This is a genomic window from Periweissella ghanensis, assembly GCF_918814755.1.
Classification (GTDB): domain Bacteria; phylum Bacillota; class Bacilli; order Lactobacillales; family Lactobacillaceae; genus Periweissella; species Periweissella ghanensis.
This window is the reverse complement of record NZ_CAKKNT010000004.1, coordinates 1-100,966: the sequence shown is the minus strand read 5'-3', so window position 1 is coordinate 100,966 and position 100,966 is coordinate 1. Positions and strand designations below refer to the sequence as shown.

The 100,966-nt window shown below is 39.5% G+C and carries 102 protein-coding genes and 2 riboswitches; of the genes, 35 read left to right on the top strand and 67 right to left on the bottom strand.

What is annotated here, in order from left to right; translation table 11 throughout:
- Positions 1–308 precede the first annotated feature (308 nt).
- The 18 genes from LQZ76_RS02825 (at position 309) to LQZ76_RS02740 (ending at position 18,344) form a co-directional block, all read left to right on the top strand.
- Positions 309–1,079, top strand: a complete 771-nt coding sequence (locus LQZ76_RS02825; RefSeq protein WP_230098253.1) for an SDR family oxidoreductase — start codon at positions 309–311, stop codon at positions 1,077–1,079.
- A gap of 22 nt (positions 1,080–1,101) precedes the next feature.
- Entirely contained in the window at positions 1,102–2,436 is a 1,335-nt protein-coding gene (locus LQZ76_RS02820) for a gluconate:H+ symporter (RefSeq protein ID WP_230098252.1), read from the top strand.
- Positions 2,437–2,666: 230 nt separating this feature from the next.
- Entirely contained in the window at positions 2,667–4,211 is a 1,545-nt protein-coding gene (gene mqo / locus LQZ76_RS02815) for a malate dehydrogenase (quinone) (protein WP_354002057.1), read from the top strand.
- Positions 4,212–4,286: 75 nt separating this feature from the next.
- Positions 4,287–4,388, top strand: a riboswitch (TPP riboswitch).
- Positions 4,389–4,503: 115 nt separating this feature from the next.
- Positions 4,504–5,178, top strand: a complete 675-nt coding sequence (locus tag LQZ76_RS02810) for a TenA family protein (RefSeq protein WP_230098250.1) — start codon at positions 4,504–4,506, stop codon at positions 5,176–5,178.
- A 50-nt stretch (positions 5,179–5,228) separates the two neighbouring features.
- A complete protein-coding gene (gene thiM / locus LQZ76_RS02805; RefSeq protein ID WP_230098249.1) occupies positions 5,229–6,029 on the top strand; it encodes a hydroxyethylthiazole kinase in 801 nt (266 codons plus the stop codon).
- Positions 6,022–6,831 (top strand): bifunctional hydroxymethylpyrimidine kinase/phosphomethylpyrimidine kinase, encoded by an 810-nt coding sequence (gene thiD / locus LQZ76_RS02800; RefSeq protein WP_230098248.1) that lies wholly within the window; start codon positions 6,022–6,024, stop codon positions 6,829–6,831. The genes thiM and thiD overlap by 8 nt, the downstream gene beginning before the upstream one ends.
- Before the next feature lie 3 nt (positions 6,832–6,834).
- The gene (thiE, locus tag LQZ76_RS02795; protein ID WP_230098247.1) at positions 6,835–7,500 is read left to right on the top strand and encodes a thiamine phosphate synthase; all 666 of its coding nucleotides are present in this window, start codon (positions 6,835–6,837) and stop codon (positions 7,498–7,500) included.
- Between the two features lie 21 nt (positions 7,501–7,521).
- Entirely contained in the window at positions 7,522–7,818 is a 297-nt protein-coding gene (locus LQZ76_RS02790) for a thiamine-binding protein (protein WP_230098246.1), read from the top strand.
- A gap of 376 nt (positions 7,819–8,194) precedes the next feature.
- Complete coding sequence (locus tag LQZ76_RS02785; RefSeq protein ID WP_230098245.1) at positions 8,195–10,252, top strand: KUP/HAK/KT family potassium transporter; 2,058 nt, start codon at positions 8,195–8,197, stop codon at positions 10,250–10,252.
- 123 nt (positions 10,253–10,375) lie between these two features.
- A complete protein-coding gene (locus LQZ76_RS02780) occupies positions 10,376–11,677 on the top strand; it encodes a Y-family DNA polymerase (protein WP_230098256.1) in 1,302 nt (433 codons plus the stop codon).
- Positions 11,667–12,050 (top strand): hypothetical protein, encoded by a 384-nt coding sequence (locus LQZ76_RS02775; protein ID WP_230098244.1) that lies wholly within the window; start codon positions 11,667–11,669, stop codon positions 12,048–12,050. Before LQZ76_RS02780 ends, LQZ76_RS02775 begins: the two co-directional genes overlap by 11 nt.
- Positions 12,051–12,278: 228 nt before the next feature.
- Positions 12,279–13,739, top strand: coding sequence for a 6-phospho-beta-glucosidase (locus LQZ76_RS02770; RefSeq protein ID WP_230098243.1), 1,461 nt, complete (start codon positions 12,279–12,281; stop codon positions 13,737–13,739).
- A 30-nt stretch (positions 13,740–13,769) separates the two neighbouring features.
- Positions 13,770–14,093 (top strand): PTS sugar transporter subunit IIB, encoded by a 324-nt coding sequence (locus tag LQZ76_RS02765; protein ID WP_230098242.1) that lies wholly within the window; start codon positions 13,770–13,772, stop codon positions 14,091–14,093.
- A 37-nt stretch (positions 14,094–14,130) separates the two neighbouring features.
- Positions 14,131–14,448 carry a PTS lactose/cellobiose transporter subunit IIA gene (locus LQZ76_RS02760; RefSeq protein WP_168721414.1) on the top strand — a complete coding sequence of 106 codons (318 nt, stop codon included), beginning with the start codon at positions 14,131–14,133 and terminating at the stop codon, positions 14,446–14,448.
- 95 nt (positions 14,449–14,543) lie between these two features.
- Complete coding sequence (locus LQZ76_RS02755) at positions 14,544–15,887, top strand: PTS sugar transporter subunit IIC (RefSeq protein WP_230098241.1); 1,344 nt, start codon at positions 14,544–14,546, stop codon at positions 15,885–15,887.
- A gap of 179 nt (positions 15,888–16,066) precedes the next feature.
- Entirely contained in the window at positions 16,067–16,186 is a 120-nt protein-coding gene (locus LQZ76_RS02750) for a putative metal homeostasis protein (RefSeq protein ID WP_230098240.1), read from the top strand.
- Between the two features lie 23 nt (positions 16,187–16,209).
- Positions 16,210–17,256: a hypothetical protein gene (locus LQZ76_RS02745; RefSeq protein WP_230098239.1), complete on the top strand. Its 1,047-nt coding sequence runs from the start codon at positions 16,210–16,212 to the stop codon at positions 17,254–17,256.
- Positions 17,256–18,344 carry an NAD(P)-binding domain-containing protein gene (locus LQZ76_RS02740; RefSeq protein WP_230098238.1) on the top strand — a complete coding sequence of 363 codons (1,089 nt, stop codon included), beginning with the start codon at positions 17,256–17,258 and terminating at the stop codon, positions 18,342–18,344. The genes LQZ76_RS02745 and LQZ76_RS02740 overlap by 1 nt, the downstream gene beginning before the upstream one ends.
- 163 nt (positions 18,345–18,507) lie before the next feature.
- On the opposite strand, the gene LQZ76_RS02735 is transcribed toward LQZ76_RS02740, so the two are convergent.
- The 13 genes from LQZ76_RS02735 to LQZ76_RS02675 all read right to left on the bottom strand — a co-directional run bounded on the left by LQZ76_RS02735 (position 18,508) and on the right by LQZ76_RS02675 (position 31,875).
- Positions 18,508–19,761 (bottom strand): chloride channel protein, encoded by a 1,254-nt coding sequence (locus tag LQZ76_RS02735; protein ID WP_230098237.1) that lies wholly within the window; start codon positions 19,759–19,761, stop codon positions 18,508–18,510.
- 160 nt (positions 19,762–19,921) lie between these two features.
- On the bottom strand, positions 19,922–21,127 hold the full coding sequence (locus LQZ76_RS02730; RefSeq protein WP_230098236.1) for an amidohydrolase family protein: 1,206 nt from the start codon (positions 21,125–21,127) through the stop codon (positions 19,922–19,924).
- Between the two features lie 1,190 nt (positions 21,128–22,317).
- Positions 22,318–22,773 carry an isochorismatase family protein gene (locus LQZ76_RS02725; protein WP_290368164.1) on the bottom strand — a complete coding sequence of 152 codons (456 nt, stop codon included), beginning with the start codon at positions 22,771–22,773 and terminating at the stop codon, positions 22,318–22,320.
- A gap of 326 nt (positions 22,774–23,099) precedes the next feature.
- A complete protein-coding gene (locus LQZ76_RS02720; protein WP_230098234.1) occupies positions 23,100–24,941 on the bottom strand; it encodes an FtsX-like permease family protein in 1,842 nt (613 codons plus the stop codon).
- A gap of 11 nt (positions 24,942–24,952) precedes the next feature.
- Entirely contained in the window at positions 24,953–25,705 is a 753-nt protein-coding gene (locus LQZ76_RS02715; RefSeq protein ID WP_230098233.1) for an ABC transporter ATP-binding protein, read from the bottom strand.
- A 171-nt stretch (positions 25,706–25,876) separates the two neighbouring features.
- Positions 25,877–26,587 carry a YczE/YyaS/YitT family protein gene (locus tag LQZ76_RS02710; protein WP_230098232.1) on the bottom strand — a complete coding sequence of 237 codons (711 nt, stop codon included), beginning with the start codon at positions 26,585–26,587 and terminating at the stop codon, positions 25,877–25,879.
- Between the two features lie 19 nt (positions 26,588–26,606).
- The gene (locus LQZ76_RS02705; protein WP_230098231.1) at positions 26,607–27,266 is read right to left on the bottom strand and encodes an ECF transporter S component; all 660 of its coding nucleotides are present in this window, start codon (positions 27,264–27,266) and stop codon (positions 26,607–26,609) included.
- A gap of 51 nt (positions 27,267–27,317) precedes the next feature.
- A riboswitch (FMN riboswitch) is annotated at positions 27,318–27,445 on the bottom strand.
- 73 nt (positions 27,446–27,518) lie between these two features.
- On the bottom strand, positions 27,519–28,274 hold the full coding sequence (locus tag LQZ76_RS02700) for a pseudouridine synthase (RefSeq protein ID WP_230098230.1): 756 nt from the start codon (positions 28,272–28,274) through the stop codon (positions 27,519–27,521).
- Between the two features lie 2 nt (positions 28,275–28,276).
- Entirely contained in the window at positions 28,277–28,939 is a 663-nt protein-coding gene (scpB, locus tag LQZ76_RS02695; RefSeq protein ID WP_230098229.1) for an SMC-Scp complex subunit ScpB, read from the bottom strand.
- Between the two features lie 27 nt (positions 28,940–28,966).
- On the bottom strand, positions 28,967–29,701 hold the full coding sequence (locus tag LQZ76_RS02690; protein ID WP_230098228.1) for a segregation and condensation protein A: 735 nt from the start codon (positions 29,699–29,701) through the stop codon (positions 28,967–28,969).
- The gene (locus tag LQZ76_RS02685; protein ID WP_230098227.1) at positions 29,679–30,050 is read right to left on the bottom strand and encodes an N-acetyltransferase; all 372 of its coding nucleotides are present in this window, start codon (positions 30,048–30,050) and stop codon (positions 29,679–29,681) included. Before LQZ76_RS02685 ends, LQZ76_RS02690 begins: the two co-directional genes overlap by 23 nt.
- A 16-nt stretch (positions 30,051–30,066) precedes the next feature.
- On the bottom strand, positions 30,067–30,960 hold the full coding sequence (gene xerD, locus LQZ76_RS02680; protein WP_230098226.1) for a site-specific tyrosine recombinase XerD: 894 nt from the start codon (positions 30,958–30,960) through the stop codon (positions 30,067–30,069).
- A 9-nt stretch (positions 30,961–30,969) separates the two neighbouring features.
- Positions 30,970–31,875, bottom strand: coding sequence for a CvfB family protein (locus tag LQZ76_RS02675; RefSeq protein ID WP_230098225.1), 906 nt, complete (start codon positions 31,873–31,875; stop codon positions 30,970–30,972).
- Between the two features lie 191 nt (positions 31,876–32,066).
- Here LQZ76_RS02675 and trhA point away from each other — a divergent pair, with 191 nt between their 5' ends.
- Positions 32,067–32,711 carry a PAQR family membrane homeostasis protein TrhA gene (gene trhA, locus LQZ76_RS02670; RefSeq protein ID WP_230098224.1) on the top strand — a complete coding sequence of 215 codons (645 nt, stop codon included), beginning with the start codon at positions 32,067–32,069 and terminating at the stop codon, positions 32,709–32,711.
- 61 nt (positions 32,712–32,772) lie between these two features.
- On the opposite strand, the gene LQZ76_RS02665 is transcribed toward trhA, so the two are convergent.
- From LQZ76_RS02665 to arcA, 7 genes are all read right to left on the bottom strand, one after another.
- Positions 32,773–33,912, bottom strand: coding sequence for an ArgE/DapE family deacylase (locus tag LQZ76_RS02665; protein ID WP_230098223.1), 1,140 nt, complete (start codon positions 33,910–33,912; stop codon positions 32,773–32,775).
- 153 nt (positions 33,913–34,065) lie between these two features.
- Entirely contained in the window at positions 34,066–34,611 is a 546-nt protein-coding gene (locus tag LQZ76_RS02660; RefSeq protein WP_230098222.1) for a GNAT family N-acetyltransferase, read from the bottom strand.
- Between the two features lie 25 nt (positions 34,612–34,636).
- Positions 34,637–35,458: a hypothetical protein gene (locus LQZ76_RS02655; RefSeq protein ID WP_230098221.1), complete on the bottom strand. Its 822-nt coding sequence runs from the start codon at positions 35,456–35,458 to the stop codon at positions 34,637–34,639.
- A 130-nt stretch (positions 35,459–35,588) separates the two neighbouring features.
- Positions 35,589–36,533, bottom strand: a complete 945-nt coding sequence (gene arcC, locus LQZ76_RS02650; RefSeq protein WP_230098220.1) for a carbamate kinase — start codon at positions 36,531–36,533, stop codon at positions 35,589–35,591.
- A 14-nt stretch (positions 36,534–36,547) separates the two neighbouring features.
- Entirely contained in the window at positions 36,548–37,984 is a 1,437-nt protein-coding gene (locus tag LQZ76_RS02645; protein WP_230098219.1) for a basic amino acid/polyamine antiporter, read from the bottom strand.
- Positions 37,985–37,998: 14 nt separating this feature from the next.
- Positions 37,999–39,048, bottom strand: coding sequence for an ornithine carbamoyltransferase (gene argF / locus LQZ76_RS02640; protein ID WP_230098218.1), 1,050 nt, complete (start codon positions 39,046–39,048; stop codon positions 37,999–38,001).
- A 33-nt stretch (positions 39,049–39,081) separates the two neighbouring features.
- Entirely contained in the window at positions 39,082–40,320 is a 1,239-nt protein-coding gene (gene arcA / locus LQZ76_RS02635; protein ID WP_230098217.1) for an arginine deiminase, read from the bottom strand.
- Between the two features lie 161 nt (positions 40,321–40,481).
- Between arcA and LQZ76_RS02630 the strand changes: the two genes are divergently transcribed.
- The gene (locus tag LQZ76_RS02630; protein ID WP_230098216.1) at positions 40,482–41,231 is read left to right on the top strand and encodes a PucR family transcriptional regulator; all 750 of its coding nucleotides are present in this window, start codon (positions 40,482–40,484) and stop codon (positions 41,229–41,231) included.
- A gap of 94 nt (positions 41,232–41,325) precedes the next feature.
- Here the strand turns inward: LQZ76_RS02630 and LQZ76_RS02625 are convergent, their stop codons facing one another.
- Positions 41,326–42,630: an MFS transporter gene (locus tag LQZ76_RS02625; protein WP_230098215.1), complete on the bottom strand. Its 1,305-nt coding sequence runs from the start codon at positions 42,628–42,630 to the stop codon at positions 41,326–41,328.
- Positions 42,631–42,733: 103 nt separating this feature from the next.
- Here LQZ76_RS02625 and LQZ76_RS02620 point away from each other — a divergent pair, with 103 nt between their 5' ends.
- Positions 42,734–43,720: a helix-turn-helix domain-containing protein gene (locus LQZ76_RS02620; RefSeq protein ID WP_230098214.1), complete on the top strand. Its 987-nt coding sequence runs from the start codon at positions 42,734–42,736 to the stop codon at positions 43,718–43,720.
- 76 nt (positions 43,721–43,796) lie between these two features.
- Here LQZ76_RS02620 and LQZ76_RS02615 read toward each other — a convergent pair whose 3' ends face one another.
- The 7 genes from LQZ76_RS02615 to LQZ76_RS02585 all read right to left on the bottom strand — a co-directional run bounded on the left by LQZ76_RS02615 (position 43,797) and on the right by LQZ76_RS02585 (position 48,986).
- Positions 43,797–44,966: a cysteine desulfurase family protein gene (locus LQZ76_RS02615; protein ID WP_230098213.1), complete on the bottom strand. Its 1,170-nt coding sequence runs from the start codon at positions 44,964–44,966 to the stop codon at positions 43,797–43,799.
- A 34-nt stretch (positions 44,967–45,000) separates the two neighbouring features.
- Positions 45,001–45,699 (bottom strand): 5'-methylthioadenosine/adenosylhomocysteine nucleosidase, encoded by a 699-nt coding sequence (locus tag LQZ76_RS02610; protein ID WP_230098212.1) that lies wholly within the window; start codon positions 45,697–45,699, stop codon positions 45,001–45,003.
- Between the two features lie 38 nt (positions 45,700–45,737).
- Positions 45,738–46,091, bottom strand: a complete 354-nt coding sequence (locus tag LQZ76_RS02605; RefSeq protein WP_230098211.1) for a hypothetical protein — start codon at positions 46,089–46,091, stop codon at positions 45,738–45,740.
- Positions 46,084–46,650 carry an NUDIX hydrolase gene (locus LQZ76_RS02600; protein WP_230098210.1) on the bottom strand — a complete coding sequence of 189 codons (567 nt, stop codon included), beginning with the start codon at positions 46,648–46,650 and terminating at the stop codon, positions 46,084–46,086. The genes LQZ76_RS02605 and LQZ76_RS02600 overlap by 8 nt, the downstream gene beginning before the upstream one ends.
- 18 nt (positions 46,651–46,668) lie before the next feature.
- Entirely contained in the window at positions 46,669–46,902 is a 234-nt protein-coding gene (locus LQZ76_RS02595; protein WP_230098209.1) for a cold-shock protein, read from the bottom strand.
- Positions 46,903–47,066: 164 nt separating this feature from the next.
- Positions 47,067–48,194, bottom strand: a complete 1,128-nt coding sequence (gene mnmA, locus LQZ76_RS02590) for a tRNA 2-thiouridine(34) synthase MnmA (protein WP_230098208.1) — start codon at positions 48,192–48,194, stop codon at positions 47,067–47,069.
- Positions 48,195–48,305: 111 nt separating this feature from the next.
- Entirely contained in the window at positions 48,306–48,986 is a 681-nt protein-coding gene (locus LQZ76_RS02585; protein ID WP_230098207.1) for a hypothetical protein, read from the bottom strand.
- 126 nt (positions 48,987–49,112) lie between these two features.
- Here LQZ76_RS02585 and LQZ76_RS02580 point away from each other — a divergent pair, with 126 nt between their 5' ends.
- Positions 49,113–49,310, top strand: a complete 198-nt coding sequence (locus tag LQZ76_RS02580; RefSeq protein WP_230098206.1) for a hypothetical protein — start codon at positions 49,113–49,115, stop codon at positions 49,308–49,310.
- 44 nt (positions 49,311–49,354) lie between these two features.
- On the opposite strand, the gene fliD is transcribed toward LQZ76_RS02580, so the two are convergent.
- From fliD to LQZ76_RS02540, 8 genes are all read right to left on the bottom strand, one after another.
- Positions 49,355–50,881 carry a flagellar filament capping protein FliD gene (fliD, locus tag LQZ76_RS02575; protein ID WP_230098205.1) on the bottom strand — a complete coding sequence of 509 codons (1,527 nt, stop codon included), beginning with the start codon at positions 50,879–50,881 and terminating at the stop codon, positions 49,355–49,357.
- Between the two features lie 137 nt (positions 50,882–51,018).
- Entirely contained in the window at positions 51,019–52,800 is a 1,782-nt protein-coding gene (locus LQZ76_RS02570; RefSeq protein ID WP_230098204.1) for an ABC transporter ATP-binding protein, read from the bottom strand.
- Positions 52,800–54,557: an ABC transporter ATP-binding protein gene (locus tag LQZ76_RS02565; RefSeq protein ID WP_230098203.1), complete on the bottom strand. Its 1,758-nt coding sequence runs from the start codon at positions 54,555–54,557 to the stop codon at positions 52,800–52,802. The genes LQZ76_RS02570 and LQZ76_RS02565 overlap by 1 nt, the downstream gene beginning before the upstream one ends.
- Positions 54,558–54,766: 209 nt before the next feature.
- A complete protein-coding gene (locus tag LQZ76_RS02560) occupies positions 54,767–56,317 on the bottom strand; it encodes a mucin-binding protein (RefSeq protein ID WP_435529404.1) in 1,551 nt (516 codons plus the stop codon).
- Between the two features lie 54 nt (positions 56,318–56,371).
- On the bottom strand, positions 56,372–56,794 hold the full coding sequence (locus LQZ76_RS02555) for a KxYKxGKxW signal peptide domain-containing protein (protein ID WP_230098202.1): 423 nt from the start codon (positions 56,792–56,794) through the stop codon (positions 56,372–56,374).
- A gap of 200 nt (positions 56,795–56,994) precedes the next feature.
- The gene (locus LQZ76_RS02550; RefSeq protein WP_230098201.1) at positions 56,995–58,158 is read right to left on the bottom strand and encodes a hydroxymethylglutaryl-CoA synthase; all 1,164 of its coding nucleotides are present in this window, start codon (positions 58,156–58,158) and stop codon (positions 56,995–56,997) included.
- 186 nt (positions 58,159–58,344) lie between these two features.
- Positions 58,345–59,211 (bottom strand): DegV family protein, encoded by an 867-nt coding sequence (locus tag LQZ76_RS02545; RefSeq protein ID WP_230098200.1) that lies wholly within the window; start codon positions 59,209–59,211, stop codon positions 58,345–58,347.
- 129 nt (positions 59,212–59,340) lie between these two features.
- Entirely contained in the window at positions 59,341–59,760 is a 420-nt protein-coding gene (locus LQZ76_RS02540) for a MarR family winged helix-turn-helix transcriptional regulator (protein WP_230098199.1), read from the bottom strand.
- A 239-nt stretch (positions 59,761–59,999) separates the two neighbouring features.
- Here LQZ76_RS02540 and LQZ76_RS02535 point away from each other — a divergent pair, with 239 nt between their 5' ends.
- Together LQZ76_RS02535 and LQZ76_RS02530 are read left to right on the top strand one after the other, a co-directional pair.
- Entirely contained in the window at positions 60,000–61,706 is a 1,707-nt protein-coding gene (locus LQZ76_RS02535) for an NFACT RNA binding domain-containing protein (protein WP_230098198.1), read from the top strand.
- Between the two features lie 141 nt (positions 61,707–61,847).
- A complete protein-coding gene (locus tag LQZ76_RS02530; RefSeq protein WP_230098197.1) occupies positions 61,848–62,456 on the top strand; it encodes an isochorismatase family protein in 609 nt (202 codons plus the stop codon).
- A gap of 124 nt (positions 62,457–62,580) precedes the next feature.
- On the opposite strand, the gene LQZ76_RS02525 is transcribed toward LQZ76_RS02530, so the two are convergent.
- Positions 62,581–64,143, bottom strand: a complete 1,563-nt coding sequence (locus LQZ76_RS02525) for an MFS transporter (RefSeq protein ID WP_230098196.1) — start codon at positions 64,141–64,143, stop codon at positions 62,581–62,583.
- A 208-nt stretch (positions 64,144–64,351) separates the two neighbouring features.
- Between LQZ76_RS02525 and LQZ76_RS02520 the strand changes: the two genes are divergently transcribed.
- Positions 64,352–64,603, top strand: coding sequence for a hypothetical protein (locus tag LQZ76_RS02520; protein WP_230098195.1), 252 nt, complete (start codon positions 64,352–64,354; stop codon positions 64,601–64,603).
- 90 nt (positions 64,604–64,693) lie between these two features.
- On the opposite strand, the gene LQZ76_RS02515 is transcribed toward LQZ76_RS02520, so the two are convergent.
- The 3 genes from LQZ76_RS02515 to LQZ76_RS02505 form a co-directional block, all read right to left on the bottom strand.
- Positions 64,694–65,218 (bottom strand): PadR family transcriptional regulator, encoded by a 525-nt coding sequence (locus LQZ76_RS02515; protein WP_230098194.1) that lies wholly within the window; start codon positions 65,216–65,218, stop codon positions 64,694–64,696.
- A gap of 84 nt (positions 65,219–65,302) precedes the next feature.
- Positions 65,303–65,857 carry a GNAT family N-acetyltransferase gene (locus LQZ76_RS02510; RefSeq protein ID WP_230098193.1) on the bottom strand — a complete coding sequence of 185 codons (555 nt, stop codon included), beginning with the start codon at positions 65,855–65,857 and terminating at the stop codon, positions 65,303–65,305.
- A gap of 60 nt (positions 65,858–65,917) precedes the next feature.
- Positions 65,918–66,724, bottom strand: a complete 807-nt coding sequence (locus LQZ76_RS02505; RefSeq protein ID WP_230098192.1) for a hypothetical protein — start codon at positions 66,722–66,724, stop codon at positions 65,918–65,920.
- Between the two features lie 240 nt (positions 66,725–66,964).
- On the opposite strand from LQZ76_RS02505, the gene LQZ76_RS02500 reads away from it, so the two are divergent.
- Positions 66,965–67,411, top strand: coding sequence for a carboxymuconolactone decarboxylase family protein (locus tag LQZ76_RS02500; protein ID WP_230098191.1), 447 nt, complete (start codon positions 66,965–66,967; stop codon positions 67,409–67,411).
- Positions 67,412–67,453: 42 nt separating this feature from the next.
- Here the strand turns inward: LQZ76_RS02500 and LQZ76_RS02495 are convergent, their stop codons facing one another.
- Positions 67,454–68,212 carry an ABC transporter permease gene (locus tag LQZ76_RS02495; protein ID WP_230098190.1) on the bottom strand — a complete coding sequence of 253 codons (759 nt, stop codon included), beginning with the start codon at positions 68,210–68,212 and terminating at the stop codon, positions 67,454–67,456.
- 1 nt (position 68,213) lies between these two features.
- Positions 68,214–68,867: an ABC transporter ATP-binding protein gene (locus tag LQZ76_RS02490; RefSeq protein ID WP_230098189.1), complete on the bottom strand. Its 654-nt coding sequence runs from the start codon at positions 68,865–68,867 to the stop codon at positions 68,214–68,216.
- Positions 68,868–69,252: 385 nt separating this feature from the next.
- On the opposite strand from LQZ76_RS02490, the gene LQZ76_RS02485 reads away from it, so the two are divergent.
- The 3 genes from LQZ76_RS02485 to LQZ76_RS02475 all read left to right on the top strand — a co-directional run bounded on the left by LQZ76_RS02485 (position 69,253) and on the right by LQZ76_RS02475 (position 70,442).
- The gene (locus LQZ76_RS02485; RefSeq protein ID WP_230098188.1) at positions 69,253–69,633 is read left to right on the top strand and encodes an HIT family protein; all 381 of its coding nucleotides are present in this window, start codon (positions 69,253–69,255) and stop codon (positions 69,631–69,633) included.
- Positions 69,634–69,657: 24 nt separating this feature from the next.
- Positions 69,658–70,110 carry an NUDIX hydrolase gene (locus tag LQZ76_RS02480; protein WP_230098187.1) on the top strand — a complete coding sequence of 151 codons (453 nt, stop codon included), beginning with the start codon at positions 69,658–69,660 and terminating at the stop codon, positions 70,108–70,110.
- Between the two features lie 65 nt (positions 70,111–70,175).
- Positions 70,176–70,442 (top strand): hypothetical protein, encoded by a 267-nt coding sequence (locus LQZ76_RS02475; RefSeq protein WP_230098186.1) that lies wholly within the window; start codon positions 70,176–70,178, stop codon positions 70,440–70,442.
- Between the two features lie 34 nt (positions 70,443–70,476).
- Here the strand turns inward: LQZ76_RS02475 and LQZ76_RS02470 are convergent, their stop codons facing one another.
- The 9 genes from LQZ76_RS02470 to LQZ76_RS02435 all read right to left on the bottom strand — a co-directional run bounded on the left by LQZ76_RS02470 (position 70,477) and on the right by LQZ76_RS02435 (position 77,348).
- The gene (locus LQZ76_RS02470) at positions 70,477–72,063 is read right to left on the bottom strand and encodes a bifunctional aspartate transaminase/aspartate 4-decarboxylase (protein WP_230098185.1); all 1,587 of its coding nucleotides are present in this window, start codon (positions 72,061–72,063) and stop codon (positions 70,477–70,479) included.
- 466 nt (positions 72,064–72,529) lie between these two features.
- Positions 72,530–73,144, bottom strand: coding sequence for an aminotransferase class I/II-fold pyridoxal phosphate-dependent enzyme (locus LQZ76_RS10115; protein WP_432443412.1), 615 nt, complete (start codon positions 73,142–73,144; stop codon positions 72,530–72,532).
- 119 nt (positions 73,145–73,263) lie between these two features.
- Positions 73,264–73,398, bottom strand: coding sequence for a hypothetical protein (locus LQZ76_RS10110; protein WP_432443413.1), 135 nt, complete (start codon positions 73,396–73,398; stop codon positions 73,264–73,266).
- A 126-nt stretch (positions 73,399–73,524) separates the two neighbouring features.
- A complete protein-coding gene (locus tag LQZ76_RS02460; protein WP_230098184.1) occupies positions 73,525–73,908 on the bottom strand; it encodes a hypothetical protein in 384 nt (127 codons plus the stop codon).
- 143 nt (positions 73,909–74,051) lie between these two features.
- On the bottom strand, positions 74,052–74,351 hold the full coding sequence (locus LQZ76_RS02455; RefSeq protein WP_230098183.1) for a CHY zinc finger protein: 300 nt from the start codon (positions 74,349–74,351) through the stop codon (positions 74,052–74,054).
- 130 nt (positions 74,352–74,481) lie between these two features.
- Positions 74,482–75,702 carry an ABC transporter permease gene (locus tag LQZ76_RS02450; protein WP_230098182.1) on the bottom strand — a complete coding sequence of 407 codons (1,221 nt, stop codon included), beginning with the start codon at positions 75,700–75,702 and terminating at the stop codon, positions 74,482–74,484.
- A complete protein-coding gene (locus tag LQZ76_RS02445; protein WP_230098181.1) occupies positions 75,699–76,607 on the bottom strand; it encodes an ABC transporter ATP-binding protein in 909 nt (302 codons plus the stop codon). Before LQZ76_RS02445 ends, LQZ76_RS02450 begins: the two co-directional genes overlap by 4 nt.
- Positions 76,608–76,754: 147 nt before the next feature.
- Entirely contained in the window at positions 76,755–77,054 is a 300-nt protein-coding gene (locus LQZ76_RS02440; protein WP_230098180.1) for an SWEET family sugar transporter, read from the bottom strand.
- Positions 77,055–77,066: 12 nt separating this feature from the next.
- Positions 77,067–77,348: an SWEET family sugar transporter gene (locus LQZ76_RS02435; RefSeq protein WP_230098179.1), complete on the bottom strand. Its 282-nt coding sequence runs from the start codon at positions 77,346–77,348 to the stop codon at positions 77,067–77,069.
- An 837-nt stretch (positions 77,349–78,185) separates the two neighbouring features.
- Here LQZ76_RS02435 and LQZ76_RS02430 point away from each other — a divergent pair.
- The 3 genes from LQZ76_RS02430 to LQZ76_RS02420 all read left to right on the top strand — a co-directional run bounded on the left by LQZ76_RS02430 (position 78,186) and on the right by LQZ76_RS02420 (position 80,997).
- Positions 78,186–78,512 carry a hypothetical protein gene (locus tag LQZ76_RS02430; protein ID WP_230098178.1) on the top strand — a complete coding sequence of 109 codons (327 nt, stop codon included), beginning with the start codon at positions 78,186–78,188 and terminating at the stop codon, positions 78,510–78,512.
- A gap of 316 nt (positions 78,513–78,828) precedes the next feature.
- Positions 78,829–79,989, top strand: a complete 1,161-nt coding sequence (locus LQZ76_RS02425; RefSeq protein WP_230098177.1) for an aminotransferase class I/II-fold pyridoxal phosphate-dependent enzyme — start codon at positions 78,829–78,831, stop codon at positions 79,987–79,989.
- Positions 79,990–80,004: 15 nt separating this feature from the next.
- Entirely contained in the window at positions 80,005–80,997 is a 993-nt protein-coding gene (locus LQZ76_RS02420; protein ID WP_432443414.1) for a D-2-hydroxyacid dehydrogenase, read from the top strand.
- 47 nt (positions 80,998–81,044) lie between these two features.
- Here LQZ76_RS02420 and LQZ76_RS02415 read toward each other — a convergent pair whose 3' ends face one another.
- The 10 genes from LQZ76_RS02415 to LQZ76_RS02370 all read right to left on the bottom strand — a co-directional run bounded on the left by LQZ76_RS02415 (position 81,045) and on the right by LQZ76_RS02370 (position 90,584).
- The gene (locus LQZ76_RS02415; RefSeq protein WP_230098175.1) at positions 81,045–81,233 is read right to left on the bottom strand and encodes a hypothetical protein; all 189 of its coding nucleotides are present in this window, start codon (positions 81,231–81,233) and stop codon (positions 81,045–81,047) included.
- 133 nt (positions 81,234–81,366) lie between these two features.
- Complete coding sequence (locus LQZ76_RS02410; RefSeq protein WP_230098174.1) at positions 81,367–82,407, bottom strand: aldose epimerase family protein; 1,041 nt, start codon at positions 82,405–82,407, stop codon at positions 81,367–81,369.
- Complete coding sequence (locus tag LQZ76_RS02405; protein ID WP_230098173.1) at positions 82,408–83,829, bottom strand: glycoside-pentoside-hexuronide (GPH):cation symporter; 1,422 nt, start codon at positions 83,827–83,829, stop codon at positions 82,408–82,410.
- A 64-nt stretch (positions 83,830–83,893) separates the two neighbouring features.
- A complete protein-coding gene (gene galT, locus LQZ76_RS02400; protein ID WP_432443415.1) occupies positions 83,894–85,378 on the bottom strand; it encodes a UDP-glucose--hexose-1-phosphate uridylyltransferase in 1,485 nt (494 codons plus the stop codon).
- A complete protein-coding gene (locus LQZ76_RS02395; RefSeq protein ID WP_230098171.1) occupies positions 85,378–86,574 on the bottom strand; it encodes a galactokinase in 1,197 nt (398 codons plus the stop codon). Before LQZ76_RS02395 ends, galT begins: the two co-directional genes overlap by 1 nt.
- A 186-nt stretch (positions 86,575–86,760) precedes the next feature.
- Positions 86,761–87,552 (bottom strand): hypothetical protein, encoded by a 792-nt coding sequence (locus LQZ76_RS02390; RefSeq protein WP_230098170.1) that lies wholly within the window; start codon positions 87,550–87,552, stop codon positions 86,761–86,763.
- A 21-nt stretch (positions 87,553–87,573) separates the two neighbouring features.
- The gene (locus tag LQZ76_RS02385) at positions 87,574–87,783 is read right to left on the bottom strand and encodes a hypothetical protein (RefSeq protein ID WP_230098169.1); all 210 of its coding nucleotides are present in this window, start codon (positions 87,781–87,783) and stop codon (positions 87,574–87,576) included.
- Between the two features lie 219 nt (positions 87,784–88,002).
- The gene (locus tag LQZ76_RS02380) at positions 88,003–88,791 is read right to left on the bottom strand and encodes a hypothetical protein (RefSeq protein WP_230098168.1); all 789 of its coding nucleotides are present in this window, start codon (positions 88,789–88,791) and stop codon (positions 88,003–88,005) included.
- Between the two features lie 111 nt (positions 88,792–88,902).
- Positions 88,903–89,175: a hypothetical protein gene (locus LQZ76_RS02375; RefSeq protein WP_230098167.1), complete on the bottom strand. Its 273-nt coding sequence runs from the start codon at positions 89,173–89,175 to the stop codon at positions 88,903–88,905.
- A gap of 20 nt (positions 89,176–89,195) precedes the next feature.
- Positions 89,196–90,584 (bottom strand): ATP-binding cassette domain-containing protein, encoded by a 1,389-nt coding sequence (locus LQZ76_RS02370; protein ID WP_230098166.1) that lies wholly within the window; start codon positions 90,582–90,584, stop codon positions 89,196–89,198.
- A 338-nt stretch (positions 90,585–90,922) separates the two neighbouring features.
- On the opposite strand from LQZ76_RS02370, the gene LQZ76_RS02365 reads away from it, so the two are divergent.
- Positions 90,923–92,185 carry a hypothetical protein gene (locus LQZ76_RS02365; RefSeq protein WP_230098165.1) on the top strand — a complete coding sequence of 421 codons (1,263 nt, stop codon included), beginning with the start codon at positions 90,923–90,925 and terminating at the stop codon, positions 92,183–92,185.
- Between the two features lie 164 nt (positions 92,186–92,349).
- Here LQZ76_RS02365 and LQZ76_RS02360 read toward each other — a convergent pair whose 3' ends face one another.
- Positions 92,350–93,327, bottom strand: coding sequence for a S66 family peptidase (locus LQZ76_RS02360; RefSeq protein WP_230098164.1), 978 nt, complete (start codon positions 93,325–93,327; stop codon positions 92,350–92,352).
- Positions 93,328–93,553: 226 nt separating this feature from the next.
- On the opposite strand from LQZ76_RS02360, the gene deoC reads away from it, so the two are divergent.
- Positions 93,554–94,222, top strand: coding sequence for a deoxyribose-phosphate aldolase (deoC, locus tag LQZ76_RS02355; protein WP_230098163.1), 669 nt, complete (start codon positions 93,554–93,556; stop codon positions 94,220–94,222).
- Positions 94,223–94,230: 8 nt separating this feature from the next.
- Positions 94,231–95,157, top strand: coding sequence for a ribokinase (gene rbsK / locus LQZ76_RS02350; RefSeq protein WP_230098162.1), 927 nt, complete (start codon positions 94,231–94,233; stop codon positions 95,155–95,157).
- A 123-nt stretch (positions 95,158–95,280) separates the two neighbouring features.
- Here rbsK and LQZ76_RS02345 read toward each other — a convergent pair whose 3' ends face one another.
- From LQZ76_RS02345 to LQZ76_RS02325, 5 genes are all read right to left on the bottom strand, one after another.
- Positions 95,281–95,796: an NUDIX domain-containing protein gene (locus LQZ76_RS02345; protein WP_230098161.1), complete on the bottom strand. Its 516-nt coding sequence runs from the start codon at positions 95,794–95,796 to the stop codon at positions 95,281–95,283.
- A gap of 143 nt (positions 95,797–95,939) precedes the next feature.
- Positions 95,940–97,091 (bottom strand): ATP-grasp domain-containing protein, encoded by a 1,152-nt coding sequence (locus LQZ76_RS02340; RefSeq protein ID WP_230098160.1) that lies wholly within the window; start codon positions 97,089–97,091, stop codon positions 95,940–95,942.
- A 77-nt stretch (positions 97,092–97,168) separates the two neighbouring features.
- Complete coding sequence (locus LQZ76_RS02335) at positions 97,169–98,368, bottom strand: ATP-grasp domain-containing protein (RefSeq protein ID WP_230098159.1); 1,200 nt, start codon at positions 98,366–98,368, stop codon at positions 97,169–97,171.
- On the bottom strand, positions 98,365–99,519 hold the full coding sequence (locus tag LQZ76_RS02330) for an MFS transporter (protein WP_290368162.1): 1,155 nt from the start codon (positions 99,517–99,519) through the stop codon (positions 98,365–98,367). Before LQZ76_RS02330 ends, LQZ76_RS02335 begins: the two co-directional genes overlap by 4 nt.
- Positions 99,520–99,551: 32 nt before the next feature.
- On the bottom strand, positions 99,552–100,721 hold the full coding sequence (locus tag LQZ76_RS02325) for a hypothetical protein (RefSeq protein ID WP_230098158.1): 1,170 nt from the start codon (positions 100,719–100,721) through the stop codon (positions 99,552–99,554).
- Positions 100,722–100,966 lie beyond the last annotated feature (245 nt).

Genomic DNA, 100,966 nt, shown 5'->3' with positions numbered 1-100,966 from the left:
AGCTATCTCTATTTTTGTACTCTTTTTTACGAAACAATACAATTAGAATAAAAAATGGTACTGACACCCATGACTTAAGTCATGGCCATCAGTACCAAAAAGTATAGAACCAGAAAATACATCGTTTTCTTAGCTTTTTTATTTATCACTTAATAGTGTGCGAGTAACTTTGATAAACGGTTTAAATTATTTTTCATAAGTTATATTTTATTTAAATATGAAAATATACTATATAGAATTGACTTTTTCTTAACTTTAGCTTAATATTGTAAGCGATTACAATATTGAAAATACAAGGGGGGAAATTAATGGTAGATGTAAAAAAGCTATTTGATTTAACTAATCAAGTAGCTCTGATTACCGGTGGGGCATCAGGACTAGGTTATTATTATACACAAGCGTTAGTGGAAGCAGGTGCAGATGTATGTATTGTAAGTCGCAGTACCAAAGGATGGGCTACAACACGCGATTATGTATCTGCCCATGGCCGCCGGGTTGAATTCATCCAACAAGATATTACCGCCGCGGGGACTGCGGACAAAATAGTTGATCAATGTGTCAAAGTATATGGGAAGTTAGATATTTTAGTGAATAATGCTGGGATTCAAATTCGCAATAACTTGTTAGATTTTGAAGATGCCGATTGGTTAAAAGTCATCGATACCAATTTAAATGCGTTATACTTTTTAGCCCATGAAGCTGCCCGGGTGATGGTACCACGGCATGCAGGTAAAATTATCAATATTGGTTCAATGCAATCTTTTCGAGCCGGAAAGTATATTTATCCATATGCTGCTAGTAAGCATGGGGTAATTGGTTTAACGAAAGCCTATGCCGATGCATTAGCCCCCGAAGGGATTCAAGTTAACGTCTTGGCGCCGGGGTATATTAATACCGAAATGACGCAACCTTTACAAAAGGATCCAATCCGGAACCAAGAAATTTTAGCTCATATTCCAGCTGCTCATTGGGCTGATCCAACCGAACTTAAAGGGGCGATTGTATTTTTGGCGAGTGCTGCTTCTAATTATGTTACAGGGGCGACGATACCGGTTGATGGTGGATACTTGTTACGCTAAACGACTTTAAAGGAGAAAACTTATGCCACTTATTGCAGTTTTGATTGGGGTCATTTTATTAGTTATTTTAATTACCAAATTTAAGTTAAATACGTTTGTTTCATTGGTTATTACCGCATTTGTTGTTGGTTTGATTTTAGGGATTCCAGTTAGTAAATTACCAACCAGTATTGAAACTGGGATTGGGGGCCAGTTAGGTCACTTAGCCATTATCTTTGGTTTTGGATCAATGCTTGGGAAGCTCCTTTCTGATACGGGGGGTGGTTTTCGCATCGCCCACAAATTAATTGAAATTTTTGGCCGTAAACGGATTCAAATTGCCGTGATTATTGCATCATTTATTATCGGTTTAGCGTTATTCTTTGAAGTTGGGTTAGTTGTGCTATTACCAATTATCTTTGTGATTGCCCGTGAAGTTGACATGCCATTACTATATCTTGGAATTCCAATGGCCGCCACTTTGAATGTCGCACATGGTTTTTTACCACCGCACCCAGCACCAACTGCTGTGTCGGATGTCTTAAAAGTACCATTGGGCCACGTTTTAGTAATCGGTATCTTGGTTGCGATTCCAACAATTATTATTTCGGGACCAATTTTTAACTATTTTTTACAAAAAGTATATCCCAAGGTATATAAGCGGGACATCAATATTTCGGTCCTTGGTGACTACAAAGAATTTAACATTGATGAAACGCCTAAATTTGGGATTAGTGTCTTAACTGCTTTATTACCCGTTATTTTAATTGGGATTGGGACCATCTTAGATTTCATCTTACCTAAAGGGACATTGATTGGTAATACGGTTGCCTTTATTAGTTCACCAGACGTTGCGATGTTAATTTCATTAATCTTTGCGGTCTTTACGATGGGCCTTAACCGGGGCTTATCAATGCAAGAAATTGGCGATAAAATGGCGGGGTCCGTTAAACAAATTGCCATGATGTTATTAATCATTGGTGGTGGTGGCGCCTTCAAACAAGTCCTTGTTGATGGTGGGGTTGCCAAATTTATCGGTGATTTATTTGGTCAATCAAACATGTCACCAATTATCGTGGCCTGGTTAATCACCGCCTTATTGCGGATTAGTCTAGGTTCATCAACGGTGGCTTCAATCACTGGGGCAAGCTTAGTGACGAATATTGTTACTAATTCAAGCGTTAACCCCGTGTTGATTGTCTTAGCAATTGGGGCCGGTAGTATCTTCGCCGATCACGTTAATGATGCGGGGTTCTGGATGATTAAAGAATACTTTGGTTTGACATTGAAAGAAACATTCCTTTCATGGACAACGTTGACGTGTGTGATTTCGCTATCTGGCTTGGTATCGATTCTAGTCGCGTCATTATTCATTTAAACGTTAATTAACGTGTATAGCTTAAAATTGAAAGCGAATGAAATTTAATATTTCATTCGCTTTTTTCGTGTTTGGCATTTGAGATATTAACGTGTTAGGACGGCTGTATATGCTAAAAACTAACCAAATAAATGGGATTGTTGATAAATTTAAATTTATGGTAAAATCATAAAATTTTATCATTGTTATTTAATCGTTTTATCATTTATGCTAGAATTAACTTAATTTAAGTGGTGTTTAGGTTAATTTTATTACTGATTAGCTATACAAAAATGCGATTAAGGATGGTAATTATGAGTAACGATAAGCAAGTGATTGATGTCTTGTTAATTGGTGCAGGCATTATGAGTGCAACCCTCGGAACGTTATTGAAGGAATTAGATCCAACTTTGAATGTTCGGATATTAGAAAAAATGACTGAACCAGCCCAAGAAAGTTCTAACGAATGGAATAACGCGGGGACTGGTCATTCTGCTCTTTGTGAATTGAATTATACGTCGCTCAATAAAGATGGCTCAATCAACATTGATAAAGCTTTGAACATTAATGAAAAGTTTCAACTTTCACGGCAATTTTGGTCATATTTAGTTGAGCGAGGGGATATTAAAAATCCGACTGATTTTATTCGGGCTATCCCCCATATGAGTATGGTTCAAGGTGTTGATAATGCTGATTTTTTACAAAAACGAGTCGCGGCCTTAACTAAAAGCCATTTATTTGACGGGATGAAGTATACTGATGATCGGGCGACTTTAACTGAATGGATGCCGTTAATCATGCATGGCCGTAATGCCGACGCTAAAATTGCGGCAACTAAAATCGACTCCGGGACCGATGTTAACTTTGGGGCTCTCACACGCTTGCTATTCGCTCAATTACAACAACAAGGGGTTGAAATTGATTACGGTCACACTGTTAAAGATATTCAACGATCGGCTAATCAATTGTGGAAAGTTAAAGTAATTAATGAAGCCGGACAAGTTGAGTATTTAACGACTAAATTCCTATTTATTGGGGCTGGTGGTGGGGCCTTACCGTTACTACAAAAAACTGGCATCCCGGAAGCAAAGCACATTGGTGGCTTTCCAATTAGTGGATTATTCTTAGTATGTAAAAATCCAGTAATTGCTAAGCAACACCATGGAAAAGTTTATGGAAAAGCGGCTGTGGGAGCTCCACCAATGTCAGTTCCCCATTTAGATACGCGCTTTATTGATGGACAGAAAACGTTGTTATTTGGTCCGTTTGCTGGTTTTTCACCTAAATTTTTAAAAACTGGCTCACCGTGGGACTTAATTAATTCGGTTAAACCGGATAACTTATTAACAATGTTGGCATCCGGCACTAAAAATGTAAGCTTGGTGCAGTACTTATTAAAGGAACTAACTTTGACGAAAGCACAACGCATTGCCGAACTTCGTGAGTTTATTCCTACAGCCAAAAATGATGACTGGGAACTAATTGTTGCTGGTCAACGTGTCCAAGTTATCAAGGATACTGCTGCCGGCAAAGGTATCTTACAATTTGGAACCGAAGTTGTTACTGGTGGGAGTGGTTCAGTGGCGGCTTTACTAGGAGCTTCACCAGGTGCTTCAACTGCTGTTTCAGTGATGTTAAATGTCATTGAGACTTGTTTTGCAGATCGTATGGCTGAATGGGCTCCTAAAATTTTAGCGATGATTCCCTCGTATGGCCAAAAATTGAATGATAACCCTGCATTATTTGCCGAAATTCAAGCATACACAACTACGACGTTACAGTTAGATAACCAATGAATTCTGGAATGATACTTGTAAAAATTGAAGTAAAATGCTAATCTTAAACTCGTAAGTGTTATAACAATTATATAAATGTGTTACTAGGGGTGTGATGTACGTCACTGAGATCAGTCAGACTGGGACCCTTGAACCTGTTGAGTTGAAACTCGCGTAGGGAAGTACTGAATGCAGACCTTTTTAGTAGGTGTCAGTCCATGCGTGGATTGGCACCTTTTTTATTTGGCACCTACGTCATGTGCAACCTAGCCCTTAATTGTTGCTTATGATAATAAATTTGCTGGAGATTCTTATGTCTAAATTTTCTGAAACCTTGGTTGAACAAGCCCAACCAATCTTACAAGCCGTGATTTCACATCCATTTTTACAAGAAATCATCACGGGTGAGATTAGTAACGATGCGTTAATTACGTATGTCCAACAAGATGAATATTACCTAGGTGAATATGCAAAAGCGTTTGCGAATGCCTATTTATTGGCTAATGATGACGCACAACGGGCTTTAGTTGCCCCAAGCATTACCACCGAAGCAGAAATGATTGCGCATGAATGGTTACTTGAACATGCTGGGACCACGTTAGCAGAAGTTGGATTAGCTAAGCCCAATCCAAATACCGTAGCGTATTTAAATCATATTAAAGCTAGTGGCGCGCATAATTACTTTTATCAAATTACGGCTGTGCTACCATGTATGTGGATTTACCGTGAATTTGGCCGTATCTTAGGGCCTGAAGTTGGTATTGATACGTTACTTGGTAAGTGGTTGCACTTATATGCCAACGATATGCCGGAGTACTTTGAAATGTCAATTGTTGATGATGTGTTTGCCATGCTTGATAAGCATATCGACGAATTATCAGCTCACGATCAAGCTAACTTAATTGAGATTTTTTTACGTGGTTGTGAATATGAATACCATTTCTTTGATGCTGCTTATCGGCAACAAAAATGGCTGTATGAAGCCTAATTTATGTCAGGTGCTAAAAAATAAAATTTAATCCTAAAAGGAGTTCTACCATGTTAAATTATCAATTATTAGATCAAGTTCGTGCCACAACGCCAGTGATTGTTACGTTTGCGAATTACGTAACGCCGCAAATCGTTGCTAATGCGGTTAATGTTATTGGGGGCTCACCAATTATGAGTCTTGAACCAGCTGAAGCACCGGCCTTAGTAAGTATGGCCACCGCCGTTACATTAAATTTAGGTACGGCGCAAAGTGCAGAACTTGATTTCGTTGAATTAGTTGCTTTAGGTAAAGCCGCTAATGAGTTAGGCTTGCCCGTAATTATTGATCCCGTTGCGGTTAGCGTACCATTCCGGAGCCAATATGTTGCTCGGTTACTTAAAGAAATTCAAGTCGATGTAATCCGTGGCAATGCTAGTGAAATTGCGCACTTTGCTGGCGTGGCCGCTGAATCACGGGGGATTGATGCCGTTGGGGAAGTTGATATTGAAGCCGTGGCTGTGGCAGCTGCGCGCAAAACCGGTATGTTAATTGTATTGACGGGACCAACCGATATTGTGACGGATGGGCATAAAGTCTTTAAAATCAAAAATGGTCATGAATTGCTAGCCGCTAATGTTGGTTCAGGTGATATGCTTTCATCAGTGTTAGGAACCTTTTTACTTAAGGGGCAAGACCGTTTAGAAGGTTTAGCCTTAGCCACGCTTGCTATGGGGGTGGCTGGTCAATTAGCCGGTCAGCAAAACGAAGGTAAACCAGGTACGTTTAGTGCCGCTTTATTGGATGAACTTTACCAATTAACACCAGCTAAACTTGAAGAATTTGGTGATTGGGAGGAATTAGATGTCTAGTGATTTACAACAATTTCCGCAAATGTTAACCGTAGCTGGGATTGATTCAAGTGGTGGTGCCGGGATTAATGCTGATGTGGCGACCGCTTTTGCACACCATGTCTACCCAGCCACGGTGGTTGTTGCTGTTACAGCACAAAATACGTATGGGGTTCAAGGAGCGACGCTACTTGATACTAATATTATTGAACAACAATTTGCCAGTATTGCCGATGATTTAGCCATTAAAGCGGTTAAAACCGGGATGCTTGGTGATCGCGAACATGTTGAAATTGTTGCAGCAGCGTTAGCCAAATATGATTTAGGACCAATTATTATTGATCCAGTGATGGTTGCTAAAGGGGGTGCCAAATTATTAACCGATGATGCGATTACTGCGGTTAAAGAAAAGTTACTACCATTGGCCACTTTAGTAACGCCGAATTTATTAGAAGCCCAACAATTAACGGGTATTACGATTAATACGCCCGCCGATTTAGCCGCCGCTGCCCGAGCATTACAAGCGTTAGGGGCACAAAATGTTTTAGTTAAAGGTGGCCATGGGGCGGGTGATGAATTAACGGATTACGTCTTATTAGCTGATCAAAGTGCATTTACGTTAGTTAATCCGCGTTTAGATACTACCCGGACGCATGGCACGGGGGATACCTATGCCGCTGCAATCGCTAGTAACTTAGCCTTAGGGCATGATTTAAAGACGGCCATCACCTTGGCCAAAGATTATTTATATGCAACCGTTGCCAATGAAATTATTGTCGGTCACGGTCATGGACCATTAAATCATTGGGCTAAAGGAGAATAAGCAATGCAATTTGAAGCGAAAATGTTACGTTCATATTTAGTGATTGGGACCCAGGATTTATTAGCTGGGCAAGATTTATTAGCATTAGTTGAAGCTACTTTAAAAGCTGGTGTGACAATTGTTCAATACCGTGAAAAAGGGTCAGCTGCAATTCAAAATGCTGCCGATAAACTTGCGTTAGCACAAAAATTAAAAGACTTAACGACCAAATATCAGGTGCCATTAGTGATTGATGATGATGTCGACTTAGCTTTAGCGGTGGGAGCTGATGGCATTCATGTTGGTCAAAGTGATCAAAAGATGCAACAAGTTGTGGCTAAAATCAAGGCTAGTGCGCACCCTGAAACTTTTGTGGGCTTATCAGTTAGTAATTTAACCCAACTTGCAAATAGTGACCTAACAGGGGTAAGCTATCTAGGTAGTGGTCCGATTAAAGCGACTAGTTCTAAAGCTGATGCTGATCCTGTTATTGGGTTAGCAGGCTTAACGGCCTTAGTGCAAGCAACTGAATTACCAATCGTGGCCATCGGCGGGGTTTCTTTCACCGATGATACGGTGATTGCGGCTACTGGTGCGCATGGGTTAGCGATGATTTCCGCTTTTACTCATGCTAAAGATAGCGAATTAAACACTTGGGTACCCAAAATTAACCAAGCATTTAGTAAATAAACGAAATTTAGGAGTGAAATTATGGAAGCAAGTATTGCCATTCAAGTATTACCAAAAGCTGAAACGGACGAACGATTAATTGAAGTTGTTGATCAAGTAATTGATTACATCCAAAGTACGGGTTATAACTATCAAGTTGGGGCGTTTGAAACTAGTATTGAAGGTGATTATGAAGGATTGATGGAAGTTGTTAAGAACTGTCAATTGATTGCCATCAAAGCAGGCGCACCGGAAGTATCAGCGTACGTTAAAATTACGTACCGTCCAGAAGGTGAAGTTTTGACGATTGAAAAGAAAACTAAGAAGCACGAACACTAATTAACTTAATAATTACTAACTATAAAGAGCCAAGTGAAATTGCTGATTGCACTGGGCTCTTTTGTATTTTACTAATATTGGTAACTACAATATCTTGAGATAAAGCCATATCTTAGGGGACTTAGTAAGGTTTAAATTGCGGATTTTAAATTTAGTTGGTATGTATAAATTTTCTTAATAAAGTTAAAAACAACTTAATTGCGCTTTAGAGTAACAATCGGTAAACTCGAAGTATATAGATGAATTATTATGCTTATTTTCTAATGTAAAATATTTTTATAAGCTTGTCGATTAAACGTCCATAACGTAGAATGATAGCTAGCTTACTTTTTTAGATTAGTTAAGTGCAAATACAGAAATGGTTCGAGAGAGGGTCATGGAAAGAAAAAAAGAATTAGTATCGTTGGGAACAGCGTTAGTTGCGATTGGAATTGTGTATGGAGATATTGGAACATCACCACTCTATACAATGAATGCTATTTTAGGGCACCAAGGCGTTTTTGGTAATTTAACTAAAGACTATATCTTTGGGGCAATCTCATTAGTATTTTGGACAATTACCCTTGTTACGACAATTAAGTACGTCTTGATTGCCTTGCAAGCCGATAACCGTGGTGAAGGTGGGATTTTTGCACTGTATGCGATTGTTCGTAATCGGGCCAAGTGGTTGATTGTGCCAGCGGTGATTGGGGGGGCAGCCTTATTGGCTGATGGAACGTTAACGCCTGCCATGACGGTAACTAGTGCGATTGAAGGCCTGAAAGGTCAAAAAATTGGTAGTTTAGTATTTAGTAACAATCAAAATGTGGTGGTTGCAGTCGTTGCGGTAATTTTATTAGCGTTATTCATGTTGCAACGTTACGGTACCAATGCCATTGGGAAGTTGTTTGGTCCTGTTATGTTTATCTGGTTTGCGTTTTTAGGCCTAATGGGTATTATGAATATGGTTCATTATCCTGACATTTGGCAAGCTTTGTTACCACAGTACGGGGTTAAATTATTATTTAGTCCCGAAAATAAAGTTGGTATTTTCATCTTAGGAAGTGTCTTCTTGGCCACTACAGGATCAGAAGCCTTGTATTCTGATATGGGTCACGTTGGTAAACGGAATATCTACTTTACTTGGCCATTTGTTTTTGTAACTTTGATTTTGAATTACATGGGTCAAGGTGCGTGGACCTTAGCGCATATGAAAGCTGATGAATTCCAAAATTTAAATGTTGTTAATCCATTCTTTGCGATGATGCCTGATGCTTGGCGTATTTTTGGAATAATCATTGCGACTTTGGCAGCGATTATTGCGTCACAAGCATTAATTACCGGTTCATTTACTCTGGTAACAGAAGCAATCGGGCTAAAGATTTTACCCCGTATTCGGATGCGTTATCCTAACTTCCTTAAAAGCCAAGTCTACTTACGGGTGGTTAACTGGTTAATGTGTGCTGCAAGTTTAGGCATTGTCGTACTATTCCGCACCTCCGCACATATGGAAGCCGCGTATGGTTTGGCGATTACAGTGACGATGTTGATGACCACTTTGCTTCTATTCGAATTTATTACGATGAAACGTGGTCGGACGATTGCGTTGATGGTCGCAATTTTCTTCGGTGCTTTAGAAACACTCTTCTTAGTCGCTAGTTTAATTAAGTTTATCGATGGTGGGTATGTAACTGTATTGATTACATTAGCCATTATGTTAGTAATGGTGCTTTGGTACTTTGGTAACAAAGCACGGGATAAGTACGTTGATGAAAGTGAATATGTCTCATTACGTGATTTCCGTAAGCAATTAGTGAAATTAAGTAACGATACGACGATTCCAGAATATGCAACGAATTTAGTTTACATTGTCAATGTTAAGCAAAATTACACTATCAAACGATCAGTATTGTACTCGATTTTAGATAAACAACCTAAGCGGGCCAAAGTATATTGGTTTGTTTCAATTCATGAAACGAATGAGCCATTTGAACGCCGCTACACGGTTGATATGATGGGTACCCGCAATATTGTCTGTGTCCACCTTTACCTTGGATTTAAAGTTAGCCAAACGGTGAGCTTGTACTTACGTGAAATTGTTAACCAATTAATTGCCGAAGAAGCAATTGATTTACAAATTCAAAAATACGGTACTTGGAAAGGCCGTAAAATCGGGAACTTTAGTTATGTTGTGATGAAGCAAAAATTAGCTGATTTACAATCATTACAAAGTTCATCATTTATTGATCGGACCTTGATTGCCGGCCGATTATTCTTACAAGAAAAAATGACGGCGCCTGCCATTTGGTATGGTTTGGAATTTAGTGAAGTACTTGAAGAACCAGAACCACTCTTTATTAATCGTAAATTATCACGAAACTTACACAAAGACTATATTAAAAATACGGTCCCAGCGGATAAGTTGGTGGATAATAAGGTTGATGAAAAAGGATAGTTAAATCGTTAGAAAATCACTTGAATGATAAAATTCAGGTGATTTTTATTTTGATTAATTGCAAACAAATGTTCGTATGAGTTATAATGTTACTTAAACAAGAACAAATGTTCGCGAGGTAGAATTATGTATAACTATGCGCATGAGCAACGCGCGGTCGTATTCGTGATTGACATGAAGTCATTTTATGCCAGCGTCGAGGCGGTAGCCCGCGGATATAATCCATTACAAGTCCCTTTAGTTGTCGCTTCCCAAGCTGCCAATACTGGGAGTGGGTTAATTTTAGCAGCTAGTCCGATGGCTAAACAAAAGTATCATATTAGTAATGTTTCGCGGGTTCGCGATTTACCGAAACATGATGATTTAGTGGTTGTCCCACCGCGCATGAATTTCTATATCCAAAAAAATATCGAAGTAAATGCCATCTTTAAAAAATTTGTGGCAACCGAAGATATGCATCCGTATTCAATTGATGAGACGTTACTTGATTTAACCAAATCGTGGCATTTATTTGGTCAAAGTCCGCGTGAAGTGGCCCGTAAAATTCAATTATTGGTTAAAGAGCGCCTTGGTTTATATGTAACGATTGGGATTGGGGATAATCCCACTTTAGCTAAGCTAGCGTTAGACTTACTAGCCAAGCACCACGTTTCAATGATTGGTGAGATTCATTATGAAGATGTCCCGGATGTTTTATGGCCCGTGACAGATTTGGCGAATGTTTGGTCAATTGGTAAAAAGACTGCGTTAAAACTTCAAGCATTAAATATTAAATCATTATATGATTTGGCCCATTACAATCCGTACAAATTTAAAAGTAAATTTGGCGTGCTTGGGGTCCAGTGGTTTTTGTTAAGTTGGGGTATTGATCGGGCGGTGATTAGTGAAGCAAGCCATCCCAAAGAAAAATCCTACGGTAATTCGCAAGTGCTACCACGTGATTATACCCAACGTTTCGAGTTACATATTGTGATTCGTGAAATCGCGGAACAAGTGGCTGCTCGTCTACGTGCACACCATGTTCAAACCAGTCAAATTAGCTTAAGTATTGGTTTTTCCCGAGCAACAGTGACGGGGCATGGTTTTACGCAACAATGCCGCCTTCCCGCAACTAATAGTAGTAAATCTTTAACGCAGCAGTTGTGGCAAATCTTTGATACGCATTGGGCGGGGGAACCTGTCCGTAACATTAGTATTAGCTATGGACAGTTATCGGCGGATACAAGTCAGCAATTAGATTTATTTACGCCCGTGACCGAACAACTTAAACCACACCAGGTTGATCAAACGATTGATGCAATTCGGCAACGCTTTGGCTTTACGGCAATTGTTAAAGCTAGCAGCTTACTTAATGGGGGGACAGCCATTAGCCGGGCAAATTTAGTTGGCGGTCACGATGGTGGGAGGAAACCAGATGAACGATGAATTTTTGAATGAAGATATGTATGATGCTGATCGCACAGCACGGTTTATTTTAGCGGCCCACGATCGGGGTATGGTTAAGTGGCAAGGTTTTTACTTAGCTGATCATACTAAAGTGATTGAACAACTAGCAATGAGTGAGCAACGGCAAGAGCAATTAGTCCCTCGCCAATCATTAAGTGAAATGAGTGCCATTATGGGGGAAGCGATGCATCGACATCAACAAGTCTCGATACAACGGGCCATGGTAAATTCAGATCAAATCACGTTACCAAGTATTAAGGGGTATGTGCAAGGTTATGATGATGAAGGTTTTTTTGTTGATAACTGCCATATTGCGTATACTGATTTATGGCATGTAACACGAGATATGTAAGAAAATACAATAATTTTTTATTTATTTATAAATTAAAAAAATCATTGGATAAATGCCGATTTAAAGGCATTTTTTTGGATTTTCGCAAAAAATTAGCAGCTTATTTAAATAAAATACATTGAAAAAGATAGACAGCAACTAATAACAGTGCTATTATCTAACTTGTAAATGAAAGCGTTTACAGAGAGCGGTTACATTTTACAAAAACTTGAAGGGTAGATAAGATACATGACTTATAGATTAGCCGATGAATTTTTATGGGGTGGCGCGATTGCAGCCCACCAAGCAGAAGGTGCCTGGAATGTTGACGGAAAAGGGGTCTCCATTGCTGATATTTTAACAGCAGGTGATGCTAAGACCCAACGCCGCGTAACAGATGGTGTCCAAGAAGGTAATAATTATCCTAATCACCACGGGATTGATTTTTATCACACTTACGCTGAGGATCTTGAATTAATGGCTGAATTAGGGTCGAATGCTTTCCGGACATCGATTGCCTGGACACGTATTTTCCCTAATGGCGATGATGAGCAACCAAATGAAGCGGGTCTAGAATATTATGACAAAATGTTCGATAAAATGCACGAATTAGGTATCGAACCAGTCATTACATTAAACCACTTTGAAATGCCATATCACTTAGTTAAGGAATATGGTGGTTGGACTAATCGCAAGCTCATTGACTTGTTTGTGCACTATGCTGAAGTTGTTTTCAATCGTTACCGCGATAAGGTAACTTACTGGATGACGCATAATGAAATCTCAAATCAAGCCGGCATTAATCTGGGTGCACATGCACAATTCTTTGTTTGGACGAACTCCGGTTTTGTTTTCAATGGTGATGAAACCTTGAATGAAAAAATCGCTAAGATGGTTCAAGCCGCACACTATGAATTGGTAGCTTCAGCTAAAGTGGTGGCATTAGGTCACAAGATTAATCCTAACTTCAAAATCGGAGGTATGGTCAATGTAGCACCATTCTATCCAGCGTCACCATCACCAAAAGATATGCTCGCGTTCCAAAAAGCACGCCAATCACGTGACTGGTTTAGCGATGTTCATATTAATGGTGAATACCCAGTTGAAATCGAACGCTTGTATGAGAAATTTGGTTTCCGACCAGATATTACCGAACAAGATCGGGCCGATTTAAAAGCTGGGACAATCGATTACTTAGCGGTTTCATACTACAGTTCAACAACCGTTAAAGCAGTCGACAATCCAGATAACTTCAAAAATGCGTATGCAAGTTATGAAGTTACTAGCAATCCATATATTGAAACCAATGATTGGGGTTGGGGCCTTGATGCTGATGGGTTACGTTACTCATTAAATGAATTGAGTGAAATGTATCCACACACTCCAATTATGATTGTTGAAAATGGATTAGGAGCTTATGACAAGCTCGAAGATGACCAATCAATTCATGATCCATACCGGATTGATTACTTAAAACACCATATTCAAGCAATGGAAGAAGCAATTGTTGAAGATGGCGTGCAAGTAATTGGCTACCTTTCATGGGGCCCAATTGATATCGTTTCCGCCGGAACTGGTGAAATGAAGAAACGATACGGATACATCTATGTTGACTTGGACGACTTCGGTGAAGGTACTGGCCGGCGTTTCAAGAAGGATTCTTTTAAGTGGTATCAACAAGTGATTGCCTCAAAGGGCAGTGACTTATAATACAAAAATTATTTAAGTGAGGGATTTATCATGGCAGAAAAAACTATTATGCTTGCATGTGCAGCTGGAATGTCAACTTCATTGTTGGTTGAACGGATGAAGCAAGCCGCAATTACAAAGGGTAAGGATTACGAAATCTTTGCTAAGTCAACCGCAGACATCGATGCGCAATTGAGTAGCACTGATGCTAAACCAGACGTATTGTTACTTGGACCACAAGTGGGTTACATGAAGGCGGAAGTTAAGTCAAAGACTGATGCTGCTGGTATTCCAATGGACGTAATTAACATGACCGACTACGGTATGATGCGCGGTGACAAAGTCCTTGACGCTGCAGAAGCATTATTGAAATAAGATATACGTTTACTAGTTAAACAAGGGGAGAATTAGAATGAACGAAGAACACATGGAAGTTGTAATGGGTTTGATTATGCATGGTGGCAATGCTAAAGGCTATGCCTACCAAGCAATTCAAGATGCTAAAGCCGGCAACTTTGATGAAGCAGACCAAAAGATTGAACTTGCTAATCAAGAATTGAAAGCAGCACATGATACCCAAACAGGCATGCTTACCCAGGAAGCCCAAGGTAATCACGTGGAAGTTGACTTGTACATGGTTCATGGCCAAGATCACTTGATGAATGCAATCACATTCAAAGATTTAGCAGTTGAAATCATTGAGTTATTGCGTCGTCTCGATGAAAAATAAGGACTTGCCTAGAGAAGGCGTAGAACTCGTATAAACAAATATTATTACTAACAGCTATAGATAATTTTATTTTAAAGAAACGGGTGTACGGACTTATGAACACATTTATTAATGAAAAACTCTTACCACCGGTAATGAAGTTTGTTAACACGCGGCCGATGACTGCGATTAAAAATGGGATGCTTTACCCAATTCCATTTATCATTATTGGGGCGATCTTCTTGATTTTGGGAAACTTCCCATATCAACCAATTGCCGATTACTTAACTAAGATTGGTTTAAGTCCAATCTTTGCCCAAGCGTATAACGGTTCATTTGCGGTCATGGCATTACTTGCCGTGTTCGGGATCGCTTACAGTTGGGTGCACAATGAAGGTTTTGAAGCCGTATCAGCTGGTTTACTAGCTGTGATCGTTGACTTCATTCTTCAACCAAACGTTATTACAACCGTTACTAATGTTGCTGACCCAACTAAGACATCAACTAAGTTCATGGTTTCAAACGTTATTGACAAGACATGGCTTGGTGGTAAAGGTATGTTGATGGCCATCATCGTTGGATTACTTGTTGGATGGGGTTACAGCTGGTTCCTTAAAAAGGGAATCACAATTAAGTTACCTGAACAAGTACCAGCTAACGTGGCAGCATCATTTACAGCGTTGATTCCTGCCGCTGCAATTATTGTGGCCGCTACGGTTATCTACGGTATCTTTAGCCTTGGTCTTAACACAACCATCGTGGAATGGATTTACGCCGTTATTCAAACACCACTTCAAAAAGTTACAGATGGTCCGGTTGGTTTGTTTGTAATTACATTCTTACCAGTGTTCCTTTGGTTCTTTGGGGTTCACGGATCATCAATCATCGGTGGGGTTATGGGACCTCTTCTTCTTGCTAACAACGCCGATAACTTAGTCCTTTACAAGGCTGGTAAGTTAAGCCTTGCTAATGGTGCACACATTATCACTCAATCATTTATGGACCAATTTATTACCGTTACTGGTGCCGGGGTGACCATCGGGATTGTCGTCTTCATGTTACTTGGTGCTAAATCAGCCCAAATGAAGACGCTTGGTAAATTGGAAATCGGACCTGCTTTGTTTAACATCAATGAACCTGCCTTGTTCGGTGTGCCAATTGTATTGAACCCACTTCTTGCTGTACCATTTATCCTTACACCAGTTGCTATTGGTATCTTAAGTTACTTAGCAATCTTATTTGGAATTATTCCACCAATGAATGGTAGTTTTGTTCCTTGGACAACACCAGCCGTTATTTCAGGTCTTATCGTTGGTGGTTGGAAAACTGCTTTATGGCAACTTCTTATGTTGGCAATGACAGTTGTTATCTACTGGCCATTTGCTCGTAAATACGACCGTATCTTATACCAACAAGAACTTGATAACGCAGCTGCTGAAGGCATTACACCTGAAGCATAATACTTCATATCAATCTTATATATCTTATCGAAAAAGCGATTGCTCCGGCAATCGCTTTTTTATTACCTTCCGTCTAAAAAGTAATAATTACTATTTAGTTGACATTAAGATTTGTTTCCGCTATGATGTTTTTACAGTTAGTTAACTTATTAATTAAAAATGTTGATTGGAGAAATATCATGAATCAAAAAATATCATTAGCAACGGCCTATCGTCAATTAAAGAGCCCTAATATCAAAACGCGGGAACGGGCCTTACAAATCATTCGCGCTGCCAAACGCCAAGTCACAGCCAAATAATTAAATTAATCGTAGGTCAAAACATGCTCCAGTTGAGTGAATTTTTAGTAATGATCCCAATGATTATTAGTGTTGGGGTGCTATACTTAGACTATTTTCCTGTGCACCAACGCCAACAGTTAGGGAAACAATTTATGGGGTTACTAAGCATGGGGTTTGTAATTTGGTGGTTATGCGGATACCCGTTAGCGACTGGTAATTCAGTTAGGAGTGGTACGACGCTAACCGTCTTAATACAATTTGAATTTTATGCGTATGCCTTAGCCATGTTTAGTGGCACATTTTTTAGTCACTATACTAGTAAGCACGCGTTAATTTTTGTGCCGCTTTGGACGGGATTAGTATACTGTCCGATTGCTTGGTTACTATGGGCCAATGATGGTTGGTTATTAAAATTAGGTGCGCTGGATTTTTCCGGTGGGCTAGTTGTCCATGTGACGGCCGGTATCACTAGTCTAGTATTAGGTCGCCGGTTACTAAACCAACAAAGGAGGTTTCAACAGTTACCACCAACTAATCAAGGCCGGCATATCATTGCCATTGGGTTAATTACATTAGGTTGGTTTGGCTTTAACGCTGCCCCAGCTAATGATAATGTTGAACTAATTAAGCAGACGATTTTAAATACGTTAATGGCGATTGGTGGGAGTGTTTTAGGGGTTAGTTGGGTTATGTGGTGGCAAACGCGTAAGTTACAGTTAACTGATATCACTACCGGAATGTTAGGTGGTTTAGTAATTAGCACGATTTCAGTTGGTTACGTAACTCCATTGATTAGTCTACTGATTGCTTTGGGTAGTAGTATTGGCATGGTTTATCTTATGCAATGGAGTCATCAACAGCAGGTGTTTTTTGATGCGGTTGACTCATTTGCGATGAATGCCGGTGGGGCAATATTGGCAACATTAATTTTTATGCTCGTGGCATGGTGGCAGCATCCATCAGGCTGGGCGTGGATTGAAATAGGAGCTGTCGGCGTAGTTAGTCTGATAACGTGGTTGGGTACTGAAATTGCGATTGGCATCAGTATTTGGTGGCAACAAGTTATATTGGAGAAAGACAGTATATAATGGAAAGAAAAATTAAAATTGTTGTGATTGGCGGTGGGGCAGCAGGGATTGGATTTGCTAAAGCCCTCCAACAATATGGTGAAACGGACTACTTAGTCATTGAGCAAGCGACGATTGGAAGCAGTTTTACGCGATGGCATCCGCACACCCAGTTCATTTCCCCGTCATTTACAAGTAATCAGTTTGAAATGATTGATTTAAACGCAGTCAGTCCGGATAGTTCGCCGGCCATATGTACCCATTGTGAACATCCGCATGGACATGACTACTGCCAATATTTACAAATGTTAGCACATGATGCCCAATTAAAGATCCAAGAACACACTACGGTTGTTGGCATAACGAAGCTATCTGATGGGTGGTATCAGTTACAATTAAGTACCGGTGAAACGGTGGTTACAAAGTATGTAATTTTTGCCCTTGGTGACTTTCACAATCCAACCACTGGAGACATTAAGGGACACGAACATGGGATTCATTACTGCGACTTTGATATTGTGCAAGCGGATAATCAAGTTGACCACGTAATTATTGGTGGTAATGAAGCGGCCTTTGATACGGCGATTCAATTAGCGCAACGTGGGATTAAAACAACCATCTATACCACGCAAAATAATTTTAAATTAGCGGAAATCGATCCAAGTAAACGCTTAGCCACTTACACTTATGAACGTTTTAAGCAGTACGAAGCGTTGATTACCATTAAAACTGGCTATTGGTTAACCGAAATTCAGGCAGCCAATGGCGAGTATCTATTACAATTTAAAAATGGGTTAACACATTCGAGTACACAGCGCCCAATTTTGGCCACGGGATTTAATATTAATCATAATCCATTAGTCCACCAATGGTTTGCGAGTTCCAAGCAACACGTAATATTAGATGAAAATGATGGTTCAACATTAGCGCCAAATATATTTATGATTGGACCTGCAGTACATTTTAAAGATACCATTCTATGCTTTATTTACAAATTTCGACAACGCTTTGCGCCGATGATTGAGTTAATTTTTAAACGTGAAGGGCAAGTAATTCCACAAGCCGCCCATGATTTGTATCTGCGTAATAATATGTTCTTACAAGTTTAAATAAGCATGTGTGTTTGATAAGTGTTAATCGGCAACTGCGGTCAAAACACGTTCCAGCAGTCCGATATATTCGTAATACGAAAATAACCACCTTGAAGAGTATTTCTTCAAGGTGGTTATTTAGTGTATTTCTCGATATCGCCCGACTGCTGTCACGCTCTTATTATTTAGGTTTGATGATTAACCGTGAGAAAGCGGCAGCTAAGCAAACCCCAAGTCCCATTGGTAAGTAGGCATCTGAGCCTAAGTGAGTAACTTCAATAATCATAAACAAAGCCATTAATGGTGCTTGTTGTGAAGCGGCCAATAATGAAACAGCACCTAAGAGGGCCCCTTGTTGTGGTTCAATTCCAAAGAGGGGACTCGCTAAGGCACCAAAGGCAGCTCCAATCGCAATTGACGGCGTCAAGGTACCACCAGCAGCGCCAGCCCGGATGGTAAAGACCGTTACAACGGCTTTTAAAATTGCGCCAATGGCTAGTAAGTACAATAATTTAGTCCCAGTATTACTAATTGATAATTGCGCAAGGGCCCGACCATTACCCATGATTTGCGGTAAGATGAAGGCGGCAATTAAACCGGTAACCACACTGACAACTGGTAATTGCCAAAGAACGTGCTTAGTGTGCGTTTGATTTTTTTCCGCCCATTGGCAAGCTTGGCGGAATAAGGCTCCAAGAATCCCAGCAAGGGTGCCAACAATCAAGACAAAGGGCAGCAACGCCACGGAAAATTTAGTATCAGTGATGAAGTAGTATGGTTGGAACCCTTTTTCAAGCGAACCAATTAACATCGCAATCGTTGACATTGATAAACTAACGATCACCGTGCGCATTGATACTTTCTTAAGTAGGATTTCAACAGCGAACAACATCCCAGTGATGGGCGCAATATATACCCCGGCAAAACCAGCCCCGGCCGCACTGGCAATTAACAATTGTTGACTTTCAGTTGAAAGGGTATCTAAACCGGTTTTGGCCAAGATTTGGTTCCACTTGTTAGCGATTAATGCCCCGGCTTCACGGGGGGCAAGTTCACGACCAACTGAGCCACCAACCCCAACGTAAAAAATTTGCGTAATTACGTGAATGACCATTGGTAAAACCGGCATGTTTTTACCTTTGAGGGCGGCATTGATACTAACGGGACCTTGTGTTTTACTGCGAAGAAGGTACCACACAATCGCAGCGATAATACCACCGATAACAACGGAACCAAAGCGATGCCAAGGTAACGTTGCTACTGGGGCGGGGTTAAGCATAGTTTCTTTGAAATTAAGAAAAACGTGCTCAACTAATGATAGCAATAAACTTAGTACAACTGAGCTACATCCAACCAAGACCCCTAAGACAATGGTAGAAATGGCTAAGACAAGTGACTCAGGCATACGGCGTGTTGCTGAATTTTGGTTTAGCATAACTAAAAAACTCCTCAATTTAGCTTAAAATATAATAAAAAGTCATAAACGACCAAAAGTTAAGTATACACGCCCAAATTTTGTAAAACAACGCACAAGCTAGGCTTAAGTAAAACTTATACACCAACGATAGTTAGCAATTACCCACACCGCACTCGGTTTAATGTAATTGGTTACCAGCAAAGGCCGAGTAGGTCACCGGTGTTTGGCGCGTTACAAATTCAGGCGTACAAGTGGCGGGCGTTAATAAGAAGGTTGCTTGATTGCCGATTTGCGGCCATTGTTGGTGACCATTTGAATCAAGCGGCACAATCCCGTCAGTAACTAAGCCCAGTAATTGTGTAAGTTCGATTTGATCTTTAATGCCGAGAATTTCACCTAAGCGGGCGAGCTTTTGTTGCAAGGAACCATCGCCATATGGTGACCAACTATCATAGACGTTGTCACAGCCTAAGTGTACTGGCACTCCCGCTTGACGTAATTCTTGAATCGGTGGCAGGGTGTTACTTGATAATGGCACACTTGAGACAATATGAATTTTAAGGGCCGCCAGGGCAGGAAAGACTTCCGCGCGTTCCGTTGGGGTAAAGTCATTGAGCCCAAAGGCATGACTAATAAAGACTTGATCTTGGAGGTGGTGTTTGGCAGTTAAGCGGATAATTTCACGAATGGTTTGCGTACCGGCGACACCGCGATCATGGACATGGATATCAATCCCAACATGATACTTAGTTGCTAAGCGGAATGTTTCAGCTAGGGACGCTTGATAATCACCATCAAGTGAGTATGGATCAACACCTCCGATGAATTTAGCACCGCGTTGGAGGGCGGCTTCGACTAATGCGCTCGCATGTGAACGCAACAAACCGTGCTGTGGAAAGGCGACTAGCTCGACGGCGAGATCTTCACGTTGGGCCAGCGCTTGAATTGCATCAAAATACCGTAATTCAGTCATCGGTTCAATATCGATATGCGACCGAAATTGGGTAGCACCAGCTGCTAACTCGCGCTTAATTAAATTTGTGGCGCGTTCGGTAATGGAAAGTTTTAGTGCATCGAGTTGCGGAATTTCGGTTTCAAAGCGCTCAACCAAGGTCGCGGCTGGTGTTACGGGTTGCCATGGCGTACCTAATTTACTCTTATCAAGGTGACAATGTTTTTCAACTAATCCCGGTAATAATAATTGATTTTGACCATCAATTACAGTAGTGGTACCATCAAGTTGCCACGCTTGCTGCGCAACAATTTGGGTAAACTGACCATCAGTAACTTCAAGTGCAACACATTGCGTTGTCGTACCATTAACCCAATCATTTTGTTGCGTGTAACCAGTTTCAATATGAACGTTTGTTAACCAATAATGCATGTTAGACTCCCTTACATAGATCAAAATTTTTAATAACTCTTTTGTAAACGTTTTCATTTTAATGAAAAATTGTTAAATATGCAATTCTACTTTAAATCTTACGGCAAATTGTTGATTTAGCAAGCTTTTTAGACCTTTAAACCGCGTTTATTAGCTGTTTGTCGCTTGATTAGCATTATTTTACCGGTTATTATGGATATTTGATCGGAATTCACCCGTCAAATATGCCAAATTTACTCAAATCAATATCTGATTGCTGGTTTGCTGACTTGGCTAATTAATCAATCAGCAATCAATTTAACGCACCGATTTTAGCAAACGTTAAATTCAACAAGTTCAAAATTCAATTTAAAATTGCTGAAAATTTGGTGATTTTAAAACGCAAAATTTCAAATGCAATTCCTAAATAATTGATGCATGCAGTCACACAACGAAGCGCGTGACAACAACGCCAATGAATTGATCAGCTGCTGGTGATTACAAAACTGGCGAACGAAAAAAGTAAACGGGGGATTGTGGGTTTAAACATAACTATTTTATCTACTTTCTAGTTTACATAATATATATTATCCTAAGTTATAACTAACGAAATCATGGCTATAAATTATTGCTTTTTATCGCTAAAATCCGCCTTATTTAGCTAAAAACTCCCCCGATTTATTGCCATTTGATTTTTTGAAAAATCAATCTGTTGGTTGCTGGTCAGTCTTGATAACGGAAACTGGTGGTTTTTTAGGTGCTTAATCAGCTATAAATGCTGTTATATCAACGTTTATAGCTGATTTTATCTTTTAAATGCCAGCTAAACATGATCATACCAGCGTGTTAATTTTTCAAAAAATCTGTACTTTTATGACTTATTTACTGACTTTAGTGTCTTTTACGCCTAAAATACCGTTAAACTACGCTTACCAAGCTTGCTAACTCACTAGCTACGGTTAACTGATCTATAGCGGTTTGTTAGCAACTAATATGGCTACTTATTGGTACTTTCAGGACGTTATCGATTTAGTTGCTGCGGTACGCTGGCTATTATTCAGCTGACCGTTAGTAAAAATCCCTACTTACTTGTGAATTTTTCACAAGTAAAACGAGTTGTAGCGACACCGATGGATCTAACAACGCGCACGCAATTGCTAGCTAAATAAAAAACCACTAGCATGCACTAGTGGTCAAAAATATCATTGATATTAAACAACTGCTGCGACTAACCGTTCTTGCCATAAGCGTTCAAAATAAGCAACGGTTTGCTCCGCACTCATGTATTGGTTATCATGGGTACTTGTTAAACCTTTGTGTAATTGCACTTCATACCCTAGCCCGTGTGCCATCGTCATGGTAACATCAAGGCAACCTTCTGTTTGGGTGCCACAAAACTCAATTGCTTCAACTTGGTGCTCTTGTAAAATTGCTTGAAGTTTAGTGCCATAAAAAGCGTTACAATGTGCTTTTTGAAGATAGTAATCTTCGTCTGAATGATGAACCTCATTGAGAATATTCCATGGATCAGTCTCACGAACTAAGTTACTATCATTATTTTGAACAAAAATGATTGGTTTGTCATGTGACCAATATTCGCGAATGCGGTCATTAATCCCCGTAATTAATTGGTCCAAATTTGCTAATGGCTTGTCCCCGCGACAAATTCCATTTTACATGGCCATCACTACTAATGCGTCTGCTAACATAAAAATCCCCCGATACTATGCGCTATGCGTATGTTGTTTGAGTAAACTATTAGTAACTGCTACTAATAATTCATACAAATAATATACCATTAAAATAGTGTTAAAAGTGGGATTTCTATGAGTAAACTTGGTATTTTTTTAATTTATACAAACATTATCTATAAATTATTAATTTTTCATTAATCGTAAAGATATTGAATTACTAATAAGTATTATCTTTTTAATAATGTAATATTAAAAAAACCAACTATTAACTTAGTTGGTTTTAATTTTATTCAAATGAATTACTTATCACCCTTTTTTAACATTCGTTGGTAGACCACAACCGTTAAAATATAATACAACACGTAAAAACTAACGATAATGAGTAATGAAGACGTTAGCCCGATATATGGATTAACCATTACCGCTTTAAACATCGGTAAGCCATAAACGACATCAATAATCCCAATCGTTAATGGGACGATGAAGATAATCGCAATTTCAACCGCATTGGCTAACATCCGTTGGCCTGGTGTCGCCCCAATCATAGCAAGAATTTGATAACGGCGGCGATCAGTTTCAACATTGCTTAATACTTTAAACATTAAGGTACTTGCCAACATAACTAAGAAGGCAATGGCTAAGAAAAAGCCCATAAATTCAAGACCGCCAAAGACCCCTTTAGATATTACTAAGAATCCATATGCCCCACTAACACCAAGTGTTGCTAACGTTGGGAAGCGCTTAGTTTGCGCTGCGGTAAGTTTTTTAAGAATTTGCGCATTTGGTTGTGCCGTCATATTTTTAACATGCACAATTGTAACCCGTTTGATGGGTGCCGTACTAATAGCAAACTTCCGCGCATCGACTGTATTACCAACACTTAGATGATTAGGATTAGTAGCTGTGGCTAAATTCTGTAATGTCTGGCGAATTAAAAATTCCGATGAATTCGGCTTATTAATTTGTTGGGCAGTACCAAATTGAATTTTAGGAACACCCGCGGTCAGCGTACTATTTTCGGCTTTATAATAAGGCAATGGATCCCGATTAAATTGAGCGGCATCCCAGACAATCTCATGCGTAAGTTGCTTATATTGATAGGTTTTGGTGTAGGTCACACCTTGTAATTGACTAATTAACTGCTTATCTTGCTTTGAAGGTTGATTAATATTAATGGTAAATGGTGATGATTGTTCAGCGAGCGTTGGGGTACTAAGTTCATAGCCACGGCCAACCGTTAAAGCCCCTAATGCTAAGGCAAAGAGTAACGTAACAATCGTTAAAATTCGTTCAAAAGCCCGTAGACGGAAACTAAGTTGACCCAAGGTGAATTTACGCAAGCCCATGTTTGCAAATGAACTACTTTGTAACAAGTTTAAAACCAGTGTTAAACTACTGCGAATAAACAAGTAAGTTCCACTAATATTCAACCCAATCGCTAATATCAAGGACATGAAGATCATAGTCCCTTTAGCAACTAATTGAGTCATTACAACAAAACTTAAGATCAGTAAGGCAATCCCAATAATTCCGGTAATGAAGTTCGCAGCTCCCGTTTTAGGTGTTTTTTCAGCTGCTTGATTTGCTTGTAGTAGTTTATTAATATCAGTTCGATTGATATATAGTTGGTTAAAAAAGCCGTTTAAACTAAAGACGATAATAAAATAACAGATGGTTACGATAAAACCAGTGCTATTAAAGATTTGCCAATGTGGTAATGTTAAATCTAGTTGTTTTTGTAAGACGCTCCCAGCGACCGCCGTTAACCCAGCGCCTAAAAAACTACCTAAGACTAGTGAAATTAAACCAAGTAGGAACGTTTCCATAAATAGTAAACGACTGATACTTAGTTTGTTAGCACCAAACATCATTAAGAGGCCGTATTCGCGTTGGCGTAATTGGACTAAAAAGCGATTAGCAAAATTTAGATAAACAAAGGTAATTAAGCCTAACAAGACTTCACCAATGATAAAAACCACAACGATTGATTTAATTGAAGTGTTGGCAGTTAGGAAAGCTTTATTATTTGCCACTGTACTAAACATGTAGAAGATAGCGGTTGAAATTACTAAACCAGCAAAGAGAATTAATAAATCTTTCCATTTTGTTTTAATCGTTTGGATGGCAATTTTAGTTAACATACACGCACCCCCTATTCTTCAAAGGTGCCAAGGAAATCAAGGACGGCTCGGTAAAACGTTTCCCGACTTTGATTACCCCGCTCTAACGTTTGCACAATTTGGCCATCACTTAAGAAATGAATTTTATTGGCGAAACTAGCTGAGAAACCATCGTGAGTCACCATTAAAATTGAGATGTGTTGTTCAGCATTAATTTTACTTAAATAGTTCATCATTTCGCGGGCATTGGCTGAATCAAGTGCCCCGGTTGGTTCATCACCAAAAATCAGTTTTGGTTGGTGAACTAAGGCCCGGGCAGCCGCCACCCGTTGCTTTTGCCCTCCTGATAATTCACTTGGAAACTTGTTGAGTTGTTCGGTTAGGTGTAAGAGTGTTGCGACATGGTTGACGGCAGCTTTAATAGTCGCTGTTGGTGCTTTAGCTAAGCTTAACGGTAAGGCGATATTATCAAAGACACTCAAGCTTTCAATTAAATTGTATTCTTGAAAGATAAAGCCTAGCTTTTGTCCGCGGAATTTGGCTAATTGATTAGCATTTAGTTGCCAGATGTTTTGATCATCGATTAAGACCTCACCATTTGTCGGTGCTTGCAGACTGGCCAAGACATTTAATAATGATGACTTACCCGAACCAGATGGCCCCATGATGGCAACAAAATCACCATCGGTAACTTGTAAGTTAACATCCTTTAATGCGTAGAATGGTTTTTGACTATTTGCGTTGTAAGTCAAATTTAAATTTTTGACATCAATAACATTTTTCATTATTTTAAAACCCCTTTTTTTAATGGTGTAGGACACTGTGTATCTCGTGTGCTATCTGTATTAATAATAGTAGTACACTATACATAATAAAACAACTATTTTGTTTAAAAATGTAAATAAAAAACCGCTCAAGCTGATAAAATACCAGTTTGAGCGGTTTTTAATTCATAATTAGTCAGCGACAACGGTGGCTTGTTTAACTTTAATTAAGTCTAAGCGGTGTTTGAGGCGTTTGAAAATATGCTTATCAGTCCAGCCAATAACGGCCCCTTGGAAAAATAACGCAATAATTGTCCCAACGTTAACAGCGACAACTTCTTTGAAAAGAACCCACAAGACAATGATAACCATTGATGGAAAAGCAAAGTTTAACAATTGCGCTGCCACGGGGTTCCCCTTAACATACTTGAAGCGAATGATATTTGTCATATCATCATTTGGATGTAAAATCACATTGACCCGTTGATAGATTGAAATGGCAATCCCTAAGCAGACAATTCCAAGCACATCGAGGAGAATTCGGGTTGGAATTGATAGACTAGCAACCCCTAATGAGCGGAAGAAATTCGCCCAAAATGAGACAAAATAGCCATACGGGAAAATGAAAATCAAATTTCCAATGATCCGATGCCAATCCCAGTGTTGGAGTAAGATTACATTGACTAAAATACTGACCACCCCATAAACAATTAGAATCGTCGCAATACTGAAATGGAAATCATGTGCGATATTAGCTGCTGAAGCAGTCCACATCGCACTTCCCATATTACAAGCAACAGTTAATCCATTACCCATTGAGTTAAGTAAAAGTGAAATAACCAAGAAGGCAATTACTTCACGAAGATACAATTTACGTTCAGTTCCATCTGCCAATGCATACATATAAAATATCCTTTGAAAGTTATTTTTTGAAGCGTAACTGTTGTTGTGCTAAATAACTAGCCAATGGGAAAATAACCAAACCAGAGACAATTGCTAAAACGAATCCCTGAATTAAGTTAAATGGTAAGACCATCGCAATAATCCATTGCCGTAAGTTTAAGCCCACAGCTTGGAGACTAAAGTTGGCAAATTTTTGATAGAGTGGAATTGCATACACCCAATTTAAAAGTGCCATCGCGCCAGTCATTGCTAAAGTACCAAATACTGTTCCGATAACATAGTTTTTAACGCGTAAACCTTGATCTTTGTTGGTGAAGAACCAAATAACACTGATAAATACTGCCATTGCGACAATATTCATCGGCATACCAACCCAATCAGATACACCACTATTAAATAATAGCACTTTTAGTACTGAACGTAACAATAAAATTATAAGCGCTCCCTTAAGATTTAGCAAATACATCCCGATGAGGACAATCACGATTGAAAAATCTAATTTCATAAAGCCACCAAACATTGGAATGACAGGGAAAATCATTAATACAGTTGAAATTGCTGCCAAAATAGCGATTAAAATTAAACGACGTGTTTTACTAGCTTGATACATATGGTTGAACCATCCTTTTCTGTTTTTCAACAGATCTTCGTGGACTGGTTTTAAAAACAAAAAATCCATTGAGCTGCGTTTGGGCAAGTCAATGGATTGGTTAGAATTGTTCACAAAAAAACCAATCTTCTGCATACCAGACTTTAACTGTCGGTGCTGGAGTTTCACCAGCTCAATCAATTGCAAGTACAATTGAGGTCGCGGACTATACCGCCGGTCGGGAATTACACCCTGCCCTGAAGATTTCTGTTAAATATTAAATTATTTCGATACCCTTATTATATTAACTTACTAAAAATAAGTCAATATAAAAGTGGCCTTTTAGAGACGACCTTGAACTTTTAAGTTGGCCTTACCGTTCTTAAGTGCTTCAACTTCTTCAAAACGTAATTCACGGTAGTCACCGGGTTGTAAACCGTGTAAGTCAAGGAAACCGTAACTTTCACGCCGTAAACCAACAACTTCATGACCAATGTGTTTAAACATCTTTTTAACTTGGTGATTCCGGCCTTCGTGGATCGTAATTTGAACCAAAGTTGTGGTCTTTTTATTTTCGTTAGTCTTAGTGTTTAAGATTTTAGTCCGTGCAGGCTTAGTCATCTTACCTTCTAACTTGATTCCGTGACGTAATTGCATCAATTCATCATTAGTTGGAATGCCTTCAACTTTAGCTGTGTAGACTTTATCGACTTCGTATTTAGGGTGTGTTAAGTAGTTCATTAAGTCCCCATCGTTAGTCATGATTAAGGCCCCAGTCGTGTCAAAATCCAACCGACCAACTGGGTAAACGCGTTCGTCAACATCCGTTAACAAGTCAACAACTGTCCGGCGGCCTTTTTCATCTTTAGCAGTTGAAACAAAACCGCGGGGTTTGTAAAGCAAGTAGTATACTAATTTTTCTGCTTGTTGAACCGGCATCCCGTCAACTTCAATTTTGTCTTTTGGTTGGACTTTGTAACCAAGTTCAGTCATTACTTGACCATTAACGGTAACGTGTCCAGTTGCAATAAGCTCTTCTGATTTGCGTCGAGATGCGACACCGGCTTGAGCCATAACCTTTTGTAAGCGATCTGCCATTATTATTTCTCCGTGGTGGTTGTTAATTCCATATCAGTGGCGAATGGAACGGGGTCTACATCCTCAGTAACTATTGTACTAGCATTTGGTTGTAAACGGTTATTAAAGGCGTTTAAGAATAAATCACCTGATAAACTTTGCTCATCATCAAGCACAGCTGCTTCTGCTAACGGTGGTAACTCAGCAATATTTGCTAGCCCAAAGTAATCTAAGAAGTAGCTTGAAGTCCCATACATAATTGGCCGACCAGGCTCGTTTTTACGGCCAACATCGGTAATTAAATTTCGTAACTGCAATTTTTGAATAATCGAGCTTGATTGGACCCCACGAATTTCATCAATTTCAATGCGGGTCACGGGTTGCCGATAAGCAATAATTGCTAAAACTTCAAGCGAGGCTTGGGTTAAGTGCGTTGATAACGGTGCTTCAAAGAATTGTTTGACTAATGGGGCCACGATGGCTTTAGTGGCCAAACGGTAAGTTGCATCACTGTGTAGCAGTTCGAAGCTACAATCGGCATCCGCTTGGTATTTATGAGCTAACGCATCGAGAAGTTCGCTAACAGCTGGCTTTTCAAAGCCAGTCAAAGTAACTAATTCATCAAGTTCAATTCCTTCGTCACCGGCGACGAAAATTAAACTTTCAATTTGGGCTAAATTTGTCAAAACAAAATCCTTTCCGGTTATTAATAATTATGAACGTGGTTGAATGATTAACTCATCTGCCATATTCGGTTGTTGAATCAGTAATTCTTGGTGTTTAGCCATTTCAAGGATTGCTAAAAATGTTGTTACATATTCATCGGTGTTACTATCCGCCGTAAATAGCGCCGTAAAACTTACACCATCTGGTTGGGCCTTTAAGCGTTGTTTAATACTTTGACGTTTTTCAGCAATCGTAAAAGTTTCTTTTTGAACAGTCGTAAAGATGGGTTTAACCGCTTGCTGCCGGGCCAACATTTTACTAAACGCCATTTGTAATGCGGTCAAATCAACCCCAGGCGCGACAATATTAACATCTAAATCCGTTGGCATCATCGCAGGTGCGCGGGTAAATTGTTGTTGGCGGGCTTCTTCACGAACCCGTAAAGTTTGCGCAGCATCTTGATAACGGCGATATTCAAGCAATTGGTTAACTAACCCTTGCCGCGGATCTTCATACACTTCATCACCAGTCTCTAAATCAATCGTTGGCCGACTTGGTAATAAGTAACGGGATTTAATTTGCATTAAACTAGCGGCCATCACTAAGTATTCGCCGGCTAGGTCGAGGGCTAATTTATCTTGGTGTAAAAAATCCATATATTGTTCTGTAATGGCGACAATCGGAATATCGTAAATATCCATTTCAGAACTTTTAATTAAGTGCAGTAATAAATCAAGTGGGCCTTCAAAATCGGTCAACTTAATTTGGAGTTCGTTGTTCATTGTGCCTTCTCCAAGCATTAATAATCTTTTGACCGGCAATGGTCCCCATAATCATTTTATCCGCATGGTATGCTTGCAAGGCATCCAAGACCGTAAACATTAAATCACTGTCGCGTAATGCGGGAGTGATTGAGATATGCCGTAGTAACAACACGCCGTAGACATGTTCAACGCCGACAATCGCAGTAAAGTGACCGTCGTTATCACGCCATAACAGTAATTCACGTTTCGGGGTGGCATCATACCATGAAAATTCAGCATCCAAGTGTTGCATGTTGCGCAAGCCTGGTACATATGATAATAACCCTAAGGCAATTTTTTTATAATCAGGACGATATCGTACTAGCATAACTGCTCCTTTTCAATTAAGCTCGCGGATGAGCTTTTTTGAAGACTTGTTTGGCCCGTTCATTAGTAATGTGGGTATAGATTTGAGTTGTTGATATATCAGCGTGTCCAAGGAGTTCTTGAACAATCCGTAAATCGGCCCCGTTTTCTAAAATGTGGGTCGCAAATGAGTGGCGCAGCGTGTGTGGTGAAACATCTTTGGTAATGCCTGCTTGCAAGACGATTTGTTTAATAATCTTCCAAATCCCTTGGCGAGTTAATTGCCGCCCATGGTCATTTAAAAACAAAATGGGATTATCGGCACCTTTAAGTTGCACGGCCCGGACATCTTGATAATAAGTTAACACCCATTGCATCGCGACATCCCCGATTGGGACAATCCGTTCCTTATTTCCTTTACCAATCGTTTGTAGTAAGCCAAGCTCAAAGTGTAAATCCGCAACTTTAAGGTTAACAATTTCAGAAACCCGTAAACCGGTTGCATACATAACTTCAAGCATCGCGCGATTACGAATACCTAGTCGCGTACTCGTATCAGGCGTCATCAGAATCTGTTCAACATCCTGGACGGATAAAATATCCGGTAAGTGTTGTTTTTTCTTAGGCATCCCCACTTGCTGCATGGGATCATCGGGAATGTATTGCATCCGTTTTAAAAATTGGAAAAACTTCCGTAATGATGTCACACAGTGAATAATAGTATTTTCGGCATTGCCTTGCGTGGTTAAATACTGCAGAAATTGATTAATAAAGAAATTATCAAGCGTAGCTAAATCGGTTACTTTTTGTTGCTGTAAGTAATTTTGAAATTTAACTAAGTCTTGGTGATAACTAGTAATCGTGTTCGCGGATAACCCACGTTCAACTTTGACGTATTGGAGGTATTCATCAATTAGTTCATTAACTTCCATGATGGCGCCCTACTTAGTAGTAGCGTCGGTGTTCTCCGTAGTAGTAGCGGGGACAAGAACTAACGTACCATCGACTTGTTGAATACGACGTTGTTTAAGTAAGTTACCAACCGCTCGTTTAAATTGACCTTTTGAAATTCCGAAGTATTCTTTGATTTCTTTAGGATCACTTTTATCTGAGAATGGTAACGTATTGTCTTTGCTGTGTTCAAGCATTGCTAAGAGCATTTGGGCATCTTCACCAATCGCTTCATAAGCTCGTGGCTTAAGACTTAAGTTAAGTAAACCATCCGGACGAACGCCAATTACCCGTGCATTAACAACTTCACCAAGACGGGGTTCTTTATCACGTTCACCTGGGAAAACAAATCCCATGTAGTAGTCGTCGGTTAAGATAAACGTTCCGACCATTTTCAAGCGAAAGACCGTTCCGGTAACATTCATGTTTTGTAAACCTTGCTTAGCTTTAAGCGTGACGGCTTTAAAGATTTGCTCATCGGCTAATTGTGCCCATAAACGGCCTTTTTCATCAACGCGTAAGCTGACCATGAGCTTATCACCTTTTTGGGGCCAGAGTGCAGGAATCGTTGGTAAGTTATCAAGGGATACCACGATATCTTTATCTGGTAAGCCAATATCAACAAAGACACCTAAGTCCCTTCGTTGAGCGACAACTTCACCCCATGCGTAGTGGCCAATTTGTACCTTAGGGATTTTACGGGTGATTTGCATTTGGTGGTGCCCGTTTTCATAAGCAAATCCAGTAATTAAGCCACCGATGTGAAGTTCTTTACCTTCGGCTTCCATTTCACTTTTAAGTAATTGGAAGGTAACTCCTTTTAATTGGACAAAGTAATACTTGTCATTGGCATCAGTGACCTTTGCTTGAATAACGCGTCCTACTAATTCATTCATTATGCGTTTCCTCATTTCGTTCCATAGTTAGCTACTGTATAGTATAGCACGAATGGTTTACATAACCTATAGAAACTATCAGCGCACTTAATGAAAATCAAATAAATACGGCTTTTTTGAGCTATGTAGTTTACAAGACTAGATGAATTGGATATACTAACCTTATCAATTAAATTTTCGAGGTACACGATATGCAATATCGCGAAACGAAACGCTATCTAATTTTATATGAAGTCTTAAATGCCGTCACACACGGAATTGGTTTTCTGTTAGCTGTTGGTGGGTATGTAGTTTTACTAGTTTTAGAAGCCATGCAGCATCGTGGTGGTTTGGCAATGACGGCCTTTGCCATCTATGGCGCGAGTGTGTGCTTATTCTTATTGATGTCAACCCTCTTTCACTCGTTAATCTTTACAAAAGCTAAACGGGTCTTTCAAATTTTTGATCATGCCGGGATTTTCCTCGTGATCTTTGGTTCTTACACCCCCTACTGTTGGTTAGCCATTGGTGGTTGGCAAGGTTGGACGATTTGGTCGGTTATTTTAGCGATGACCATTGCAGGAATTCTGTATGAAATCTTTTTTGTCGGCCGGTGGTTATGGTTATCAGTCATTATCTACATCGTGATGGGCTGGATGATTTTACTAGCAATGCCAACTTTATGGCACTCATTGAGTCGCCTAAGTTTCTGGTTACTATTTGCCGGGGGTGTTACTTATACATTAGGTGCTGGGGTATATTCAATTAAGAGCATCCCCTTTGGTCACGTTTGGTGGCACATCTTTGTCCTTGCAGGTGCCGCTTTGATGTACTTCTCAATTCTCTTTAGTGTTTAGTATATATAGCATTATAGAAAACAATAAAAGCCGATTAGCAAAATGCTAGTCGGCTTTTTATTTATTGGGCAAAATACGCTTGGACGATTGCTTGATATTTAGTGATCATATCTAGATAGTTATCAATTTCAACGTATTCATTAACTTTATGAGGTAATGTTGATACTCCAGGACCAAAAACAACTAAATCAAAGTGATGCTGACTTTTAGTGAATTGGGCGGCATCAGTATTGGCTGATAATCCAACTAATGGGAGTGGTTGGTTAAAGACTGATTGAATAGCATGAATTAAACTCGAATCCTTGTCAGCATGTACTGGCGCTTTGCTTGAATCAATCGTCAAGGTTAATTGATGTTGTGGTTGTGTATTTAATTTGGCAACGACGTCTTCTAGAACTTTAATTACATGCTCGTTATCAAATTCTGGAATCGTACGAATATTACCGAGTAATTGGGCTGAACCAGGAATGGTATTAACTTGTTCACCACCATTAATTACCGTAACATTGTGAATGGTACGGGGTAAAACCGGATTAATGTATTGTTCAGTAATTGCTTGCATAGCTTTATCGGCGGCAATAATATATTCAGCTAATGGACTAATCGCATTAATACCTTGTGCAGGCATTGAGCTATGGGCTGCTTTACCAAGTGAATCAACGTGATAATTAATGGCACCCATATGGGCATACATTAAATTGTAGTTTGAGGGTTCGCCGATAATTAACGCATCTAAATCTTCAACAAAGCCTGCCTTTGTGAGTTGCAAGGCTCCGACTTCTCCAACTTCTTCACCGACGGTCGCCAATAGCTTAATTGTCCCCGGTAAAGAAACGTTGCGGTCTTTAAGTTCTATCATCGCAATTACCATGGCCGCTAAACCACTCTTCATGTCAGAAGATCCCCGCCCGTATAATTTATTCCCATCAATTGTAGCTGAAAATGGTGGATATAACCAAGCACTTTCATCCCCCGCTGCAACAACATCCATATGCCCAGTGAAACCAAGGACCTTATCACCTGTTCCTGGTAGGGTCGCTACTAAGTTACTGCGGCCGTCGGCGTATGGAATTAATTGACTTTCAATGCCGTGCTGCGTAAATAACCGTTGTAAATACTCCGCCACTGCCGCTTCATTACCATTGACTGATTCAATTTTAATAATATCTTGCAAAATTTGTAGTTGTGTTGCTTGATCCATTACATAACCTCCCAGTAAAAATGATTTAATTTACTGTATTTTAGGCTATTTTTTTAAAAAAAGTCAAAATAAGTTTTATTTAAATTAGCAAGATGGCACATAAAGATAACAAAACACGCTACCAGAACAAATGTTCGAATAGCGTGTTTTGTGCTATTTATTGGCTTGATTTTGGCGCCATTCACGCTCTAATAGCCCATATGAGTAGCTATTATGCCATTTACCTTGGTGATAAACAGCTTCCCGGTTGGTTCCTTCACGAACAAACCCGCATTTTTCATACAATTTAAGCGCGGCCGTATTATAGGCATGAACGGTTAAAGTAACCTTATGGAGGTTTAAGTGATCAAATGCATACTCGAGTAATAAACTAAAGGCTTCACGGCCATAGCCTAATGAGCGATCACTAACTTGAGGAATCCCAATACATAGGTCACCACGGTGGTTGCGTAACATGATATCGCTAATACCGGCAAAGCCAACTAACATATCATCGCTAGTCCGGCGAATAGTAAACATAATATCACTATTACTGTTAGCATCCCCGAAAAATTCGGTCCATTCTTTAACGCCATACGGGTGCACGACATCTTCTGATAAACCAAGGAAAAATTGCTCATCCCATTGCCAATCAGTTAAATACTCGGCATCCCCGTCAAATACATTGGCTAAGTACACTTTATTACCGCGTAGCATCATATTACCTCCATAGAATCTAAATGTGTTAGTTAACTTCGACTGTCATAACGCCTGGGAGTTCTTTTAACATACATTGAATTACTTGATGGTTAATCCCGAGGGCTTTAACCAAGACCGTTACTTCACTAATTAGCATTGTCTCCTCGGTTGGTAATGTGTAACTAAGGACCTCATTAGGCATTAACCGCTTTGTTTCAACATTTTTTAATAAATCAGTTACCGCCGCGGTGGTTTGGCATGGCTTGAAAACGACATTAATCGCATGCGTTGATAATTCAAGGCGGTGCGTACCAGCATATTCATTAATGGGCACTTCTTTGATAGTATCGCAAGGTGCTTGGTCATCAAGTCGGAAATATTGGTAGCGTTCTTGATCACTTAAATAGTATAAATCCATATCAATGACGTAACTTGGTAGTTCAACGGCAATTTCAAGAATTAAAGCCTCATCCGTAATGGTCTGCTTGGTAATCGTAAATTTTTGAAATTCATCTTTCGCAAAGCTTTTAGTATAGTGGGCAACCCACGCTAATGCTCGTTGGGCCGTAATTTGTTTTTGTGGAAAAATCATGCCATATGCTTCACACATATAACTATCAGTATCATCATCGAAGTCATCCCCTAAATTAAGGGCAGTACACATGGCATGAAAACGAGTAGTATCTGTGAAGTTATCGACCTTTAAAATTAAGCGTAATTGATCGGCGTGTTCAGCTAACTCATCAATTATAATACTTTCGCCATCAATGAGTTGTGCTTGATATTGACTGACTAGTGTTCGTAATTCACTAGCCGTTAACATATGTGCGTCATAGTTAAACGTCACATAGCCTTTTGTTTTAATCATGGTTTATATCCGCCTTATGTTAATACTGATTATTATAACGGTCTTAGTTTGGTGATTCAAATACAAAATTACAGTAGACCTATTAAATAATAAAAGCAGTAAGAAGATAATGTTCTTACTGCTTGGTAACTTAGTTCGTGATAATAGTTCCTAAGCCGGATTGTAAATAACCAGTCACATTGGCCAATGATGTAATAACGGCGGTTTTATTGGTACGACGAACAAAATTCATTGCCGCTTGAATTTTGGGTTGCATCGATCCGGGGGCGAAATGACCAGCATCAAGATATTCTTGAGCCTGCGCAACGGTTACATGCGTGAGTTTAGTTTGTTGGGGGGTATCATAATTTATATAGACATTTTGCACGGTTGTTAAAATTAACAAAATATCCGCACCAACTAATTCGGCTAATTTAGCCGCTGAATAGTCTTTGTCGATTACGGCATCAATCCCTACATAAGCACTGCCGGCGCGAACAACTGGAATCCCGCCACCTCCAGCTGCAATTAAGGTGACACCTTGACTTACTAGTTGTTGAATAATCGGCGCTTCAATAATATCTAGTGGTTGCGGCGATGGTACCATGCGGCGATATCCGCGTCCGGCATCGGATAAAATGGTCCAATCCGGATGTAAATCTTGTAAATGTTCAGCCATTTTAGGTGAATAAAACGGACCAATTGGCTTAGTTGGCCGTTGGAAGGCTTTATCTTGGCCGTCGACGAGTGTCCGGGTTATTAAAGCAGCGACTTGATGATCTAAACCGTGTTCCATGAAAGCTTGATTTAAAGCATTCGCTAGCCAAAGACCAATTGCACCTTGGGTCATCGCCCCAACGGTATATAACGGCATCGCCGGAATATCTGTATTACTCCCCCGCTGTTGTTGTAATAATAAATTCACTACTTGGGGCCCATTGCCATGTGTGATAATGACTTGCCAGTCGCTATTAGCAGTTAGCAAGGCCGCCAACTGATTAGCGGTTTTGATAAGCGCTATTTGTTGTGCAGTTGCTGAGGCATCTTTTGTTAAAATCGCATTCCCACCTAAAGCAACAACAATTCGTTTTGTCATCGTGCACCTCCGTATTAAATTGTGATTGAACCAGTAAATAAAGCAATAATCGCAAAAACGGCGATTATGGAGATAAGTCCCATTCCAAACCATTCATAATGTTTAATGGTTTGATGATGCTCTTTTTTGGCTCTGATATATAAAATGAAACCTAATAAATAGGCAATGGTACATAACCACAGTAATTGCCAGCCCGCCAGCATAATCGCGGTAATTTCAAACAGGCAAGTAATCAACCCGGGGATGATAATTCGTAGCCGCCGTTGTTGTAAGCCAAGCTTGAGCTCATATGCGCCCACTAAGACATAGCAAACAACAATCGCTGCCGTACAAAGTGAATAGGCAAAATTATAAGCTTCAGTAGTAAAAATTAAGGAGATTAAGAATATTTGGACCAAAATTTGGGTTAGCCATAGCGAATTAGCCGGAGCGTTAGCTTGATTAAGTTTACCAAACCACTGGGGTAATAGCTTTTGCTTGGCCATTAATGAAGTGGCTTCAACTGGTAGCATGGTCCAAGATAACCACGATCCCATAATTGAGATAATTAAACCAATGCTGATAAAGGCCCCACCTAAATCACCAACCAAAGTTTTAAATAAGTACACTAATGCTGGATGATGTAATTTTAGTAGTTGATTTTGGGTAAGATAACCATATGGGAGTAACGAAATTACTACGTATAGGGTTAGTAAGGATAATAAACCAATAATAGTTGCCCGCCCGGCGTCACTTTTTTTCTGCGCTCGCCCAGCCATCATGGCCGCCCCTTCAATTCCGACAAAAACCCACATCATTGATAAAATACAGCCTTTGATTTGCGCGATGATCCCAGCGGTGGTCGCCGGAGTGAAGATGGCTTGATTGTGGATATTGGTACTAAAATTCACCCAAAAATGCGCGGTGAAAATACCAGCTTTAAAGCTTACGAGGGCCACAATCGCAAAGGCAAATAGCGGAATTAACTTACAAATCGTAACGACAGTATTAATAACGGCCGCCGCTTCAACCCCGCGGGTAACTAATAATGTTAACCCCCACGAAATGATTGAAGCAAACACGATTACACTAATACTATTCCCCGACTTAAGACTCGGGAAGAAATAGCCAAAAGCTGACATCATAATACTAGCAAAGGCAACATTGCCTAACCAAGCTGATAGCCAATAACCCCAGCCAGATAGAAAACCAGCAAAATCACCAAAACCAGCGCGGGCGTAATCTGCGACCCCCGTTAATTCCGGTTTATCCAAAACTAAGTGTTTCAAGCTAAGTGCTAACATTAATATGCCAAGGCCCGTAATCAACCAAGCCACCATTACTGGTCCGGGAGTAGCTACTTTGGCAAAAGTTGTTGGTAAGTCAAAGATGCCAGCCCCAATCGCACTACTGATTACTAATGCAACTAGCGCGGGTAAAGCAATCCCAGGTGTTTTATTTGGTGTATTCATATTGTCACCATCCCCTACAATTTTGGTACTTCGGGGATGAATAAATTCCCTAAAGTTGCGGCCATGATGGCTTTAATGGCATGTTTGCGATTTTCCGCTTGTTGCCATTGGCGCGCATATTTACTACGGAAAACTTCATCGGTGACTTCCATTGCGGTAATGCCATAATCAGCTTTGACGGCTGCGCCATATACAGTATTGGTATCATGAAAGGCCGGTAAACAATGTAGAAAAATCAAGTGTTCAGCCGGCGTGTTAGTCGCTGCTAAGACATCCATGGTAACTTGATATGGCTTGAGTAAGGCTAACCGATCTTGCCAATCCGTTTCCCCCATTGAAACCCAAACATCTGTATAGATAATATTGGCATTTTTAACTCCCACAGATAGTTGATCAGTGACGACTGGTATAACATTAGTTGGTTTAGCAAGCTTTTGCGCGAGTTTGATAATTTCAGCAGGTGGTTGCAAGTCTTTTGGTGCGACAATATGCACGGATACGCCTAACATTGAGCCGGTGATTAGTAATGATTTGGCAACATTATTCCGGCCATCCCCAATATAAGCTAAAGTTAGGCCTTTTAAATGACCAAAATTTTCTTTAATCGTCATAAAATCAGCAATCATCTGGGTTGGATGCCAATCATCAGTTAAGCCATTCCAGACAGGTACCCCACTATGTTTAGCTAGTTCAGTCACGTCACTTTGCTTAAAGCCCCGAAATTCAATACCGTCAAACATGCACCCAAGAACAATCGCTGTATCTTCAATTGACTCTTTTTTTCCTAATTGAATATCATTAACACCTAGATATTCGGGATGCGCACCTAGTTCAATTGCGGCCGTCGTAAAAGCGGCCCGAGTACGAGTTGATGTTTTTTCAAATAATAAGGCAATGTTTTGGCCTTCCAGATAGCGGTGAACAATATTATGGTGGGCTAGATATTTTAAATGTAGGCCAAAATCAATTAAATATTGTAGTTCAGCCGGGGTGAAGTTTTTTTCAGCTAAAAATGATCGGCCCTGAAAGACAGAATTGATGGTATTAGTATTAATGGTTGTCATATAAGATGCCCCCTTTATTTAATCATAGATCACTTATAAATCTTCGCGCCAAAGTGGTTGTGACATACACCGTGGGCCGCCACGACCGCGTGATAATTCGCTTGAACGAATTTCATGGACTAGGATACCGTGTTGGCGGAGTAATTCATTACTAACATAATTCCGGTCATAAGTAATCACTTCACCCGGTGCGATGGCTAAAGTATTAGAACCATCATTCCACTGCTCTCGTGGTCCGATAATTGCATCCCCATTACCAGTTTCAATTACATCTATTTCTGAAAGGCCAAGTACTTCTTTGAGGGTTGCTGCCAGATTATTACGATGGGCTAATTTAATTGTATTGTCAGGCCCAGGTGTCATAATAAAAATATTCATTTGCCCATTGGCATCCATAATGCCAGGAAAGACTGAAAATTGATCATGGTTTATCATGGTAAAGACCGTATCTAAATGCATCATGGCGTGGTTATGTGGAATTTCAACGGCGATGATGGTATCAAATTTAGAGCTAGGATTAGCAAACAATTCCCGAGCCAATCCTTCAACTGATTTAGAAGACGTGCGTTGTGAGACGCCGATGGCTAAGACGTGATCATTTAAGACTAATTGATCCCCACCTTCAAGGCGCGTTAAATTATCACGATTCCGCCAAATATCAACTTTACCGGTAAATCGGGGATGGTGATGGATAATAAATTCACTAAATAAAGATTCTGGTTGTCGTGCTTTATAAGTCATCCGATTAATCGTGATGCCATTCCCAATGGTTGCTTGCGGATCACGTGTAAAGTACGCATTCGGTAATGGATTAAGTAAATATGGATTAGCAGCATCCCGTCCGGCTAAATCATGCAAAGAATCATTGGTAAAATCAAGTTCGTTTCGCCGTATGCCCGCATATAGTTTCGTAATGAGCTCATTATTGGTAAAACTTTCTAAGTATTCACTTAACGCATTGTGAGTAGTTCCTAACCCGTAGCCCGCTTCATCCAAAAAACGTTGTAAAAATGCCGTTTTAAGATCAGAACTTTGATTAAAGACATCTTCAACTAAATCATCAAGATAGACTACTTCAACATCGTGATCGGATAAAAGTTGCGCAAAATAGTCATGCTCAAGTTGGGCATTTTTTAAATACGGAATATCATCGAATAAAAGCCGGGCCATCGTATCGGGTGTAATATTTTCAATTTCAGCACCGGGCCGTTTTAATAAGACCGACTTTAATGTTCCTATCTCAGAATTAACATTAATTACAGGTTTTTGCATTAAATTTTCCTCCTTTTAAAACACGGATTAATTTTTAATATAAATGCTTATAACCCTTATTTTACGCAATTGTTGTTCCTTGAGATATGGTATAAAATGAAAATATAGTTAGCCAAATGGTTAATTATATGAGCGCTTTGGCCAATGAAATGGAGGTGTTTATGACAGGTGAAATTGAAGCATTTTTACAGCAATGGCTAACGATTGCGGACACAGATCAGCCAATTTCGGTGTCTTTTGCACAACAAGCACATGCTCGTGGGGTTGATTTACGACAAGCCTACTATGCCATTGTTGTAAAACATCCGCAGATTAGAATTCCAACCACCCATATCCAGTTAACATTTAGTTTAGACACTGAACATCGCATTTATATTTTGCGTCAATTTGAAGATGCAACCCTCGTAACCCAATATTTTCCCGCCCCAAATCAAATTGGCATTGGTAGCAGCCACTTTGATTTATCTGGGACGATTAAAGAAGCCTTGCAAGCACTATGTTTTACCGCCCCAAATACTTTTAATCATCAAGCAACTTTTCAAATGACCCAACAATTTGAACCATTACGAAATAGTGGCCTGGCGAATGAGTACTTAGTGACAATTATTAATAACTTAGGTAGTGGGCAAGATGAGTTAAATCTCTTAAATACGTTTTGGGTATTTACCCTGACAAATCATAATATCGCTAAAACTGCGGCCATCATGCATGTCCATCGTAAAACAGTTGGATATCGCTTAAAGCGCTTAGCAACTATTACTCAACATAATCCGCAAAATGTGATTGAAAATATCGATCTACTAGCGGCATACGTCACATGGCGCACGCAAAAATTAGGTTTGTTATTAGCTAAAGTCGCTAGCATTTCAAAGCACATGTTACCGCGTGATACTCGGGTGACAGAAATTTGAAGTGTTAGTAGCCAAAGATACTAAAAAAGCTCTACTGAATTTTTTTAAATTCAGTAGGGCTTTTTTAGTTGGATGATTTAACGACCTTTCGTTGTTAAAGATTGAGTTCGTGAATTTTTTGGATAACTTGTTGATTTTGGCTGCGTCCAATTGTTAACCATAAAAGGATGGTTGCTATTAGCATTAAGCTTCCGGCCATGATTAATAACTGACTTGCGGGAATTGCGTTTAATAACCCAGTATAGATTAAAATGCCGAGTGGTGAAAAAACTTGGGTAATCCCGGATATAGCACTAAAGACCCGGCCTTGTGCATTTTGAGGAATACTTTGTACCAAATAAGCAGTTAATGGCACGTTAGCAAACATTATCACGATACCAAATATCACGTTCATTAAGACAACTGTGGTAAGTAAGACCGTCGCTTGGCGAATCACGATACTGGCACTGCCGATACTAATAAGAGGAATACAACAAGCTAGGCCCATCAAGCTAGTTAATTTGATAGGCGCCTTAAAATTAGAATGGCGGGCAACTAACAGTCCACCAATTAATGAACCAATCCCAATCCCTGCTGAGCTAAGCCCTAATGCCGTTGCCGATAGGTGTAAATCTTTGATGATAAGTACGGAAAGTAGTAACTCTAAACCACTTAAAATAAAATTTACGATTGGTGAGAAAATCGTTAAAAATTTAAGACCCGGATATTGGGTAAGCGCTTGGCGAATAAATTGCCAATAGCGGATGCTTTTTTGGTTTGACGGCTCTTCAACGACCGCTACTTTACTGGGTACTTGTTGGAAAGCATGAAAGTTTAAAGCCATCGTGGCGCTTAAAACGACAAGACTTTCGATTAAAATAATCAAAACTAGCATATGAAAGCTAACGACTGCGTATAAGATTCCACCAAGAACGGGGGCAATAATCCCAGCTAACGACACGGAAGCTTGTTCAAGCCCACTTAGCCGTTGGACATCTTTAGTGGGGACTAAACTAACCACACTGGCCTGATAGGCAACACCACTAATCCGACTGGATACGTTTGTCCAAATCACAATCAGAATTGTCCAAAGATATAAGTGCCTAGGAAATTGGTTGACGAGAACGATATAGACACCATACATGACCAAATTAATTAATTCGGCACTAATAATAATGTGCTTGTGACTATATGTGTCCGCAATCTGACCGATTAGGCTACTAAATAGTAGTGCCATAACGGGACCGACCATTTGCAAACTCCCAAACGCTAAGATTGAATTAGTATCTTTTAAAACATGCAGCCCAATGGCAAAGCTAAAAATACTGCCGGCGGTAACGGATAAAAAATCAGATGTCACGGCAATCGCGATTTGTCGTTTGACGAAACGCTTTATTTGGTGCTCGGTTAATAATTGCATGATAAACTACCTCTTTTTCTAATCACTTGTTAATTTTAAGAATACAGTATGCTATGCTTATCCAAATGATTGTTTCATAATTGAAACAAAAAAGGAGTCGTTAATGGAATTTTTAGGAGCAACAATTAAAAAGCTGCGCGAAGAAAAAGGTTTTACCGTTAAAGAAGTCTATACTGGTGTCGTATCACGGACGACGGCTTATCGTTTTGAAAATGATTTTACCGATATTGGATTTAGTAACTTACGTGAAATTACACACCGGTTAAATATTTCATCACTCGATGAATTGGTTTATTTACGCAACAAGTGGTTTACCGTAACTGAAGGTGACGATAGTCTGCTGAGTGCCGTCAATAAAGAAATCACGATGCACCAAACGCAGGCTTATGATCCCAAATGGGAAAACGTGAGTATCTATCAGCAGTTTAAAGATTCGCCTAATTCCAAAGAGCGGTTCTACGCCTATTTAATACATTTTGTTGCGTTATTGAATATGTGGCATGTTGATCAAGATATTGTGACATTTCCAAGTGAATTTACGGCCGAATATCAATTTATGCAACAATATCTCTTAAAAATGACGACTTGGACCAAGGATGAACTTGAAATTTTTCCTGTGATTGGTTGCTTTTTTGAACCGACGAGTCGCACGGTTCTATTAAAACGTTTTAAAGTCAATTATGCTAAATACCATGAGCATATTGGTCAAAGTTGGTATGATAGTTACATTAATCACTTACTTAATTATGCGTTATCAATTAATACGTATGATAAACAGCTAGCCACGTATGTTGAAATTGACCAAATTGTCAGTGAAATCAACGCCTTATATGACAAGCAACCAGATTTAAAATTGAACTTGATAAATTACCAGCGGCTAATTCTTTTAAATGGAATTGTTGGTGCAACTAACCAAGATTACCAACGAGTCGCGCTTAGTTTTGAGATGTTTCAACAATTAAAAACGTTCTTCGGTACTAATATTGGCGTTTTTGACGTCGGAACTGATATTGGGGTCTTTGAATATCTTGAAAATTATTTAACTACTGAAACCCAGGCCCTTTTTCCAGCCTATTTTAACCAAATTTAAGTCGCAAAAAAGCCCCGCTAGCAATGCACAGATTGTTAGTGAGGCTTTTTAGGTTAGTTATTGTTCGTTAACCGGTCTATTTAAGGACGCGTTTAACCGTTTTGGCAATATTGGCGACCAACGCATCAATGTCAGCGCTAGTCGTATACGTACCAAAGCTAATCCGGAGTGATTCTTCAATCCGTGGTGAAGTTTCACCATACATCGCTGTTAAGACATGCGATGGTTCAAGGGAACCAGCCGTACATGCGGAACCACCTGAAATGGCAATCCCCGCCATATCAAGATTAGTTTGCATGACATACGTTGACACCCCTTTGATCCAAATGTTTAACACATGTTGGAGGGTATCGTCTTTAATGGCACCGTTGACTGCAACATCAATGTCAGCAGCCGCTAAGCCACTTAACACTTGAGCTTTAAAGGCGGCGTATTTGGCTTGGCGATTTGCTTTTTCCGCGGGTGTAATTAATTCAACCGCGGTTGCAAACCCTGCAATGGATGGAATATTTTCCGTCCCGGCCCGGCGTTTTTCTTCTTGATCGCCACCTTTTAAATAACTTGGAAAGACCAAGCCATCGCGGCGGTATAAGAAGCCTAATTGCTTAGGACCATTAATCTTGTGAGCAGATGTTGAGAGCATATCAATATGATCACGCTTAACATCAATATCTAGTAAACCATATGCTTGGACCGCATCGGTGTGGAACCATGCTTGGTGATCTGCTAAGACCTCTCCGATTTCACGAATCGGCATATGCGAGCCGACTTCGTTATTCCCCATCATAATGGTTACTAAAATCGTATCATCACGCAAAGCCGCTTTTAGGTCAGCCACACTTACTTCACCGGCTTCATTAACTGGTAAGTAAGTAATTTCAAAACCGTGTTCCGCTAACCACGCTAATGGTTTTAAAACCGCTTCGTGTTCAATCGCGCTGGTAATAATGTGTTTACCTAAGTGTTGGCGCGCTTCAGCGGTCCCAATAATGGCCGTGTTATCTGATTCCGTTCCACCAGAGGTAAAGACGATTTCTTCATCTTTGGCGTTAATCGAACGGGCAATAACTTGGCGCGCATTTTCAAGCACCATGTGGGCTTTGCGACCAAAGGCGTGCGTTGATGAGGCATTCCCAAACGTTGATTGCATGGTTGTTAACATCGTATCAATTACTTCGGGGGCCATGGGGGTTGTCGCAGCATTATCTAAATATACGACCCCGGTATTTAAAGCAACTTCTTTCATTTTTCCATCCTTTTCAAGACACAACTAGCGATAATTACTTAGCAGCTTGGTTTTTGAAAAGTGCAATTAACATGTCAGCTGATTGTTTACCAGCTTGCACAATGAATTCGTCAAAAGTAACCCCAGCATCGCCATCTGCGTTGTCAGACATCGCCCGTACAACGGCATATGGAATCCCAAATTGGTGCGCGACCTGCGCAATGGCTGCCCCTTCCATTTCAGAAGAAATAGCATCTGGGAAGTTCGCTTTGATACGGTCAACTTGTTGCGCACTAGCCACAAATGAATCGGAAGTTACGATTAACCCCGTCACAGTGTGTAAACCAGTATCTTTAGCAGCGTCCATAATTTGTGCAACCAAGTCTTTGTCAGCTTCAAAACGAGCTGGTTGTTGGGGGACTTGACCGTAATCGTAACCAAAGACCGTGGCATCAACGTCGTGGTAGGCTGTTTCAGATGCAACCACGACATCCCCAATCTTTAAGCCTTCACCAATGGCCCCAGCGGAACCTGAGTTGATAATAACATCAACGTCAAAGTTAGTAATCAATAAAGCAGTAGTTAAACCAGCTTGAACTTTACCGATTCCTGATTCAACAACGACCACGTCTTGACCCGCAATGGTTCCAACGTGAAAATCAATGTGCTTAATGCTCTTGATTTCAAGGTTTTCCATCGCTGCTTCTAAGTTAGCCATTTCTTCAGGCATGGCGTTAATAATTCCGTATTTCATTTTTCAAATTCCTCTCAAAAATCAATTTAATAAACTAGTTAATCGACAAAACGTAAAACTAAAAATGTGGCAATAATTAATAACACTAAAATCACAATGGTGACATTTAAACGGAACTTAAGCCGTTGTTGCTTACCCAGAGGAGTTAAGCGGCCAAAGTTATCGGTTTCATAGCGCTTATTTTTGGCAAATCGTTGCGCAGTTTGGCGCTCGCTTTCACCTTGTGGTTCTTGCGCAAAACTATCGGCCCGCGTATGAATCTCACCATTTTCATCAACATAGCGGCCATCATGCATCCGCCGCATACTTGGATCATCAGTCGTGGGCGTTTCGTTTTGATGTTGTTGTTGATATTCACGGTATGCTTTACGCGTAATAGGATCTTTATCCATTGATTAACCCCTTTACATAAGCTTGGTTAGCTGCCCAATACCAGTAAGCTACTTGCGTTTTTGAATCATCAAGTAAACCTTGGGCATTTAAAGCGGCTAATTCATCAAGGGTGTACGTACTGAGGGCGAGATTTTCATCATCATCTTGGGGTAATTCATTAGTCACTGGGGTTAAACCAGTGGCTAAGTATAGATGCATTAATTCATCGGCATAGCCCGCAGAAAGATAAAAACTACTAATTTTTTCAATGTGCGCTGCTTGCATCCGCGTTTCTTCATTTAATTCGCGAATCGCCGTTTGCAATGGATCGGTATCACGGTCGTCAACTTTACCGGCGGGAATCTCAAGGGTTTCCTTAGCTAAAGCGGTCCGCCATTGACGCATAATCACAGCTTTGTTGTCATCAGTAATTGCTAAAATGGCAATTGCTGGACAGTGGTGGACAATATCACGGGTTGCTGTTTGGCCATTGGGTAATTCAACCGTTTGGACCTCAACGTCAATAATGGCACCGTGATATTTTAATTCACGCCCAATAACTTTTTCTGCAAAATCCATAATAATTGCCTCCGCTAATTAGTCTGCAATCGGTGCATCATTAGTTGGTGCATCGATAACGCGTACTTGGGCAGCTTGTGGGCCACGGACCCCTTCAACCACAACAAATTCAACATAGTCGCCAACCGTCAAGGCCTTAAAACCATCGCTAACGATTCCTGAGAAGTGGACGAAAATATCGTCTTGGCCGGTAATTTCGATGTAACCAAAACCTTTTTCTTCGTCCCAAATTTTAACGTATCCGTGTTCCATAATTATTCCAACTTTCTTACTATTGATTGCCTTATCTTAGCATATTTATGCCCTAGTTTGTGATTATCGCTAGGATTCGTGTCTTTTTTCAAATATTTTGGTAGTTTATTAAATAGCAAAAGACCAGCAGACTATCAAAATCTGCTGGAATCTTACAATTAATGTTAAACGTATTGGAGTTCTTTTTCGGCATTGTAAGCGCGGTCAATGATGGCTGAACCAAAACATTCAGCGCCATCATAGAAGACGACGGCTTGCCCTGGTGTAATAGCTTTAACTGGTTCGTCAAAGATGACAGTTGCCAATGTCTTATCCGCATTAAGTTTAACGGTTACGCCGGTATCCTTTTGACGGTAACGGAACTTCGCAGTACAGTGGAATTCTAAACCACGATCAATTGGTGTTGTGAAGCTTACTTCAGACGCTTCCAAGTGGGTAGCAAACAAGTACTTGTTGTCATCCCCTTGACCAACGAATAAAGTGTTCGTTTCAAGGTCTTTACCAACTACGAAGAATGGATCTTCATTCCCCTTTTGACCACCAATTCCAAGGCCTTTACGTTGACCAATTGTGTAGTACATTAAACCAGCATGTGGTCCCATGTCACGACCATCAAAAGTCATCATGTGGCCTTCTTTGGCTGGTAAGTAGTTACTAAGGAATTCTTTGAAGTTACGTTCACCAATGAAGCAAATCCCAGTTGAATCCTTCTTCTTAGCAGTTGCCAAGTTGTTTTCTTCGGCAATCTTACGAACTTCACTCTTTTGCATGTGGCCAATTGGGAACATAACTTTACTAATTTGATCTTGTGATAATTGTGAAAGGAAATAAGTTTGATCCTTATTATCATCACCACCACGAAGCATGTGGGTGATGCCATTTTCATCCTTTTCCACTTGGACATAGTGGCCAGTTGCGACATAATCGGCCCCAAGTTCCATCGCATAGTCCAAGAATGCCTTGAACTTGATTTCCTTGTTACACATTACGTCCGGATTAGGTGTCCGGCCCTTCTTGTATTCGTCAAGGAAGTATTGAAACACGCGGTCCCAGTATTCCTTTTCAAAGTTAACTGAGTAGTACGGAATCCCAATTTCGTTGGCAACTTTAGCAACGTCCTTGTAATCTTCCGTCGCGGTACAGACACCGAATTCATCAGTGTCGTCCCAGTTTTTCATAAATACACCAACGACGTCATAGCCTTGGTCTTTGAGTACTTGCGCCACAACTGATGAGTCAACCCCACCAGACATACCGACAACTACACGTGTTTGACTGTTATCTTGTGTCATAACAATACCATCATTTCTTTAGATTCTGAGAATCATTACAATTTGAAGGTTGTAAAATTTCAGTAACCTATATTATACACGAAAATGCTTATTAAATACAAGCACCACTACTTACCAATCAAAAGCTTTCAAGTATAAATTAACCTTGGCTTGGTTTTCTGCTTGCTTCACCTTTTTGGTCCGCCGGGTGCGTTTAACAACGGGGTGCGCAGCTTTTAGTTGTTGGCGTTCAAAGCGAGCAAACGCATTCCGAATCGCGTACGTATCTTCAACCGTTAATGGTAAATCTACTTCGGCGTATTCGCGCGTAAATGGTGAGTAACTATGGGTATCTTGGGCTAGTAACCAAGTTTTAACAGCGGGATTCAACTTCACCCCCCGGCGATACCGGCGCAACGTTTCATCTAAACCAAAGTTAAGCTGATGAATTTGGGTTTGCAATTGGCGCATGATGGGTTCAGGAATTTGGGCGTGGTCAGCAAAGTGACTGATTCCGAGTTTCAGTATTTTGCCACTAGTCTGATTTTGCAACATGTATTGGTGCTTTAACCGGCGGCCACAATCACAAAATAATTGCTCACCTTGAACATTGTCGTAGTTCTCATTTAGTTGGTATGCGACAAATTCCCAGTCAGTACTTTCACCTAGCAAATTACTATTAGTGAATAATGAAGTTTGGCGATAACGCACATGTTCATTTAAGACGGCTTGCTGTGCTGGGGTTAACAACTGCCAAATGCGTTGACGCTCTTCTTTACTTAATACGGTTTTTTTCGTCTGTTCTTTTTTCATAGGACATATTATACCAATGTGAACACATGTTCGCAACGCTGAGTTAGCTTACCTAAGTGTTTCTTGGTATACTAAGCACGTAGTAGCAAGCATTAAGCAATGCATTCAAAGGGGGATGAATAAACAATGGACTTTATTATTCTGTTGGGGATTATCATCATTGTCTTGGGGGTACTCGTGATGATGGTGACCCCGCGTGAGCGGACATGGGGGAGTGTGTATCGGTCCAAGAATCCAGCGATGGCAGCCACTGCGGTAATTTTAATTATCATCGGATTGGTGATTGTTATATTGAAAGCTTGGTTAAATGGCCAAGTAAGCTAAAAATAAAAAGAACTGTGCGAAGACTTTCGCACAGTTCTTTTTTTTTAACGATTATTATTATTGGTATTAGCCCCAATTTGTTGGGTAAAGTAATTCAATTGGGCTTGTGCTTGCATCATAAAGGAGTCCAGAGCACTAAATTGGCTAACATATTGTTGCCGTTTAGCGGTTAAGCGATCTTGGAAATTATCAATTTGTTGATTTAAATCCTTAATCGTGGCATCAAAACTCGTGGTCTTAGTTGCAATGATCCCAGCTTTACCAGTTGAAGTTGATAAATACGCATTCGCAAATTTACTTAAGACCGTCGTATAGCCTTTTTCATTGGTAGCTGCTCCAGTTACCGGCGCAATGTCAGCGGAATAAAAGAAATCTTTGACGGCTTGTGGATTATTTTTTAACGCTTTTTGGAAAGTAGTTGTATCAAATCCTAACGTGCCCTCTTTATCAACTAATGAAATCCCGACACTATTAGCTGATAAGGTTGCTGACCCTTTACCTGTACTTGATGGTGTGACAATGCGTTGTAACTGAGCTTGCAGTTGAATTAAATCACTATCACCAGCCAGGGAGCCGGTTTGGTTGTCTGCTTTACTTGGATCTCCAACACTTAAATCAGATTTAATTAAGCCCATTAAGCTATTGTATTGACTCACAAAGTCGTTAACGGCGCCTTGGAATTTACTATCATCATTTTTTAAGCCAATGGTTGTTGGTTGGAAATCAGCTGTGTCGCCATTAGTCGCTTTTTGACTTACACCAGTTAAGGTGATGGTTGCCCCATCCAACACGCCGGCGATGGTATTACTATTACGTGCAGTTTCTAAACCATCAATTGAAAAAATCGCAGCTTGACCGTGGGTTGTTTTCAATTGATCAAGCCCTAGTTTGCTAGTTAAGCCATCGTCACTCGTGGCATTAATATCATAGTTACCGGCTAAATTACTCTTAATAACTAAGTGATTGTCAACAACTGAGGCTTGAATGTTGGTATCTTTACTTTGGGCATTAATCTTATCAACGATACTACTAATCGTATCGGTTGCGGTAATATCAAGTGTTAAGGTGGCTTTATTGTCGATTCCTTCACTTGCCGCATCAGTTGGAATTACTAATGGTTGGCCGGTGCTATCTTTAAGATCGTCATTATTTTTAACAAGCGCTAATTTTAACGTTCCCGTCAAATTGAGGGCGTCTTTACTACTTTTAACGTCTGAAATCCGGGCCCCGGTAATTTTGCTATTCGTCGCTAATTGCTTAACAATTAAATCATGACTTCCTTCGGCGGCGGTACTATCACCACTAATTGTGGCAACTTTATCATTTGAACTGTTGGTAACTTTGGAATTAAAAGTTTCCGGCTTTTGCAACGTATTAATTTTATTAAGTAAGTTATTTAAGCGTGAGCGGATATCACCCCAGGCGGTTTCCTTACTTTGAATTTGTTGTACTTGGCGTTGCATTAACAACATTGGGGCTGATTCGGCTTGCACCAATTGTTCAATAGTTTGATTGTTAATACCAGAATATTGACCCATGTAAGCGCCACCTAAACCACTACTACTAACCATATTGTTACCTCTTTTCTTAAGATGTTTAAGTATGTATTATTCTCTTTATGTTTCCTTAATAAACACTATCGGCCATGCTTGCAATTATTTAAGGCCAAAATAAAAAAACGTCAGAAAAATTTCTGACGTTTTTTGCACTATGCTTCTTTACCTTGGAGGTCATACATTTCTTTGTATTTACCATTTAAAGCGAGAAGTTCCGTATGGGTTCCTCGTTCAATTACTTCCCCTTGATCAAGCACTAAAATTAGATTGGCATCTTCAATCGTTGATAAACGGTGGGCAATGGCAATCGTCGTGCGGTTATTACGCATCTTAGCGAGCGCTTTTTGAATCGTGACTTCAGTTTCTGTATCGATATTAGCGGTTGCTTCATCCAACACTAATATTTTGGGATTAGTAACGATCGTGCGCGCAAAGTTTAGTAATTGTTTTTCACCAGCTGAGAACGTTGCCCCGTGTTCAATCACGGGTTCAGCGTATTTCTTTGGTAATTCTTCAATGAAGCGACTAGCTTGGACAAATTCGGCCGCTGCTTTAACTTGTTCATCGGTAATGTCGTGGTTAAACATCCGAATGTTGGAACTAACATCCCCGTAGAACATGAATGATTCTTGTAATACTAAACCGAGTTTTTTACGAATTTCGGCAATTGGATATTCGCGAATGTCTTGGTCGTCAATTAAAATCTGCCCTTCTTGGAAATCATAAAAGCGCATTAAGGCATTAATCGTTGAACTCTTACCAGAACCAGTGTGCCCGACTAAGGCGATGGTTTGACCAGGCAAGGCCGTAAATGACAAGTTCTTCAAAATTGGGTGAACGCCATCATATGAGAACGTTACATTTTTGAATTCAATTTTTCCTTGGGTGATTTCACCGTGGGGATGTTCAACTTGGGCCGGCGCAAGTTCTTGATTTTCAAGAATGCGTAAGACCCGAACTCCAGCGACGGAACCATCTTGGAATAACGCTAATTCTTGCATGATTTCACTCATTGGTGCAAAGAAGTTATTCAAATATGAAATAAAGGCGTAGACCGTACCGGCCGCGACAGCCGCATTCATTGAATCCCAACCAAACATGCCTAAGATAATAACAATCCCTAACCCATTGAATAAGTTCATCAAAGGATTAAGTAACAATGATTCGGTTTTGATCATCCGAATCCGGGCCATTTGATATTCATCGTTGGTCACCGCAAAATCTTTTCCCATCCGCATTTCTTGGCGGAATTGTTGAATCACATTAATTCCGTTAATTGATTCAGCAATTTTGGCATTTAATTGGGATAGCTTTTCCCGCATCCCACCATAAACTTTGGAACTTACTCGTTGGTAGTAGAACACGGCCCCGAATAAGAATGGTAAGAAAATTAGTAAGGCTAAGGCAATTTTGGCATTAGTGACAAACATCGCGTAGTATGAAGCCACCAAACCAAACGCCCCCATTAAGACGAGCATGAATAAGCGCCAAACTTCAAACAAGGCTTGGGTATCATTAGTCACCCGTGACAAGATTGATCCGGCTGGATTTTGGTCAAAGTACCGCATCCCAAGCGTATGAATATGCCGGTAAAGTTGTTCACGTGTATTAACTTCTGCATACGCCCCACCAAGTCCATATAAGTATTCTTGCGTGAATTGGAACACGGCTTTAAGGAGTGAAACCCCAAAGTAAACGGCCGCAAAAATGATTAAAACTTGGAACTTAGTATCAAGATGAACTAAGTACTTGTTCATGAATTCTTGTAAAATTCGTGGGAGTAAGACATTAATCGCTGATACGACTCCAATGGCAATAATGGCACTAAAGAAGTACCATTTATACGGCTTAGCAAATGGCAATAAGCCTTTAATGACTTTAACTTGGTCTTTAAACGTTAATTTTTCCGCCCAAATTGATTGTTCTTTGGCCATTAAGCTTCACCTCCTTGGATGGTAGCGTCCATCCCATGTTGTTGCTGTTGGTAAATCATCGCATACCAACCATTTTTGGCTAATAAATCAGCATGGGTGCCGCGTTCTTTGATTTGCCCATGATCAAACACAATAATATTTTCCGCATTCATGACTGAACTCATCCGGTGCGCGGCAATAATGGTTGTTTTATGTGCCCGTTCACGTTTTAAAACATCTAAAATAGCGGCTTCGGTCCGGGCATCAACCGCGGATAATGAATCATCCAGAATTAAAATTTCTGGATCAATTAACAAGGCCCGCGCAATCGCTAGCCGTTGCCGTTGACCACCGGATAAACTAATCCCATGTTCACCAACTTCGGTTTCATAACCAGCCGGCATGTTCATGATATCGTCATGGAAAGCGGCTTTTTGCGCCGCAGCCTGGACTTGGTCATCACTCGCATCAGGCCGGGCAAAGCGAATGTTTTCTTTAATCGAAGTACTAAATAAGAACCCTTCTTGGGGCACATATCCGATTGAACGTAAGTATGTGTCTTGGGGGAATTGGCGAATATCTTCACCATTTAAAGTAATGACACCCTCGTAGTTATCGTATTGACGCAAGAGTAACTTCAATAATGAAGTTTTCCCGGCACCAACTTGGCCAACGATTCCAAGCGTGTGACCAGCTTTAACCGTCACATCAATATCTTGGAGTGCAATTTCGGCATCATCGGGATATTGGAATTGCTTGATAGCAAAATGAAGATCACCTTGTGCTGGAATCGTAACGGGATTTTCAGCTTCTTTGATGTGGGTTTCATTATCTAAAATGTTCATAACCCGATCATAGGAAGCATTCCCACGTTCGATGATGTTGAATAATTGTCCAATCGCAAACATTGGCCAGATTAACATTGATAAGTAAGCAATAAATGAGACTAGTTGCCCGATATTGATTTGTTGATGTAAGACTAACCAACCACCATAGATGATCGTAACCACATACGCCAACACAATAATCATCGTCGTTAATGGATCATACAACGCACTAACAAACTCAACTTTTTTATAAGCCTGCATCAAAGCGCCATTATGCGCGTTGAAATCTTCAATATCTTGCGCTTCTTGACCTAATGTCTTAATGGCTTTCATCCCTGAAAGTGATTCTTGAACCTTATCACTTAACTTAGAAAAGGCGCGTTGTTGATCACCAAAGGCATTGTGCATCCGGTGACCTAATTTAATTGACATCACAGCTAATAATGGGAATGGCAAGATAGCGACTAATGTTAAGCGCCAATCTACGACAAAGGCCATCGTAATAATCGTAACCGTTCCAGTCGTCAATGAGTCAACTAAGGTTAAAATGCCCATCCCCGCAACTTGGCGAATCTGAATTAAATCATTAGTTGCCCGCGTCATTAAGTCCCCAGTCCGATATGTTTGGTAAAACTTGGTGTCCATGTGCATAAAATGCATGTACAACCGTTGCCGTAACTTCCGTTCAAGGTAGGTTGCCCCACCCCAAATGTGCACGGCCCAAATGTATCGGAATGCATAGAGAGTCACAGCTTCAGACCCGACCCCCAGTAAAATTAAAGCTAACTTCATCGGTGTCAAACTATGGGCGACAATTTGATTGACGGTATAACCGATTAAAAATGGCGGAATCATATTTAAAAATGCCGTCATCATTAATGCAAGGAGCCCACGAATGTACATCGCTTTTTGTTCTTTGAAGAACCAAGTTAGCTTGCGGAATATTTCCATAAAAAAACCTCTCTCTCCATGTAAATCATAAGTATCCTAGGCTGATTTTTGTTTTAATCAAAATACAATACTTTTAATATATCATTCTCTAATGCTATCAATATATAACTTAATTTACAAACATTTTCTAATTTTAAATTTAAAAATTATGGATATTTAGCTTAGTTATCAAAAAATGTCGAAGCAAAGATACTTCGACATTTTTAAAGTTATTTATTTTTACGAGTTAAACTAGTAATTCCAAAACCAGCAATCAATAAACTTGTAAGACCAGCAAAAATGAGCTCATCATCAGGCTGTTCATCCGTTTTTGGTAACAACTTGGTCTTGTTTTTTTGTGAATGATAAAGTGTCATGCGGCTTGGTACTTGGGATGTGTTACCACCGTTACCCGGTGTGTTACCACCGTTACCTGGCGTGTTACCACCGTTACCCGGTGTGTTACCACCATTACCCGGTGTGTTACCACCATTACCTGGCGTGTTACCACCATTACCCGGTGTGTTACCACCGTTACCTGGCGTGTTACCACCGTTACCCGGTGTGTTACCACCATTACCTGGCGTGTTACCACCATTACCCGGTGTGTTACCACCGTTACCTGGCGTGTTACCACCGTTACCTGGTGTGTTACCACCATTACCTGGTGTGTTACCACCATTACCCGGTGTGTTACCACCATTACCCGGTGTGTTTTTAGCTAATTTAATAAAAAAAGTATGATTTGGACGATTGGTATTATCGTAAGAACTACCTTCAACAGGAAATTCGTTGTCAATTAATTTATAGCCTTGAGCTTCGTAGTTAGCTATATCAACTTTGGGATTATATGTTGTAACCCCACCAAATGAACCAGTAAGAACTTTAGTTTTAAGTATCCTACCATTCGTAATATCAAGATATTTTACATTAATAGTCTCAGGATCTGGTGAATAAGTAACGTTTAAGGTATCAGTATTATTTGGATCAAGTGTTTTTCCTTCAATAAGTTTTTGATCTGGTGAATAACCAGTAATTTTATGAGGGGTAACATTAGCAAATTTTGTAGATCCATCATTACTAATCCAAGGTGAATGAGATATTTTACCAGTAACATTATTAACGGTTTTAATTCGAGTCACAGGAACGATGATGGAAGCATTTTTAATTGCTAACTTGTTTGAATAAGCATAATCAATATATTCAATTGCATTTGCATGTTCAGTTGTTTGTGTAGTACTTTCGTTGAAAACAATTGTGTAATTATTAGTAGCTTTATTATAAGTTGGTGACGCAGTAGTTGGAAAGTCACTACTTACTAATGTATACCCTTTCTTTGTCAAGGCAGTAATTGTTTGTTGTAGATTATAATTAATTGCTTGGTCATAGCTTCCGTGTAATTGTTGCGTTTGAATTTTTGTGTTATTGGTCGCATCAATATAGTTAATATTTGCATATGATACATTGGGCTGATATGTAACTGTGAACTGAGGTTTAGGGTCAGCAAAAGTTGCTGGAACAAACCCACTTTGTTGGTGATCTGGTGTGTAGCCAGTAATTATGGGTGAGTTAACTGGAATAAATTCAGTATTTTCATCTTTTTGCCATTGTGAATAAACAACGTTATGACCCCAATCAAGAGAGGCAACTCGATGATAGTTAACTTGATTAGTTTGTAAATCTGGATGTGCTTGCTGCCCATTAGTGAAACGATAATGAATAGTTCCTTGAACTGAAAGTGATAAATTAGTTGTAGCTGTAAAAACATACGTTACATTAATTGGGGTACCATTTAACTGACTAATAGTCTGCTTTAAATTATTGTAAGTTGCATTTTAATCTCCGTAAGAATTAACGAAGCTATAGCCTGAATTCTTGATGTTAGTAATAACATTTTTAATAAGTGCATTATTATTTAAACTATAGTTAGTTGTACTGGCTGTTATAGTGGCTGCATTGAGAATTTGACCATCTTGATTAACAAAGCGAACATTAATTATTTGATTAACCGGAGACTTTACGCTACTTTTTGATAAGTTCAATCTTTTATTATTGTGTAAATAAGGGTGATTTAGATTTTTCGTTAGTTGGATAGGTGCATGGTTAGTTATTGTAGTGGTTTGTTGATGGACAGTATCGCCATGAACATCAGTATGGGTTGTATAAATAGCAAGACCTGCTGCTCCAGGAATCATAACCCCTGCAATCAACCAGTGTTTACCTGATTTATATAATTTGTAGTGAATTTTATGCTCCATTATATCTCTCCCGTAATTATTTTAAATAAATATAACATAATTACGTATATTTAAAATTAAAAGTTATATAAATATACAAAAAATTAAAAATCGTGCGTTATACCATATATTCGTCATATCGAGAATATACTAAATAGGCCCCTTGAAGAATTCCTTCAGGGACCTATTTAGTATGTTGAATTTATTGTTCTTTTTTAATTCTAGATGTTTACTTTATAAACATGTTTTTCGTCTTGAATTCCTGCTAAAACAAATCGATTAGGATCATTTGTCAAATCAAACATCACATTTTGACCATCCGTTGGGGCTTTATCGGCAAAAATTTCTTCATATTCAGGCACACTTACTTGGGTGCGATTAGCAAATAAAGTATTAAAGTCAGTTTGTAAGCCATGCTTAAAGCCAGCTTCAACAGTAGCTGAGTAGAATTCTCCTTCAGCCCCGGAACCATAACTAAATAAACCAATCCGGTCACCAGCTTGCACGGAACCGTTTGCTAATAATGAAATCAAGCTTAAGTAAAGTGAACCAGTATATAAATTCCCAACACGGCGGTTATACACGCGACTAGCTTCAAATTCAGCAAGTAGCGCTGCTTGTTGGTCTTCAGTTGCTTCGGGCAAGATTTCGCGTAAGCCTTTTAAGCCCATCTTAGTAAATGGCAAATGGAACGCAAAGGCTTTGAAATCATTAATGGCATGACCGGTTGTTGCTCGGTAACGATCCCATAATTCTTTAAAGAAGTCTTGATAGATTGTGGCAGAAAAGTGCCCATCTACTAAGGCTTCACTTCGATAAATTGGGCGCCAAAAGTCCATCACATCATCTGACATGTAAACGTTATCGTCATTTAAACTAATAACTTGTGGATTGGCTTTAACCAGCATTGCCACTGCCCCCCCACCTTGGGTAACTTCCCCAGGTGTGTTAATACCATAGCGTGCTACATCAGCAGCAATTACTAGGACTTGTTTATCTGGATGACTGGCAACAAAATCCCGTGCGAACATCAAACCAGCCGTACCAGCATAACACGCTTGTTTAAGTTCAAGGGTGCGGGCATAGCGATTAATGTTAAGGAGCTTTTGCACGTACACAGCGGCTGATTTGGAATTATCAATGCCGGATTCAGTAGCTACTAAGACCATATCAATCGCATCACGATTGTTATCGTTAATGATTTGGGCCGCCGCATTCGCCCCCAGCGTGACAATGTTTTGCGTCTTAGCAATCACGGCTTGTTCACTTTGACCAATCCCGATTAAGAATTTGTTGGGATCAGTATCCCGGGCAAGGGCTAATTCTGTTAAATCAAGATATTTATCGCTTGTGGCAAAGGCGATTTGATCAATACCAATTTTCATTTGGTCCTCCTAATTGGATCTCATGGGAATGAAAATGGAAGATTCCGATGCGGGAATCTTCCATTAGCGTAAATATGAAATCTCCATCTGATAAATATTTTACCATATAAATGAAGAATCAAAAAAATAGCAATCAAATAATAAATAATATCACTAGCTATTATCAAAAAATAATTAGGTTTTATGTTAGTTTACTGAAGTGTCTTGCACCCAGCCAAGAGCTAAAGCGCCTTGACCAAGGTGAGTACCAATAACTGGACCGATTTCAGCAATTTCGATTGATAATGTAGGATAAGTTTGTTTCAATTCAGCAAACCAGTCTTCTGCAACTTCTGGAGCATTAGCATGGTAAACTGTTAACTTAATTGTGTATGGGACTGTTGCCATTACTTCAGCAAACAATTCTTCAACACGTTTACGTGCCTTTTTCATTGAGCGAACTTTTTCAAAGGCGACAATTTCATGGGTAGTATCATCAAAAGTAAGCAATGGCTTAATCTTTAATACCGAACCAATAAAGGCACTGGCGTTAGATAAACGGCCACCACGCACCAAGTTTTGTAAATCATCAACAACGAAGAATTCTTTAATCGTTTGGCGAACTTTATCTAACTCACCCAAGATTGCTTCAGGTTCGATACCTTTAGCGGCCATCCGGGCAGCATCCATAACTAATTCACCCATTAAACGCATGGTGATTTGGCTATCGTATGGATAAACGGTTACCCCTTCAATTTGGTTGGCAACGTTAACAACCGTATTGAACATCCCGGAAATTGTTGATGACAAGTGAATTGAGATAATCGTATCAAATCCTTGATCACGTAATCCTTCATAGACCTTAATTAATTGTCCAATGGCTGGTTGTGATGTTGATGGAAATGATTGTGAGTGCGCCAACATATCATAATATTGAGCGTTTGAAACTGTTACGCCTTCTTCGTAAACTTGTCCGTCAACAATCACGGGAATTGGAATAACGGTAATGTTATTATTCGCAATTTCTTCGTCGTTTAAGTAACAAGTACTATCGGTAACTACGGCGATTTTCATTCAATGACCCTCGTTTCTTTAAATGTCGTAATAAATTTATTTTCAATATCAAAAATTTTCAATATGAAAGTATTGTTATATAATACTGTCTTTTTAAACAGATTGTCAAATTTGTAAATAAAATTTTAATTATTCAGCAACTCGGCCCATTGATTTTTCTAATCGGTTTAGTAAAATTCGGAGCATATTAATTTCTTCATTCGACCATTTATCAAAGATGACCCCTTCGAGTTGTTGGTATGCGGCATTAATGGCCAAAACGGCTTCGGTCCCTTGAGGTAAGACTGAATATACTAATTGGCGGCGATCGCGACCAGTAGCAACCTTATCAACAAATTCTTTGGCAAAGATACTCTTTAATTGGCGTGAAAGTGTTGACGTGTCTAAACCCGTTTCCGCTGATAATTTATCTTGCGTATCAAAGCCCGCCATCATGGTCGTTAATAATTGCCACTCAGCGATCGTTAAGTTGTATTGTTTTGTAATTTTCATTAGTGCGCTACGTTGAATTTTTTCACTGTCACGCAATGCATCCAAACTTGATTTCATAATACCATCTGTACCTCGGTTAACTAAAATTGATTTTCTCTTAGTTTATCATAATCTTGGCTTATTGTGTATGCCAATCAATTAATTGCTTGATTTTGTAAGCTGAATTATTTGACAAATGTCGTTCATGGTTAATTTGTGGACGCTGACTGGTTGGTATTCGTAACTTTATCAACAATCATCCTAAAATGCGGTATAATGGTAACTATCGAATTATTTACTGACGGAGGAACATATTAATGAGTTTTGATGGTTTATTCACTCATGCAATGGTTACTGAACTCCAAGGGTTATTAGTTGGTGGTCGGATTGCCAAAATTCACCAACCATATCCCCAAGAAGTTGTTTTAGTAATCCGTAGTAATGGGAAAAACTACCCACTATTACTTTCAGCCCACCCCACATTTGCGCGGGCTCAAATTACCAACATCCCGTATGCTAATCCAACGACGCCCCCAGCTTTTGCGATGATGTTACGCAAGCACTTGGAAGGTGCCAAAGTTGAAAAAATCGAACAAGTTGAAAACGACCGGATTATTAAGTTATCTGTTTTAACCCATGATGAACTGGGTGATTTAGAAGAAGTTGTTCTAATCCTTGAAATGATGGGGCGTCACTCTAACTTGTTCTTGGTTAATCAAAAGACCAATAAGATTATTGAATTAATCAAACACGTTTCAGCCGATCAAAACCGGGTGCGCTCACTATATCCAGGAGCACAATATATTGCCCCACCCAAGCAAGATGTTATTAATCCGTATACTTCATTACAAGGTTTGGCAAACTTTATTTTGGATATTCCTGATCAAAAGGATTTAGCTAAAGCGATTCAAGGTCACTTCCAAGGATTTGCTTTTGATTCCGCGCTGGAATTAGCAACGGTGGTTCATGAACCAGGGGATGCAATGGCGCATGCGCAAAACTGGTTGGCGAACTTTAGTACCCCGGCGCCTCAATTAATTGATTTAGCCGCTAATAATAAAGTTGTTTTTGCGCCGTTTAAGTGGTTAACTTTACCTGGCACGGTGCGTGAATTTGCGACTTTGGGTGAAATGTTAGATGTTTATTTTGCCGATCGTGCTGAACGTGACCGCGTGCAACAACAAGCTGGGAATGTGATTCGCGTTGTACGCAATGAAATTAAGAAGAACAAGACTAAGTTAAAGAAGCTTGAACAAACCCTTGATGAGTCAGCCCATGCCGATGAATTTAAAGTTAAAGGTGAGTTATTAACGACCTACCTTTACCAAGTTGAACGTGGAATGACCGAGATTACGTTGCCAAACTACTACGAAGAAGAAAAGCCACTCAAGATTCCATTAAGTAATCAAATTGGACCATCACAAAATGCACAAAAGTACTTTACGAAGTACAACAAGTTAAAGAAAGCCGTGGCGTATGTCGATGAGCAAATTGCTTTGACGCAGCACGAACTTGATTATTTGGAAAACATTATGGCCCAAATTGAAATTGCTAGTCCAAAAGATATTAACGAAATTCGGATGGAATTAACCGCTGAAGGCTACATTCGCAATAAGGCTAAAAATAAAAAAGCCCGTTTGCAAATTTCGCAACCAGAAAAATTCTATGCAACCGATGGCACGTTAATTGAAGTTGGAAAAAACAATTTACAAAATGATAAATTAAGCCTTAAAACCGCCGCACGCAACGATATCTGGTTGCACGTGCAAAAAATGGCCGGATCTCACGTTATTATTCATGATAGTAATCCTAGCGAACAAACCTTATTAGAAGGTGCCACGCTAGCAGCTTACTTCTCAAAAGCACGTGAATCAGCCAATGTTCCAGTCGATTATTTACCCGCTAAATTATTACGCAAACCCAACGGTTCAAAACCAGGTTATGTAATTTTTGAAGGTCAATCAACAATGTACATCACCCCAGATGCCCAATTGATTGAACAGTTACGTCATAACAAAGCATAAGCATATCTGAAAGTTCAAATTAGCGAATGGCTATTTGAACTTTTTTTGTACAATAAAACAACCATAGTTATGGCCACCTTAAAATTAAGGTTTGCGTTAAAATGAAATTGTATTAAGCTGATAATGAAAGGAAGTAAGATTATGGAAAATACCCCACTCACTAAACGCCGCCCTTTTACCCCGGATGATGTCGTAATTTTGATGGTTGATTATCAAAGTGGGATTGCAAAATTTGCACAATCCCAACCCATCAAGGAAGTGATTGATAATGCCCTAAAATTACTAGCACTAGCTAAAGTTTATGATATTCCGGTGATCTTTACGTCAAGTGAAGAAGCTTTAGAACGGAAGGGAAAAATTTTTAATGTTTTACAAACGCCACTGCCTGATGTCTATGCACACCGTGTTAAACGCACCGGCGTAATTGATGCTATGACGGATCCTGATTTTCGCAAACAGATTAATCAAACTGGTCGGCAGAATTTGGTCATTGGTGGGATTTCAACGGAAGAATGTGTTTCGTTGCCAGCGATTAGTGCCCAACTGGCCGGTTACAATGTTAGCGTGATTGCGGATGCCTGTGCGTCATACAGTTCCTTAACTGATAATATTCAATTTAGTCGTTTATTAGCCCGCCAAATTGATGTCACAACAATTCGCCAATTTATTGCAGATATGCTTGGTGATTGGTCAAGTGAACAAGCCCAGGCCTATCAACAACTTAGTACGCAATTACTAGCCACTAACTAATTAACACAAACCCCCATGAAGTGAAATTTCATGGGGGTTTAGTATTTGATATTAATTTTTGGGGCTACGTTAACTACATGGTAATGTACGTGAAAAATTTTTTCTTCTATTATATAGTGTTATTTCACACCTTGTTAGCTAGACTTAAAAACCGCTTCTTATCGAGAAATAACCAAGTAGATAGAATTGCTAAAGCAACAAACGGTGTCGAGTACCAGTAAAGTTGTGCAAATGCGTGATCAAATTGCTGTTCGATGTGGCGATGAATTCGGGTTAAAACGGCAGTAATCGCCGGATTATTGACGTTGATCGCCTGCTTAGCGGCATGTTCATTTGTGATGGCGGTCTTAATTTGGGTGGTGAGTACCTTTTTGGCTGAGGTTGGGACGGCTAATTGACTAACTTGTTGCGTGACGTATGCTTGTGAATTAGCTTTGGCGGTATTGATATTACCATATAAGCCGCTAACGTAAATGGCAACGGCTAAAACAATCCCAATTTCACGTAACACCCCAATAACACTTTGGGAAGCCGCTAAGCGATCACCAGTAAAGTCAGAAGCGGAAAGCACGGTAATTGGGCCCACGACAAAGCCAAAGCCAATGCCGACTAACAGACAGGCAAGGATTTCCATCGGTAAGTAACGAAGATTGATGGTCGCTAGTAAGTAATAACCAATCGTTAGTAAGACCCAGCCTATAAAGATTGGGCGTCGCGGACCAAAGTGTTTGATTAATAAGGCTGAAATTGGCGAAGCAACAAATACGGAAACCGAAATTGGCGTAATTAATAAAGCGGCCTTTAATTCACTTGTACCGACAATTTTAGTGAAATAAGTTGGTAAAATCACGGTGACCGCAACTAAAAACATATTACTAAAAACCATGGCAACTGAGGAAGCACTAAATTCGCGATCGGTAAACAATGATAAATCAATCATCGGCATCGCACATTTGCGTTCGTAAAGCAAAAAGCTGATGAAAGAAGCACTCGCCACCCCCAGTAAAATAATGATGATAGGACTACTCCACCCCCATTCACGCCCTTTGACTAAAGCTAACGTTAGCGTGAATAAGAACACCATACTTAAAATTGAGCCACCAATATCAATACGTGTCCGTAATGGTTGGGCTTTTAAATCGAGCACAAAAACACATAATGCAATACTGATAATAATTAGGGGAATGTTAATTAAGAAAATCCAGCGCCACGTAAAAAATTGGGTCACAATGCCCCCGACAACCGGACCTAAAGCGGCCGCAAATCCTTGGGTAACACCAAGGACGGCCATAACGGTATTACGTTGTGCTAAACTCGCCGTTTGAATCCCAATCGTCATCGCTAATGGCAACATGGTCGCAGCCCCAATACTTTGTACGGCACGACCAATAATGAGGATGGTAACGGAATTTGCTGAAGCGGAAATCAAGGAACCCAACATGAAAACAACTAACGCTCTAATATAGAATCGATTTTGGCCAAATTTTTGCGCCCAGCGACTCAACGGAATTGTTAACGTGGCAAATAAAATCGTGTAAATATTAAGGGCCCACGATAAACTTGTTAACGGCACGTTTAACTCAGTTTGAATGGCTGGTAATGAAACATTCATGATGGTTGTATCTAACAGACACAAAAAAATACCAATGCAGGCACTGAGGATAACTAAAATTTTCTTTTTATTCATAACGCCTTCCTTATTTCTAATCATTATATTAACATTGACAATATAATTCTAGATAATAAAAAAGTCAAGTGACTTAAATAGTTAACGTGAAATTTTATTTAGCTTTTAAGGTCCCTTATCACGTTTTTTTAACCACCTATTATATTTTCAAGTACAAGGCATTGGTGTGATGGTAAGCTTAATGGATTAATTATTAAGAAGGATTATTATGCAAAAGAATTTTACATGGCTAATTGCTGTTGCCCAAACTGGTTTTATTTTAGGTATCCTTACTTGCCTTCGTCACTGGCTATTGCCCTTTGATACCTTTTCAATTTTAGCGCACGCTATTCATCACCATGCCCTACTTTTTACAGTGATTGGTGCTGGGTTAACTTTTGTCAGTTGGTTAATTTGGACCTTAATTATCGGTAGTATTTACTACTTAATTCGGACTAAAATGCGCCAAAGAGGAATTTAAATACTAAAAAAGGTTCTGTTTACGTGATTTAACGTAAGCAGAACCTTTTTATTATTTGTTATAAGCAATAAGTTGAAATGGTAGTGTTTATTACTGGCGATCAGCAATATCAAGGTATGCTTGTTTAAGGACGGTTAAGCTAGCTTCATAGTTAGCGACCCCATATTTGTAGGTAACAATTTGCAAATCAGTAATACCATTACGGATCCACTCATTATAATGTGCTTTAAGCGTACGTAATTTAGTTTCTTGATGGTCAATTTGCGTTTCGATAAAGGCCAAAGCTTGATCAGTGGTTAGATGTTTACCAAAATACATCCGTAAAAGAAAATCTGACTTAATACTTTCATCAGCCAATTCAGTTTGCATGTAAGCGGCAAATTCCGCTTTACCAGCGGGCGTAATTGAATAAATGTTTTTATTCGGTTTTCCTTCTTGGAAGACAACTTCTTTCGTTATCATGCCGTCTTTTTCTAATTTACGGAGCGTTGGATAAATCATGCCATATGTGCCATCAAAAAAATATGCTAAGCGTGTTTCAAAAATATCTTTAATTTCATAACCGGTCCGTGGTTGATCATTTAATAACCCTAGAACAACATCTTTACCTTGCATAGTAAGCTCCTTTATCTTGTTTATAATAACAATATTAATATAAAAACTAAATGCTGCCAATAAAAAAAGTTAATGGCCATGCCATTAACTTTTTTGCGGACTTAATAGTGCATAATGATTCATATCACGTAATGCACCCCGAATGATAAAATCAGCTGGGTGCATCCCGATAAATTGGTAACCACATTTTTCAGCAACTCGATTGCTGGCAAGGTTGGCAACATCTACTTGCAGCATTAATTTATTGAGGCCTAAGGTGTTAAAAGCATAGGCATTGAAAAATTGCAGAACAGTCGTCATAATTCCTTGCCCACTAACATGCGCACTTAACCAGTAACCAATCTCGGCTTTGCGGACATTTTGATTGATATTATGTAAATCAACGGCCCCAATAATGACATCATTTTGAGCAATAAAAAACAATCGTTGGGTTCCTTGAATGTGGGCCATTAGCATACTGCGAATGAAATTTTCTTCAATCCCAGGTGCGACTATTTGTTTCGCCCACGGTAAAAATTGATTGAGATAGTCCCGATTTTGGGCGACTAAATTATAGACCTCTGCCCCCATCGAGACTTCTGGTTGGACTAATTGTAATTCATCATTGATTGGTAAGGTAAACCATTCCCGGCTCATCATAAATCCTCTATTCTATTTGATTTGTTTTAGTATAGGGAGTTATTTAATAAAATTCAACAATTAGTGAACATATTTAATTAGGCGCCACATGGCAATCGTACTGATGAGAGTAATAATGGCAAAGAGCCCGCCAATCCACCAGGTATTTAAAGGATTAATCCCCTCTTTGAGCGTGACAGTGTTTATGATAATAACTAGCATGCCTAAAATTGAATTATTAATAGCTAAAACTAAGACCACCCGGTCAAATGAATTTTGATACCCTGAAATTGGATCAAGTAAGACGGCAATTAGCGCAATTAGTGCTAGGCTAATCATCCCTGTGGCCCCACTTAAATGGTATACAACTGGTGTATGGACTTGTAAAGCGAGTGCCAAGTTAAAAATGGTTGTTAAACACACTAACCCCCACCCAAGCAGACCTTGGAACACGTCTTTAGTTTGGGCAAAAAACCGGCAGATTAAATATGCTGCCGTACTAGCTAAGACCATAAATAAAATAGTACCCCCAAAATCAAAAGTATGTTCAGGGCCTAGCATCTGTGGAAAAGCGAATGCAAGTGCAAAGAGGAGCCAGGCTTTCGTGTAGCTACGCCCAGAGTGTGGTGTCTGTTCTAAATGTTTTTGGGCCAACTCAACAGCACTCATGGTGAAGTACGTTTGACAATCATATTCGGTTTTTTGTGCATTTACAATTTGCCGCAAAACTTCACGTTTATGATCTGCAAGCGCATGGGGTCGGCAAAAAGCCCCGTTTTCATCAAGATATTGTGCAAAACAATGATAATAATGTTCACTTTCTGGATTCAACTGTTGCTGCAAATGCTGATTTTCGGCACTGATGGCTTCAATCGACTGTGCAGGCATAAGACCACCCCCTTTATGGTAGTTACCAATATTTTGAGTATCATTCTAGCACGTTCATCACAGTGCTTGCACGATTTTGAATTACGATATTTACAACTTTCAGCAAAGTTAAATTGGTTTACAAATGTATGAATATAACCTTAATTTGTCTTACAATATTCTTTAAAGCATGCTTACTTATTGATAGTGATTTAAGCATCGTTTATACTTTGGATAATCTTGAAAGGATGGCGACCACACATGGAAGAAAAACTTAACTATAATGCAACAATCGGTGAACAAGTTGGGCACCTTGTTAAAATGGATCAAACGAACTTAGCGGTAACGAGTTTGGAATTAGATTTAATTGAATTAGTGAATGTCTTTGTTTCACAAATCAATGGTTGTGCCTTTTGTACTAATGCACACCTCAAAAAAGCGCGGAAGGTAAACACTGATGAACGTAAATTAACATTTTTACCAGTTTGGAAGGAAGCCCATCTCTATACGGAACGCGAACAGATGGCCTTGGATTTAGCTTATAAAATTACTAATATCCAAAATTATGTTGTGACGGACGGATATTACCACCGGGTACGCACAATTTTTAGCGAAAAAGAATATTTAGAATTAATCTTAGTCATTAACAATATCAATTTCTGGAACCGGATGATGTTAGCAACTGGTAATAGCAGTATTACTGAGTGAAATATTAAAGGCCCCGGCAAGAATGCCGCGGCCTTTAATATTTTAATTCATACTCTTTAATTGCTTACGTGCATTGAAATATTCACGGTAACCAAGATACGCTGCGATAAACGAGGCGATACTGGCCGTTGATAGCAACATAAACGTCACCATAATTTGATATTTAATCGCCCGAACTGGATCAACACCAGCAAAAATCAAACCAGACATCATCCCCGGTAAACTAACAATCCCCACCGTTTTGGCACCATCAATAGTTGGTTGCATCGCAGTTTTGATGCTCAAACGAATAATTGGTAAGGTTGCATCTTTCAAATCAGCCCCTAATGTTAATTTTTCCACAACTTGTTGCCGTTGATCTTTGAAGGCTTGTTCCATAGTTTTAAAACACAATCCAACCGCAATCATCGCATTTGAAGCAATCATCCCCGTAATTGGAATAATTTGGAATGGGACTAATTTAATTGCCCCGGCTAAAATTAAGCCACCTAATGTAATGATTGTACCAATCGCAATGGCCGCTAGCGAAATTTTAAACGACTTAAGAGCACTACGTTTCATCGCATTATAACTGGCATTAAAAATAATTAAAGCTGCAATGATTAAAGTGATCCAAAGTTGATCTAAGTGAATTATGTACCGCAACACGTAACCGACAATGACTAACTGAATGACCGCCCGAATAACCGCGATGATCATATCTTTATCCAGCCCCAGTTTTTCACGCCAAGCAATAAATAGTGCAATCACAACTAACATCCCAGCATAAAACAATGATTGATTATTAACCGCAATTCCCATTTTACTTTACCCCACTTTCATCGACTAATTGACCGCCCACAATGTGAATCAACCGATTGGCCATCGCAATTTCTTCGGTGTCATGTGTAATTTGGATGATGGTAATGTGTTTATCATGATTGAGATGATTAATTAAGTCGTGAATAATCGCCTTATTTTCACTATCCAATCCGGTTGTTACTTCATCAAGAATTAGGACGCGTGGGTCAAATAAGATATTGCGTAATAAGGCAATCCGTTGGCGCTCACCCCCTGATAGTTTTTCTATCGGTTGGTCTAAATAGCTTGCCGGCAATTGTACTTGAGCTAAGTATTTTTCAACGGCAGCAGGATCAAATTTTTGTTTGCGAATTTGGTATGGAAAGGCAAAATTATCACGGACCGTATTACCAAATAAAGTTGGTTGTTGCACACAATATGAAACTTCCCGCCGATATTTTATCGGATCAAGTTGCAAAATATCCTGGCCATTGTAGTTAAGCACCCCTTCATCAGGATCAATTAAGGCAGCAAGTGCTTTAACTAACGTACTTTTTCCACTTCCTGAAGGTCCAGTAATCGTTAAATAATCACCTGCGTTAATGGTTAAATTAATATCAGCAAGTAAATGCTTTTGGTCACGAATGATACTAACATGGTTTAAATCAAATAGCATGTTAATCTCCTTATCTAATTGTGTTAGAACCATCTTATCATAAAATGAATTTGCTTGTTTTGGTGATATTTAGCTTAAATTGCCTAATTAATAAATAAAATTAATATTTGTTTAATTTTATTTAAGAGAAATAACTAGTTATTTCCAAAAAGTATGTTAGACTTAAGTCAATTAGTTAAAAGTTGCAAGAAAGATTCGGGGGAGTTTTCAAGTACTCGTTAAGGATCTTTTTCTAGGGGATTTTGATCCTTAACCTGTTTACAGTTTAGCTAATTATGAAGTACTGGCAATAAACAAATGTCGGTACTTTTTTTATCCGCTTTTAAGTTTAGTGATTTTCAGCTACACTTAGGTGATAAATTTAAATTGTGAGGTTACTTGATTAATGAACTATTCAAACTGTATTTTTTGTCAGCGAGAACAAATTCAATTTGTCCTCGAAAATGATTTAGCAGGTGCCTTTTGGGATCGCTCCCCGGTTAGTACGGGCCATCTATTAATTATCCCCAAAACACATCGCGATAATTATTTTGCTTTGACGACCCCAGAATTAGTTGCGGTAAATAACTTAATCCATGAAGCCAAAGCTCTTCTCGACCATGATTTCCAACCAGATGGGTATAATATTGGGGTCAATATTCATGAAGCAGCTGGTCAAACAGTCATGCATGCGCATATCCATGTTATTCCCCGCTACTTAGGTGATGATGCACATCCGGCCGGTGGTATTCGTAAGATGTTCCCCGGTGGTGGTGAATTTAACTAAAAAAGAATGGAGTAATTAATTAAGATGAAAGTTCGTTATCAAACCCCTAGTGCGGTATTTGCTTTGATGTTTTCCCCGGATGGAACACAAATTTTACTGCAAAAACGTCAAAATACCGGTTACCAAGATGGGGCTTATGATCTTGCTGCTACCGGCCATGTCGAAGCTGGTGAATCGCTACCGCAAGCCCTTTGTCGTGAATTAGCCGAAGAATTGGGCATTACGGTTTTACCAACTGATTTATCCTTTGCCACCATGATTCATAAGCATGATTCCGATACGGATAACGTTTATTTTAACGGGTATTTTAAAGTTCTTAAATACACTGGGACGCCCCAAGTGATGGAACCACATAAAAATGCGGGGTTATCTTGGTGGCCAGTTAGTCAGTTGCCAGCAGAATTAATTGGTGATCGTAAACTAGCTCTTGAACAGTATGCTAAGCAAATTCCTTATAGTGAACTAGGTTGGGAATAACCGTCATTGTAGTTCATGGTAAAGTATGTTACGGTGGCGGTAGTTAAAGGTTAGGAGGTTGTCTAATGAAAACTTATCAATATAGCCACTTACTACCAATCTTAGACCAAGTTATTGCTGATGATGAAGTTAAAGTTCTACCAGAATTAGTGGCGAACATTGAACAATTACGCCAATCAGTTTTAGCAAATGAGAATGGCCAAACCGCAACCCAAATTAAAGCCCTTAAGCAAATGCTTGTGTTGTACATGCTTAGTCATCATGATAATTATCCGCGGGGGCTCCAACCACTTGTCAATGCCTTGCGTCAGATAGAACATACCAATAATTAAAAAAGCCAACTGAAATTTTTCAGTTGGCTTTTTCTTAATCATTAATATATTGGTTATTGTAGTCAGCAAGTAATTCTAAAATGGCGGTAGCAACTTGACTGTAAGCTTCATCAGGTAAATTAGCTTCAGAAACTCGAATGACCCCATCGGGAGTGCCAAAACCAGCCCCGTCCATTACGACAACCCCACTCTTTTCAGAGAGTTGGTATAAGAAATCAATTTGTTCAAAGTTATCAACTAAGTACGCCCGGAATCCTTTGTCGTAACGTTGTTCAGCTAATTGATAAACATCAATTAAGGCATAGTATTTAGAATTATATGGGCTAAGATTGGCCGGAATTCCAAGATTTTCAAACAACGCAGCATAGCGTTTGGCAACAATTGCTTTGGATGCTTCAACGTAATAATCACCATTGTCGGCTTCTAATAAGAAGTTTAATGAGAATAATACTTCCATTAATTGCTGGGGCGTTGATAAACCAGCAGTGTGGTATAGCCCAACTGCGCGACTATCTGCCACAATCCGGTCAATAAATTTCATTTCAGCCGGGGCAAAGACATTTAAAGCATAGCGGGCATCGAGTTCAGCACGTTGTGATTCTGGTAATTGACTAATTAAGCGATCAAAGACATTATCTTCGTGCGCGGCAATCATCCCAACTCGCCAACCAGTGGCCCCAAATAATTTTGAGTATGAATATACGAGTAAAGTATTGTTTGGTACGACTGAATAAACGGTTTGGAAATCGTTGACGAATGTACCATATACATCATCAGTAATAATAATTAAATCCGGATTGTTAGCAACTAATTGCTTAATTTGCGCTAATGCCCGTTCATCCAAGGCCATTGCTCCAGGGTTTGATGGATTAACCAAGAAGAGCGCCTTAATATCAGGATCAGTTACTTTAGCTAATTCCGCGGGTTGAATTTGCCAATCATCTTCCGCACGTGAGCTTAAATCAACTTCAACCATTTCATATTCATTTAAGACCGGAATTTGTAAGTATGGTGTAAAGATTGGGGTACTAACCGCAATTTTATCACCAGGTGCTAACAAATGATTAACCCGTAATGAGTTAAAAATGTAGACAATCGCTGCTGAGCCACCTTCTGTTGGGAAAACTTGGGTTTGTTCAGCTAAATTAACGCCATTGTAGAGGGTTTCTTGTAAGTAAGCATTAAGGATTTTTTCGGAGTGTTTAAGCACGCGACTTGGGACGGGATAGTTGTTACCAATGACACCATCGACCATTTCTTTAACAAAATCGTCGCGATCAATATTAAATCGATTAGCGACGTATTCAAGCGCTTCAAGTAAAAAGTTGTCAGTACTGTCACCCGCATCAAGAAATTCCGCATAGCGCGTTGATATATCAGTCAACGTCGTATACCCAGCTAAGTCCCCTTTTAAAATTGTCCGCCGTGATTCGGCAACCCCGAATTCAATTAACCGGGCGAATGCTAAGCGTGCCTTCGTGTTAATCCAGTTTGGATTACCCCGACCAGCATCCAAAACATCATTATTTTTTTCATTATGTTGGGCCAACTTTAACATCTCTTCACTAATTTCAAAAGCACCAAGTTGTTCTAATTGTTGTTCCATATCTGTTTGATTCATTTCACCGCTCATATGCAGCACACTCCGAAATTCCATTTTTAACGCAACTTAAATTGTTTAAGTTTTTGCATAAATGCAATTTTAACGCAAAAGTTATCTGAATACATATAAATAATAAATTCTTAAAACTTTTACTTATGGATTATATTAGTATCACTTAATTTTGCGTCAAATACATGGCTATTACTTAGTAAATTAGTATAGTATTCACCTAAGAACTCCAATATTTGTTGAGCAATTAGGGGGTAATCATCATCATGTAAGTTGGCTTGGGATATACGTAAAATGCCCTTATCTGAACCAAAGCCGACCCCATCCATCAAAACCGCGCGATTTTTTTGTGAAAGATTATATAGGAAATCAATTTGTTCAAAATTAGCTGCCGAATAATCCCGAAAAGCCTAACGTTTTGAATAGTAAGTGATACCGTTTCCGGACAATTGCTTTGGCGGCCTCAACATATGGATCAACTTCGTTTTGATACACTAGGTAGGTTAATGAAAATAACGCTGCCATAATCATCGGTAATGATAATTAAATCTGGGTTAGCCGCGACCATTTTCTTGATTGCCGCCAACGCTACTTTGTCAAAGGCCATCGCTCCAGGATTTGATGGATTAACTAGAAACAACGCCTTAATTGCTTTATCCTTTAGCCTATTAATTTCAAGGGGGTTTATTTCCCAGTTATTAGCTTCCGTTGAACGTAAATCAACTTCTTGTAATTCGAAATCATTGAGTGTGGGGATTTGGAGATATGGTGTAAAAATTGGGGTGTTAATGGCAATTTTATCGCCAGGTTTAAGTAAATGATTTTCCCGTAATGAATTAAAAATATAGACAATGGCGGCCATACCACCTTCTGTGGGGAAGATGTCTGTGGTGGCAGCTAAATTTACACCATGAAAAAGTGCTTTCGTTAAATATTCATTAATAAAGCTTTCTGTATTATACAAAATACGACTGGGAACGGGATAATTATTGCCAAGGGCCCCATCGACTAACTCCTGAACTAGATCGTCAGGCTTAATATGTAATTGATTTTGGCTGTAATTGATTTTGGCAATACATAATGGCGTCAATTAGGAACGCATCGTACGGGTTAGTTGTGGGTTGCAAAAAGCTAATTAATAGCTTTGAAATCGCGTTATTGATTGTGTAACCGGACAAATCGCCATCGTTTATGGTCCGATTCGATTCTTCAATCCCAAATTAGACGCCTCGATTGAAGGACAAACGGGCTTTTTTGATTGTGGCGGGCTAATTTTAGCATTTCATTAGTAATTTCAAAGGCCCCTAGTTTTTCAATTTGTTGTTCAGATTCGCGTTGTGTCATTTAGATATCCCCCCTATTTTTCAATTGCTATTCTTACCGTTTATTGTAGTGGATTATGCTGGGAAATAATATTGGAAAACTTATCAAAAAAGAGCTACCAAATGCTTGATAGCTCTTTTATCGGCTTTAATAGTGATGGTAAACATGATACTCATGCACAACGTGGTACGTGTGAACGACCGGCGCATGGTAGTATGAGTGATAACCATAGTGGTACGTTGGTTGGTAATATGAATGGTGGAAAAATGGAAAATGGAACCCAAATGGTGAGAAAAAGCTGTGGTAACCAAATGGTGAAAAGAAACTATGATATCCGTATCCGCCATAGTAATGGTGAAAACCAAACAAACTATGGAAGATGAGGATAATGATTATTAGCCCAATAATTGGAATTAAACATCCCAAGGCCCCACAACCAAAGAGTGGCATTTCCCACATTGAGCCACCGTTACGACTTGAAAACCAAAGTGCTATCCCAATGATAGCTAAAATGATGATAATTAGACCCATTTAATAATACTGCCGTCTGTGGCAATCCTTCTAAAAATTTGCGTATGTTGATGCTTGAATAAACACTTTAGCGAACTACTCAGTGAAACTCAAGTTGGTTTAACTAAATTTAAATACTTTAATAAACAAGTAAAATAATTCAATTAATCAACAAAATAAGTATCATAATGGACTGCGCATTTTGGATTAAATACCTGCTGACATACTGGGCAACGACCATTAGTATAACTTGCAAAATTCATTAAGGTTTGACATTCACCGCACATCACGGCTAAATCATTTTTAGGACTTGCCACAAAAGCGTGCTCACGTAAGGCGTCATGACAATTATAGCAAGCAAAAAATTGCTGACAGTCAGCACATTTTAAAGCCGCGATATCCGTTGTCCCATGATAATGAACACAGCGGCCAGCCGCATCTAATTGAATACCAAAAATTTCCAATATTCTCCCCCCTCTTTACGATGTAATTTGTTTATTATCGCATAGCTACTAATAAAATAGTGGTTTCTAGTTGATATTTAAGTAATTAAAAAGAACTCCTCAATTGAGAAGTCCTTTTAGTCAAAATACTTTATTTTCGACGGATTAATTGCCGAAGTTGTTTGTAAATACTTTCATCAGAGTATTCTAAAACATTACGTGCATAGATTTTTAAACCAAATTTTAGCATTAGAATGACGACAATAATCTGGATTGCAATTGCAATTAATGCTTGTGGCATACCCGTGAAATTAAGCGCTAATCGACTAGGGATTAGGGTTTGTGAGATAAATGGTACATATGAAGCAATATTAATGATTAAGTTATGTGGTGCTTGTGCGATGATAAACGAAAGGATATAGCCAATCATTGCTAGGTATGTTACTGGTTGTACCGCCTGTTGAACTTGGCTTTGATCATTAACGAGTGAAGCAATGATGGCAGCTAAGGTTAAATACATCCCAATTGCGAGCAATAACATGATAATTGTCACGACGGCAAAGCTCCAACTGACATTACTAAAAATTGTTCTTGCACTACGGACAATACTGTTATTACCAAAAATTACAAGCGCCCCTCCACCAAAGATGACATACAATAACATCTGTGTGACGGCTAAGGCAAAGACCCCGACAATTTTACCGTAAAACTGACTCGCTGCACTAGTCGCAGCTAACAAAATTTCCATGATGCGCGATGATTTTTCGTTGGCAATTTCTTGCGCAATGATTTGCACATAGAATAGTAAAATTACGAAGAATAAGACCCCAATCCCAATACTAAGCGTACTATTGGCCCCTTGATTACTATCACTGGTTGCATCATGTTGGTTTAATTCTTGCACTTTAAGTTCGACTGGGGCGGTTAATGCTTGCAGTTTTTCAGCTGAAATGTTTAATGCTTGCGCAGTTGCGGCCATCTTAAACTGCGTCAAAATAGTTTTTAAAGTCGCTTGATTAATGGTGGTACTACCGGTAGCTGAAGTAACAAGTTGATAGTCATTATTAGTCTTAACTAAGTAACCATCAATATCTTCGGCTTTCAATTGATTCTTTACTTTGGTAACGGTGCTGATGTCTTTAAGTTTTACATCGAGAGCTTTGGATTGTTTAAGGGCTTGCGTCAATTGTGGTTGTTCGACAATTGCCAAGGTGGCTTTGTCACTACTTGAGCTAGCACTGGCAAAGAATAGCCCCAGGCCAATTGAAAAGGCCACAAGCAACAGTGGTGATAACACTAACATCCAATAACTTAATGATTTGATACGGACGCGATACGTTTGTTTAGCAACGATTAACCAGGCATTTTTCATAATTCCACCTCCGTTGCGGCGACTTCAGTCCGAAAAATTTCATCTAATGATGGTGGGGTTTGCATGAAGGCCGGCACGTAATTATGCGGTGTTGTTACGCGTTCAAAAACGGTGTGCCCCGTTGCTTCATCACGAAGTTTTAAGACGCGACCTAAATTACTAGGCGTGATTGCTTCAACGCCATCAATTGCCAGTAAATCTGTATCACTAATATCAGCTTCTAAGTAGACGCGGGTACGACCAAAGCTTTCACGGATCGCCTTAGTTTCCCCAGATAAGACCGTTTTACCGTTTTTAAGCATTAACAAGTGATCAGATAATTCTTCAACACTTGCCATATTGTGGGCACTAAAGATAATTCGAGCCCCGGTATCGCGGAGTAATTTAATTTCACGCATCATTAAGGATGTGTTAACTGGATCGAGGCCCGTAAATGGTTCATCGAGGATTAATAATTTAGGTTGAAAAATAAGCGTGGCGATTAATTGAACTTTTTGGGCATTCCCTTTTGATAACGTTTGAACTTTATCAGTTGGTTTCCCGACAACTTCAAGCCGGCTAAGCCAGTGCTTTAATTCAGTTTTAACGGCGGCACTTTTCATACCATGTAATTCGCCAAAATAAAGCATTTGTTGTTCAATCGTCCATTTTTGATATAAGCCCCGTTCTTCCGGTAAAAAGCCAATTTTTTGGCGAATTGCTGGTGTAATTGGTTGCCCATCAAATAGAATTGAGCCATGATCTGGTTTAATAAAATCAAGTAACATGCGAAATGTGGTCGTTTTACCGGCCCCATTTTGACCAATTAAGCCCAATACTTCGCCATCGTTAACTGATAAGGATAAGTTATCAACGGCAACTTTGGGACCAAATTGTTTGGTTAAATTTTGTAGTTCAACGGCCATTTGGTTTCCCCCTTTTGGAAGGTAGTTAAAAAGTTATTTATTAATAATTTTATAAGATAAAATCTATTTTGAACAGCAGTATTTAACAAAAACTTAAAATTGATATACACAAAAAGCGTTCAATCATTGATTGAACGCTTTTTGGAATTAGTGAACATATACAGTTAATGCTGTTAAAAGGCCAAAGATAATCCCAGGAAAGTTTGAAATAACTAATGGCCAATCCTTCGTATCTTGAATTAAGCCATAAATCACCCAAAGTGTGGCATTAATTCCGGCAACGAGTGGTTGAATCGGATTAACGGGTTGACCACTAAAATTAGCAATTAATTGTGGGATGTATGAGACATACATCGAAATACAAGTAATCATAGCTAATTTACTGATAACTTGTTCACGGTGTTGCCGTTGTAGTTCAGCCGAATTTGCATTGTTTTCTTTACTCATTATTGCCCCCTTTTAATGAATGTAAACTGTAATGGCCGTTAATAAGGCAAAGATGACCCCCGGCGTACTAGAAATAATTAACGCCCAATCTTTTTCCTTCTTTAGCGCACCATAAGATACCCATAAACTGGCATTAATTCCAGCTACTAATGGCTGCAATGGACTAACTGGTTGACCACTAAAATTAGCAATCAGTTGTGGAATGTAAGCAACATACATTGAAATACAAGTAATCGTTGCGGCATTACTTATTAGAAATTCAAATTTTTTCTCTTGCTTAGTTTTCTCTGACATAAATAACTCCCCCAATCAATTTAATTCCTGTTCACTCATTCTAGCATTGTGTATTTTTTTTTGCTTATTTAAGGATTGGTAAATAATGTATAATGCAAAATTAGGACGGTTTTAATTTAATTAATTAATTTTTTTAAGTCTAATTTAATTCCTAAATATTATCTAAATAGGCATTTTGGTATATACAAAAATAAAAAACACGTCTTTGCAATTCTATTTAAGAATCAGCGAAGACGTGTTTGATTTAATACTATTTTATTTACCAGCGTTGCGTGATGTTTGCACATGCTTTTGAAGAATCGTGAAAGCTTGATTTAGATTTTGAACTTTATTCGTTTTAATTACTTTAGTTGGGACTAGTAGTGCTGGCAACTAGATTTACAGAACCAATAGCAGTTAAACTAATGACGACACTACTGTTGAAAATAACAGGCCAAATTTTTTTCACAATATAATCTCCTTGAGATTGGCTAAGTTACTATACGAATGAAGGTTAACTTGCAGTGCAACCTAAGAGTACATCACGAATATTACTAATGCAATAATAAGCTTAATTTAGATGAAAAGTTGCTAAGTACACAAAAATTACCCAGTTCATTAGTACGAACTGGGTAATTCTGTCAAACAATCAATAGTCCGGGGGGACTGTAATTTGAGGAAATCAGATGGTCACCTTGTTACCATTACCCCTTCCTATCTCACAAGGCCATTATAGCAGTAATTTAAAAAAGATTGTTATTTGCAGTTTTATGACCAGACTATAGTAAATAGCTATCAATATATGCGCCCGGCCCAATATGCTATAATCGGCGTATCTTAATGAAAGAGGAATTAATCATGGCGCAAGAATACGAAGTAGTGGATTTACTAGATAAAGTTAATGTTGAAATTTATGTTGTCGCAAAAGATGGTGGTGATGCTGAATTTGTCGGGGTGGCAGGAATGGCTAATGATGAAGATCTCTATCAAGTCGAATTTGACTATGACGAAATGTCAGTCGTCTTAAATCGCCCCCAAGTGGATCAATATTTAACGGCACATGATATCAACGTTATGGAATTAGGTGAAAGCGAAGAACATCCAAGTATCTTAGTCGTGGGTGTGATGTCTGGTAAAGAAATGAGCGAATTATTCCAAGTTTTGAAAATTGAACTCGATGCTTAAATGTTAAGTTAAAATTAAATGATAAAATAATGTTGCGTTTTTCATTTTACAAGCGTATATTTTAGCTAAGTTATTTAAAGGAGCTAATCATTATGTTAGATAAAAGTATGCAAAAATTGAATAACGCGTTTTTACTCTACTGGTACCTCGCAGATTAATTCTGGATGGCATCAGTCTTTTTTCGATACCATTTAGCTTCGGTTAGAACTGAGTGGTATCGATGGAACTTTGTTATGTGACAACATCGATAAATCCTCTCAGTGGCGACTGAGAGGATTTTTATTTTAGTTTTATATACTTGGAGGCTTAGACCTATATGGAAAATTTCAAAACAAATACCCGGTTGGAACAGTTACAACCATCATCAATTTTGGCCTTTGATGCGTCAATTTCAAAGATTCCCGATATTATTAAATTAACCCTTGGCGAACCCGATTTTAATACCCCTGAACATGTAAAGGATGCTGGTAAAAGTAGTATCACGGCTAATGCCAGTCATTACACAGATTCATCGGGGAAAATTGAACTCCGGACGGCTGCGGCTGATTTTTTACGTAATAAATACCACGCAACATACGATCCAAACAAGCAAATTGTCGTAACTGTTGGAGCAACTGGCGCGATTTACTCAACAATTACAGCCTTAACGAATCCAGATGATGAGATTATTATTCCGATTCCTATTTTCCCCTTTTACATTCCCGTCACCCTACTTAACGGTGCTAAACCGGTCTTTATTGATACAACTGCTGATGGGTTCAAACTAACCCCTGCAAAGCTAGAAGCAACCCTTGCCGCTCATCCGAAAGCGAAAATGCTGGTAATGAATTACCCGACTAATCCAACTGGGGTGACATATGATCGTGCCGAGCTGGAAGCATTAGTTGCACCGCTACGCAATAAACCAATCGTTGTGTTAAGCGATGAAATTTACAGTGAATTAAGCTACAGTCAAACACACGTTTCTCTTGGTGAAATTCTACCTGAACAAACTATTTTGGTGACGGGGGTTTCTAAATCGCATGCCATGACCGGTTGGCGGATTGGTTTTGCCGCCGGTCCCGTTGATTTAATTGAAAAAATCGCGATGATTAATCAATTCACTGTTACTTCGGCAACGACGAATGCCCAAGATGCAGCGACTGAAGCCCTTACAGCTGGGGCTGATGATGGCTTGGTTATGCGTGCAGAATACCTTAAACGGCGGGATTACCTCGTTGAACGCTTGACTGCGATGGGCATTGAAGTTATTAAACCAGCTGGGGCATTTTACATCTTTATGAAAATTCCCGCACAATTTGGGACAGATAGTTTTGCGTTTGGCCATAAATTAGCTGAAGACGCCAAACTCGGTTTGGTTCCAGGTGGGGCCTTTCCAGCAGGTGAAGGTTACATGCGATTGAGTTACGCGGCTAGTATGGCCAATATCACAACCGCCATGGATCGCCTCGAAGCGTTTCTTAATGCTAATCAATAATAGGAGTTAATGAAAATGAAAATTTTGATGTATAGTGTTCGTCCAGATGAAAAACCAGCCATTGATGCGTGGGCCCACCGGAATCATGCCCAAGTCGATACCACCCCATTGCCATTTGTTGACAATATTGAACTAGCCACCGGTTATGATGATATTTCAATTTTACAACACGCCAGGATTGATGATTTTAGTGTATATGAACGCTTAGCGGCATTGGGCATTAAGCATATTTCATTACGTATTACCGGTTACAATACCATTAACTTTGCGGCAGCCGATGCCAATGATATTATTGTAACCAATGTGCCAGCCTATTCACCACGCTCAGTGGCAGAAGCGGCCTTGATGCATACAATGGTGCTATTGCGGCAGCTTGAAAATACAGAAGCACGCATGCGACACCACGATTATAGTTGGGATGGCCTCCAAGCCCGTGAAATTCATAATTTGACCGTTGGTATTTTTGGTACTGGTAAAATTGGTGGAACGGCGGCCCGAATCTTCAAGGCACTTGGCGCGCGCGTAATTGCTAATGATTTGGCACCCCGCACGGATTTAACTGATACGGTTGAATATGTAGATTTTGCAACCCTCCTTGCCGAAAGTGATGTGCTTACCATTCATACTAATTTAGATGCGACAACGCACCATCTTTTCAATGGCCCAACTTTGGCGAAAATGAAGAATTCAGCATTCTTGATTAATTGCGCCCGTGGTCCAATTGTCGAGACACCCGCCTTAATTGATGCCTTACAAAACGGTGTTATTGCTGGAGCAGGTCTCGATGCCATTGAATGTGAAGAACTATTTGTTGAACATGATTTAACTAATAATCAAGAACTTGATTTTTCAGTGTATGATCAACTACTTGCGATGCCCAATGTGTCATTGACCCCCCATATTGGATTTTATACCGATGCAGCGGTTCAGAATATGATTGACATTGCACTTGATGATGTCGCCTTAATTATTCAAGGTCAACTAAGTCCCCATATCGTTCATGATTAAAACACAAAAACCGTAACGTATTTAACGTTACGGTTTTTAATTTGATTTTATGATCGTGCTTGAGTTTGTTGGTAAAGCTGCCAAGCAAGGTAAGCAATCCCGATAATTAACGCGGGAATAAATAACGCTTTGATTAATACCCAACAGAAGTATAACAACATCGCTAGAATTAAGTAGGGAATGGCTTTATTAAATAAGTACCCAAGGATTATCACAAGAATTAAAAATGTGAGCATTTAAGCACTCCTTTCATAAGTTATTATGTATTAAATTATACCCCCTTTCAACTAATTTGTCTCATGCAAAAAGCCTATTAAACGTAAAAGTTTAGTAGGCTTTGTTAATTATTATTTACAACATTTAAATTGTTTAACGATGATCATACTGATAGATGATTTGATACGATTTTGTTTCATCAGGTTGAATGGTAATATCACCAAAATCAGGATGATTTACGGCATCGGGTAAATTTTGGGCTTCAATGGCAAGGCCTTCATATGGATGCCCCGTCCCCCGATTTAATGCCATCTGGGCATCGTTTAAATCGTTTGCGGTATACAAAATGATGCCGTTACGGTCGGAATACACATTGATTTGCCGTTGTGACGCATCATCAATTAAGGTTGCAGCAGGTGTATTTAGATCGCCGGCCACGACAAAGGCATCATCCAACCCTTTTTCAACGGTCATTGCTTTAAAGTTTTCAAGCCGCTCACCTAAATTAGTAATGTCGGTGAAATCATACAGGGCATTAACGACGGGCACAATTTCCCCGGTTGGGACTTTATCATCATTTAAGACTAAGCGCGATTCGCTAGCTACTTGTAAACTCATTTGTGTGACATCAGTAACGGCTGGATCACTCAAGTTAAAGTACGTATGCACGGTGGGATTAAAAATCCCGGGCGCACCAGTTTGCGTACCACTTAATGTGATGATAACTTGATCATCATTTGTTAATTGGTATTTAATGTTGACCGCTAAATCACCTGGATAACCGTCAATGGCTTCTTTGGCTTGATAATTTAAACTAACCGCTTCATTTAGAGTGTCAATTTGCCCAGTAAAGACTTGGTTACCAATTCCTTGGGGGCCGCCATGTAAGCTATTTCCTTTTTCATTAGCTGGAACCGTAATTACGCCATTGACCCCCGTCCACTGCGCCTGGCCAATTCGGCCAGCATGACGCCCAATTACGCGATTAAAATTATAACCATTTTCCGTAAACCCGGCTAAATCATCAAAGCTGAGTACTAAGTTAATCCGTTGACCAACATCATTAACGGAAAATTCTTGAATGATGCCGGCATATGATAAAATCCGTAACCGGGTTTGATGCTGATTCTCAATGGTATACCGATAGATTACTTCACCATTATATTGGCCATATTCTTCACTAGTAACTGTCATTTAAGCCTCCTGTTGATTTGTTAATTTAGCTTCCAGTTGTGCAACAACTTCCGCGTGTTCTTTTTCAAATAAGCGCACTTTCCAGAAGAAAACAATGCCGGCAAAGAGCATAAGAATCCCTGGTAAGGCAAAAGCAAATAAGTTAAAGGTGTGAATATCACGTTGGGTAATGTTACTTACGGATGCACTACCACTCATACCGGCTGCCACAGCGATAAAACCAACAATCCCATTTGAAAGGGCCCCGGCAATTTTATCCATCAATGGGCGCAGTGATAACGTAACTGCTTCATTACGCACACCATTTTTCAATTGACCATATTCAACTGAATCGGTAATGGTCATCAGCGCTGATAGGAAAATCCATTGTTGTGGGAAGTAGAATAGGACGGTTGCAATTTGAACCATTAAAAGATTTTGACCAGCTAATATAAAGATTGCGTATGCCAAAATGTTCATAATTAACCCACCGAGGTAGACATACCGGCGTGAAAATTTCTTCGCCAAGAAAGGAAACATTGGGACGGCGACAATCCCTGTAATTGTAGCAATTAAACCAACGAACCAAAATTCACCAACCCGGCCAAGGACAAACTTGTAGAATAACAATAAGACCCCCGTCGTGGCAACGTTAGCAATCGCGTACGCAATGTATGAAAGTGCTAACCACATTAATTGGTCATTTTTAGTAATTACGACAAAGACTTCTTTAAAACTAACCTTTTTGTTTTGTTGGCGCACAATTGATTGATTTTCTTTAGTTGTTAAAGCAGTAATGATGGCCGTCCCTGCGGAAATGATCCCAACAATCACAGCAAACCAGAACCACCCAACGGCCCCTTGTTCATGCCGGCCGGTAAACAGATACGTAATAAACGTTGTTAATGGTACGACTACTAAAGTCGTACCGTTAGCCCCAATTGATGAGCCAAACCGGGCAAAGGTCCCAAGTTTTTCCCGTTCGTTAGAATCAGTTGAAAGTGCCGGAATCATTGACCAAAAGGCAATATCTTTAAATGAGTAAAAACAGTCTAACAAGATAAAGACAATCCCAAATAAGACGATGAATAAGTCATCACCAGTCTTTGCTAAACCAAAGAAATTAGTGAAGATAACCATTAAGAGTAAGCCAGAAACGACCCCACTAACGACTAACCATGGTTTAAATTTTCCATATTTTGAACGAGTATTATCAATAACATTCCCAATAATTGGGTCAAAGATAATTTCAATTAAGCGAATGATAACTACTAAGGATGTGATAATCCCAATTAACCGGGCGGTATCTTTACCAGCCCCTTGGAACATGACACTCGTCACAAAAATAATAAAGTACGTACTTAATGTCACATAATACGTATCATGGCCAAACGCCCCGAGAGCATACCCAATCCGTTGTTTCCATTTATGCGTCGTATTCATTTTTTTAGCCTCACTTATCATAGAGTTTTAAATGCCCACTCTAATCAATTCTGCATCACCAGTCTTATGCCAAACTTGCAATGAAAGCTTTAAATGCTGTCCGCCCAATCGGGGTTCGTTTGAAAACGCCAGCGTCGGTTAAGACCCGTTCGAAGGTCGCCCCAATTGCTTGGTTAATAATAGTGTCAACATTGTTCGCTGTAATATGGTGATTTTGTGCTTTTAACTCATCCGCCCATGCTTGATGAATGGGATTAACTTCCGTACTTGTATTAAGCAAGTATGCTTTGACAGCGGCCATTTCAGACACTAACCGCGGTGGTAAAATGGCTAAGCCCATCACTTCAATTAAGCCAATATTTTCTTGTTTAATGTGTTGGACATCTTGGTGCGGATGGAAAATACCATCGGGATATTGGACGGAAGTATTATTGTCGCGTAAGACTAAGTCGATTTCGTATAAGCCATCATGCATGCGGGCAATCGGTGTCACGGTATGATGGCGCACTCCATCGTTGGTATAGGCAACAATATTTTGGGACTGATAATCAAACTGTTGCCACCGCGTTAAAATTAATTCACTGGCTTGAACTAATTTGCCATAATCCGCATCTTGCAGGCGAATCACAGACATTGGCCATTTAACAATGCCGGCTGCGTGGAGTGCAATCCCGGGAATTTCGATAGCAGTTTCAATCGGTGCTTGCGCCATTGGCATTAGATACCGCCCTGCTTGAAAGTGATCATGCGTTAAAATCGAGCCGCCTACAATTGGTAAATCGGCATTTGAACCGATGAAGTAATCTGGAAATAACGTCACAAATTCAAATAATCGCCGAATGTTAGCCCCACTAACAACCATCGGCCGGTGTTCCTTCGCAAAAACAATCGCATGTTCATTGTAATATGCATATGGTGAGTATTGGAAATACCATGGTTCGTCCCCCAATGTTAGGCCAATCACCCGATGGTTAGCTCGGGCGGGATAATTAAGGCGCCCAGCGTACCCTTCATTTTCCAAACACAATTGGCAAACCGGATAACTATTACTTTTAACTTTTTGCGCCGCGGCAATTGCTTTGGGGTCTTTTTCAGGTTTTGATAAATTAATTGTTATCTGCAAGTTAACATAATCACTAGCATATGGGAATTCAATGTTACGTGCGATTTCGCGGGTTTTGATATAGTTGACACGGCGTGACTGCTGATAAAAAGCATCAGTCGCGGTGCGTGGATTAAGCTTATATTGCTGCCAAAATTGTTGATTAACAATACTTGGTAATGGCAATACCAAATTCATTAAGTTCGCCCCTAGCATATCGGCATTGGTTGCTTCATCATGGGCTTCATAATTTTTAAGGCCAACCGCAACTACTTGATCCATTAATTCAAGTAAATCACCGGTCGCCACTGCCGCTTGATTATCAAAATCAGTTTGCTTAATTTGCGCTAAAATTTGATTAGTTAAATAAATTTCATCCGCTGCTGTACAATCTGAAGCTGCAACCAATGCATGGGCTAAGCCTTTCACTAAACTTGAAGTGCTCATCATGCAAGAACCTCCGCAATGGGGCCAACCCAATGGGCGCCGTCTCCGATGTCGGCCACGTAAAATGATGGGGCGTAGCCGATTTTTTCAGTGTAAGCTTGGCCAACCTGGTCTTCAAACGTGGTTACTTGATCACGTTTGACTAACGCAATGGCACAACCCCCAAAGCCGGCCCCTGTCATGCGCGCACCAAGTACCCCGGGTTGCTGTTGGGCCGCTGCAGCCAAGGTATCCAATTCCACTCCACTAACTTCGTAATCGTCTTTTAGGGATTGATGAGAAGCATTGAGTAATTTTCCGAATTCAACTAAATTACCGGCAGTTAAATACTTAACGGCTTCTTGCGTCCGTTCATTTTCTGTTACGGCATGTCGTGCCCGTTTTAAGACGGTTGGATCCGTGATTAAATGGGCGGCAGCTTCAAATTCAGCACTTGATAATTCGCCGAGAGCATTAATATTAAGTTCCTTTTGCAGACAGTAGACGGCTTCTTGCGTTTCTTTAACCCGTTCGTTGTACTTTGAGTCAACTAAGTTACGCGGTTTATTAGTATTCATAATTACGACGACATAATCGCCGAGTTCGACGGGCACCATGTCGTAAACCATCGTATTCGTATCAAGGTAAATGGCTTTATTAGCTTCCCCAAAGCCAATCGCAAACTGGTCCATAATCCCAGTATTGACGCCGATATATTCATTTTCAGCTTGTTTGCCACACGCAACTAGTTGTAAGCGTGGTACTTTGAGATGGAATAAACGTTGAACGACGACGCTAATCATTAATTCAAGGGACGATGATGATGATAAACCAGAGGCACTGGGGATATTACCCTCAATCACCAAATCAAAACCATGGTCAAAATGATTACCATAGCCCCGCAAAGCAATTAAATCCCCTTTTACAAAATTCGCCCAATTGCCATGGGGTAATTTAGTGGTATCATCAATGGCAAATTCCACAATCCCAGTATCCGGAAAATTAGTCGAATACAAACGTACTAGCTTGTCAGTCCGGGCTGCACCAACCCCATAAGTCCCAATTGTGATGGCAGCTGGAAAGACATGCCCCCCATTGTAATCAGTATGTTCACCGATTAGATTAATCCGTCCCGGTGAGAAAAAGGCATCGGTTGGTGCCGTAGTAAATTGTTCTTTAAAGATCGTATTAAGCTTTGTAAAAACTTGTTTGTCCATTACTTAATCCCTCGCTAAAGTAAAATTATTAAACACGTTTACACTTTATGTAAGCGCTACCATTGTTGGTACACCTATATAATATATTTTGTTTTATGGTTATGCAATCATAATTTAAAACCTAAATAAATTGTAAACTTTACATAACAAAAAAAGCGACCGCGAGTCGCTTTTTTGTACCTATAACTATTTAACTACGCTCCAGTCATCAAGAGTGTGGCCAAACGCATCTTGTAGAACTAACCAACTATTAGTACCAGCAAAATATAAGAAGTGACCAACTTCATTGGGACTTTTTAAAATCACATCACGTGTTGTGTGATTATCGGTAATCGCATCCGCTTGTTCAGCACGTAAGGTATTGGCGAAGCGCGCCACAAAACCTAACGTCCCATCTTGATTTAACGGTGCATTGGGGACTAAAGTAGCCCCGGCGACAATCCGCATTTCATGGCGTTTTTGCCAGTAAACGGTCGCCGTAACGCCGGCATAATCGACATAAAACGGTACCGTGCTCAATTCTTTAGTCCAACGATGCTGGGGCTTACCAGCTTTTTTGACCGGTGGCGTCGGTGCTACGACTGCAGCGGCGGCAGGTGTCGTAAAGTCATACCCTAACCAGTGTAATAATGGCATTACCACGGCCAAATAATCGGTCAACGGAGTGGCGTAATTAGTAGGGATTTTAGTTGGTGTGAGCACCCCTTCTGTTGGTGTCCAACCAGCAGTAAGCGCTTGATTAGTTAGGGCCGCCAGGAGATATGCTGGTTCCATATCCCAAGCTGGAATCAATGTAATAACACGCTCAAATGCTTGGTGATTGAGCGTTGCTTGCCCAATTGCAATTAACTGATGATTTGCAAAATACAACGTGACATCGTTATTAGCAAGTGGTTGATCACTAATAATTAACGTCCCGTATTCATACGGTAAAGTTAATTGTAGTGAATCGGTTGTAACTTCATAATTATTAAGCATATCGTCCCCCGATTTACGTTATTATCTTTGAGTTGTACGCGTGGCAGCTTGATTAATGAAATGGAAACTGACTAATAAGCAGATGATGCTGATGCCGACTAAGATATATGTTACCGTTGGTTGGCCCCATTTAAAAGCCGTTACAACCCCAATTAAAATAACCGGTAATAAATTTAACGCCATGACAAGTAGTAGTTTAACCCGAATTTTGAGATTATGAAAGAATTGCATATAGGTACCTCGTTTGATGTATTTTAACTTTAATTATAGCAAAAAACGGAGCTGTAACAGAAGTCAGGCGATATCGATAAATACACTAAATAACCGCTTTGAAGAATTTTCTTCAAGGCGGTTATTGTTGTATTTCGAATATATCGGACTTCTGGAGTGCGTTTTGGTAGCAATTTAGTACTTGAAGAGAGTTATGTCACAACCCCAATTATTTCCAATTTAGTTAATTTCGACAAATTCACCATCAATTACGATCTTTTCAGTAGCGATATTATCAAACTCGCCATTGATGTTTTTAACAAAGGCATCAACGAGCCGATTACCCATTGGACGATATGAAAGATAAGTTAGCCCACCTGAAATGACCCCACCAATCACAGGGACGACTTTCGTAATTGTTTTCTCAACCGTTTTTTTAGTGACTTTAATACCAATGATTTTACCGATTTGCTTAATCAATGGATACCAAGTTGTATGAGTTAATGCCTGCGAGGCAACCTTTTTTCCAAGCACACTACCAGCTTTATTAGAAACTTTATTTAAAGTCGCAGCAGCACCACCAACTCCAAACATGACGCCTAAATAAACAATTAAACGACCTTTAACTTCATCAGATAAATTATCTGCCTTACCAGTTAATATTTCATCTTCACCAAATAAATACGCAATTTGTTGCGCTAAGTTTAACGCAAATCCAAAGTATTGGACCACATCGGCCCCACCAGCAAATGCCATTGTAAGTGGATTAGATGGTAAGCCGGTTACAAATGAAGTAAACGCGGTTTTATTCGTACTATTTTTGACTAATAACTGGGCACGTTGTTTTAATTCATCTACCGAATAAACTGCTTGGGGGCCGTTAGCTAAAATCAGGGCTAACTGATCACTTTTGCCAAATTGTTGAGTTAAAAATTGTTGCCGATCAACCTTAATAATTGGCAATGCGGCTGCCGCTGAGATTACTTTGACCGCCGTGTCGTATGATTTATCAGTATCTAATTGATTCATGTTGTACCCCTATTTAAAGAAAATTTACCTTTTTAAAAATATCATAATTTAGAATTAAATAAAAGCAGAACTTACAAGCGCGTTGCTGTAAGTTCTGCTTCAAAGATCAAATTAATGGTGTGCATCATTCGTATTACTGTATGAATTTTTCGGATTTAACGCGCGGCCCCCTTGATAAATCAAGGTTAAAGCACCGATTGCGATAAACGGCATTAAGATGTCCCCAAGCCGCCAAGTCCAAGCGCCAATGTAAATCAGATAGCTGATAAAGGCTAGTAAGATAATTGGTAAAATCATCCCCAAATATTTGTTACCTAAATACCCAGTTAAAATCTGAAAAAGTAAGCAACCAATTGTAAAGACAATAAAAATAAAGTTTCCCATTAGTTACCTCCTGTGTTACTTTAGCCACCAATTGCGATGGGAATCGTCAAGTCGATGACCATTTGATCATGTGATACGAGTAAAATTATTTTATCGCTAAAATCCGGACTGTTCAAGAGATTCAGCACTGCTGGCACAAGCTTAAAGGAAATGTTAGAAAATGGTTCATCTAAAACAAGTACAGTTGCGTCAGCTTTAAATAAGGTGGCATAAAGCGTTACTAATTGATGTTCACCACCAGAAAGTTGATTTAGCGGTGTATCAAGGAGCTTCGTTAACATGAAATGTTCGTTGAAAAAGACGGCTTTGATTAATGGATTTGCTGTTTGCATTGCGAGAATCTTAAACTGGTCTAAATATGCTTGCACGGTCAGCTCTGTTGCAACTTCATTTTGCAGCATCACGGCAACATTATTTTGCCGTAATATCCGGGTATTAAGGGTAGCTAGTTCGTGGTTGTCAAACGTTATCCGTCCTTGGTAATCAGGATTTAAGCCTAATAGCGTATACAGAAAAGTCGTTTTACCAACCCCATTTTTTCCAGTCAAAGTGTAGATGTTACCAGCGGTTAGTCCAAAGTTTAAAGCGTGGGTATATAACGGCTGATCGGGTTCAAGGTTGATGTTTAAATCAGTAATCGTTATCGTGGTAACTTTTGCGAGCGTAGTTTTCCCAGTTACTTCACGTGGGAGTGCTAATAACTCTTGTAACCGCGTTTGCGATGCTTGATAGTCTTGGTATTCACTGCCGACATAGAATAAATTATCAACGACATTAATCAGAATCACAAAGTACTGCAAGATAATCGTGAACGTCCCAATTTGCCAATTACCATTAATCACGGCAATGCCCCCGATAATGAAAAAGGCAATCTGAAAGAGCATCGATAAGCTAATCTTAGAAGTTGATAAGATATAGTGCCATTTGAAATTCCCGTGCATCGCCGTAAACATTGTCGTCGCCAGTTGTTGATTTTTACGCTGTTCGGCGCCAAGGAGTTCTTTGGCTTTAATCGCTAGGTAGCGCGTAAACATACTATTGCGATCCGCAAAGTAGTTTGCGCTGATTTCCTTAACATCAAGTGCTGTGACATAGATGTAATAACGGGTAAAAAAGAAAACTAACATATATAACACGATAAAAAGTGTAAATAAGCCCAGAATTTTAATGTTAAATGCTGCTAAGAATATCCCAACGCCGCCAATCGTAACTAGATTCGCGATAAAGTTAGGAACGGTAATATAAATAAACCGGGCCGTTACGGAAACGTCTTCATTCACCCGTGAATTTAAATAGGCCCCATCATATGCCAGCATAGATTGGGAATCAACCTGATAGAAACGGACAATCAATTGATTAATCACGGCGACAATAATTTGCGTGGACGCTGTGCTGATACACAATGGCATTGATGATATGGCCTTCTAAGTACGGCGTATACAATGCGATGATGGTCATGATGACGACGACAATTATTTGGAGGATAAAATCCATACGAAATGGTCGCAGTTCATCTTTTATCATTGGTTGCCTGTTGCCTGTTGCCTGTTGCCTGTTGCGTGAGTTTTCATATACCATCCTCTGACTCTCATAGTATTCTAATTTAATTAAAATATTATAATTAAATTCGTTAAAACGCAAGGTTAATTTGCCGGGACTTACGTACTTATTAGAAGTTATCGTTATACACTGATAAATGACCTATGTTACAATAAACATAAAATCAACATTTCAAAGGAGTTTTAACATGGATAGTAAGCCTAATGAATCTGAAAATACACCCCTGAATGAAGAACTTAATTTTTTTAACTACGCGATTAATAGCGATAACAACCCCAACTATTACTTAGAGCGGGCACTTACATATATTAATGCCCCTGAACCAGAATACTTCAAACAAAATGCCCAATATGCTTTCCGGGATATGTTGACATATTGTTTAACCGAATATCGAACATACCTTGATTTACCAGCCGATAGCACTGAAAAAGCACCGTTATTGGAAAAACTTTACCAAAATATCCGCCAATTAAATGAGTGCTACATCATGCTCTTTGTTGATAAAGCTGATCGCCCCTTCCTTGATGAAATGCGCGATTTGACGTTAGCGACGTTTGCCGAAGAAGATGGTGAACTCCCAGCCGAAGCACCAACCGAGTTATTTTCAAACTACGCTAACTTATTTGCTTTCATTAAAAAATTGATGACCAACGACAATTTGTTTAATACGTTTGCTAATACACTGACTGAAGACCAAGTGGTGTTATTTGATACACCAGATGCGCGGGATTTATTAGTCGCCTTTGTCGATGCGATGGCTAAATACGAACCAGAAAACGTGACTACTGATGACTTAACGCCACACGTATCAGATACAGCTGGTATTACGGATATTTTAGAAAAGGCCGAACCAATTGATTATGCCGCGGAATTAAGTAATCAAGCCGCTGAATTACGGACAGCTGGCCAATATGATCAAGCGATTATCACGTATACGCAAGCCATTAACGTTGATCCGCAACCACAATATTTCTTTGAACGTGGGACGACGTATGTGTTAATTGATACTGATTTACGTTTTAACGCTACCGTAGCCTTTGATAACTATTTTGCGACATTAATTATGTTATTCCGTGACCACCATGACGGTTTGCTCACAATTAGTGAAGCGGAATTTACATCACGGATGCATGAGTTATTCAAGTTAGTTAATTACTGTTACCAACTGCAAATTGAAAGTGCTTCATGGGATCCTGATGGTCAAATTATGCATGATGTCTTGCGAGCAGAATTGTTCCCTGATGCCTATCAAGTAAAGCTAAGCCTTGATCAAAAAGTTGAAATTACCCTTTCAACCAATATTTTAGAATTCATCAACAGTATGGTAATTTCAAATGATGAATTTGTTAACTATGTTAGCTCAACTTCAAATGATATTGAATTACAGTTGAACCAGCCTGGCATGCGTGACTTACTCGAAGAATTACTAGCACAAGTTTGCATTGCTTAAAGAGAGTATCATTTAAAATACACCAATAACCGCCTTGAATAAATTTTCAAGGTGGTTATTTAGTGTGTTTTCGGTTATTGCTTGATTTTTTCCTAAAATTTAAAGCATACCAGTATTCACTAAGCAAATAATTAACCAGATATTTGCCGTTAATCGCAGTAAATTTAACCTCTAATAATTGATATTTGCATCTTACTAGTATCAATTTCTACTTCACCACCCAATGGAAATGTGAAGATTGGTTGTGTGTGACCAAAATCAACATGGTATATAACCGGAATTGTTTTTAAGATTGGAAATTTATCTAAAATGACTAATAAATCATCGCTACTTACATTATTCTCAGTTGGAAAACGACCAATCACAAGACCCTTAATATCAGAATGCATTTGTAAAACTTGTGCTAGGTCTCTTGAAAATTCAAGAGCTTCACTTCCTTCAGCTTGTTCAATAAAAATAACTGGTGTTTTAACATTAGGCAAATATGGTGTCCCAGCCTGGACGCTATAAGTTTGGATGTTACCACCAGTAATAGTCCCTTGTGCATAACCTTGGTTATAGACATGCCATTGATTAGGCATTATGTGGCGAGATTTGGATTGATCAAACCACAAATCACTTGACCAATTATTACTTGGTAGTAATTGATATGAAGAATTACACATGCTATGTTCCCAATTAAATGTTTGATATTCTTGCAATTCCTTCATTTTGAACGCAGAATAACAAGGACCGTAATAAGTAACCAAACCTGTTTGAGCTCGAATAGCATTATGTAAACTTGTGGTATCAGAATAGCCGATAAAAAACTTAGGATTATTTTTAATCAAATCCCAGTCAATGTAAGGTAGCAACTCATTAGAATTTAACCCGCCAATCGTTGTTAGAATTGCTTTAACGTTTGAATCAGCAAATGCATCATGTAAATCATCAATACGTTCTTTAATTGAGCTTGAGCCAAATTGATCATTAGCAGCAATATTTTTACCAAATGTTACTTTAAAACCAAGTGATTCTAATTGCTGCTTAGCAGGTATGTTATTTTCAAAGCCACCTACTCGTTCCATCGATGAACTGGGTGAAATAACGCGAATTTCATCTCCAATTTTTAAACGCTTTGGAAAAACTTTTATATGTTGCATATACTAACCTCCTTTAAAATTTTATTAGTGGATTCTAATATTGTACACCACTTCCACTAACTATGCTTATATGAATTTTATTAGTTAATTTTAATAATCATACAAACTAATTAACAGGCATTTCACATCCACTTTACAAGTAGTTTGCTTTTGCCAAATCACATTTACAGCCAGTCAATCATCCACTTATAATGACGATGGGATCCGGATAAAGGAGGATTTTATAATGCAATTAAATCAGTTAATTGACCACACGTTACTAAAACCAGATGCCACCCAAACCGACATTGATCAACTTATTACGGAAGCGCTAACCTATCAATTTTATACCGTTATGGTCAACCCGTATTGGGTATCTTATACTCACAAACGTTTGAAAGGTTCATCGGTAAAAATTGGCACGGTTGTCGGTTTTCCATTAGGGGCGAATACAACAACGACTAAAGTTGCAGAAGCTCAAGATGCCATCTACAACGGTGCCGACGAAATTGATATGGTTTATAATCTGGGTGAATTTAAGGCCGCACATTACAACAAAGTTCGCCAAGAAGTCCAAGCACTCGTTGACATTGTCCATGGTGCCGGTAAGGTGATTAAAGTTATCATTGAAATCGGCTTACTAACGGATAATGAAATTGGGATTGCGAGTCGTTTAGTTGCGGATACGGGGGCTGATTATGTCAAGACCTCAACGGATTTTACTACCAGTGGTGCGACTTTAGCTGACGTTAAAATCATGAAAAATGCCGTTGATAAGCGCATCAAAATTAAAGCCGCCGGTGGAATTCGTAATCGTGAAATGGCGGAAGTCTTAATTGGTGCTGGTGCTGATCGATTAGGAACGAGCAGTAGTTTATCAGTTTTAGGGATTGTCAATGACGAACCTAGTAAGTGAGGTGGCTAATGCCTAAAATAACAATTATTGGGTCAAATATGTATGAACTAACAACCTTTACTGATCATTTACCCAAGCGGGGTGAAACGGTTGCTGGATATGATTTTTCCGAAGGCTTTGGTGGCAAAGGTGCTAATCAAGCCATTGCTGCAGCACGTTTAGGGGCCGATGTTGATTTATTAACGGTAATTGGTAAGGACTACTTTGGTCGCCAACAACGGCAAAACTATGCTGATAATGATATCAATTCAGCGGGGATTATTAACGGGAGTCGTGGCAGCGGAGTTGCATCCATCTTTGTTGAATCTTCGGGTACTAATCGAATCTTGGTCGTCAAGCGAGCCAATGATGAACTTACGCCAAGTATGATTGATGCTCATCAAGCGCTGATTCGTGATGCACAGATAATTCTATTACAACAAGAAATTGCTTTAGCAACTAATTATCATGTAATCGAATTAGCTAAAAAATATCACGTCCCGGTCATGTTAGATCCAGCACCAGCAAATTTAGAACTAGATATTAACTATGTGGTGCAAGTTAAATTTTTTACACCAAACGAACATGAGTTGGCAGCCGTGACAGGCTTACCAACATATGATTTAGCTGATATAAAGCGTGCTGGCCAGACATTAATTGCTGCGGGGCTAGAAAATCTGTTAGTGACACTGGGGAGCAAAGGTGTTTTGTGGATGGATCAACACCATGCGCAATTAATTCCGGCCTTCCCCGTCCAAGCCGTTGATACAACTGGCGCTGGGGATGCATTTGCAGGGAGTTTTGCCTATTATTATACGATGGGAGCTAGTATTGATGCCGCGATTAAGTTTGCTAATCAGTATGCGGCGTTATCTGTGACTAAATACGGCACGCAAAGAGCCTATCCAACGAAAAAGCAAATGGCTAAAATGGATCTTCCTTTTCAATTTGAATAAGCAATTAAAAAGAAACGATACCAAGAAGCGGTTAGATACGATATAAAAGTGAAATATACGATATAAAAGTGAAATAATCTGACGAAAAGATCCGTGAATATAATATCCACGGACCTTTTGTTTTTATTTTGTTTCGAAGTTCAATGAATATGCCTGCCCAGTTGCCCGGTATTGTTGGTACACTTCCCAGACGGCTTTGGCCGCAAAGGTTAACTTAGTCGTTGTCAACTCACTAGCTGGGACCCACTTTTTGGCATCAATTTCAGTTGTGTCAATTACATCGCTTTCAGCTTCCCACTCTTCACAAAGATAGGCATTGGTAAACAATTGCGTTGTGTCGCCATTCGCGTATTTTGCAATATAATTTTTACCGGAAACATTCCCAATTAGTTGCAGTTTGGTAGGATCAATTTGAATACCACCCTCTTCTAATGCTTCGCGGGCGGCATTTTCTTGCCATGAAAATTCGGGTTCATTGTAACCACCCGGAAAAGCCCAGGCATCAAAATCGCGATTATAGATTAGTAGAAGTTCGTCCGCTGAATTTTTAATGACCACATCAATTGTTGGCATCACTAATAAGAAGTCATGGCCGACTTTTTCCCGCACTTTTGCAATATATGAATCTTGGTATGGCATCGTAATTCTCCTTTAAGGTCCCGTAGTTTTATTACCTTCATGATAGCTATTGGAGGTATCTTCGTCAATATGTGAGCTATCCGTCAGAAGTATAACTCAAATGTTAGTAATCTTGGGTGAGTACATGTCTTAATTCAGTGGATTTATATCCAACGATATTGCTGAGCATATTCATCAATATCGTTTAAATGCTGGCTGAAAGTGGCTTCATCAGCGGCAGTAAAGCGTAACTTAAACAGTAAGTCGGTAATACTTTGACTAGCTTGCGTTTGTGTATCAACTTGCACCATTGGATAAAAAGCACTAACCCATGGCAACGATGGTAAATAACTAGTTGGCATAGTCGTTAAATAACCGGCTTGCGCAAATTTCTTGTACCACGCAACAATTTGCGTTGGCTGCAATTGAACTGGTCCCTCATCTGAAATAACATCCCCATTTTGGCGTAACCAATATTCTTGGGCAATATCAACGCCCGTTTCGGCAACAATTAATTCTAAAATCCCGCCACCACCAAAGCGTTTACCAAGTTCACAAAATGCTAAATTCCCACTATCATCGTAAAATAGCTCCAGATGAAATGGCATTACTTTATCACATGAATTTAACGTGCTAATAATCGTTTGCGTCAATGTAAAAATTTTAGCCAACATGCTCGTATCATTTCGACTGTAGAAATGTGCCGTTCGGGTTACTAACGCTTGCTTAGCTTGCAAACTAGCCAAGATGGGCGTGACATATTCATGCACAATAAAGCGGGTAATTTGACCATCAATAGCATAGCCATCGACGGTACACATATGCGGATACGGATTAAAAGTTTCCAACATGTAGCCATCTGGACTACTAGCTAAAATCGTTGTTAGTTGTGTTTGAATAGCTGCTAATGATTGCATGTTCACATCGAGTACTTGGACCCCACTAGCTGAATCATCACGGCGCGGTTTAAGAATGACTTTTGCGTGTGCTTGGACAAAAGCTAAGGCAGATGCAATATCTACGAGCGCCAAAAATTCTGGTTGTGGGACAATCCCTGCAAGGACCGCGCGCATATAATACTTATCTTTGCTAAGCGTATTTTCAAGATACTTTGAGGGCCGCTTAAGAATGATATCTTCAATTAACCCGACCCACATGCCATCGGGTTCGCTTAATGTATTGACGCTGGTAACATCCGAACGTTGGCGTAAAGCTGCTAAGACGGTGTCAAAGTTAATTTCATCTAAGAATAGCATGGTTGGTAGTTGCTTGCCAAAATATTGTTCATAAGCAGTTTGCCGATTACGTGGGGCCACAATTACAGTGTTGGCTAGCGCTTACGCGTGAATGCTTTGAGGCGAGTATTTATAAACAAAATAATTCATAAGGCCTCCTATTTTGTGTATTTAATTGTCGTTGCTAAATATTGTTCAATTTCCCGGAGTTTTGCATAGACGATGGCGGCGGTTGTATCCCGGACACTAATAGCAACAACGGCTTGGTTAATCGAGTTACTGCCATCATAGACTTTGCCCACCTTCCCAAAAACGTGGTAATCATAGATGCCATCCACGGGAACAGTTGCTGGTAATGCAGTTAATCTACCATGTTCGGGTGCGATAAATATAAACCCGTGAAGCGAATCATTTTTTGGAACAACCACCTCAGGCTCATTAGTAATAACCGCATGTAAGTAGCTTTTAATCGGCCAAATACCGTAACGATCATGGAGTTCTTCATTAATGCGGCCACCACCTAAGCGGTTACCGATTTCACAAAAGTAAATTGTTTCGGTGTCAGGTTCAACAAAGACTTCTAAGTGAAATAGCATGGCATCATCGTGCGGTAAAATGGTTAACAGATGCTTAACATAGACTTCAATTTTAGATGCCAGAGCTGTCGTGCGATCAATTTCAACTGAACCAGAATTTTGCTGACTTAAGTAGTTAATGCCACCTTGGCCAAGATATTTAGAAGTATTTACATACGCTAATTGCTTTCCTTGTACAAAGCCATCAACGTGATATAAGGGCCAATCGATATATTCTTCAATAATGTAGCGCCCGCCTGCTTCAAGTGTGATTTCAGCCAATTCAGTTGTCGGTGTTAAGACCGTAATCCCTTTGGCCCCGGCGCCATCAATCGGTTTTAAAATGCTTGTCCCATTAAAGTTTGCTTGCCACGTAGCCACATCATCCAGTGACAAGACTTCTTGATACTTTGGTACGGCAATCCCGTGTTGGGCAACGTATTGTTTCATCAAAAACTTATTCCGATACAACGTCGCTTCTGCTAAGCGTTGACCTGGGATATTAAAGACTTCGCGCAACTGGGCCGCCACTTCAACGTCATGCTCATCGTAATGAATTAAATGATTTATTGGTGTCGGCTCATTAATGGTAGTGACGGCATGCAATAAGTTTGGATAGTTCCATTCAGGGACAGTGATAATTTTAATATTGGCTTGGGTAGTTTGATAATTATGCTCTAAGCGTGCTGAAACAAGATACGTGTACGTATTGTCATCAACAGGTGCCCATGTTAACGCCCCAATGTAAGAATTACTGAGTGGTGATAAAATTACAATGTTCATTCGTGACTCCTTTTTTGATAGCGTCGATCAATCATAATCCACATTAAATTGAAAATAACAAACCCGACGGCAACGACAATTAACGTTAAATTCATAGAAATCCCATTAATATAACCAAATGATAGGTTTCCAATTGGTGAGGCAATATTGGCAAAAATAAAAATCGCGGAAAAAGTCTTCCCAATTAAAGCACTATCAACTTCACGCTGGACAATCGTTTGCGACGCAATATTGTAGCGAGATAAGACAATACTAATTACAACGGCGACTACAAAGATAAACGCAATCGTTTGGAGGATCGTTAGTAGTAATAACACTAATGAAATTACCACTAAGCCAATGCGTTCAAATGTTAAACTCTTGGTAATCGGAATTTTGGAGATGGAGTATGAACCCACAATTCCTCCGACGGCTTGACTCGCTAAAACCGCCCCATACAAATGTCCTTCGTGTAATTGTCGAATCACCATAATCGGAAAGAAGATATTAAGTCCGGCCAAAAAAAAATTTAACATTACGCCCATAAATAAGAATTGCAACAAGGTTGGATTACTAAAGATGTTTGTAAACGTTTGGCGGTAACCAACAAATTTATGACTTGGTTGCTCGGTCAATGTAAATGGTTTTAAGAAGAAAAACGCCCCGAAAAACGAAAGACCATTTAGCAGAAATGCCATTGGTAAGCTTAACCAATGCCAACCGTACAAGAACGTACTAATTGGTGGTACCGTGACACTTAACACTTGCGTTCCTAGTGCCATCGTTTGATTAAAAGTCATAATCGCCTCACGCTTAACAAAGAAATTCACCATTTTTTTAAAGATTGGCGAACTCAAGTAAGCATTGACATTCAATAAGAAGACCGCTGTATTGACTTGCCATAAATCAAGGTGCGTTTGGTAATGATACAGCCCGACAAAAGCGAGGCATAAGATTCCTGAAATAAGGTTAATCCCTTTAATCACGGCCAATAAATATTTCGAATCCGCAATATAGCCACCAAAGATACTACAAATAAAAGTTGCTGAACTCGCGATGGCCATTGTTTGTCCCAAAATGTTAGACGAACCAAACGTATGGACAATCCATAGATCAATAATTGTATTAAATACTAAGGTCCCACCATAGGAGACAAACTTAGCGTACTGAATGTGTTTAGAAATAAGCGCTTCCTCCTGACTACCTAACGATAAGTTAACGGATTATGATATTGATTAGTGGTAACATCAAAGTTAAAAGCGAAATTTTTGTGTGGTACTAGCTTTGCTGGGATGGTGGCTTCGATGGCATATTTATGTGCTTGTAACCATTTAACTGCTAATACTGGCGGTAAGCCATACGATGTATAGACACGATCTAGCAGCGTAGCATCAACTTGCAAATCGGGCTGTTGGCGGATGTATTTGCTTAGTTGGCGTTCTCCATGGGTGATGCTTTTTGTAAAACTAACTAACTCTTGTTGTAAACTGGCTGTTTGATGGGCATTTAACTGGGCCACGTGTGCAAAGACATCCCAAATAACTTGCGGATCAATTTCAGCCGCCATTAATTCGGTTAAGACGTTCCGGATTAAGCGCCGGAGGGTATAAGCGTGTTTTTTCGCGCCCGTTCCGGTTGGCAGTTGTTCAAGTAGCGTCAAAGCAGCGGTTAACTCACTAATTGTCAAATGAACGAGTTGCTTAGTTGGCAAAACCGCCCCTAATTCCGTAAACAGTTGTTGCGTTGTCGGAACCTCATATAAACTCAAACCAGCTTGTTGGAGCATTGTGAGCCGTTCCGGATAAAAGACACTATCTAACAAGCAATTATCAGCTACGGTATTATAGGCCACTAAAACAAAGTTAGCGATGGTCACTAACCCAGCATGGTATTTAACGACCACTTTGACATAATAATGATCCCCGGCAAATGGGAGCTTACAATGCAATCTAGTAGCTGGAATAGGCATCACATGCTCGGACCAAATGGTCTTAAAACCAGCCACCATATTAGGAATGTCCGGCACAATTAAGTAGATATCGTCGATTGAAAATCCAAGGTCATTAACTAATAAGGTCGTTAGTAAATTGTGCAATTTTTGGTACGGGGCTTGCCGCTGGGTATCGTGGTAACTATAGAGAACTTGCAATGGAGTTGCTAATGGATTAACGGTATCACTCGGATACACATGGCGAAAGCACACTTGGCGTTTAAAATATTGACCGGGATGACCTGGTTCCGTATACAAATATTCGACATCTTGAATAGGTGAAAATGTGAATAAGTGTTGCTCAGATCGTACTAATGGCGATGCCGGTAAAAGTTGCGCGTGCTTAGTAAAATAAGTATTTAGGTGTTGCTCGACAGATAGCATTTAACGCTTCCTTTCAAATGTATTTCTAATTATTATATCATTTTAAAACAAAAAAACTAATTGTATTTTAATTTTAAAGGTAAAGTTTAAACGGTTTAATAATAATTTTTTTCACGTTCCAACGCGTAAAAAAGGGTTCTATACTTTTTGGTACTGATGGCCATGACTTAAGTCATGGGTGTCAGTACCATTTTTTATTCTAATTGTATTGTTTCGTAAAAAAGAGTACAAAAATAGAGATAGCT

Bases quoted from the DNA above. Each gene is read 5' to 3' on its own strand.
- LQZ76_RS02765 (WP_230098242.1), top strand. From the start codon at position 13,770: ATGGCAGAAAAAACTATTATGCTTGCATGTGCAGCTGGAATGTCAACT.
- LQZ76_RS02345 (WP_230098161.1), bottom strand. From the start codon at position 95,796: ATGCCATACCAAGATTCATATATTGCAAAAGTGCGGGAAAAAGTCGGC.
- LQZ76_RS02405 (WP_230098173.1), bottom strand. From the start codon at position 83,829: ATGAATACGACGCATAAATGGAAACAACGGATTGGGTATGCTCTCGGG.
- LQZ76_RS02475 (WP_230098186.1), top strand. From the start codon at position 70,176: ATGAAAACTTATCAATATAGCCACTTACTACCAATCTTAGACCAAGTT.
- arcC (WP_230098220.1), bottom strand. From the start codon at position 36,533: ATGACAAAACGAATTGTTGTTGCTTTAGGTGGGAATGCGATTTTAACA.
- LQZ76_RS02425 (WP_230098177.1), top strand. From the start codon at position 78,829: ATGGAAAATTTCAAAACAAATACCCGGTTGGAACAGTTACAACCATCA.
- LQZ76_RS02600 (WP_230098210.1), bottom strand. From the start codon at position 46,650: ATGGATTTTGCAGAAAAAGTTATTGGGCGTGAATTAAAATATCACGGT.
- LQZ76_RS02490 (WP_230098189.1), bottom strand. From the start codon at position 68,867: ATGCTATTTGATTTAAACCATGTTAGTATCATTCGTGACCAAAAGCAT.
- LQZ76_RS02460 (WP_230098184.1), bottom strand. From the start codon at position 73,908: ATGGGTCTAATTATCATCATTTTAGCTATCATTGGGATAGCACTTTGG.
- LQZ76_RS02735 (WP_230098237.1), bottom strand. From the start codon at position 19,761: ATGCTAAACCAAAATTCAGCAACACGCCGTATGCCTGAGTCACTTGTC.
- LQZ76_RS02325 (WP_230098158.1), bottom strand. From the start codon at position 100,721: ATGCTATCTGTCGAGCAACACCTAAATACTTATTTTACTAAGCACGCG.
- LQZ76_RS02760 (WP_168721414.1), top strand. From the start codon at position 14,131: ATGAACGAAGAACACATGGAAGTTGTAATGGGTTTGATTATGCATGGT.
- LQZ76_RS02645 (WP_230098219.1), bottom strand. From the start codon at position 37,984: ATGAATACACCAAATAAAACACCTGGGATTGCTTTACCCGCGCTAGTT.
- LQZ76_RS02700 (WP_230098230.1), bottom strand. From the start codon at position 28,274: ATGGCAGATCGCTTACAAAAGGTTATGGCTCAAGCCGGTGTCGCATCT.
- LQZ76_RS02530 (WP_230098197.1), top strand. From the start codon at position 61,848: ATGGAAAATACCCCACTCACTAAACGCCGCCCTTTTACCCCGGATGAT.
- LQZ76_RS02430 (WP_230098178.1), top strand. From the start codon at position 78,186: ATGGCGCAAGAATACGAAGTAGTGGATTTACTAGATAAAGTTAATGTT.
- LQZ76_RS02820 (WP_230098252.1), top strand. From the start codon at position 1,102: ATGCCACTTATTGCAGTTTTGATTGGGGTCATTTTATTAGTTATTTTA.
- thiM (WP_230098249.1), top strand. From the start codon at position 5,229: ATGTTAAATTATCAATTATTAGATCAAGTTCGTGCCACAACGCCAGTG.
- rbsK (WP_230098162.1), top strand. From the start codon at position 94,231: ATGCCTAAAATAACAATTATTGGGTCAAATATGTATGAACTAACAACC.
- LQZ76_RS02605 (WP_230098211.1), bottom strand. From the start codon at position 46,091: ATGGATAAAGATCCTATTACGCGTAAAGCATACCGTGAATATCAACAA.
- xerD (WP_230098226.1), bottom strand. From the start codon at position 30,960: ATGGAAGTTAATGAACTAATTGATGAATACCTCCAATACGTCAAAGTT.
- LQZ76_RS02370 (WP_230098166.1), bottom strand. From the start codon at position 90,584: ATGCCATTGTGTATCAGCACAGCGTCCACGCAAATTATTGTCGCCGTG.
- LQZ76_RS02495 (WP_230098190.1), bottom strand. From the start codon at position 68,212: ATGGGAATTGCGGTTAATAATCAATCATTGTTTTATGCTGGGATGTTA.
- LQZ76_RS02390 (WP_230098170.1), bottom strand. From the start codon at position 87,552: ATGCTTAATAATTATGAAGTTACAACCGATTCACTACAATTAACTTTA.
- LQZ76_RS02545 (WP_230098200.1), bottom strand. From the start codon at position 59,211: ATGAAAATCGCCGTAGTTACCGATAGTACTTGTTACTTAAACGACGAA.
- LQZ76_RS02585 (WP_230098207.1), bottom strand. From the start codon at position 48,986: ATGAAAAAAGAACAGACGAAAAAAACCGTATTAAGTAAAGAAGAGCGT.
- fliD (WP_230098205.1), bottom strand. From the start codon at position 50,881: ATGGTTAGTAGTAGTGGTTTAGGTGGCGCTTACATGGGTCAATATTCT.
- LQZ76_RS02610 (WP_230098212.1), bottom strand. From the start codon at position 45,699: ATGAAATACGGAATTATTAACGCCATGCCTGAAGAAATGGCTAACTTA.
- LQZ76_RS02550 (WP_230098201.1), bottom strand. From the start codon at position 58,158: ATGAAAATTGGTATTGATCAAATCGCCTTTGCCACAAGCGATAAATAT.
- thiE (WP_230098247.1), top strand. From the start codon at position 6,835: ATGCAATTTGAAGCGAAAATGTTACGTTCATATTTAGTGATTGGGACC.
- LQZ76_RS02445 (WP_230098181.1), bottom strand. From the start codon at position 76,607: ATGGCCGTTGAACTACAAAATTTAACCAAACAATTTGGTCCCAAAGTT.
- LQZ76_RS02690 (WP_230098228.1), bottom strand. From the start codon at position 29,701: ATGAACAACGAACTCCAAATTAAGTTGACCGATTTTGAAGGCCCACTT.
- LQZ76_RS02415 (WP_230098175.1), bottom strand. From the start codon at position 81,233: ATGCTCACATTTTTAATTCTTGTGATAATCCTTGGGTACTTATTTAAT.
- LQZ76_RS02710 (WP_230098232.1), bottom strand. From the start codon at position 26,587: ATGTATGCATTGGCAGATGGAACTGAACGTAAATTGTATCTTCGTGAA.
- mnmA (WP_230098208.1), bottom strand. From the start codon at position 48,194: ATGACACAAGATAACAGTCAAACACGTGTAGTTGTCGGTATGTCTGGT.
- LQZ76_RS02730 (WP_230098236.1), bottom strand. From the start codon at position 21,127: ATGCATTATTGGTTAACAAACGTTCATATTGAAACTGGTTACACGCAA.
- LQZ76_RS02615 (WP_230098213.1), bottom strand. From the start codon at position 44,966: ATGAAAGAAGTTGCTTTAAATACCGGGGTCGTATATTTAGATAATGCT.
- LQZ76_RS02385 (WP_230098169.1), bottom strand. From the start codon at position 87,783: ATGCAATTCTTTCATAATCTCAAAATTCGGGTTAAACTACTACTTGTC.
- thiD (WP_230098248.1), top strand. From the start codon at position 6,022: ATGTCTAGTGATTTACAACAATTTCCGCAAATGTTAACCGTAGCTGGG.
- LQZ76_RS02755 (WP_230098241.1), top strand. From the start codon at position 14,544: ATGAACACATTTATTAATGAAAAACTCTTACCACCGGTAATGAAGTTT.
- LQZ76_RS02525 (WP_230098196.1), bottom strand. From the start codon at position 64,143: ATGAATAAAAAGAAAATTTTAGTTATCCTCAGTGCCTGCATTGGTATT.
- LQZ76_RS02620 (WP_230098214.1), top strand. From the start codon at position 42,734: ATGGAATTTTTAGGAGCAACAATTAAAAAGCTGCGCGAAGAAAAAGGT.
- LQZ76_RS02705 (WP_230098231.1), bottom strand. From the start codon at position 27,266: ATGGATTTTTTGTTTTTAAAACCAGTCCACGAAGATCTGTTGAAAAAC.
- LQZ76_RS02360 (WP_230098164.1), bottom strand. From the start codon at position 93,327: ATGCAACATATAAAAGTTTTTCCAAAGCGTTTAAAAATTGGAGATGAA.
- LQZ76_RS02775 (WP_230098244.1), top strand. From the start codon at position 11,667: ATGAACGATGAATTTTTGAATGAAGATATGTATGATGCTGATCGCACA.
- arcA (WP_230098217.1), bottom strand. From the start codon at position 40,320: ATGCAAAAACCTGTAATTAATGTTAATTCTGAGATAGGAACATTAAAG.
- deoC (WP_230098163.1), top strand. From the start codon at position 93,554: ATGCAATTAAATCAGTTAATTGACCACACGTTACTAAAACCAGATGCC.
- LQZ76_RS02450 (WP_230098182.1), bottom strand. From the start codon at position 75,702: ATGAAAAATGCCTGGTTAATCGTTGCTAAACAAACGTATCGCGTCCGT.
- LQZ76_RS02565 (WP_230098203.1), bottom strand. From the start codon at position 54,557: ATGGAAATATTCCGCAAGCTAACTTGGTTCTTCAAAGAACAAAAAGCG.
- LQZ76_RS02660 (WP_230098222.1), bottom strand. From the start codon at position 34,611: ATGATGCTACGCGGTAATAAAGTGTACTTAGCCAATGTATTTGACGGG.
- LQZ76_RS02625 (WP_230098215.1), bottom strand. From the start codon at position 42,630: ATGCAATTATTAACCGAGCACCAAATAAAGCGTTTCGTCAAACGACAA.
- LQZ76_RS02715 (WP_230098233.1), bottom strand. From the start codon at position 25,705: ATGAAAAATGTTATTGATGTCAAAAATTTAAATTTGACTTACAACGCA.
- LQZ76_RS02420 (WP_432443414.1), top strand. From the start codon at position 80,005: ATGAAAATTTTGATGTATAGTGTTCGTCCAGATGAAAAACCAGCCATT.
- argF (WP_230098218.1), bottom strand. From the start codon at position 39,048: ATGACAACCATTAATACTAATACCATCAATTCTGTCTTTCAGGGCCGA.
- LQZ76_RS02440 (WP_230098180.1), bottom strand. From the start codon at position 77,054: ATGAGTAAAGAAAACAATGCAAATTCGGCTGAACTACAACGGCAACAC.
- LQZ76_RS02750 (WP_230098240.1), top strand. From the start codon at position 16,067: ATGAATCAAAAAATATCATTAGCAACGGCCTATCGTCAATTAAAGAGC.
- LQZ76_RS02410 (WP_230098174.1), bottom strand. From the start codon at position 82,407: ATGACAGTTACTAGTGAAGAATATGGCCAATATAATGGTGAAGTAATC.
- LQZ76_RS10110 (WP_432443413.1), bottom strand. From the start codon at position 73,398: ATGACACAACGCGAATCTGAACAACAAATTGAAAAACTAGGGGCCTTT.
- LQZ76_RS02810 (WP_230098250.1), top strand. From the start codon at position 4,504: ATGTCTAAATTTTCTGAAACCTTGGTTGAACAAGCCCAACCAATCTTA.
- trhA (WP_230098224.1), top strand. From the start codon at position 32,067: ATGCAATATCGCGAAACGAAACGCTATCTAATTTTATATGAAGTCTTA.
- LQZ76_RS02555 (WP_230098202.1), bottom strand. From the start codon at position 56,794: ATGGAGCATAAAATTCACTACAAATTATATAAATCAGGTAAACACTGG.
- LQZ76_RS02685 (WP_230098227.1), bottom strand. From the start codon at position 30,050: ATGCTAGTACGATATCGTCCTGATTATAAAAAAATTGCCTTAGGGTTA.
- LQZ76_RS02505 (WP_230098192.1), bottom strand. From the start codon at position 66,724: ATGCCTGCACAGTCGATTGAAGCCATCAGTGCCGAAAATCAGCATTTG.
- LQZ76_RS02485 (WP_230098188.1), top strand. From the start codon at position 69,253: ATGAACTATTCAAACTGTATTTTTTGTCAGCGAGAACAAATTCAATTT.
- LQZ76_RS02510 (WP_230098193.1), bottom strand. From the start codon at position 65,857: ATGATGAGCCGGGAATGGTTTACCTTACCAATCAATGATGAATTACAA.
- LQZ76_RS02515 (WP_230098194.1), bottom strand. From the start codon at position 65,218: ATGCAAGGTAAAGATGTTGTTCTAGGGTTATTAAATGATCAACCACGG.
- LQZ76_RS02500 (WP_230098191.1), top strand. From the start codon at position 66,965: ATGGAAGAAAAACTTAACTATAATGCAACAATCGGTGAACAAGTTGGG.
- LQZ76_RS02580 (WP_230098206.1), top strand. From the start codon at position 49,113: ATGGACTTTATTATTCTGTTGGGGATTATCATCATTGTCTTGGGGGTA.
- LQZ76_RS02535 (WP_230098198.1), top strand. From the start codon at position 60,000: ATGAGTTTTGATGGTTTATTCACTCATGCAATGGTTACTGAACTCCAA.
- LQZ76_RS02365 (WP_230098165.1), top strand. From the start codon at position 90,923: ATGGATAGTAAGCCTAATGAATCTGAAAATACACCCCTGAATGAAGAA.
- LQZ76_RS02375 (WP_230098167.1), bottom strand. From the start codon at position 89,175: ATGGGAAACTTTATTTTTATTGTCTTTACAATTGGTTGCTTACTTTTT.
- LQZ76_RS02630 (WP_230098216.1), top strand. From the start codon at position 40,482: ATGACAGGTGAAATTGAAGCATTTTTACAGCAATGGCTAACGATTGCG.
- galT (WP_432443415.1), bottom strand. From the start codon at position 85,378: ATGAGCACTTCAAGTTTAGTGAAAGGCTTAGCCCATGCATTGGTTGCA.
- LQZ76_RS02395 (WP_230098171.1), bottom strand. From the start codon at position 86,574: ATGGACAAACAAGTTTTTACAAAGCTTAATACGATCTTTAAAGAACAA.
- LQZ76_RS02540 (WP_230098199.1), bottom strand. From the start codon at position 59,760: ATGAAATCAAGTTTGGATGCATTGCGTGACAGTGAAAAAATTCAACGT.
- LQZ76_RS02745 (WP_230098239.1), top strand. From the start codon at position 16,210: ATGCTCCAGTTGAGTGAATTTTTAGTAATGATCCCAATGATTATTAGT.
- LQZ76_RS02480 (WP_230098187.1), top strand. From the start codon at position 69,658: ATGAAAGTTCGTTATCAAACCCCTAGTGCGGTATTTGCTTTGATGTTT.
- LQZ76_RS02380 (WP_230098168.1), bottom strand. From the start codon at position 88,791: ATGAATCAATTAGATACTGATAAATCATACGACACGGCGGTCAAAGTA.
- LQZ76_RS02825 (WP_230098253.1), top strand. From the start codon at position 309: ATGGTAGATGTAAAAAAGCTATTTGATTTAACTAATCAAGTAGCTCTG.
- LQZ76_RS02470 (WP_230098185.1), bottom strand. From the start codon at position 72,063: ATGAATCAAACAGATATGGAACAACAATTAGAACAACTTGGTGCTTTT.
- LQZ76_RS02720 (WP_230098234.1), bottom strand. From the start codon at position 24,941: ATGTTAACTAAAATTGCCATCCAAACGATTAAAACAAAATGGAAAGAT.
- LQZ76_RS02435 (WP_230098179.1), bottom strand. From the start codon at position 77,348: ATGTCAGAGAAAACTAAGCAAGAGAAAAAATTTGAATTTCTAATAAGT.
- LQZ76_RS02675 (WP_230098225.1), bottom strand. From the start codon at position 31,875: ATGAATGAATTAGTAGGACGCGTTATTCAAGCAAAGGTCACTGATGCC.
- LQZ76_RS02655 (WP_230098221.1), bottom strand. From the start codon at position 35,458: ATGATTAAAACAAAAGGCTATGTGACGTTTAACTATGACGCACATATG.
- LQZ76_RS02790 (WP_230098246.1), top strand. From the start codon at position 7,522: ATGGAAGCAAGTATTGCCATTCAAGTATTACCAAAAGCTGAAACGGAC.
- LQZ76_RS02665 (WP_230098223.1), bottom strand. From the start codon at position 33,912: ATGGATCAAGCAACACAACTACAAATTTTGCAAGATATTATTAAAATT.
- LQZ76_RS02520 (WP_230098195.1), top strand. From the start codon at position 64,352: ATGCAAAAGAATTTTACATGGCTAATTGCTGTTGCCCAAACTGGTTTT.
- LQZ76_RS02785 (WP_230098245.1), top strand. From the start codon at position 8,195: ATGGAAAGAAAAAAAGAATTAGTATCGTTGGGAACAGCGTTAGTTGCG.
- LQZ76_RS02740 (WP_230098238.1), top strand. From the start codon at position 17,256: ATGGAAAGAAAAATTAAAATTGTTGTGATTGGCGGTGGGGCAGCAGGG.
- LQZ76_RS02570 (WP_230098204.1), bottom strand. From the start codon at position 52,800: ATGGCCAAAGAACAATCAATTTGGGCGGAAAAATTAACGTTTAAAGAC.
- LQZ76_RS02595 (WP_230098209.1), bottom strand. From the start codon at position 46,902: ATGGAACACGGATACGTTAAAATTTGGGACGAAGAAAAAGGTTTTGGT.
- LQZ76_RS02335 (WP_230098159.1), bottom strand. From the start codon at position 98,368: ATGAACATTGTAATTTTATCACCACTCAGTAATTCTTACATTGGGGCG.
- LQZ76_RS02770 (WP_230098243.1), top strand. From the start codon at position 12,279: ATGACTTATAGATTAGCCGATGAATTTTTATGGGGTGGCGCGATTGCA.